93 protein-coding genes, 3 tRNA genes and 2 pseudogenes are annotated in these 114,166 nt (G+C 65.7%); 36 read left to right on the top strand and 62 right to left on the bottom strand.

Features of this window, described 5'->3' with window-relative positions; translation table 11 throughout:
* Positions 1-117: 117 nt before the first annotated feature.
* The 10 genes from RSW2DRAFT_RS07975 to guaB form a co-directional block, all read right to left on the bottom strand.
* On the bottom strand, positions 118-900 hold the full coding sequence (locus tag RSW2DRAFT_RS07975) for an SseB family protein (RefSeq protein WP_008029778.1): 783 nt from the start codon (positions 898-900) through the stop codon (positions 118-120).
* An 83-nt stretch (positions 901-983) separates the two neighbouring features.
* Complete coding sequence (locus RSW2DRAFT_RS18685; protein ID WP_008029776.1) at positions 984-4,085, bottom strand: beta strand repeat-containing protein; 3,102 nt, start codon at positions 4,083-4,085, stop codon at positions 984-986.
* Between the two features lie 96 nt (positions 4,086-4,181).
* Positions 4,182-5,012 carry a 3-deoxy-8-phosphooctulonate synthase gene (kdsA, locus tag RSW2DRAFT_RS07965; protein WP_008029774.1) on the bottom strand — a complete coding sequence of 277 codons (831 nt, stop codon included), beginning with the start codon at positions 5,010-5,012 and terminating at the stop codon, positions 4,182-4,184.
* Positions 5,013-5,021: 9 nt separating this feature from the next.
* The gene (locus RSW2DRAFT_RS07960) at positions 5,022-6,662 is read right to left on the bottom strand and encodes a hypothetical protein (RefSeq protein ID WP_008029773.1); all 1,641 of its coding nucleotides are present in this window, start codon (positions 6,660-6,662) and stop codon (positions 5,022-5,024) included.
* On the bottom strand, positions 6,640-7,299 hold the full coding sequence (locus RSW2DRAFT_RS07955; protein ID WP_008029771.1) for an ABC transporter ATP-binding protein: 660 nt from the start codon (positions 7,297-7,299) through the stop codon (positions 6,640-6,642). Before RSW2DRAFT_RS07955 ends, RSW2DRAFT_RS07960 begins: the two co-directional genes overlap by 23 nt.
* A 188-nt stretch (positions 7,300-7,487) precedes the next feature.
* Positions 7,488-8,690: a Na+/H+ antiporter NhaA gene (locus tag RSW2DRAFT_RS07950; RefSeq protein WP_008029770.1), complete on the bottom strand. Its 1,203-nt coding sequence runs from the start codon at positions 8,688-8,690 to the stop codon at positions 7,488-7,490.
* A gap of 563 nt (positions 8,691-9,253) precedes the next feature.
* Positions 9,254-11,557, bottom strand: coding sequence for an ATP-binding protein (locus tag RSW2DRAFT_RS07945; protein ID WP_008029767.1), 2,304 nt, complete (start codon positions 11,555-11,557; stop codon positions 9,254-9,256).
* 118 nt (positions 11,558-11,675) lie between these two features.
* Complete coding sequence (locus tag RSW2DRAFT_RS07940; protein ID WP_008029765.1) at positions 11,676-12,842, bottom strand: RsmB/NOP family class I SAM-dependent RNA methyltransferase; 1,167 nt, start codon at positions 12,840-12,842, stop codon at positions 11,676-11,678.
* 60 nt (positions 12,843-12,902) lie between these two features.
* Positions 12,903-13,613: an SDR family NAD(P)-dependent oxidoreductase gene (locus tag RSW2DRAFT_RS07935; RefSeq protein WP_008029764.1), complete on the bottom strand. Its 711-nt coding sequence runs from the start codon at positions 13,611-13,613 to the stop codon at positions 12,903-12,905.
* Positions 13,613-15,061 carry an IMP dehydrogenase gene (gene guaB, locus RSW2DRAFT_RS07930; protein WP_008029763.1) on the bottom strand — a complete coding sequence of 483 codons (1,449 nt, stop codon included), beginning with the start codon at positions 15,059-15,061 and terminating at the stop codon, positions 13,613-13,615. Before guaB ends, RSW2DRAFT_RS07935 begins: the two co-directional genes overlap by 1 nt.
* Before the next feature lie 140 nt (positions 15,062-15,201).
* Between guaB and RSW2DRAFT_RS07925 the strand changes: the two genes are divergently transcribed.
* Positions 15,202-15,906: a type 1 glutamine amidotransferase gene (locus RSW2DRAFT_RS07925; RefSeq protein ID WP_008029762.1), complete on the top strand. Its 705-nt coding sequence runs from the start codon at positions 15,202-15,204 to the stop codon at positions 15,904-15,906.
* Positions 15,907-15,975: 69 nt separating this feature from the next.
* Here RSW2DRAFT_RS07925 and RSW2DRAFT_RS07920 read toward each other — a convergent pair whose 3' ends face one another.
* The 7 genes and pseudogenes from RSW2DRAFT_RS07920 to RSW2DRAFT_RS07900 all read right to left on the bottom strand — a co-directional run bounded on the left by RSW2DRAFT_RS07920 (position 15,976) and on the right by RSW2DRAFT_RS07900 (position 23,622).
* Positions 15,976-16,974, bottom strand: coding sequence for a TDT family transporter (locus RSW2DRAFT_RS07920; RefSeq protein ID WP_008029761.1), 999 nt, complete (start codon positions 16,972-16,974; stop codon positions 15,976-15,978).
* Positions 16,975-17,082: 108 nt separating this feature from the next.
* Positions 17,083-17,223, bottom strand: a complete 141-nt coding sequence (locus RSW2DRAFT_RS18270) for a hypothetical protein (protein ID WP_008029760.1) — start codon at positions 17,221-17,223, stop codon at positions 17,083-17,085.
* Between the two features lie 112 nt (positions 17,224-17,335).
* Complete coding sequence (locus tag RSW2DRAFT_RS07915) at positions 17,336-18,421, bottom strand: ABC transporter ATP-binding protein (protein WP_008029759.1); 1,086 nt, start codon at positions 18,419-18,421, stop codon at positions 17,336-17,338.
* Positions 18,422-18,445: 24 nt separating this feature from the next.
* Entirely contained in the window at positions 18,446-20,062 is a 1,617-nt protein-coding gene (locus RSW2DRAFT_RS07910) for an alpha-amylase family glycosyl hydrolase (RefSeq protein ID WP_040671853.1), read from the bottom strand.
* Positions 20,062-21,190, bottom strand: a pseudogene (locus RSW2DRAFT_RS17400) (carbohydrate ABC transporter permease). The gene RSW2DRAFT_RS07910 and the pseudogene RSW2DRAFT_RS17400 overlap by 1 nt, the downstream one beginning before the upstream one ends.
* Positions 21,190-22,182: a carbohydrate ABC transporter permease gene (locus RSW2DRAFT_RS07905; RefSeq protein ID WP_008029756.1), complete on the bottom strand. Its 993-nt coding sequence runs from the start codon at positions 22,180-22,182 to the stop codon at positions 21,190-21,192. Before RSW2DRAFT_RS07905 ends, RSW2DRAFT_RS17400 begins: the two are co-directional and overlap by 1 nt.
* An 87-nt stretch (positions 22,183-22,269) precedes the next feature.
* A complete protein-coding gene (locus RSW2DRAFT_RS07900; protein ID WP_008029754.1) occupies positions 22,270-23,622 on the bottom strand; it encodes an ABC transporter substrate-binding protein in 1,353 nt (450 codons plus the stop codon).
* Between the two features lie 275 nt (positions 23,623-23,897).
* Between RSW2DRAFT_RS07900 and RSW2DRAFT_RS07895 the strand changes: the two genes are divergently transcribed.
* Genes RSW2DRAFT_RS07895 through RSW2DRAFT_RS07885 form a run of 3 tightly spaced genes read left to right on the top strand, consistent with a single transcriptional unit; the run spans position 23,898 to position 27,252 of the window.
* Entirely contained in the window at positions 23,898-24,926 is a 1,029-nt protein-coding gene (locus RSW2DRAFT_RS07895) for a substrate-binding domain-containing protein (RefSeq protein WP_008029752.1), read from the top strand.
* A 23-nt stretch (positions 24,927-24,949) separates the two neighbouring features.
* Positions 24,950-26,278, top strand: a complete 1,329-nt coding sequence (locus RSW2DRAFT_RS07890; RefSeq protein WP_008029750.1) for a GH1 family beta-glucosidase — start codon at positions 24,950-24,952, stop codon at positions 26,276-26,278.
* Between the two features lie 17 nt (positions 26,279-26,295).
* The gene (locus tag RSW2DRAFT_RS07885; RefSeq protein ID WP_008029748.1) at positions 26,296-27,252 is read left to right on the top strand and encodes a glucokinase; all 957 of its coding nucleotides are present in this window, start codon (positions 26,296-26,298) and stop codon (positions 27,250-27,252) included.
* A gap of 12 nt (positions 27,253-27,264) precedes the next feature.
* Here the strand turns inward: RSW2DRAFT_RS07885 and RSW2DRAFT_RS07880 are convergent, their stop codons facing one another.
* The 7 genes from RSW2DRAFT_RS07880 to RSW2DRAFT_RS07850 all read right to left on the bottom strand — a co-directional run bounded on the left by RSW2DRAFT_RS07880 (position 27,265) and on the right by RSW2DRAFT_RS07850 (position 40,123).
* A complete protein-coding gene (locus tag RSW2DRAFT_RS07880; RefSeq protein WP_008029746.1) occupies positions 27,265-28,800 on the bottom strand; it encodes a trimethylamine methyltransferase family protein in 1,536 nt (511 codons plus the stop codon).
* 86 nt (positions 28,801-28,886) lie between these two features.
* Positions 28,887-30,518: an alpha-D-glucose phosphate-specific phosphoglucomutase gene (locus RSW2DRAFT_RS07875; RefSeq protein ID WP_008029744.1), complete on the bottom strand. Its 1,632-nt coding sequence runs from the start codon at positions 30,516-30,518 to the stop codon at positions 28,887-28,889.
* Positions 30,515-32,632 carry a glycogen debranching protein GlgX gene (gene glgX, locus RSW2DRAFT_RS07870; RefSeq protein WP_008029742.1) on the bottom strand — a complete coding sequence of 706 codons (2,118 nt, stop codon included), beginning with the start codon at positions 32,630-32,632 and terminating at the stop codon, positions 30,515-30,517. Before glgX ends, RSW2DRAFT_RS07875 begins: the two co-directional genes overlap by 4 nt.
* Positions 32,629-34,071 (bottom strand): glycogen synthase GlgA, encoded by a 1,443-nt coding sequence (gene glgA, locus RSW2DRAFT_RS07865; protein ID WP_008029740.1) that lies wholly within the window; start codon positions 34,069-34,071, stop codon positions 32,629-32,631. The genes glgX and glgA overlap by 4 nt, the downstream gene beginning before the upstream one ends.
* 91 nt (positions 34,072-34,162) lie before the next feature.
* Complete coding sequence (glgC, locus tag RSW2DRAFT_RS07860) at positions 34,163-35,434, bottom strand: glucose-1-phosphate adenylyltransferase (RefSeq protein WP_008029739.1); 1,272 nt, start codon at positions 35,432-35,434, stop codon at positions 34,163-34,165.
* Between the two features lie 41 nt (positions 35,435-35,475).
* Positions 35,476-37,677: a 1,4-alpha-glucan branching protein GlgB gene (gene glgB / locus RSW2DRAFT_RS07855; RefSeq protein WP_008029737.1), complete on the bottom strand. Its 2,202-nt coding sequence runs from the start codon at positions 37,675-37,677 to the stop codon at positions 35,476-35,478.
* Between the two features lie 13 nt (positions 37,678-37,690).
* Positions 37,691-40,123 carry a glycogen/starch/alpha-glucan phosphorylase gene (locus tag RSW2DRAFT_RS07850; protein WP_040671835.1) on the bottom strand — a complete coding sequence of 811 codons (2,433 nt, stop codon included), beginning with the start codon at positions 40,121-40,123 and terminating at the stop codon, positions 37,691-37,693.
* 408 nt (positions 40,124-40,531) lie between these two features.
* Here RSW2DRAFT_RS07850 and RSW2DRAFT_RS07845 point away from each other — a divergent pair, with 408 nt between their 5' ends.
* Positions 40,532-40,966 (top strand): Rrf2 family transcriptional regulator, encoded by a 435-nt coding sequence (locus tag RSW2DRAFT_RS07845; RefSeq protein ID WP_040671834.1) that lies wholly within the window; start codon positions 40,532-40,534, stop codon positions 40,964-40,966.
* Between the two features lie 3 nt (positions 40,967-40,969).
* Here RSW2DRAFT_RS07845 and preA read toward each other — a convergent pair whose 3' ends face one another.
* The 3 genes from preA to RSW2DRAFT_RS07830 are packed head-to-tail and all read right to left on the bottom strand — an operon-like array spanning position 40,970 to position 43,998.
* Positions 40,970-42,268: an NAD-dependent dihydropyrimidine dehydrogenase subunit PreA gene (gene preA / locus RSW2DRAFT_RS07840; protein ID WP_008029731.1), complete on the bottom strand. Its 1,299-nt coding sequence runs from the start codon at positions 42,266-42,268 to the stop codon at positions 40,970-40,972.
* Positions 42,269-42,271: 3 nt separating this feature from the next.
* Positions 42,272-42,634 carry a DUF1428 domain-containing protein gene (locus RSW2DRAFT_RS07835; protein WP_008029729.1) on the bottom strand — a complete coding sequence of 121 codons (363 nt, stop codon included), beginning with the start codon at positions 42,632-42,634 and terminating at the stop codon, positions 42,272-42,274.
* Between the two features lie 11 nt (positions 42,635-42,645).
* A complete protein-coding gene (locus RSW2DRAFT_RS07830; RefSeq protein WP_040671833.1) occupies positions 42,646-43,998 on the bottom strand; it encodes an NAD(P)-dependent oxidoreductase in 1,353 nt (450 codons plus the stop codon).
* 213 nt (positions 43,999-44,211) lie between these two features.
* Here RSW2DRAFT_RS07830 and accB point away from each other — a divergent pair, with 213 nt between their 5' ends.
* From accB to aat, 3 genes are read left to right on the top strand one after another with little or no spacing between them, the layout of a single operon-like run.
* Positions 44,212-44,703: an acetyl-CoA carboxylase biotin carboxyl carrier protein gene (gene accB / locus RSW2DRAFT_RS07825; RefSeq protein WP_008029725.1), complete on the top strand. Its 492-nt coding sequence runs from the start codon at positions 44,212-44,214 to the stop codon at positions 44,701-44,703.
* 35 nt (positions 44,704-44,738) lie between these two features.
* On the top strand, positions 44,739-46,085 hold the full coding sequence (gene accC / locus RSW2DRAFT_RS07820; protein WP_040671849.1) for an acetyl-CoA carboxylase biotin carboxylase subunit: 1,347 nt from the start codon (positions 44,739-44,741) through the stop codon (positions 46,083-46,085).
* A 4-nt stretch (positions 46,086-46,089) separates the two neighbouring features.
* A complete protein-coding gene (gene aat, locus RSW2DRAFT_RS07815) occupies positions 46,090-46,770 on the top strand; it encodes a leucyl/phenylalanyl-tRNA--protein transferase (protein ID WP_008029721.1) in 681 nt (226 codons plus the stop codon).
* Here aat and RSW2DRAFT_RS07810 read toward each other — a convergent pair.
* The 5 genes from RSW2DRAFT_RS07810 to RSW2DRAFT_RS07790 form a co-directional block, all read right to left on the bottom strand.
* Complete coding sequence (locus RSW2DRAFT_RS07810) at positions 46,689-47,126, bottom strand: DUF2155 domain-containing protein (protein ID WP_008029719.1); 438 nt, start codon at positions 47,124-47,126, stop codon at positions 46,689-46,691. The genes aat and RSW2DRAFT_RS07810 overlap by 82 nt on opposite strands.
* On the bottom strand, positions 47,123-47,614 hold the full coding sequence (gene mlaD / locus RSW2DRAFT_RS07805; RefSeq protein WP_008029717.1) for an outer membrane lipid asymmetry maintenance protein MlaD: 492 nt from the start codon (positions 47,612-47,614) through the stop codon (positions 47,123-47,125). The genes RSW2DRAFT_RS07810 and mlaD overlap by 4 nt, the downstream gene beginning before the upstream one ends.
* Positions 47,614-47,991, bottom strand: a complete 378-nt coding sequence (locus RSW2DRAFT_RS07800) for an NADH:ubiquinone oxidoreductase subunit NDUFA12 (RefSeq protein WP_008029715.1) — start codon at positions 47,989-47,991, stop codon at positions 47,614-47,616. The genes mlaD and RSW2DRAFT_RS07800 overlap by 1 nt, the downstream gene beginning before the upstream one ends.
* A 121-nt stretch (positions 47,992-48,112) precedes the next feature.
* Positions 48,113-49,378, bottom strand: a complete 1,266-nt coding sequence (clpX, locus tag RSW2DRAFT_RS07795; RefSeq protein ID WP_008029714.1) for an ATP-dependent Clp protease ATP-binding subunit ClpX — start codon at positions 49,376-49,378, stop codon at positions 48,113-48,115.
* Between the two features lie 190 nt (positions 49,379-49,568).
* Positions 49,569-50,201 (bottom strand): ATP-dependent Clp protease proteolytic subunit, encoded by a 633-nt coding sequence (locus tag RSW2DRAFT_RS07790; protein ID WP_008029712.1) that lies wholly within the window; start codon positions 50,199-50,201, stop codon positions 49,569-49,571.
* A gap of 293 nt (positions 50,202-50,494) precedes the next feature.
* Here RSW2DRAFT_RS07790 and RSW2DRAFT_RS07785 point away from each other — a divergent pair, with 293 nt between their 5' ends.
* The gene (locus RSW2DRAFT_RS07785; protein WP_008029710.1) at positions 50,495-51,058 is read left to right on the top strand and encodes a CAP domain-containing protein; all 564 of its coding nucleotides are present in this window, start codon (positions 50,495-50,497) and stop codon (positions 51,056-51,058) included.
* Between the two features lie 46 nt (positions 51,059-51,104).
* Here RSW2DRAFT_RS07785 and RSW2DRAFT_RS07780 read toward each other — a convergent pair whose 3' ends face one another.
* Positions 51,105-52,430: an ATP-binding protein gene (locus RSW2DRAFT_RS07780; protein WP_008029708.1), complete on the bottom strand. Its 1,326-nt coding sequence runs from the start codon at positions 52,428-52,430 to the stop codon at positions 51,105-51,107.
* Positions 52,431-52,569: 139 nt separating this feature from the next.
* Positions 52,570-52,986: a hypothetical protein gene (locus tag RSW2DRAFT_RS17915; protein WP_156790669.1), complete on the bottom strand. Its 417-nt coding sequence runs from the start codon at positions 52,984-52,986 to the stop codon at positions 52,570-52,572.
* A gap of 128 nt (positions 52,987-53,114) precedes the next feature.
* Between RSW2DRAFT_RS17915 and RSW2DRAFT_RS07775 the strand changes: the two genes are divergently transcribed.
* Positions 53,115-53,189 (top strand) — tRNA-Asn (locus RSW2DRAFT_RS07775).
* 124 nt (positions 53,190-53,313) lie between these two features.
* Positions 53,314-53,593: pseudogene (locus RSW2DRAFT_RS17395) on the top strand (transposase); the annotation flags it as partial.
* An 81-nt stretch (positions 53,594-53,674) separates the two neighbouring features.
* Here the strand turns inward: RSW2DRAFT_RS17395 and RSW2DRAFT_RS07770 are convergent.
* Positions 53,675-53,764: transfer RNA gene (locus RSW2DRAFT_RS07770), tRNA-Ser, on the bottom strand.
* Between the two features lie 228 nt (positions 53,765-53,992).
* Between RSW2DRAFT_RS07770 and RSW2DRAFT_RS07765 the strand changes: the two genes are divergently transcribed.
* From RSW2DRAFT_RS07765 to RSW2DRAFT_RS07735, 7 genes are read left to right on the top strand one after another with little or no spacing between them, the layout of a single operon-like run.
* Positions 53,993-54,844, top strand: a complete 852-nt coding sequence (locus tag RSW2DRAFT_RS07765) for an SPOR domain-containing protein (protein ID WP_008029706.1) — start codon at positions 53,993-53,995, stop codon at positions 54,842-54,844.
* Positions 54,845-54,862: 18 nt separating this feature from the next.
* Entirely contained in the window at positions 54,863-56,020 is a 1,158-nt protein-coding gene (locus RSW2DRAFT_RS07760) for a D-alanyl-D-alanine carboxypeptidase family protein (RefSeq protein WP_008029704.1), read from the top strand.
* 1 nt (position 56,021) lies between these two features.
* A complete protein-coding gene (gene tmk / locus RSW2DRAFT_RS07755; protein WP_008029702.1) occupies positions 56,022-56,651 on the top strand; it encodes a dTMP kinase in 630 nt (209 codons plus the stop codon).
* Positions 56,652-56,654: 3 nt separating this feature from the next.
* On the top strand, positions 56,655-57,788 hold the full coding sequence (locus RSW2DRAFT_RS07750) for a DNA polymerase III subunit delta' (protein ID WP_008029699.1): 1,134 nt from the start codon (positions 56,655-56,657) through the stop codon (positions 57,786-57,788).
* A 3-nt stretch (positions 57,789-57,791) separates the two neighbouring features.
* Complete coding sequence (locus RSW2DRAFT_RS07745) at positions 57,792-58,583, top strand: TatD family hydrolase (RefSeq protein ID WP_008029697.1); 792 nt, start codon at positions 57,792-57,794, stop codon at positions 58,581-58,583.
* On the top strand, positions 58,580-59,389 hold the full coding sequence (locus tag RSW2DRAFT_RS07740; protein ID WP_008029695.1) for an MBL fold metallo-hydrolase: 810 nt from the start codon (positions 58,580-58,582) through the stop codon (positions 59,387-59,389). Before RSW2DRAFT_RS07745 ends, RSW2DRAFT_RS07740 begins: the two co-directional genes overlap by 4 nt.
* Positions 59,386-60,324 (top strand): AEC family transporter, encoded by a 939-nt coding sequence (locus tag RSW2DRAFT_RS07735; RefSeq protein WP_008029693.1) that lies wholly within the window; start codon positions 59,386-59,388, stop codon positions 60,322-60,324. The genes RSW2DRAFT_RS07740 and RSW2DRAFT_RS07735 overlap by 4 nt, the downstream gene beginning before the upstream one ends.
* Before the next feature lie 56 nt (positions 60,325-60,380).
* On the opposite strand, the gene RSW2DRAFT_RS07730 is transcribed toward RSW2DRAFT_RS07735, so the two are convergent.
* From RSW2DRAFT_RS07730 to RSW2DRAFT_RS07700, 7 genes are all read right to left on the bottom strand, one after another.
* Positions 60,381-61,334 (bottom strand): ABC transporter permease, encoded by a 954-nt coding sequence (locus RSW2DRAFT_RS07730; protein ID WP_008029691.1) that lies wholly within the window; start codon positions 61,332-61,334, stop codon positions 60,381-60,383.
* A 75-nt stretch (positions 61,335-61,409) separates the two neighbouring features.
* A complete protein-coding gene (locus RSW2DRAFT_RS07725; RefSeq protein WP_008029689.1) occupies positions 61,410-62,663 on the bottom strand; it encodes an ABC transporter permease in 1,254 nt (417 codons plus the stop codon).
* A 55-nt stretch (positions 62,664-62,718) separates the two neighbouring features.
* Entirely contained in the window at positions 62,719-63,792 is a 1,074-nt protein-coding gene (locus tag RSW2DRAFT_RS07720) for an ABC transporter substrate-binding protein (protein WP_008029687.1), read from the bottom strand.
* 73 nt (positions 63,793-63,865) lie between these two features.
* Positions 63,866-64,969: an ABC transporter ATP-binding protein gene (locus RSW2DRAFT_RS07715; RefSeq protein WP_008029685.1), complete on the bottom strand. Its 1,104-nt coding sequence runs from the start codon at positions 64,967-64,969 to the stop codon at positions 63,866-63,868.
* A 244-nt stretch (positions 64,970-65,213) separates the two neighbouring features.
* Complete coding sequence (locus tag RSW2DRAFT_RS07710) at positions 65,214-72,581, bottom strand: Hint domain-containing protein (protein ID WP_008029683.1); 7,368 nt, start codon at positions 72,579-72,581, stop codon at positions 65,214-65,216.
* 319 nt (positions 72,582-72,900) lie between these two features.
* A tRNA-Leu gene (locus tag RSW2DRAFT_RS07705) sits at positions 72,901-72,987 on the bottom strand.
* A 134-nt stretch (positions 72,988-73,121) separates the two neighbouring features.
* A complete protein-coding gene (locus tag RSW2DRAFT_RS07700; protein WP_008029681.1) occupies positions 73,122-74,624 on the bottom strand; it encodes a peptidoglycan-binding domain-containing protein in 1,503 nt (500 codons plus the stop codon).
* A gap of 72 nt (positions 74,625-74,696) precedes the next feature.
* On the opposite strand from RSW2DRAFT_RS07700, the gene lipB reads away from it, so the two are divergent.
* The 4 genes from lipB (at position 74,697) to RSW2DRAFT_RS07680 (ending at position 77,290) form a co-directional block, all read left to right on the top strand.
* A complete protein-coding gene (gene lipB, locus RSW2DRAFT_RS07695) occupies positions 74,697-75,419 on the top strand; it encodes a lipoyl(octanoyl) transferase LipB (protein ID WP_269629695.1) in 723 nt (240 codons plus the stop codon).
* 96 nt (positions 75,420-75,515) lie between these two features.
* A complete protein-coding gene (locus RSW2DRAFT_RS07690) occupies positions 75,516-75,980 on the top strand; it encodes a c-type cytochrome (RefSeq protein WP_008029676.1) in 465 nt (154 codons plus the stop codon).
* Between the two features lie 173 nt (positions 75,981-76,153).
* Positions 76,154-76,570 (top strand): c-type cytochrome, encoded by a 417-nt coding sequence (locus tag RSW2DRAFT_RS07685; RefSeq protein WP_008029674.1) that lies wholly within the window; start codon positions 76,154-76,156, stop codon positions 76,568-76,570.
* A 297-nt stretch (positions 76,571-76,867) separates the two neighbouring features.
* Positions 76,868-77,290, top strand: a complete 423-nt coding sequence (locus RSW2DRAFT_RS07680; protein WP_008029672.1) for a c-type cytochrome — start codon at positions 76,868-76,870, stop codon at positions 77,288-77,290.
* Positions 77,291-77,344: 54 nt separating this feature from the next.
* Here RSW2DRAFT_RS07680 and RSW2DRAFT_RS07675 read toward each other — a convergent pair whose 3' ends face one another.
* Positions 77,345-77,803 carry a GatB/YqeY domain-containing protein gene (locus RSW2DRAFT_RS07675; RefSeq protein ID WP_008029670.1) on the bottom strand — a complete coding sequence of 153 codons (459 nt, stop codon included), beginning with the start codon at positions 77,801-77,803 and terminating at the stop codon, positions 77,345-77,347.
* A gap of 186 nt (positions 77,804-77,989) precedes the next feature.
* Here RSW2DRAFT_RS07675 and carA point away from each other — a divergent pair, with 186 nt between their 5' ends.
* Together carA and RSW2DRAFT_RS07665 are read left to right on the top strand one after the other, a co-directional pair.
* Positions 77,990-79,159: a glutamine-hydrolyzing carbamoyl-phosphate synthase small subunit gene (carA, locus tag RSW2DRAFT_RS07670; RefSeq protein ID WP_008029669.1), complete on the top strand. Its 1,170-nt coding sequence runs from the start codon at positions 77,990-77,992 to the stop codon at positions 79,157-79,159.
* A 166-nt stretch (positions 79,160-79,325) separates the two neighbouring features.
* On the top strand, positions 79,326-81,257 hold the full coding sequence (locus tag RSW2DRAFT_RS07665; protein ID WP_008029668.1) for a glycosyltransferase: 1,932 nt from the start codon (positions 79,326-79,328) through the stop codon (positions 81,255-81,257).
* Here RSW2DRAFT_RS07665 and RSW2DRAFT_RS07660 read toward each other — a convergent pair.
* Positions 81,254-81,889, bottom strand: coding sequence for a GntR family transcriptional regulator (locus tag RSW2DRAFT_RS07660; RefSeq protein ID WP_008029667.1), 636 nt, complete (start codon positions 81,887-81,889; stop codon positions 81,254-81,256). The genes RSW2DRAFT_RS07665 and RSW2DRAFT_RS07660 overlap by 4 nt on opposite strands.
* 107 nt (positions 81,890-81,996) lie before the next feature.
* On the opposite strand from RSW2DRAFT_RS07660, the gene RSW2DRAFT_RS07655 reads away from it, so the two are divergent.
* From RSW2DRAFT_RS07655 to RSW2DRAFT_RS07645, 3 genes are all read left to right on the top strand, one after another.
* Complete coding sequence (locus RSW2DRAFT_RS07655; protein ID WP_008029666.1) at positions 81,997-82,644, top strand: pyrimidine 5'-nucleotidase; 648 nt, start codon at positions 81,997-81,999, stop codon at positions 82,642-82,644.
* Between the two features lie 107 nt (positions 82,645-82,751).
* Positions 82,752-82,943, top strand: a complete 192-nt coding sequence (locus tag RSW2DRAFT_RS07650; RefSeq protein ID WP_008029665.1) for a hypothetical protein — start codon at positions 82,752-82,754, stop codon at positions 82,941-82,943.
* 65 nt (positions 82,944-83,008) lie between these two features.
* Complete coding sequence (locus tag RSW2DRAFT_RS07645; protein WP_008029664.1) at positions 83,009-84,208, top strand: UbiH/UbiF family hydroxylase; 1,200 nt, start codon at positions 83,009-83,011, stop codon at positions 84,206-84,208.
* Here the strand turns inward: RSW2DRAFT_RS07645 and RSW2DRAFT_RS07640 are convergent.
* The 3 genes from RSW2DRAFT_RS07640 to RSW2DRAFT_RS07630 form a co-directional block, all read right to left on the bottom strand.
* Complete coding sequence (locus RSW2DRAFT_RS07640) at positions 84,205-85,332, bottom strand: aminotransferase class V-fold PLP-dependent enzyme (RefSeq protein ID WP_008029663.1); 1,128 nt, start codon at positions 85,330-85,332, stop codon at positions 84,205-84,207. The genes RSW2DRAFT_RS07645 and RSW2DRAFT_RS07640 overlap by 4 nt on opposite strands.
* 126 nt (positions 85,333-85,458) lie before the next feature.
* Positions 85,459-85,917 carry an Lrp/AsnC family transcriptional regulator gene (locus tag RSW2DRAFT_RS07635; protein ID WP_008029661.1) on the bottom strand — a complete coding sequence of 153 codons (459 nt, stop codon included), beginning with the start codon at positions 85,915-85,917 and terminating at the stop codon, positions 85,459-85,461.
* Positions 85,914-86,372, bottom strand: coding sequence for an Lrp/AsnC family transcriptional regulator (locus tag RSW2DRAFT_RS07630; protein WP_008029659.1), 459 nt, complete (start codon positions 86,370-86,372; stop codon positions 85,914-85,916). Before RSW2DRAFT_RS07630 ends, RSW2DRAFT_RS07635 begins: the two co-directional genes overlap by 4 nt.
* A 129-nt stretch (positions 86,373-86,501) precedes the next feature.
* Here RSW2DRAFT_RS07630 and ilvC point away from each other — a divergent pair, with 129 nt between their 5' ends.
* The 4 genes from ilvC to RSW2DRAFT_RS07610 all read left to right on the top strand — a co-directional run bounded on the left by ilvC (position 86,502) and on the right by RSW2DRAFT_RS07610 (position 90,716).
* On the top strand, positions 86,502-87,524 hold the full coding sequence (gene ilvC, locus RSW2DRAFT_RS07625) for a ketol-acid reductoisomerase (protein ID WP_008029657.1): 1,023 nt from the start codon (positions 86,502-86,504) through the stop codon (positions 87,522-87,524).
* A 309-nt stretch (positions 87,525-87,833) separates the two neighbouring features.
* Entirely contained in the window at positions 87,834-88,688 is an 855-nt protein-coding gene (locus RSW2DRAFT_RS07620; protein ID WP_008029655.1) for a hypothetical protein, read from the top strand.
* Between the two features lie 62 nt (positions 88,689-88,750).
* Positions 88,751-89,767, top strand: coding sequence for a PQQ-binding-like beta-propeller repeat protein (locus RSW2DRAFT_RS07615; RefSeq protein ID WP_198008081.1), 1,017 nt, complete (start codon positions 88,751-88,753; stop codon positions 89,765-89,767).
* Between the two features lie 43 nt (positions 89,768-89,810).
* The gene (locus RSW2DRAFT_RS07610; protein WP_008029652.1) at positions 89,811-90,716 is read left to right on the top strand and encodes a DMT family transporter; all 906 of its coding nucleotides are present in this window, start codon (positions 89,811-89,813) and stop codon (positions 90,714-90,716) included.
* Between the two features lie 84 nt (positions 90,717-90,800).
* Here the strand turns inward: RSW2DRAFT_RS07610 and glmM are convergent, their stop codons facing one another.
* The 8 genes from glmM to RSW2DRAFT_RS07570 form a co-directional block, all read right to left on the bottom strand.
* Entirely contained in the window at positions 90,801-92,144 is a 1,344-nt protein-coding gene (glmM, locus tag RSW2DRAFT_RS07605; RefSeq protein WP_008029648.1) for a phosphoglucosamine mutase, read from the bottom strand.
* Positions 92,141-93,154, bottom strand: coding sequence for a dihydropteroate synthase (folP, locus tag RSW2DRAFT_RS07600; protein ID WP_008029647.1), 1,014 nt, complete (start codon positions 93,152-93,154; stop codon positions 92,141-92,143). Before folP ends, glmM begins: the two co-directional genes overlap by 4 nt.
* Before the next feature lie 47 nt (positions 93,155-93,201).
* A complete protein-coding gene (locus RSW2DRAFT_RS07595) occupies positions 93,202-94,110 on the bottom strand; it encodes a dihydroneopterin aldolase (protein WP_008029645.1) in 909 nt (302 codons plus the stop codon).
* A gap of 103 nt (positions 94,111-94,213) precedes the next feature.
* A complete protein-coding gene (locus RSW2DRAFT_RS07590; protein ID WP_008029643.1) occupies positions 94,214-94,894 on the bottom strand; it encodes a cell wall hydrolase in 681 nt (226 codons plus the stop codon).
* 231 nt (positions 94,895-95,125) lie between these two features.
* Positions 95,126-97,669 (bottom strand): putative PEP-binding protein, encoded by a 2,544-nt coding sequence (locus RSW2DRAFT_RS07585; protein WP_040671842.1) that lies wholly within the window; start codon positions 97,667-97,669, stop codon positions 95,126-95,128.
* A gap of 123 nt (positions 97,670-97,792) precedes the next feature.
* Positions 97,793-100,033: a glycine--tRNA ligase subunit beta gene (gene glyS / locus RSW2DRAFT_RS07580; RefSeq protein ID WP_008029640.1), complete on the bottom strand. Its 2,241-nt coding sequence runs from the start codon at positions 100,031-100,033 to the stop codon at positions 97,793-97,795.
* A gap of 3 nt (positions 100,034-100,036) precedes the next feature.
* Positions 100,037-100,450 carry a DUF6446 family protein gene (locus RSW2DRAFT_RS07575; protein WP_008029639.1) on the bottom strand — a complete coding sequence of 138 codons (414 nt, stop codon included), beginning with the start codon at positions 100,448-100,450 and terminating at the stop codon, positions 100,037-100,039.
* The gene (locus tag RSW2DRAFT_RS07570; RefSeq protein WP_008029638.1) at positions 100,447-101,370 is read right to left on the bottom strand and encodes a glycine--tRNA ligase subunit alpha; all 924 of its coding nucleotides are present in this window, start codon (positions 101,368-101,370) and stop codon (positions 100,447-100,449) included. The genes RSW2DRAFT_RS07575 and RSW2DRAFT_RS07570 overlap by 4 nt, the downstream gene beginning before the upstream one ends.
* A 173-nt stretch (positions 101,371-101,543) precedes the next feature.
* Here RSW2DRAFT_RS07570 and RSW2DRAFT_RS07565 point away from each other — a divergent pair, with 173 nt between their 5' ends.
* Positions 101,544-103,358, top strand: a complete 1,815-nt coding sequence (locus RSW2DRAFT_RS07565; protein ID WP_008029637.1) for a serine protease — start codon at positions 101,544-101,546, stop codon at positions 103,356-103,358.
* 39 nt (positions 103,359-103,397) lie between these two features.
* On the opposite strand, the gene RSW2DRAFT_RS07560 is transcribed toward RSW2DRAFT_RS07565, so the two are convergent.
* Both RSW2DRAFT_RS07560 and RSW2DRAFT_RS07555 read right to left on the bottom strand, forming a co-directional pair.
* On the bottom strand, positions 103,398-104,846 hold the full coding sequence (locus tag RSW2DRAFT_RS07560) for a TrkH family potassium uptake protein (protein WP_008029636.1): 1,449 nt from the start codon (positions 104,844-104,846) through the stop codon (positions 103,398-103,400).
* Between the two features lie 55 nt (positions 104,847-104,901).
* Positions 104,902-107,325, bottom strand: coding sequence for a heavy metal translocating P-type ATPase (locus tag RSW2DRAFT_RS07555; protein ID WP_008029634.1), 2,424 nt, complete (start codon positions 107,323-107,325; stop codon positions 104,902-104,904).
* Positions 107,326-107,442: 117 nt separating this feature from the next.
* Here RSW2DRAFT_RS07555 and RSW2DRAFT_RS07550 point away from each other — a divergent pair, with 117 nt between their 5' ends.
* Entirely contained in the window at positions 107,443-107,892 is a 450-nt protein-coding gene (locus RSW2DRAFT_RS07550) for a heme-degrading domain-containing protein (RefSeq protein ID WP_008029631.1), read from the top strand.
* 3 nt (positions 107,893-107,895) lie between these two features.
* Here RSW2DRAFT_RS07550 and RSW2DRAFT_RS07545 read toward each other — a convergent pair whose 3' ends face one another.
* Positions 107,896-108,180: a cupin domain-containing protein gene (locus tag RSW2DRAFT_RS07545; RefSeq protein ID WP_008029629.1), complete on the bottom strand. Its 285-nt coding sequence runs from the start codon at positions 108,178-108,180 to the stop codon at positions 107,896-107,898.
* Between the two features lie 88 nt (positions 108,181-108,268).
* The gene (locus tag RSW2DRAFT_RS07540; protein ID WP_008029627.1) at positions 108,269-109,597 is read right to left on the bottom strand and encodes an aspartate aminotransferase family protein; all 1,329 of its coding nucleotides are present in this window, start codon (positions 109,595-109,597) and stop codon (positions 108,269-108,271) included.
* A gap of 180 nt (positions 109,598-109,777) precedes the next feature.
* Between RSW2DRAFT_RS07540 and RSW2DRAFT_RS07535 the strand changes: the two genes are divergently transcribed.
* A complete protein-coding gene (locus RSW2DRAFT_RS07535) occupies positions 109,778-110,404 on the top strand; it encodes a TetR family transcriptional regulator C-terminal domain-containing protein (protein WP_008029626.1) in 627 nt (208 codons plus the stop codon).
* Position 110,405: 1 nt separating this feature from the next.
* Here the strand turns inward: RSW2DRAFT_RS07535 and RSW2DRAFT_RS07530 are convergent, their stop codons facing one another.
* The gene (locus tag RSW2DRAFT_RS07530) at positions 110,406-111,332 is read right to left on the bottom strand and encodes a CehA/McbA family metallohydrolase (RefSeq protein WP_008029624.1); all 927 of its coding nucleotides are present in this window, start codon (positions 111,330-111,332) and stop codon (positions 110,406-110,408) included.
* Between the two features lie 24 nt (positions 111,333-111,356).
* Positions 111,357-112,319, bottom strand: coding sequence for a magnesium transporter CorA family protein (locus RSW2DRAFT_RS07525; RefSeq protein WP_008029622.1), 963 nt, complete (start codon positions 112,317-112,319; stop codon positions 111,357-111,359).
* A gap of 207 nt (positions 112,320-112,526) precedes the next feature.
* Here RSW2DRAFT_RS07525 and RSW2DRAFT_RS07520 point away from each other — a divergent pair, with 207 nt between their 5' ends.
* A complete protein-coding gene (locus RSW2DRAFT_RS07520; protein WP_008029620.1) occupies positions 112,527-113,039 on the top strand; it encodes a flavin reductase family protein in 513 nt (170 codons plus the stop codon).
* Positions 113,040-113,125: 86 nt separating this feature from the next.
* Complete coding sequence (locus tag RSW2DRAFT_RS07515) at positions 113,126-113,482, top strand: ArsR/SmtB family transcription factor (protein WP_008029618.1); 357 nt, start codon at positions 113,126-113,128, stop codon at positions 113,480-113,482.
* A gap of 29 nt (positions 113,483-113,511) precedes the next feature.
* On the opposite strand, the gene RSW2DRAFT_RS07510 is transcribed toward RSW2DRAFT_RS07515, so the two are convergent.
* Positions 113,512-114,166, bottom strand: a 655-nt coding sequence (locus RSW2DRAFT_RS07510) for an SDR family oxidoreductase (protein ID WP_008029616.1), incomplete at its 5' end; no start/stop codon positions are given.

Genomic DNA, 114,166 nt, shown 5'->3' with positions numbered 1-114,166 from the left:
ATCTCGGATGGCGGTGTATCTCGCAGGATGCGCGCGCAGTCAAGGGTTGTGGGTGGCAATATTCCGTTGGATTTCAATGGTTTGAAAAATGGGTATCATGTTACCCCAAATTCCGGCCTACCAGCGCAGCTTTGGCGGGTTGTCGGGGTCGGAACCGGGGGCGATTGGCGTGATGGTTTCCGGCACTTCCGGCTGCGGCAGATCGAACCGCAGCGCCACCTTGGTCAAGGGTGCTGTGGCGGCATCGGTGGCGGCAAGGAAGATCACGTCGATCCCACCCTGATCCAGACCCGAAAACGTCAGCGCCTCGCCCGCCGCCCGTGCCAGCGGCGCTTCGGCACCCGGAGCCGTGTCGATGAAGGCCAGCACCAGCCCGGTGCTGCCATCGTCATAGCTGACCCCGGCCAGCAGCGCGTGATCGGCCAGACCCCCTGCCCGCGCCAGTTTGGCATCCAGCCCGGTCAGCAAAGCCTCGGCCAGATCGGGCGCATGGAAGGCCACCGGGCGGGCCTCGACAGCTTCGGGCGGGTTGTCGAGGGTTTCGGCCAGCCAGTCCACCGCCTCGGGCGGCAGCAGCATCGCGGCCTCGGCCACCCCAAGGTTCAGCCCCAGCCCGATGCCCTGCCCGGCCAGATGGGCGGCAATCACCCGGCCCGGCATCGCGGCATAGGGGGCGGGTATGCCGGTGAAGGCGGCCAGCCGTTCCTCCAGATCGAAGACCAGCACCACCGGGCCACCCTCCAGATCGAACACCTGCGGCGTCAGGCTGTCGCCTTTGGCTTCGGACTCCAGCAGCAGGAACAGCTCGCCATCGGCCAGCCGTTCATAGAACCGCAGCCGGGCGGTATCGTCGTCGGGGGCGGCCTGCATGGCGGCATGGGCGGTATCAAGCGGGGTCATCGGCTATCCTGACAGGCGATGCCCGAGGCTGGACATCGGACCCGCCCTATTCCAACCGCCGCCGCCGTTCAAGTCCGCCCGGGTCAGGCCACGAACAGATAATCGGCCAGAACCGTTGTCGGCGTCGCCGTCAGCGTGGCAAGCAATGTCAGTTCCGCCGCCGAAACCAGGGCATCGGTCCCCGATGAAGTAAACAGGTAAAGCCCGGTCTGCCCGCCCGTATCCACGGCAAACAGCACGTGCTGGCCAAGGGTGAAGCCGCTGGTGGCCGACCCGATCCGCGCCGCGGCGGTTGCGGTGGAAAGGCTGGCGACGTCGGTGCTGAACACCACCAGTTCGGCGGCCGCCGAAAAGCCGCCGGTTGCGGCGGTCAGACTGGAATTCTCGATCAGCAGATCCCCGTCTCCGACCGGCAGGGACGCCATCGAGACCCGCAGCCTGTCGCTGCCGCTGGTGAAATCGGTCACCACATCCGCCCCGACCGTGCTGTTGAAGACAAAGGCATCGGCGCCGCCGCCGCCTGTCAGCACATCGGTCCCGGCACCACCGGTCAGCGTGTCATTCCCCAGACCGCCATTCAGCGTATCGTTGCCGGCATTGCCGACCAGCACGTTGGCCGCCGCATTGCCCGTGAGTGCGTTGTTGGCCGAGTTTCCCGACCCGTTGATGGTGGCAGTGCCGCCAAGGGTCAGATTTTCCAGCGTCGCCCCCAGCGCCCAGGTCACCGTCGCATTGACCGTATCGACACCCCCGGCAACGGTGGCGCTTTCCACGATCACATCCGCCGAGGAATCGACAAGATAGCTGTCATTGCCATCGCCGCCGGTCAGCGTGTCATTGCCGGTGCCGCCGTCCAGCCGGTCATCCCCCAGCCCGCCCAGCACCGAGTCATTGCCCGCGCCCCCGGTGATCGAATCATTCCCCGCCAGACCGGAAAGCACGTTGGCCGCGGCATTGCCGGTCAGGACATTGGCCTTGGTGTTGCCGGTGCCGTTGATCAGGGCAACGCCTGACAGAATCAGGTTTTCCAGCAGCGCGCCCAGTGTCCAGGTGACCGCAGAAACCACCGTATCGACGCCACCGGAAACCGCGGCGCTTTCCACGATCACGTCGGCCGCGGAATCAACCACAAAGACATCATTGCCATCGCCGCCGGTCAGCGTGTCATTTCCCAGACCGCCGTTCAGCGTGTTGGCCAGCGCATCCCCGGTCAGGCTGTCATTCGCGCCCGAGCCTGTCAGATTCTCGATGCTGATCAGCGTATCGCTGCCCCCACCGCCCGTCGCCTGCGCCCCGGCCACCGCCAGACTGACGCTGACGCCCGTTGTCGCCGCGGCGTAGCTTGCGGTATCGACGCCGCCCAGTCCGTTGATCAGGTTGTTGCCAAGAGTGCCGGTGATCACATTGTTCAGCGCGTTCCCGGTGCCCGACAGCCCCGCCGTTCCCAGCAGCACCAGATTCTCGACATTGGCGCCAAGCGCATGGCTGATGCTGGACTGCACGGTGTCGGTGCCGCCACCAACGGCCTCGACCACGATGTCATTGCGGGCCAGCACATAGGTGTCATTGCCCGCCCCGCCCGTCAGCGTATCCTGCAACAGCGGATTGGCCACCCGGAACACGTCGGTCAGATAGGTGTTGGCGTCGGTCGTGGCCAGGTTGGTGGCGCTGCTTTCAAACACGATCCAGTCGCCGCCCAGCGAGATCTGCGGCGCCCCGCCCGAACTGCCGTTGCCTTGCGCCGTCGGGGTGCGCGACACCAGCGCAATCGCGCCGGTCAGCAGGTCTTTCACGAAAATGTCGGTGTAGCCGTTGCTGTCGCCCGCAACCAGGCTGGCTGCCGAACTTGCGAACACCACATAGCGCCCGTCGCCGGAAATCGAGGCGTTCTCGCTGTCGCCGAAGGTCACCGCGGTGCCGGTCGCGGTGGCCGAGACCAGACGATAGGCATGGGTTGTCAGATTGTAGGAATAGATGTCGAAACTGGTGTTGGTGTCGGCCGCAACCAGCGCACGACGGGTCTGAAACACCACGTTGCCGGCCGCATCCACATCGGGGTTCAACGAATCCGCCAGACCGGCCGCCGCCGTGATGTTGGTCAGGCTGCTGGTCGCGCTGTCCCAGACATAGACATCGGCATAGAAGCTGCCGGTTTCTGCCGTGGTCAGATTGGTCGCCGTGCTGGAAAACACCACATAGCGGCCATCGGGCGAAATCCGGGGATGGGTGCAGTCGCCGTTGGCGTCAATGCCGGTCTGGCCGGTGGATATCCGCACCAAAGCCCCGGTCACCATGTCCTTGCGATAGATGTCATAGGTGCTGACACTGCCACCGGCGGCAAAGTTGGTGGCCGTGGTGGCAAAGGTCACATAGCGGCCGTCAGAAGAAACATCGGCGTTGACCGAGGCGCCATTGGCAAATACGCCACCGGCCGTCACCGATACCGCAGCAATGGCGGCACCGTTCACGGCGGCCTGGTAAATCGTGCCGTTGGGCGGCGTTCCGGGCACCAGCGCGGCGCTGGAGGTGAAGACCAGCGTACTGCCATCCGCCGAGATCATCGGATTGTCCGACCCCGACAGGCCCAGAACACCGGCTGCGTTCCGCTCTTCGTTCTGCACGACACCGGTCTGCAGGTTCTTCACGAACACATCGACGGCCGTGTTGTTCGAACTGCCAAATCCGGTCCAGCTGCCGCCGAAGGCCACCAGATTGCCGTCGGCCGAAATGCTGGCCCCATAGCTGTTGGTGGGGCTGCCGACGCCGCCCAGCCGCGACACATGGGTGATCGGCGCCAGCGCGTCGTTGCCAACCAGATAGTCGTGGCCGCTGCCCGTGGTCACCCGATCCGCGCCGCCCAGACCGCGCACCTGATTGTCGACCGTGGAGGCCGCAAGCGAATAGGTCTTGCCATACCAGTCAGGCATGGCGCTGACCGTGCCATCACCGACCAGCAGACTGCTGCCATTGGCAAAGGAAAAGCTGGCGGTGGTCAGGCCTGCCAGGGCGAGGTTGTCCAGCCAGATGGTCTTGCCGGCAAAGACGACACCCAGGTTGGCCCCCGAAACCACCAGTCGCACCGCCGCCGCCTGATCGGCCGCCCCGGCGAAGCGCAGCACATCCAGTGCCGCATTGAAGGAAATGTGCTGGCCATTCAGCAGCGATGAAAACAGGATTTGAGCCATGAGAACACCATAAGGTCAGGGAAAAAGGGAAAGTTGCAATGAACCCCCATTACACCCCGAAAACCGGTATTCTCCTAGAGGAAAAACGCCCTGCCGTCAGACCCGCAGCGGATCGGCCTTGGCCAGCCGGTCAAACGCCATCAGACTGTCCACCACCGCCGCCATCTGGCCCAGCGGCACCATGTTCGGCCCGTCCGAAGGCGCGTTGTCGGGGTCTTCGTGGGTCTCGATGAACACCCCGGCGATGCCAAGGCTGACCGCCGCTCGCGCCAGCACCGGGGCAAACTCGCGCTGCCCGCCGGTGCTGTTGCCCAGACCGCCGGGCTGCTGCACCGCGTGCGTCGCATCCATGATCACCGGATAGCCGGTGCGCGCCATGATCGGCAGGCCGCGCATATCGACCACCAGCGCGTTGTAGCCAAAACACACGCCCCGCTCGGTCAACAGGATGCGGTCATTGCCGGTCGAGGCGACCTTCTGCGCCACATTGGCCATGCCCTCGGGCGCCAGAAACTGGCCCTTCTTGACGTTGACCACCGCCCCGGTCTCGCCCGCCGCGATCAGCAGATCGGTCTGGCGGCACAGAAACGCCGGGATCTGGATCACATCCACCACCACCGCCGCTGCCCGCGCCTGCTCGACATCATGCACATCGGTCAGCACCGGCACACCCATCGCCCGCACGGCGGCCAGAATGTCCAGACCCGCCTGCATCCCCACGCCACGCCGACCGGAAAGCGAGGTGCGGTTGGCCTTGTCGTAGCTGGCCTTGAACACGAACTGCGCGCCTGCCGCCGCACAAGCCTCGCGCAGCGTGCCCGCGATCATCTGCGCATGATCCAGGCTTTCCAGCTGGCAGGGACCGGCGATCACCAGCAGGGGTTGGTCGTTGCCGACGGTCAACCCGCCGATCTTCACATCTTTCATGGCGCGTCCTTACGCAGCGACCTGCTCGCGCAGAATGGCGGCAGTCATCGAGATCATCAGGTAGATACCGGCAAAGACCAGAAGTGCAACCATGGTATTCTCGAACGCCCGCGGATAGGTGGCTTCGTCCGGCGCCACCGGATTGACCGAAACCGACAGATAGCGCACCTGGCGGTTGGCCTCGACCCGCGCCAGTTCCATGGATTGCAGCGATTGCGCCAGCAGCATCTGCCGGGTGGTCACATCCGATTGCGCCACCAGAAGGTCGCTTTGCACCGTCGCCAGCGACGTGCCATCGGGGTTGTTCTGCGTCAGCTTGGCGCGCAAGCTGGCGACCTCCTCCTCCATCGCGGCGATGCGGCGCTTCAGCGGCTCCATGCGGGCGGCGTTTGGATTCTCGTTCGACTGCATCTGCTGCAACGACAGCTTGTCGGTGGTCAGCTGGGTTTCCAGCTGGCCGATCTGGGTGGTGATCAGCGACACCTCGACCTCGGAGGACAGCACCTTGTAGCGTTCCTGCAGATCGACCACCCGGCGCTGCGCGGCCAGCATCTCGGCCTCGGCCTTGTCATAGCTTTCCTGCGCGCCTTTCATCTGATCGCCGCGCATCCGTTGGGTCAGATGGTCAACCTGTTCTTCGGCATAGGAAATCAGCGCCTTGGAAAACGCCACCGACACCTGCGGATCGGTGGCGCTGACCTCCATCTTGATCACGCCCTCGGTCGGGTCATAGGCAATCTGCACGTTGCGCTTGTAGATCTTGTAGGCGGCCTCGGCGGTGGCGTCGGCGTCCAGCCGCTGGATCGGGTCGATGTCGGGGCGGCTGAAATGCGCGCGGAAGTCCAGATCCTGGTCCAGCCGCAGCATGGCATCGCGTGATTGCAGATAGCCCTGCACGGTGATCGAATCCTGCGAGGTGGCCATCGGCGAACCCGAAAGCAACCCGCTCAAGCCCCCCGCACTGGCCGAAGGTGCGGCCGATTGCTGGATCACGAATTCCGATTTGCTGGCATAAAGCGGCGTGGCGATGGTGTAGTAGTAAATCCCGGCCGCCAGCGTCGGCAGAAACACGAAAAACAGCAGCCGCGCTGCCAGCAGCGCCGATTTGCGCCGCCGCCTGCGGGCGATATCCTGCTGGATGCGCATGATGTCGGCGGCATGGCTCTGTTCGGCCCGCACTTCGGTCGATGGCACCTGCAACGGCTTGATGGTCTGCGGCAGTTGCACGCCATCGCCCGGTGCGGTGGTCAGCGCCCGCGACGCCCCCGGGGGGGGCGCACCCATGTCGGAGGTCACCAGCTCCAGCATGTTGGTGCGCTGGAACGGGTCGATCCCGGCCTTGCGCAACAGCCGGATCGCGTCGAAATCCGAGGTGGCGGGCAGGTTGTACTTCTGCGCCACCCGGCGGGCCATGCGCAATTGCCGCCCCGTCAACCCCTCGCGCCGGATTGCATCCAGATCGGTCGCGCCCACGGGCTCTGCCGCGGACTGCGCTTCGGGACGCGCGGCGGTGACAAAGCTCTGGTTGCCAAAGCCGTCATCCTCGGCGTCGAACATCATGTCCGAGTTGGCCGCCTGTGGCCGCCCCATCGGCGTCACCGGATCGGGCCGCCGGATGCGGAACCGCTTAGCTGTGAGCTTTATAGTCATAAAGGCGCTTCGCTTCTTCCAGGGTTTCGAACATGTAAAGCCGACCGTCGTGCAGCACCGCAGCGGATCGGCAGAATTTTTCCAGCGTCTGCGCCTGATGCGACACCACCACCACCGTGGACTTGGCCAGACGCTCGCGCAGGATGCTGCCGGCCTTGCGGTTGAACTCGACATCGGTGGTCGAGGGCATGCCTTCGTCGATCAGGTAAATGTCGAACTCCAGCGCCAGCATCAGCGAGAACGAGAACCGCGATTTCATGCCCGCACTGTAGGTGCCCACCGGCATGTCGAAATATTCGGCAATGCCGCACATCCAGCGGCAGAAGCTTTCGACATAGTCGGGGTCGAGGTCATAAAGCCGGGCGATGTAGCGGGCGTTTTCGGTGCCGGTATGCTTGGAGACCACGCCGCCCATGAAGCCCAGCGGAAACGAGATCCGGCTGGTGCGCAGCACCCGGCCCTCGTCGGGTTTTTCCAGCCCCGCCATCATGTTGATGATGGTGGTCTTGCCGGTGCCGTTCTTCGCCAGAATACCCAGCGAATTGCCCAGTTCCACCCGGAACGACGCCTGGTCGAGAATGACCTTGCGCTGCGTGCCGGTCCAGAACGACTTGCTGACATTCTCGAACTCGATCATCCTCGCCCCCAAGCCGACTTTGCGGCCTGCGCCTCATGTTCCGGGTTATCCCCGGATACGCCACTTTGGTTAACACCGTCTGACCAGATTTGCCCGATCTGGCCCGACACCTGTTTCCGTTCCCATTATGTCGGATCAATGGCCCCGATGACAATGATCTTCGCGCATGGTCGCCGCGCCACGCGGCCTTAACGCCACCATTTCCGCGCTGCCAGAACCAGCAACGGCCCGGCGCACAGGCTGATCGCCAGCCCCAGCCGCGCCGCTTCCTGCATGGCCCCACCGGGCAGCGTGGCATCAATCGCCAGCGCCGGGATGGTAAACCCCATGCCCGCCAGCCCGGCGATCAGCATCAGATCGCGCTTGCGCAGGCCACGCGGCATCGGCAGGCCCAGACGCGGCGCCAGCAGCAGCCCCCCCGCCACGATGCCCAGCGGCTTGCCCAGCCAAAGGGCGGCCAGCGTGATCCAGGTGGTCGGTTCCGCGGCGCCAAGGTCAATGCCGCCACGGGTCAGCCCGAACAGGAACAGCACCACGATCAATGGCTTGACCAGAAGATGAGCGGCGCGGTTCAACGGGTCGGTCAGAAACTCCTCGGCCTCGGCGAACAGGCCAAAGGCCCGGTCGGCATGCGGCATCGCCGGGATGATCGGCAACAGCCCCAGCGCCGGCGGCAGGCCCGCGGCCAGAATCCCGGCCCAGGACACCAGCCCCGCCAGCGCATAGGGCCAAAGCTGCAACGACCGCCGCCGCTGCACCTCGGTCGCGTCTGAATGGGCTTGCCGTCCGACCCAGAACCACACCGCCAGAAATGCCACCACCGGCAGCAGCAGCCACAGCAGGCGCTGCGGTTGATCGGGAAACGCCGTGCCCAGCAGCATCAGCCCGACGATGTTGCTGCCGATGGTCAACAGCAGCAGCACATGCAGCGCCGGACTGCCCGCGCCGAACAGCGCCCGCCCGGCCAGATAGGTCAGCACCACGTCCGAGCCCAGCGGCACCGCCCAGCCTCCGGCGAAAACCGCCTCCTCGGCGGTCTCGAACGCCGCCGAAAGCAGCACCCAGATCACGGCCGCCCCGATCAGCCCGCCCAGCAACGCCAGCAGCGGCACCCCGGAATAGCGCCCGCGCAGGCTGCCACGCCGCAACACCAGCGCCTCCCACAGCTCCTTGCCCAGATAGAACAGGAACAGCGGCATCAAAACCGCCGAGGTCAGGTCGATCAGCGTCAGACTGGCCCGCCCCAGGCTGTCCGAGGCCACGTCGATCAGCCGCCATTCGATGGCGTCGTAATAGCTGGCGGCGTCCAGGTTGACCCATACGGTCGCCAACGCCATGCCCGCCAGCAGGGCCCAGGCAAAGGTTCCGATGAAGGACGAGACGCGATACATGCGGACTCCGGCAGCGCAGCAGTTACGCAGCACAGGACTACCTTAAGGCCGCACATGCAACACACGGCAGCGACGCACGACAAGGCCAAGGTCCGGTGTTGCCGCGACGCACCCTTGGCATGGGAAACCGCCTGGCGACAGCGAGAACCGCCGCGTTGGGACAGATGTTCAACGCTGATCCGGGACCACTTCGCCGCACGGCACGAGAACGTCGCGATCAGGATGAAAACGCAATCAAACGAAGAAAGCCGTGGTCCGGCGCAGGCCAATGATGACAGCCAAAGCCGCTGAAAGATCGGCCTCACCAAAGTCGGAACCGCAGTGTTGGCGTATTCCAAAGGCTGAGCCAAAGCCATTGGACGCCAGCCTGCCCGCAACCGGCCATCGGTTCCGTTTGAATCATCGGTCCCGCTTGATTTCAGTCACGCCGAAGCGCGCGGTAGCCCGGATCCATGGGCCCAGGGATACCGGTGGCAAAACCCTTAGCGCTTTGTCCGGCGCCGCAAAAGTTCAGGCCCTGCGGTGCTGCGGCAGCCTTCATCTGCTGACCGGAAAACGGTCTTTCAATGCAACTGGCCCTGCACGGTTTCGGTCAGATCATTGAGCGAGAACGGTTTGGGCAGGAACACCGAGTTCGGCACGCGGGATTGAGATTCCGAAAGACATTCCTCGGCATAGCCAGACATGAAAACCACCCGAACATTTGGCCGCAGTTCCAGCGCCTTGCTGACCCAGCTTGGGCCATCCATCCCCGGCATCACCACATCGGTCACGAAGATATCGACGTCGAGTGTCGGATCTTCCAAGGTTTTCAACGCCTCCTCGGCACTGTCGGCCTCCAGCACCGTGTAGCCGCGCAGCCGCAAGGCCCGCGAAGCGAAGGCGCGCACCGGTGCCTCGTCCTCCACCAGAAGAACCACGCCCTCGCCCTGCCGGACCATCGGCTTGCGAGCTTCCTGCCTTGGCGTCACCGCTTCTTCCGGCCCGTCATGGATCGGGAAATACAGATGGAACACCGTGCCAAGCCCCGGCTCGCTGTCAACAAAGATGAAACCGCCCGATTGCTTGACGATGCCATAAGCGGTGGAAAGACCCAGGCCGGTGCCCTCGCCGGTGCGTTTGGTGGTGAAGAACGGCTCGAAGATCTTTTGCAGCCGGTCCGCGGGGATGCCGCAGCCGGTGTCCAGAACCCGGATCACCGCATATTCGCCCTTGGGCACCACCGCCCGGTCGCGGCGCAACTCGTCGCGCAGCGTCAGCGCCTCGGTCTCGATGCGGATGGTGCCGCCTTCAGGCATGGCGTCGCGGGCGTTGACCACGAGGTTCATCACCACCTGTTCCAACTGCCGCTTGTCGGCGCGAATCGGGCCAAGGTCGGGGGCATGCGCCAGCCGCAGATTGACCCGTTCGCCAACGAGGCGATTCAGCAGATGCGTCAAATCCGAAAGCACCTCCTGCAAATCCAGCCGTTCGGGTTTCAGCGTCTGCTTGCGCGAGAAGGCCAGGAGCTGCCCCACAAGACTGGCCGCGCGGTTGGCGTTCTGATGAATCTGCACCAGATCGGCATATTCCGGGTCGGCCTGCACATGACGTAGCAGCAAAAGATCGCAATGGCCGGAAATCGCCGTCAACAGGTTGTTGAAATCATGCGCGATGCCGCCGGCCAGCTGGCCGATTGCCTGCATCTTCTGGCTTTGCACAAACTGCGCTTCCAGTGTTTTCAGCGCCGTGGCATCGTTCAGTACCGCCAGCACGGAGCCGCGCCCGTGCTCGACGATCCGGCGCAGACTGATCTGGTAGAAGGCATCGCCGTCGCCCCGGCGCAGCCGCAACACTTCGGCGCCGCAGGGCATCCGTTCGGTGGCCACATCCGCCAGCCAGTCGCTGACCGAGCGCCCGAGGCCCTCGAAAAGGTCACGGAAGCCAAGGGTTTCCTCGGCCCCAAGGTGAATGAGGTCACGCGCGGCACGGTTGGCCGAGATCAGACTGCCATCGGCGGCAAATTTCATCAGCGCCACCGGCACATGTTCGAAATCGGCCAGCGAGCTGTTGGCCTCATAGCGTTCCGGCACCGGCATCAGGTAGATCTCGCGCCGCTCGCCCACGCCATCCACCTCGGCCAGAATCGCCCGCACCGGACCATCGACCGAGGCCACCTCGACCTCTTCGCCCGAGCGCAGGGTCTGTTCGGCAAACACCCGGTCCAGCCGCTTGGGGCGCCCGCCCAAGAGCCGCCGCATCGCCTCGTTCGAGAACAGGATCACCCCGGTCTTGTTGGCGATCATCATCGGCAGGCTGAGCGATTCGGCGCCGCGCCCCGAGCCGGTGCGATCCTGAAACTCCTCCAGCCGCCACAGAAACCGTGTGGGACCAATACGATGCACCGCCAGCCGTGTATGGCCCCGACGCGTCACCACATCCTCGCGCGCGGCCTCGTGATTCATCGCCCGGCTTTGCAGCCGGAACAGCACCGCCGAGGGGCTGGCGAAATGGTCCTGCAAGGCCGCCACCAGTGTCTTGCCATCCTGCGCGCCGAAGCGTTCCACCGCGATGGCGTTCTGAAAGCCGATCACCCCCACGGCATCGGTGGTGAAACAGGGCGCGCCGTCCTGCCCCATCAAGCCGCCCAGATGCCGTTCCAGCCGCATCTCGCGCAACGACTCCAGCACCACCAGCCCGCGGATCACCAGGATCAACGCGGCGAATGTCACCGCCGCCGCCACCGCCGCCAGCTTGATCTGCCGGTCCGGTGACAGCAGGCTGACCGCGACGCAGCTGATCGCCACCGCCAGCAGCAGCCAGATGCGCGGCGACAATCCGCGCGCGGTGCCGACGATATCCGGCTTTGCTGAGAGTGCTTTGAACACGTGCCTTCTCCGTTCAGGCGACCGCTGTTCGGGATTCGCCCACGCGTTCCATACGGGGCGGAAAACCTTAACGGCGCCTTAATCAACCCCGATTTTCATCTTGGGATTGATTAAAGGCTTATGGATTTCTCCTTAAGATCGCAACGAAGAAGCCATCACCGCCGTCGAGTGGCGTGAAAAGCCGACTGCTTTGCAACAGCCAGCCGGGGCTGCGGGCCAGAAACGCCGCGATCTGGGCGCTGTTTTCCGCCTGAAGCATCGAGCAGGTGGCATAGGCAAGGTGCCCGCCCGGTGCCACCAGCGGCGCCACCCGGTCCAGAATCCCGGCCTGGATGCGGCACAATTCGGCCAGCCGGGCGGGCGTCAGCGCCCATTTCGCCTCGGGCGCGCGACGCCAGCTGCCGGAACCGGAACAGGGCACGTCGGTCAGCACCAGATCAAACGGCGCGTGGCGCGGCAGATCGGCGGTCTCCAGCAGCCGCAGCCGCACTCCGGCACGTTCCGCCCGGGCGGGAAGATCGCGCATCCGGCGCGGGTTGGCGTCATGGGCGAACAGCTGCAAGCCGCCCGCAGCCGCCATGGCGAGGGTTTTCCCGCCGCCCCCGGCGCAGTAGTCCAGCACCCGCTGGCCAGACCGCAGCGGCAGCGCCTGCACCACAGCCTGCGAGGCGGCGTCCTGCAATTCGACAAGCCCGGTCAGATAGGTCTGCGACGACTGAATTTTCCGCGCGTTTTCCGTGACTTCCAAGGCGAAGCTCGACAAGCCATGCGGCTGCGCGGCAATGCCCTCGGAGGCCAGGGCGGCAATGGCGCCCTCGCGGCTGATCCGGGCGGAATTGACCCGCAGGAACACTGACGCGCGGGCGCGCAGGGCCGCCATCACCGGCGCGAAATCGGCCCCAAGGGCGGCTCGCAACGGCGGTGCCAGCCAGTCGGGGCAATCCAGCGCCACCAGGTCCGGCAGCTCGGTGGGTGGCAGGCTATCAGCTTCGGTCAGCGGCGGCGGTGCATGGCCCTGCCCGGTGAACAGCGGCCCCGGATCAACGCCCGCATCCCGCAACCCGCCCAGCACCAGCCCGCGCCCGGTTTCCGCGCCGCCAAGCGCCGCGAATGACCGCCGGCATCGGATCGCCGCAAACACCAGATCGCGCACCGCCAGCCGGTCGCCCGAGCCGGCAAAGCGGCTGGCGCGGCCCCAGTTGGTCAGCGCCTGTTCCGCTGAATTGCCCGCCAGAACCCGGTCAAGGATGTCGATCGCCGCAGACAGCCGGGCGGCGGGAGTCATCAGGCAACCTTCATGCAATACATGAGGCTTGGCCCCGAATATTTTGAATTTAATAGCATTTCACACTCCATCGCGCTCTTGCAGGACCGTCCCGCCCTCGACCACCAGCGTGGTGCCGTTGACATAGGACGCCTGTGGCGAGGCCAGAAATGCCACAAGGCTTGCCAGATCGGCCACGGTGCTGACGGGCGCCACACCCGGCAAGTCCGGCGCAATCCAGCCGGGCACCACCGCATTCACCGTCACCCCGGCCTGCGCCACTTCCTGCGCCAATGCCTCGGTCATGTCGGAAAGTGCGGCCTTGGCCAGATCAAAGGCGGCCCGGCCCGGCACCATATGCTGCGGCCCGGTGACCGGCCCGACCGTCACCACCCGACCCCAGCCGTTCGTCTGCATCCCGGGCAGGAACAGCCGCGACAGCCGCGCGGCGATGGCCAGATTGGCCGCAACACCGCGGCTCCATACCTGCGGGTCCAGTGCCGCGGCTGACGCCCCGCGCGCCGCCCCAAGTATGGTGTTGTTGACAAGAACCGCCACGGGGCCGACTGCATCGAACAACGCCGCAATCTCGTCCGCATCGGCCAGATCGACCAGATGGCCCTGAACGTCCAGACCTTCGGCCCGCAATTCGGCCACCCGGTCATGCAGCCGCGGCGTTGGTGCGGCCAGCGTCACGGCAAAACCCGCCTGCGCCAGTCGCCGGGCCACGGCGATGCCAACCCCACTTTGGGCCCCTGCGGCGGCAACCAGTGCTTTCAGCGGTTCTGCCATCACATCACACGGTAGTTCGGACTTTCGCGGGTAATCTGCACGTCATGCACATGGCTTTCCTTCAGCCCGGCGCCAGTGATCTTCACAAACTGGCAGCCGCCCTGCATTTCCGCAATGGTGCGGTTGCCGGTATAGCCCATGGCAGCGCGCAAGCCGCCCACCAGCTGATGCACCACGGCGGCGGCAGAACCCTTGTAGGGCACCTGCCCCTCGATGCCTTCCGGCACCAGCTTGTCCGAGGCGGCATCCTTCTGGAAATACCGGTCGGCCGAGCCGCGGGCCATGGCGCCCAGCGAGCCCATGCCGCGATAGGATTTGAAGCTGCGGCCCTGATACAGGATCACCTCGCCGGGGCTTTCGTCGGTCCCGGCAATGGCGCTGCCGACCATGGCACAGGATGCCCCCGCCGCAATCGCCTTGGCGAAATCGCCGGAATACTTGATGCCGCCGTCGGCAATCACCGGAATGTCGCCCGCCGCCGCCGCTGCATCCATGATCGCGGTCAGTTGCGGCACGCCGACACCGGCGACGATGCGGGTGGTGCAGATCGACCCCGGGCCGATGCCGACCTTGACCGCATCGGCCCCGGCGCCGATCAGCGCCCGCGTGGCCTCGCCGGTGGCCACGTTGCCCGCCACCACCTGCACGGTGTTCGACAGCCGCTTGATCCGTTCGACCGCCCGCGCGACCCCTTCGCTGTGGCCGTGGGCGGTGTCGATCACCACCATATCGACGCCTGCATCAATCAGCGCCTGACTGCGTTCAAACCCGGCATCACCGACGGTCGAGGCCGCGGCCACCCGCAGCCGCCCCATCTCGTCCTTGCAGGCATGCGGGTTCAGCACCGACTGCTCGGTGTCCTTCAGCGTCAGAAGCCCGGTCAGCTTGCCCTTGCCATCGGTGACCAAGAGCTTCTCGATCCGCCGCGCCTTCATCAGGCTGATGGCGGCATCGCGGTCGGCAGGCTCGTGCAGCACCGCGAGGTTTTCCGAGGTCATCATCACCCGCACCGGCGTGCGGTCATCAGAGGCAAAGCGCATGTCGCGGTTGGTGACGATGCCGACCACGCGGCCTTGCTCGTCCACCACCGGAAAGCCGGTGACGTTGTAGCGGTCCTGCAGCAATTTGGCGTCGGCCAGGGTCTGATCGGGGCGCAGGGTGATCGGGGCATAGACGATGCCCGACTCAAAACGCTTGACGCGGCGCACCTCGTGGGCCTGTTCCTCCAGCCCCAGATTGCGGTGGATGACACCGATGCCACCGGCCTGCGCCATGGCAATCGCCATCCGCGCCTCGGTCACCGTGTCCATCGCCGAGGACAAGAGCGGGATGTTCATCCGGATCAGCTTGGTGACGAAGGTCGAGGTGTCGGCATCGCTGGGCAGCACCGAACTGGCGGCCGGAACCAGCAGAACATCGTCAAAGGTGAGGGCCTCTCGAATCTCCATGGGGGGTCTCCTTGGGAGGGTTCGTTTGGCGGTTCCCTGTTTCATGGTGGGCGGGCAAAGGCAAGGGCAAATCCCGGCTTTCGGGGTTGATCACCCGCGCGTGGCGTGCTGTGACGGGGGGCCGGATTGCAGGGGGCCCCATGCGCGTTGCCATAGTCGAGAATACCGCCATCACCCACCACGGGCTGGTCGGCGTGGCGCTGCACGAGGCGGCGGCGCGGATCGAGGTTTTCAAGCCCTGGGCCGGGCAGCCCTTGCCCACGGATGCTGCGGGGTTCGACGCGCTGATCTCGTTCGGCGGCGAGCAATCGGCGCTGGACGACCACATCCACCCCTATCTCGTGCAGCTTGCCGGGCTGATGCGGGCCTTCACCGAGGCCGACCGCGCGGTGCTGGGCATCTGCCTTGGCGCGCAGGTGCTGGCGCGGGCCTTTGGCGGCCAGAACCTGCTGGGGGCAGCACCCGAATTCGGCTGGCACGAGGTCAGCCTGCTGGAGGCCGGTCGCGCCGACCCGGTGCTGCGCGCCCTGCCCGCCGCGTTCCCGATCTTCCAGTGGCATTCCGACACCTTCACCCTGCCCCCCGGTGCCGCACATCTGGCGACCTCGGGCGGGGCGGCGCATCAGGCCTTCCGCACCGGACGGGCCACCTACGGCGTGCAGTTCCATTTCGAGGCCAGCCGGGCGGTGATTGCCGACCTGAACCGCGATCTGCCCGATCTGATGGAAAAGATGGAGCCGGGCTGGCTGGCCGCCCACCCCGCGCGTGCGGCGACGCTGGGGGCGCAGGCCGATGCCGCAGGGCTGGCGCTGGCCCGGGCTTGGGTCGCGCAGGTCCAGGTTTGAACCGGTATTTCTGCTGAAAGGCTGGTGCCTCCGGCGGGGATATTTAAGAACAGATGAAAGCCAAAGGCGTCAGGCTTGCGCGGCGTTGGTCTTGGCAGCCAGCGCGCCGCTGGCCCAGGCTTTCAGCACCCGAAAAGCCACGAACGGCACCAGTGCCAGCGCCATCATCAGGATCACCAGGCCGGTCGAGGGCAGATCGAGCACGAACAGGCTGCTGGCATAGGCGGCAATCGGAAAGGTGAAGGCGCCCCACAGCGGGGTGAAGCCCGCCACCGTCAGCCAGCGCGCTGCCCCCAGAAGTGCGAGCAGCATGACCGCGCCCAAAGCCGCAAAGATCAGCGCCAGTTGGGTTTGCCCCAGCAAGGCCGCCACCGTGGCAAAAAGGCTGGCCGGGGCCAGATGGATCGCCAGCAACGGCCGCAGCGGCGGTGGCGGGATGCGGCGGATCAGTTGCGCAAGGCTGATGCCCCAGATCAGCACCGCCAGCGGGATGGTGCCCCACAGCAGCGCCTGTGCAAGGCCGGTCAGCCCCAGCGGCACCGCGGCAATGCCGCCGATGATGAAGCCCACGAAATTCAGATGCCAGACCGGCGTCACCTCGCGCGCCTCGGGCGGCGATTTGATGAATTGCCCGATGACCAGCAGGGCAAGGCCGCCATGCAGCCCCAGCCCGGCGAACAGCGCGGCTTTTGCCAGCCCGGGGGCATAGGGCAGCAGTGCCGCCGCCACCAAAAGCAGCCCCAGCAGCATGCTCGCGACCCCGGCCCGGCCCGGCAGCACACGCAAATCCTCCATCACCACGCCCGGCCGGCGCGCCACCTTCACCAGAAAACCAAGTGTTGCGAACAGCCACAGCAGGCTGACAGCCCCCAGCACCGCCTCGGCAGGACCGCCGGGCAGTTCCAGCGCCTCGCTGGCCCGCCGCAACGCCAGCCCCAGCCCCAAAAGCCCCAGGATCGGCGGAAACACTGCGGGCGGCATCCGGGCAAACAGCCGGGTACGGGCCGGCGGAAACTCGGGGGCCGGGAATTGCTTGGGGCGAAAGCGCGGCGGTTCGGGATTTGCCATGAGCCTCTCCTGTCTGACGCGCCAGACATATCCTACCGGCGCCGCAAGGAAAACCCCGGGCGACCCGTTGCCGCGCCAGAACCGCGACACCACATCAGCTTCGCAAGCTTACTTCTTGTCGCCCTTGGCTTTTTCCTGCGAAGCGGCAATCCGGGTGGACGAGGTGCTTGCCACCGCAATCGCGGGCTTCACCTTGTCTTTCTTCGGCTTCTTCACTTCCTTGTTCGAGCGCAATTGACCCTTGGCCATCGTCTTTCCTTTCACGGCAAGGCCCGGCGCGCCTTGGCCACCGGGCGATCAGAGCGCCGTGCAGCACCCTTGGCACAGGTCTGAACCGCAGCCCGGCCCCTGTCAATCGGCTTCAACGATACAGCAGCGACTGACCCTGATGGAACAGGTGCACCTTCTTCGGGTCGGCGCCCAGCTTGACCACGGTGCGCCGCAGACCGGAATGAATCCCCGGCAGTTTCGCCACCATCTGCGCCGCCTCGCCCTGCCGTTTGAAGTAAAGCAGCGTCACCTCGCCCAGGGCCTCGGTAATCTCGACCTCGCCGGTAAAAACCGCCTCGCCTTCGGTGGCCAGCATATCCTCGGGCCGCACGCCAACGTTGACCTTGAGGCCCAGATCGGCGTCGGTGGTGGCAATCGCCGCCCGCGCCACGCCGCCGTTCTGCAGCCTCACCACGGTTTCGGCGCCGGTTTCCACCACCTCGCCCGGCATCAGGTTCATCGCCGGACTGCCGATGAACTGCGCCACGAACTCGTTCTGCGGCTTTTCATACAGCGTCAGGGGCGCGCCGACCTGCGCAATGCCGCCACCCGCCAGCACCACGATGCGGCTGGCAAGCGTCATCGCCTCCACCTGATCATGTGTGACATAGATCATCGTGCGTTCCGGCATCGCCTCTTTCAACTGGGCAATCTCCAGCCGGGTCGCCACACGCAGCGCGGCATCGAGGTTGGAAAGCGGCTCGTCGAACAGGTAAACCTTGGGGTCGCGCACGATGGCGCGGCCGATGGCAACGCGCTGGCGCTGGCCACCCGACAGCGCCTTGGGCAGGCGATCCAGGTAGGGCGTCAGTTGAAGTATTTTCGCAGCTTTGTCCACTGCCGCCTTGATTTCATTGGTGGATTTCTTGGCGATCTTCAAAGCGAAAGCCATGTTGTCGCGCACCGTCATGTGCGGATAAAGCGCGTAGCTTTGGAACACCATGGCGATGCCACGCTGCGCTGGCGGCACCTCGTTCACCACCACGCCGTCGATCTTCAGCTCACCGCCCGAGATGCGTTCAAGCCCGGCGATCATCCGCAGCAGCGTCGATTTTCCGCAGCCCGAGGGGCCGACGAACACGATCAGCTCGCCCTGCTTGATGTCGAGGTTGATGTTCGACAGCACCTTGACCTCGCCATAGGCCTTTTCGATGTTCGTCAGCTTCAGATCGGCCATGGTATTCCCCCTTTTAAGTCGGGCTCAGATTTTCCGGGCCAGGCAAACCTGCCACGGCCCCAGCGTCACACGCCCTGTTGTGTCGGCAGGCTGGCTGCCCAGATCGGCCCCGATCGGCGCCCAGTTGCCCGCAGGCAGCGCCGCATCGACCGTGCCCGCCCCCAGATTGACAGCGATGAACAGTGTTTCGGAACCGACCCGGCAGAACGTCGCCAGATCGCCCTGCGCGGCCAGATCGACCATCGCGCCATCCCGCAGCACCGGATGCGCCCGCCGCAGCGCCAGTGCGCGGCGGTAATGCGCCAGCATCGAGCCATGATCGCCCAGTTGTACCGCCACCGAGCGCGCCAGATGCGGCGGCGTTACCGGCAGCCAGGGTTTGCCGCCGCTGGTAAAGCCGCCAAAACGGCTGTCGGTCTCCCACACCATCGGCGTGCGGGCACCGTCGCGGCCCTTGAACTCGGGCCAGAACTGGATGCCGTAGGGGTCTTGCAGGTCGGCGTAAGCAATCTCGGCCTCGGGCAGCCCCAGCTCCTCGCCCTGATACAGGCACAACGAGCCGCGCAGGCACATGAGCAGCGTCGTGTAAGCCTTTGCCGCAGCGTCGGAAAGCTGCCAGCGGGTGACATGCCGCACGGTGTCGTGGTTGGAATAGGACCAGCAGGGCCAGGCATCCGGTGCCGCCTTGGCCATCCGCGAAAAGGCGTCCACCAGCCCGGCGGCGGTCAGGCGTTTGGGCTGCAACATCTCGAACGGATAGCACATCTGCACCTTGTCGCCGCCCGAGGTGTATTCGGCCATGATCTCCAGCCCGCGTTGGGCATCACCGACCTCGCCCACCGCCGCCGCCCCGTAAGGGTCCAGCACCGCGCGGAATTTGCGCAGGAAATCAAGGTTTTCCGGCTGGTTCTTGTCAAAGAGGTGCAACTGGTGGTTATAGGGGTTCACCGACGGCGCGATGCTGTCGTTGCGCAATTCCTTCGGCAGCGCAGGATTGTCGCGCAGGTATTTGTCGGCAATGTAGAAATTGATGGTGTCCAGCCGGAAACCATCGACGCCGCGTTCCAGCCAGAACCGCGCCACATCCAGCAATGCCTCTTGCACCAATGGCTCGTGGAAATTCAGGTCGGGTTGCGAGGTCAGGAAGTTGTGCAGGTAATACTGCTCGCGCCGCCCGTCCCATTGCCAACTGGAGCCGCCGAACACCGACAGCCAGTTGTTCGGCGGCGTGCCATCGGGCTTGGGGTCGGCCCAGACATACCAGTTTGCCTTGGGATTTGAACGGCTTGCGCGGCTTTCCTGAAACCATGGATGAACGTCGGCGGTGTGTGACAGCACCAGATCAATCATCACCCGCAGGCCCAGATCATGCGCCTTCTTCAGCACCGCATCGAAATCGGCCAAGGTGCCGAACATCGGATCGACGTCGCAGTAATTGCTGACATCATACCCGAAATCCTTCATCGGGCTGGTGAAGAACGGGCTGATCCAGATCGCATCGGCGCCCAGGCTGGCGATATGCGGCAACCTCTGGGCGATGCCCGCCAGATCGCCGATACCGTCGCCATTGCTGTCCTGATAGCTGCGCGGATAGATCTGATAGATCACCGCGCCGCGCCACCAGTCGGGGTCACGCTGCATCACTTCACCGACCCCGCCAGCAAGCCGCGCACCAGGTATTTCTGCATGGCAAAGAACACCACCAGCGGCACGAAGATCGACACGAAGGCCGAGGAGGCCAAAAATCTCCCAATCCCCCCCGCGCGAGCCCATCAGGCCCCGCAGCGCGCTGGTCATCACCAGCTTGTCGTTGTCATTGCCAAGGAACACCGAGGCCACCAGAAAGTCGTTCCAGGTCCAGAGGAACTGGAAGATCGCAAAGCTGGCCAGCGCCGGGAAGGACAGCGGCAGGATGATCTTGAGGAAAATCTGGAAATCCGTGGCGCCATCGACCCGCGCACTTTCGATGATCTCGCGTGGCAATCCGGCCATGTAGTTGCGCAACAGGTAAATCGCCAATGGCAGGCCGAAACCGGAATGCGCCAGCCAGATGCCGATGTATTCCTTGCCGATCCCCAGCGAGTTGTGCAGGCGCAGCAGCGGCATCAGCGACAGTTGCAGCGGCACCACCAAGAGGCCCACCACCGCCGCCACCATCAGGGCCCGGCCGGGAAACTCCATCCAGGCCAGGGCATAGGCGGCGAAGGCGGCGATCAGGATCGGGATGATGGTGGCCGGGATCGTCACCGTGGCGGTGTTCATGAAGGCCCGGCCGATGCCTTCGGAAAACAGCACCCGGTCATAGTTGGCCAGCGTCGCCTTGGCCGGTGTTATCGAGGTCACGAACAGCCGCGGGCTGCGGCCCTCAAATTTCGCCTGCGCCACGAGCTGATACTGGCCATCGGCGGCCACGGTCGCGGTGACGCCATCGCCCAGGTCGGCAACCGTCCCCGGCGCGAAGGCCTCGGGCGCGCGCGAGGTGACACCGAAGGCCTTGACCTGCCCCTTGCCACCCTCGAATACCGACCCTTCGATCACCCAGCCCTGCGCCAACTGCTTCTGGCTGTCCAGCGCCCCGGCGCGATAGACGATGCGCTGTTCGGACGGAAACACCGCCTGCCACCAGCCCGACCCGGTGATCTGGTCGCGGTCGCGGAACGACGATACCAGCAACCCGATGGTCGGAATGGTCCAGAGCAGCACCATCAGCGCCGCCGCGATATTGACCACCCACACCAGGCTCGACTTGGTCCCGACGATGTTTTCCATCAACGCATCTCCCGCCGGGTGGTTCGGATGTTCCAGATCATGATCGGCGTCACCATCAGCATGATCACCAGCGCAATCGCCGAGCCGCGCCCGGTGTCGTTGGCGCGGAACATCCAGTCATACATCATGCTGCCCAGCACCTGGGTGCCCCATTGGCCGTTGGTCATGGCGTAGACGATGTCGAACACTTTCAGCACGGTGATGGTGATGGTGGTCCAGACCACGGCGATGGTGCCCCAGATCTGCGGCACCTTGATCTTGAGAAATATCTGGAACGGCGAGGCACCGTCGAGGATCGCCGCCTCGATGGTTTCCTCGGGAATGCCGCGCAGCGCCGCCGACAGGATCACCATGGCAAAGCCGGTCTGGATCCAGATCAGCACCACCATCAAGAGGAAGTTGTTCCAGAACGGGATGGTCAGCCAGATCTGCGCCGTGCCGCCGAACATCTCGACCAGCGCATTCAACAGGCCGATCTCGGATTGACCCTCGCCCCGGTAATCATAGATGAATTTCCAGATGACCGAGGCGCCAATGAACGAGATCGCCATCGGCATGAAGATCATCGACTTGGCGAAATTGCCCCATTTGATCCGGTCGGTCAGCGCCGCCGCGATCAGCCCGAAGAAGGTCGAGGCCGCAGGCACCACCACCAGCCACAGCAGGTTGTTCACCACCGACTCGCGGAATTTGTCGTCGGACAACAGCCAGGTGTAGTTGTCCAGGCCCACGAAATTGTCGCCGGTGCCGTCCTTGAACGACAACAGGATCGACACGAAGACCGGATAGACCAGATAAACCGTCAACAGCGCGATGGCCGGGAACAGGAACAACCAGGGCCGCACCGCCCCCGCCCGCAGGATGTTGCGCCCGGCATTGGGCCCACGAGCCGGAAAAATACTGTCCAGGATCAGGTTCGACGCGAAGAAATAGCCGACGCAGCCGAACACCCCCACCACGATCGTGGCCGAAGCCAGAAGCAATTGTTGCACCGCATCCCCCCTTGCCTGGCCCTGCCCTCCCGCAGGGGAAACCTGCCCGCTTGCGCGGACAGGCCCTTACTTGTCATCATGCACTGGTTATTTCAAAGTGTCCCAGGTCTTCTGGATATCCGCCGCCACCGTGGCCGCGTCCTTGCCGTTGGTGTAATCGACCATGCCGGTCCAGAACACGCCCGCACCCACTGCACCCGGCATCAGGTCGGATCCGTCAAAGCGGAAAGTGTCGGCCTGCAGCAGGATGTCGCCCATCTTGCGCAGCGTCGGGTCGCCGTAAACCTCGGCGTTGACGCCTTTGTGCGGCGTCAGGAAGCCGGTCTGCGCCATCCAGATTTCATGCGCCAGCGGGGTTTGCAGGAACTTCATGAAGGCCTGCGCCACCGGGCTGTCTTGGGTCACCACAAACAGCGTGCCCGCGCCCAGAACCGGCTTGCCCAGATCCTTCTCGGCATAGGCCGGGAAATAGAAGAAATCGGCATCCTGCCCAACCACGGTGCCTTCGGGGAAGAACGACGGGATGAAGCTGGCCTGCCGGTGCATGTAGCAGCCGGGCGGCGAGGCAAACAGACCCTTCGGGCTGTCGCGGAAGTCGGTCGAGCCCACCGCCGCAGCGCCACCCTGCACGAAGGCGTCATTGCGGGCGAACCAGCCGAAATCCTCGATCGCGGTGACAACCTTCGGGTCGTCGAACTTCAGCGCGTTCGACACCCAGGCGTCATAGTCGGCCGGGGTGTTGTTGCGCAGCATCATGTCCTCGACCCAGTCGGTCGCGGGCCAGCCGGTCGCCGGGCCCGAACCCAGCCCGATGCACCAGGGCGTGCCGCCATCGGCCACGATCTTCTCGGTCAGCGCCTTCAGATCCTCCATCGTCGTCGGCACTTCGTAGCCGGCGTCGGCAAAGTTTTCCGGCGAATACCAGACCAGCGACTTCACATCGACCTTGTAGAACATGCCATACAGCGCCGGGGTGCCATCGGCGCCCGGATAGGTCGCGAGATCAACCCAGGATTGCCCCGCGGCATAGTTGTCCTTGATCCAGGCGGCGGTCTCGGCCGGCAGCGGTGCCAGCTTGCCACGCTTGGCCAGATCGGCGGCCAGCCCCGGCTGCGGCACCACGGCGATGCCCGGAGGCGAGCCCGCCTCGACGTCGATCATCACCCGCTGCTCGAAACCGTCACCGCCGGTGTACTGCACATCGGCACCGGTGGCGGCGACAAAGTAGGCGATCACCGAGTTGAACAGCTCCTTGTCAACGCCGCCCCAGGGGCCGTCGATCTTCAGTTTCTGGCCCTTCAGGTCGGTCGCCTTCAGCGCCTCGAAATCAGCCCAGTGAAAGCGGGCATCCTCGCCCGGCGCGAATTTCAGGTCTTGCGCAACCGCCGCCCCGGAAAGCAGGGCAAACAGGGCAACCCCCGCGAAAAGTCTGGATTTCATTGTCGTCCTCCCGATAACGCGCCCCTGCAAGGGCCGCGAGTTCACCAAGCGGGAAGAATCATTTTCAAACCGCTTTGGACAAAACAGATATGCGCCGCCGCTGCCTCAAGTCAACTTAAACCTGCGCAACAAAGTTGCGCTACGGCAATCTAACGCCTTGTTTTGCGATTGCAGCATGGCAATTCCGGCCTGCGGCAAAATGCGCTTTACCTTTGACCGGGTGCCCAGCCGCCGCTAGTGTAACAGCGGATTCGAAACGCTTTGGCTGGACGGCGATGAACCTCAAAGAGCTTGCCCGCAAACTCGATCTGTCGCCCACGACCGTCAGCCGGGCGCTGAACGGCTATCCGGAAGTCAACGAGGAAACCCGGGCGCGGGTGGCGGCGGCGGCGCGGCGCTACAACTATGCGCCCAACAGCCGGGCGATCCGGCTGGCCACCGGCAAGGCAATGGCCATCGGCCATGTGATCCCGATTGCGGCGCGGCACGAGATCGTCAACCCGGTGTTTGCCGACTTCATCGCCGGGGCTGGCGAGACCTATTCCCGGTCGGGCTATGACATGGTGCTGACGGTGGTGCCCGACATGGACGAAGAGCGCGTCTATCGCGAGTTGAAGGCCCGCGGCACCGTCGATGGCATCATCCTGCACGCGCCGCGCCTGCAGGATGCGCGACTGGCGCTGCTGACCGAGATCGGCTTTCCCTTCGTGGTGCATGGAAGGGTGACCGAGGCGACGCTGCCCTATTCCTGGGTCGATGTGAACAACCGCCGGGCGTTCCTGCGCGCCACCGAGTTTCTGCTCGATCTGGGGCACCGCCGCATCGGCCTGATCAACGGCCTTGAATTCATGGATTTCGCCTTCCGCCGCCGCAGCGGTTTTGAACAGGCGCTGGCGGCGCGCGGGCTGACCCCGGACCCGGCGCTGATGGCGTCGGACGAGATGACCGAAACCGCAGGCTACCGCGCCGCCAGCCGGATGCTGGGGCTGGCAGCCCCGCCCACCGCGCTGCTGGTGTCGTCGATGATTTCCGCCATCGGTGCCCGCCGCGCCATTCAGGACCGCGGGCTGACCCTTGGCCGCGACGTGTCGGTGATCATCCATGACGACGAGCTGAGCTATCTGCGCAACGGCGAGGCGGTGCCGATCTACACCGCCACCCGCTCCTCGGTGCGCGAGGCCGGGCGGCTGGCGGCGCAGATGCTGCTGGACATCATCGCCGACCCGGCATCGGCCCCGCAACAGCGGCTGCTGGAGGCCGAACTGATCATCGGCCAATCCACCGGCCCGGCACCGCAAGCCTGACCCCTTTCAAGATCGGACACCGCATGCTTCCGCCCCGCGCGTCATTTCCCGAAGGCTTCCTGTTCGGCGCCGCCACCTCGGCCTACCAGATCGAGGGGCATGGCTTTGGCGGCGCCGGGCGCACGCATTGGGACGATTTCGCCGCCACCCCCGGCAATGTGGTGCGGGCGGAAAACGGCGCTTTGGCCTGCGACCATTACCACCGCTGGCCTGCTGACCTTGACCTGATCAAGGACGCCAATCTGGACGCCTACCGCTTTTCCACCTCCTGGGCGCGGGTGATGCCCGAGGGGCGCGGCGCGGTGAACCCCGAAGGTCTGGATTTTTACGACAAGTTGGTCGATGGCATGCTGGAACGCGGGTTGAAGCCTGCCGCCACGCTTTACCATTGGGAACTGCCTTCGCCGCTGGCCGACCTTGGCGGCTGGCGCAACCGCGACATCGCGGGCTGGTTCGCCGATTACACCGAAGTGTTGATGCGCCGCATTGGCGACCGCCTGTGGTCGGCCGCCCCGATCAACGAGCCGTGGTGCGTGGCCTGGCTGTCGCATTTCCTCGGCCACCACGCCCCCGGCCTGCGCGACATCCGCGCCACCGCCCGCGCCATGCACCATGTGCTGCTGGCGCATGGCCGATCCACCCAGTTGATGCGCAGCTTGGGGATGCAGAACCTCGGCGCTGTCTGCAACATGGAATACGCAGCCCCCGCCGATGCCTCGGACGCGGCACTGGAGGCGGCCAGTCTGTACGACGGCTACTACAACCGCTGGTTCCTGTCGGGGATGTTCCACAAGACCTATCCCGCCGATGTGCTGGAAGGCCTTGGCCCGCATATGCCCGACGCCTGGCAAGACGACATGGCGACCATCGCCACACCGGTCGATTGGGTCGGCATCAACTACTATACCCGCAAGCTGATCGGCCCCACCGCTGGCCCCTGGCCGTCGCACACCGAGGTCGAAGGCCCGCTGCCGAAAACCCAGATGGGCTGGGAGATTTACCCCGAAGGTCTGGAGTTCTTCCTGCGCCGCACCCATGCCGAATACACCAAGGGCCTGCCGCTTTACGTCACCGAAAACGGCATGGCCAACCCCGATGTGCTGGAAGGTGGCGCGGTGGATGATCAGGGCCGCATCGACTATGTGGCGGTGCATCTGGCCGCCGTGCAGCGCGCGATTGCCGCGGGCGTGCCGGTGCAGGGCTATTTCCTGTGGTCGCTGCTGGACAATTTCGAATGGTCGCTGGGCTACGAGAAACGCTTCGGCCTGGTGCATGTCGATTTCGAAAGCTTGCAGCGCACCCCGAAAGCGTCCTATCTCGCACTTGCCCGGGCCCTTTCCCGGAACCGCTGACCTGAACGGAGCCGCCCATGCCCACCGCCCACGCCCTGTCGCTGGTTGCCGATATCGGCGGCACCAACACCCGCGTGGCGCTGGCGCAGGGAAAGAAGGTGCAGCAGGCCAGCATCCGCCGCTTTCACAACGCCGATTATCCGGGGCTGGAGCCGATCCTGCGGCAGTATCTGGCCGAGGCCGGGGCGCCCGCCTGTGTCGGCGCCTGTGTGGCGGCGGCTGGGCCGGTGCATGACGGCGTGGCGACGATGACCAACCTTGACTGGATCATCGACGACGCGCTGTTGACCCGCGCCACCAGCGCCGCGACCGTGGCGATCCTGAACGATCTGCAAGCGCAGGGCCACGCCCTTGGCCATATCGCCGCCGACAACCTGCTGCCGGTGCTACCGGGCCATCCCGCACCCGCCCATGCGGCCAAGCTGGTGGTCGGCGTCGGCACCGGCTTCAACGCCGCCCCGGTGCATGAAACCAAGTGGGGGCGGCTGGTGGCGGCGTCGGAATGTGGCCATGTCAACATGCCGATCCGCCATGACGCCGATCTGGCGCTGGCGCATTTTGTCGAGGCGGAACATGGCTTTGCCGGCGCCGAAGAGGTGATGTCGGGTCGCGGGCTGGAGGCGTTGTATGCCTTTGTCACCGCCGACTCCGGCCTGCCGGGTGCAAGGACCGCTGCCGAGATCATGGGCGCGATTGCCGAGGATGGCCCGGAAACGGCGGCTGCGCGGTTGTTCGTGCGGATGCTGGGGATGCAGGTCGGCAACCTCGCGCTGATCCACCTGCCGTTCGGCGGCATCTACCTGTGCGGCGGGGTGTCCCGCGCCATCGCCCCGCATCTGACCGCCATGGGCTTTGCCGAGGCCTTCCACGACAAGGGCCGTTTCGCCGGTTTCATGCAGAACTTCCCGGTCTCGGTGATCACCGACGACTACGCCGCCCTGACCGGCTGCGCGGTGTTCCTGGCGCAAGCCTGATACCAGACGGGCCTAATACCAGGCATCCGGCACACCGGCCTTCTTGCGGGCCACGAAATCATCCAGACTGTCGCGGATGGCGATGTCCAAACTGGGCGCTTCGAACTCGGCCAGCCGCTTTTTCCAAAGCTTGTTCGCCCGCGTCGCCGCGTCCAGCCCGCCCGCCGCCTGCCATTTCTCGTATGGCTCGTTGTCGGACAGATCGCTGTCCCAGAACGCCGTCTCGTAATGCTGCATGGTATGGCTGCAGCCAAAGAAATGGTTGCCCGGCCCGACCTCGGCAAAGGCATCGACCGCCAACTGGTCGTCGTCGATCTTCACCCCGTCCAGATAGCTGTGCAGCGCCCCGCAAAGATCGGCGTCCAGCATGAATTTCTCGTAGCTCATGCTCAGCAGCCCATCCAGAAACCCCGCCGAATGCAGGATGAAATTGGCCCCGCAGTGGATGGCGGCCAGCATCGACATGGTGCCTTCGGTCATCGCCTGCGCATCGGGAAGTTTCGAGGTGGTGAAGTTGCCCGAACAGCGCAGCGGCAGGTTCAGACGTCGGCAAAGCTGGCCGATCACCATGGAGCCGATGGCGGGTTCCGGCGTCCCGAAGGTCGGCGCACCGGAGCGCAGGCTCATCGAGGACAGGAAGTTGCCGAAAATCACCGGCGCACCCGGGCGTTCCAACTGGGTCAGCGCGCAACCCGCCATGGTCTCGGCCAGCGATTGCGCAATGGCGCCCGCATTGGTCACCGGCCCCATGGCGCCGCCAAGGATGAACGGCACGATCACGGCCGCCTGATTGGCCCGTGCATAGGCACGCAAGGACCGGGTCATGGTGCCGTCCCAGACCAAGGGAGAATTGACGTTCACATTGCCCAGAATAACGCAATGATCGTTCACAAAGCCGCTGCCGAACACCAGCCGGGCCATGTCGATGCTGTCCTCGGCCCGATCCTCGGCGGTCACCGACCCCATGAAGGGCCGGTCGGACAGGGTGATATGGGCCTGAACCATATCCAGATGGCGTTTGTTCACCGCTATATCGGTCGGCTCGCAGATGGTTCCGCCCGAGTGGTGGAAATTCGGGCTGCTTTGCGCCAACATGATGAAATTGCAGAAATCTTCCAGCGTGCCGAAGCGGCGGCCGCGGTCCATATCCATCACGAAGGGGCTGCCATAGGCGGGCGCGAACACCACCGACCGACCCCCGATCTGCACCGAATGGGCCGGATTGCGGGCGTGCTGGGTGAACACTGGCGGAGCCGTGCGCAACACCTCGCGCAGCAGGCCGGGCGGGAATTTCACCAGCACGCCCTGCACATCCGCCCCGGCGCGGCGCCAGTGGTCCAGCACCGTGGGGTCGTCGCGAAACTCGATGCCGGTTTCGGCCAGAATCCGGTCGGCGGCGGCATCGATCCGGACCAGGTTTTCTTCCGACAGGATGTCGTAGGTCGGGATGTTGCGCAGGATATAGGGGCGGCCCAGCCCCTGGCCCTTCTGCGCCCGCTGCGTCTGCCGCGCCACCCGCCCGGATCGCGCCGGTTTGTCCTCTGCCATGCCCTGCCCCCCCTGTTTTGCTCAACAGACGCGGGTTTCACCGCCGGGGCTTGGTGCGACGCGACGCTTGCAGGTCGCAAACCGCCTCAGGTCACCACGTCGGGCGCCACTCGCCCAGTGAACGCGGCAATCCCGGCCAGTTCGTGTGCTGCATTGATCACCGGCGCCAGCGCCGCTTGCGCATCCAGATCAAGCCCCTGCGGCCCCGGCGCATAACGCTCCAGATACAGCCGCAGCGTCGCCCCTTCGGTGCCGGTGCCGGAAAGCCGCAGCACGATGCGACTGCCACCGTCAAAGATGATCCGCACGCCCTGCGCGCGGGAAACCGAGCCGTCCACCGGGTCGGTATAGGCGAAATCGTCGGCAGCCTGGATCACCATGCCCTCGATCCCCTGCCCCGGCAGGTTGGGCAGGCTGGCCCGCAGCGCCGCCATCATCGCATCGGCGCGATCGGTGGCAATCGCCTCGAAATCGTGGCGGCTGTAGTAGTTACGGCCAAACCGCGCCCAATGCGCCGCCAGCAGATCGGCCACCGGCGCCTGTTTCACCGCCAGGATGTTCAGCCACAACAGCACCGCCCAAAGCCCGTCTTTCTCGCGCACATGGTCCGAGCCGGTGCCAAAGCTTTCCTCGCCGCACAGCGTGACACGGCCGGCATCCAGCAGGTTGCCGAAGAATTTCCAGCCCGTCGGCGTCTCATAGGCCGCAATCCCCAGCGACGCGGCCACCCGGTCAACGGCGGCAGAGGTCGGCATCGACCGCGCCACGCCTTTCAGCCCAGCCCTGTAGGCCGGGGCCAGTTGCGCATTGGCGGCCAGAAACGCCAGGCTGTCGGAAGGCGAGACATAAATGCCGCGCCCGACCACCATGTTGCGGTCGCCGTCACCGTCCGAGGCCGCGCCGAAATCGGGGGCGTCGGCGCTGAACATCTCGTCCATCAAGGCCTTGGCCCAGGTCGGGTTGGGGTCAGGGTGGTGGCCGCCGAAATCCGGCAAGGGCGTGCCGTTGATCACGGTGCCGGGGGCCGCGCCCAGCCGGTTTTCCAGAATGTCCCGCGCGTAAGGCCCGGTGACGGCGTGCATCGCGTCAAACCGCATGCGGAAACCGCCCGCGAACATCGCCTTGATGGCCGGAAAATCGAACAGGCTTTCCATCAGCGTGGCGTAATCCGCCACCGGATCGACCACATCCACCGCCATGCCGTCCAGCGTCACCCGGCCGATCTTGCCCAGATCAATGTCGGTGGCATCGGAAATCAGATAGCGGGAAAGCGTCGTGGTGGCCTGATACATCGCCTCGGTCACGGCCTCGGGTGCCGGGCCGCCATTGGCCATGTTGAACTTGACGCCGAAATCCTCGGTCGGGCCACCGGGGTTGTGGCTGGCCGACATGATGATGCCGCCATCGGTTTTGTTCAGCCTGATCAAGTGGCTGGCGGCAGGCGTTGACAGCACCGCCCCCTGCCCCACGATCACCCGCGCCGCCCCGTTGGCCGCCGCCATCTTCAGGATGATCTGGGCAGCCGTATCGTTGAAATAGCGCCCGTCGCCGCCCAGCACGAAGGTCTTGCCCGCCGCCCCGCCGATGGCGTCAAAGATCGCCTGCACGAAATTGTGCAGATAGGGGGTGGCCATGAACACCGGGGTTTTCTTGCGCAGGCCCGAGGTGCCGGGCTTCTGCCCGGCGATGGGCGTGGTGGCGATGGTCAGCGCGGTCATGCGGTTTCTCCGGTAAAAGCAGGTTGAAAGACAAGCACCGATTGCGCCGGTGCCAGCAGCCCGGCGGTCACCGGCTCGGGCGGCGCTTCGGGGCGGGTGGTGTCCAGCACCAGCCGCCAGCCCGGCACGGTCAGCGGCAGCGCCAGCGGCGTCGCGGGTCCGGCGTTGAACACCGCAAACAGCGTGTCCGCCGCCGTGCCCTCGCCTTCTGAAGCCATGCGCAGTTCGACACAAAGGCAGCGGAACGCCGGGTCGTGCCAATCCTCGGGCCGCGGCGGCACACCATCGGCGCGGTGCCAGATCACATCGGGCAGCCCGTCCGCCGCCCGCGGCCGCGCATGCAGGAACCGCCGTTGCCGCAGCACCGGATTGGCCTTGCGCAGCGCCACCAGCCGCGCCACGAAAGCGGTCAGCCCGGCGTCACCGGTCCAATCGACCCAGCCGGTCGCGTTGTCCTGCGCATAGGCATTGTTGTTGCCGCCCTGGCTGTTGCCCACCTCGTCGCCCGCCAGCAGCATCGGCGTGCCCTGCGCCAGCATCAGCGTTGTCAGCAGGTTGCGCTTGCGCAGATCGCGCGCTGCCACAACGGCGGGTTCGCGCGACGGCCCCTCGACCCCCAGATTGCTGGAGTGGTTGTTGTCATGGCCATCGCGGTTGTCCTCGCCATTGGCCAGGTTGCGCTTGACGCTGAACGACACCAGATCCTGCAGGGTAAAGCCGTCATGCGCCGAGATGAAGTTGACCGAACTGCTGGCCGCCCGCCCCGAATGGTCAAAGCGTTCCGCCGAGCCCAGCAGCCGTTTGGCAAGATCGGGTGTCATCCCGGCATCGCCGCGCCAGAACCGCCGCACGCCGTCGCGGAAGCGGTCGTTCCATTCCAGAAACGGATGCGGAAACGAGCCAAGCTGATAGCCGCCCGGCCCGATATCCCAAGGCTCGGCGATCAGCTTGACCGAGGCCAGCACCGGGTCTTGCCGCAGCGCGTCGAAAAATCCGCCCTGGGCGTCAAAGCCCATCTGCTCGCGCCCCAGCACCGGGGCAAGGTCGAAACGGAAGCCATCGACATGCATCACCTGCACCCAATAGCGCAATGAATCCATCACCATGCGCAATACCGCCGGATGCGTCAGGTTCAGCGTGTTGCCGGTGCCGGTGTCGTTGACATAGGCCCGCCCGCCCTCGGCCAGCCGGTAATAGCTGCGGTTGTCAAGGCCGCGGAACGACAGTGTCGGCCCCAGCTCGTCGCCCTCGCCCGAATGGTTGTAGACCACATCCAGCACCACCTCGATCCCCGCCGAATGGAACCGGCGCACCATCGACTGAAACTCCCAGATCGCATTCTTGGTCAGATAGCGCGGCTCGGGAGCAAAGAAACCGATGCTTTGATAGCCCCAGTAATTGCGAAGACCCTTGGCCACCAGAAAGCGGTCATCGACAAAGGCCTGCACCGGCAAAAGCTCGATGGTGGTGATGCCCAGCTTCGTCAGATGTTCCAGCACCGGGTCCGATGCCAGCCCCAGAAAGCTGCCGCGCAGGCCCGGTTCGACCCGTGGATGCAGGGCGGTCAGGCCCTTGACATGCGCCTCGTAGATCAGCGTATCGGCAAGCGGCACCTGCGGCGCGCGATCGCCCGACCAGTTGAAGCCGGGGTCGACCACCACCGATTTCGGCACGGCAAAGGCGCTATCGCGGGTGTCAAAGGACAGGTCGGCGCGCGCGCTGCCCACCTTGTAGCCCATCACCGCATCCGACCATTTCAGCCGGCCGTGCAATTGCCGTGCATAGGGGTCGATCAGCAGCTTGTTGGGGTTGAAGCGATGGCCGGTTTCCGGCGCATAGGGCCCATGCACCCGAAAGCCGTAAAGCGTCCCCGGCAGCAGCCCGCCGACATGGATGTGCCAGATGTCGCCGTCGCGTTCCGACAGCGGTATCCGTGCCATCTCCTTGCGGCCATCGGGCGAAAACAGGCACAGGTCCACCTTCTCGGCATGGGCCGAGAACAGCGCGAAATTCACCCCTTCGCCATCGAAGGTGGCACCCATCGGCCAGGGCTTGCCCGGTGTGATCGCATGCCCGGCCAGCCGGGTCGGCAAGGATTGCAGCGCGATGATCACCGCAGCAGGCTTTCATAAAGCGTCGCATAGGCGGCAGCCGAGGCCTGCCAGCCCACCGGTTGCTTCATCGCATTGCGCTGCACCATCGCCCATTGCTTCGGGTCGGCATGCAGGGCCACCAGCCGCCGCAACGCCAGCCCGAAGGCCAGAGCATCGGTCGGCGCAAAGGTGATGCCGGTGGCAACCCCCGCCGCCAGCCCCGCCGGATTGGCGTTCACCACGGTATCGGCCAGCCCGCCCACCGCCGCCACCACCGGCAGCGTGCCATAGCGAAGGCCATACATCTGCGTCAGCCCGCAAGGTTCAAAGCGCGAGGGCACCAGCACCGCATCGGCCCCGGCAAACATCCGGTGGCTAAGCGCCTCGTCATAGCCGATCCGCACCGCCACCCGGCCCGGATAACTGGCCGCCAGCCCGCGCATCGCCGTCTCCAGCCAGCCATCGCCCGAGCCAAGCACCAGCAAGCCACCACCCGCCGCCACGAAATCGGGGATGACCGCGGGCAACAGGTCGATGCCCTTCTGGTCGGTCAAGCGGCTGACAACAATCGCCAAAGGCCCCGGCACCTGCAACCCGAACTCGGCACAAAGCGCCGCCCGATTCTCGGCCTTGCCCTTCATCTTGCGCGCCGAATAGGGGATCGGCTCGCTCTCGGGCGACCACACCGCCTCGTCCACCCCGTTCAGGATGCCATGCACCCGCGCCGCGCGGTCGGCAATCACCCCCTGTAGCCCCAAGCCCACCTCGGGGCGCATCAACTCCTGCGCATAGGTCGGTGACACCGTGGTGATCGCATCCGCAGTCACCAACCCGGCCTTCAGCGACGACAGCCCGCCGAAATATTCCAGTTCCGCCGGGTGAAACTGATGCGCCGGCAAACGCAGCGCCGTCAGCATTGAGGCCGCGGCCCAGCCCTGAAACGCGATGTTGTGGATGGTCATCACCGTGGCAATGCCCGCCTTGCCACCATAGGCCAGATAGGCCGGGGCAAAGCCCGCCTGCCAGTCATGCGCGTGCAAGACCTGCGGCTGCCAGCCATCGCTCAGGCCTTCGCGGGCAATCCGCGCCGCCATCCAGCTTAACGCGGCAAACCGCTGCGGATTGTCGCCATAATCACCAAACGGCCCGGAATACGGCCCGCCGTCGCGGTCATAAAGATGCGGCGCATCCAGCAGCAGCATCGAAATCCCCGCCACCTCGCCCGCCAAGACCCGCCCCGGCCCGCCAAAGAGATCGGCCTCGGCCATCACCTCGGGCCAGTTCGCCACCTGCCCGCGCAACGCCCGATAGGCCGGCATCAACACCCGCATCTGCCAGCCCACCCCGGCCAGGGCGGCAGGCAACGCCCCCACCACATCGGCCAGCCCGCCGGTCTTCAGCAGCGGCACACATTCCGAGGCCACCGACAACACCCGCCCGCGCACCGCTTCACCGCCCATCGCCTCGCCTCATCATCTGTTCTCAAATATCCTCGGGAGGGGGGTCCGGGGGGAGGGCAGACAGCCCGCCCCCCGGCGCCTCCACAATCCCTCAGCCCAGGGTCGCCGCCCGCGCGTTCAGCATGTCCTGCGTCACCAGCACCACACCGCTGTCCTCGCGGCGGAACCACTTGGCGTCCTCTTCCGGGTCATAGCCCACCACCAGCCCCGCCGGGATGATCACCCCGCGGTCGATCACGCAATTCTTCAACTGCGCATGCCGGTTCACGATCACCTGCGGCAGCGCCACCACATATTCCAGCGTCGCAAAGGAATGCGTCCGGCAGCCGGTGAACAGCAGCGAATTGCTGACCTCCGAGCCCGAAACGATGCAATCACCCGACACCAGCGACGATACCGCCGAGCCGCGCCGCCCGTTCTCGTTGTGGATGAACTTGGCGGGCGGCACGATCTCGGCATAGGTCCAGATCGGCCAGGCGTTGTCGTAAAGATCAAGCTTGGGCACAAAATCGGTCAGGTCGATATTGGCCTGCCAGAACGCGTCAATCGTCCCGACATCGCGCCAATACGGCTCTTCCTCCAGCCCGCTGCGCACGCAGCTTTCGGAAAACCGGTGCGCGATCGCCTTGCCGTTCTTCACGATCTGCGGGATCAGGTCATTGCCGAAATCATGGCTGGAGTTGTCGTCCTCGGCGTCGCGGATCAGCAGATCGCGCAGGAAGCTCCAGTTGAAGACATAGATCCCCATCGAGGCCAGCGCATGCTCCGGATCGCCGGGAATCGAGGGCGGATCGGCGGGTTTTTCCAGAAACGCCGTCACCCGGCCGGTGCCATCGACATCCATCACCCCGAAGGCCCGCGCTTCCAGCCTTGGCACCGTCAGGCAGCCGATGGTCACATCGGCGCCCGAGGACACATGCTGGCGCAGCATGATCTCGTAATCCATCTTGTAGACATGATCGCCCGCCAGGATGATGATGTATTTCACCCCATAGCTGTCGACGATGTCGATGTTCTGCGTCACCGCGTCGGCGGTGCCCAGATACCACTTGTTCTCGGCCACCCGCTGGCTGGCGGGCAGGATGTCCAGATATTCGTTGCGTTCGGCGCGAAAGAACCCCCAGCCGCGCTGCATGTGGCGGATCAGGCTGTGCGCCTTGTATTGCGTGGCAATCGCCATCTTGCGGATCCCTGAGTTCAGCGCGTTCGACAGCGCAAAGTCGATGATCCTTGTCTTGCCGCCGAAATACACCGCCGGTTTGGCGCGGGTATCGGTCAACTCCTTCAGCCGACTGCCGCGCCCCCCGGCCAGCACGAAAGCCATCGCTTGCGTCGATAGCCGGGCATTGGGTCTTGCTTGCATCGCATCCTCCGTTTTGGCGGGCAAACCCGCCTGAAATCCTGTCAGCCCTGCCGAAAGATCACCGCCGACAGCGGCGGCAGCGTCACCAGCGCCGATTGCGGCTGGCCATGCCAGGGCTTGGCCTCGGTCACCACGCCGCCCATGTTGCCGCGATTCTCGCCGCCATAGGCCGCAGCATCGGTGTTCAGCACCTCGTCCCACTGGCCGGGCGCGGGAAAGCCCAGACGGTAGCGGCGTTCCACCGGCGTCATGTTCAGCGCCACCGCCACCATCGGATCCCCGACATGGCCCTTGCGGGCATAGGCGAACACCGAATGTTCGGCGTCATTCGCCTCCAGCCACTCGAACCCGGCGGGGCGGGTGTCGTTGACATGCAGCGCCGGGGTGTCGCGGTAAAGCCGGTTCAGATCGCGCACCAGGTTCTGCACCCCCTTGTGCAGCGGCTGGTCCAGCTCGTGCCAGTCAAGGCTCTGGTTGTGGTTCCACTCGCGGCCTTGGGCAAATTCGCAGCCCATGAACATCAGCTTCTTGCCCGGATGCGTCCACATGAAGCCATAATAGGCCCGCAGGTTGGCGAATTTCTCGCCGCCCAGGCCCGGCATCTTGTCGATCATGCTTTTCTTGCCATGCACCACTTCATCATGGCTGATCGGCAGGATGAAGTTTTCCGACCAGGCGTAGTGCAGGCTGAAGGTCATCTGGTGGTGGTGGTGCTTGCGATAGACCGGGTCGCGCTGCATGTAGGCGAGGGTGTCGTTCATCCAGCCCATGTTCCACTTGTAGCCAAAGCCAAGGCCGCCGTGGTTGACCGGGCGCGACACGCCGGGAAAGGCGGTGCTTTCCTCGGCAATCGTCACGATGCCCGGCACCTCGCCGTAAGCCGCGACGTTGACCCGTTGCAGCAGGGCAATCGCCTCGTAATTCTCGCGCCCGCCGTCCTTGTTGGGCACCCATTGACCGGCCTGGCGGCTGTAGTCACGGTAAAGCATCGAGGCCACCGCATCGACGCGCAGCCCGTCCAGGTGATATTCCTCCAGCCAATACAAGGCGTTGGAGGTCAGGTAGTTGGAAACTTCCACCCTTCCGTAGTTGTAGATCAGGGTGTTCCAGTCCTGATGAAACCCCTCGCGCGGGTCTTGGTGTTCATACAGCGCCGTGCCGTCAAACCGCCCCAGCCCGTGCGGATCGGTGGGGAAATGCCCCGGCACCCAGTCGAGCAATATCCCCAGGCCCTTGCGATGCGCCGCATCGACCATGGCGCGAAACTCCGACGGCGTGCCGTGGCGCACGGTGGGGGCGTAAAGCCCGACCGGCTGATAGCCCCAACTGCCGTCGAACGGATATTCCGAGATCGGCATCAATTCGATATGGGTGAAGCCCATGTCGATGACGTAATCCACCAGTTGATCGGCCAGTTCCAGATAAGACAGCATCCGGTCGCCCGGCGCCCGCTTCCAACTGCCAAGATGCACCTCGTAGATCGAGATCGCCGCGTCAATCGCATGGCTCGCGGCGCGGTGCTGCATCCAGTAGTCATCCAGCCATTCGCCGTCGATCCGCCGCACCACCGAGCCGTTGGCGGGCGCGTGTTCCGAGCCGAACCCAACCGGGTCGGCCTTCAGCGGCAGCACCTGCCCCTGCGGACCGCGAATCTCGTATTTGTAGGTCGATCCCTCTGGCAGATCGGGGATGAAGGTCTCCCACACACCCGTCGCGCCACGCTTGCGCATCGGGTGGCGGCGGCCGTCCCAGATGTTGAAATCGCCCACCACCGAGACCCGCTGCGCATTGGGCGCCCAGACCGCGAAATGCGTGCCCGCCACCCCCTGATGGGTGATCAGATGCGCCCCCAGCACTTGCCAGATCCGCTTGTGGGTGCCCTCGCCCAGCAGGTATTCGTCCAACTCGCCCAGCACCGGGCCAAAGCGGAACGGGTCTTCAAACTCCCATTCGGTGCCATCGCCGCCGCGGGCGCGCAGCCGATACGGCCCCGCATCCGCCAGCGGCCCGGAAAACAATTCCGGCACATCGGCATCGCGGGTCATCAGCACCGGCTCGGCACCGGGGCACAGGATGCGCAGATCCGCCGCCCCCGGCACAAAGGCATTCACCCGGCCGTCATGCGGCCCCAGCACGGCAAAGGGGTCGGCATGCCGCCCTTCGGCAATGGCATAGGCCACCTCGCGACTGATCGCCCCGGGCACTGCCATCGCAGCTTTTCCGGTCGTCGCCTTCTTCGCCATGCCAGCCTCTCCCTTACGGTTGCAGCGCCGATTCCACGGACCATATGTCCCGCATGTAACCACGGATCGTGCGGTCGGACGAGAAAAACCCCGACCGCGCCGTGTTCAGCGCCGCCATTTTCAACCAGTGATTGCGGTTGGCATAGGCGGCATCCGCCTCGGCCTGCGCCGCCACATAGGCATCGAAATCCGAGGCCACCAGGAAGTAATCCGAATGCCACATCCGGTGCACCAGCCCGTGATAGCGGTCGCGCTGATCGGGGCTGAAGCGGCCCTCGGCCAGCATCTGCATCACGTCCTGCAACTTCTGGCTGGCCTCGATCGCCTTGCGCGAATGTTCGGCGTCCTGGCGGCGCACCACTACCTCGGCTGCGGTCAGGCCGAACAGGAAGAAGTTCTCGGCCCCAACCTCCTGCAATATCTCCACATTGGCGCCGTCCAGCGTGCCGATCGTCGGCGCACCATTCATCATGAACTTCATGTTGCCGGTGCCCGAGGCTTCCTTGCCGGCGGTGGAAATCTGCTCTGACAGATCGGCAGCAGGCACCAGCCGTTCGGCCATCGAGACGTTGTAGTTGGCCGGATAGACGATCTTCAGCAGGTCGCCGGTCAGCGGGTCTGCATTAACAACACTCGCCACATCATTGATCAGATGGATGATTTCCTTGGCCACCGCATAGCCCGGTGCCGATTTGCCGCCGAAAATCTTGACCCGCGGCACCCAGTTGCCGGTCGGGTTCTTGCGGATCGCATCCCAGCGGGAGATCGTCTCAAGGATGTTCAAAAGCTGTCGCTTGTATTCGTGGATGCGTTTCACCTGCACGTCGAACAGCGCGTCGGGGTCCACCGTCACACCGCAATCGCGTTCGATCCAATGCGCCAGCGCCACCTTGTTCTGCCGCTTGGCCACGCCAAAGGCCGACAGAAAGCCCGCGTCGGTCACATGCGGCTCCAGCCCTTTCAGGCGGTCCAGATCGTCTTCCCAGCCGTCGCCGATGGTCTGGCTGATCAGCCCCGCCAGCGGCCGGTTGCACATCTTCAGCCAGCGCCGCGGCGTCACGCCATTGGTTTCATTGATGATCCGGTCGGGGTGCAGCAGGTGCAGTTCCGGGAACAGGTTCTGCTTCACCAGATCGGAATGGAGCGCCGAGACGCCGTTGACCTTGTGCGACATGATGAAGGCCAACTCGCCCATCCGCACTTCGTGGTGTTTGACGATGCCCACATAATGCGGCGTGTTCGGGTTGGTGCGGCGGTGCCAACTGTCGATCCGCTCGATGATCTGCATGTGGCGCGGCAGCACGTTGCCGAAAGTGTAGGTGGCCCAGCGTTCCAGCGCCTCGGGCAGCAGGGTGTGGTTGGTGTAGCCCAGACAGGCGCGGGCGGTATCCAGCGCGTCTTCGAACGGCATGCCATGCACGTCCGACAGCAGGCGGATCAGTTCCGGCCCGGCAATCGACGGATGGGTGTCGTTCATCTGGATCGCCACATGCTCGGGCAGCGCGCGCAGGTCGGAATGCCCGGCCTTGTAGCGGCGCAGGATGTCCTGCAACGCCGCCGAGGTCAGGAAGAACTCCTGCTTCAGCCGCAATTCCTTGCCCTGATAGGTGGTGTCGTCGGGGTAAAGCACGCGGGAAAGCGTCCGTGCGAGGGCCTCGGGTTCAGCGGCGGCGGCGTAATCGCCGCGGTTGAAGCGTTCCAGATCGAACTGCGTGGTCGGCATCGCCCCCCACAGCCGCAGGGTGTTGGCCCATTTGCCCTGCCAGCCCACCACCGGCGTGTCATGCGCGCTTGCCAGCACGGTTTCGCCCGGCAGCCACATGTCGCGGCCATCGCGGCTTTCGACGGTGCCCTTGAAGCCGATGGTATAGGCCGCCTCGGGGCGCGGAAATTCCCAGGCGTGCGGCTGGTTCAGCCAGTCCTCGGGGGTCTCGACCTGCTGGCCGCCCTCGAAACGCTGGCGGAACAGCCCGTGTTCATAGCGGATGCCATAGCCATAGGCTGGGCACCCCAGCGTCGCCATCGATTCCATGAAACAGGCGGCCAAGCGCCCCAGCCCGCCATTGCCGAGCGCCGCATCCGGCTCGTCTTCCACCAGCGCCCGGAAATCCTGCCCCAGATCGTTCATCGCCGTCTCGGCCAGATCGCGCAGGCCAAGGTTGATGGTGGCATCCTCCAGAAGACGCCCGATCAGATATTCCATCGACAGGTAATAGACCCGCTTGTGATCTTCGGCCCAGGTGCGGCGGGTCGAGGCGAACCACGGCTCGACAATCCGGTCGCGCATGGTGAAGGAAAGCGCCATCCGCCAGTCATACAGGCTGGCATTGGGTGCATCCTTGCCCAGCGTGTAGGTCAGATGCCGCAGGATATCGGATTTCAGCGTGGCAACAGTCAGATCAATCACGGCAAGCTTTCCATTTTCTCGGGCCTCAAGGCGTCGCATCGGGCGGTGAGCCACTGTTGACCCAGAGCGCGGCGGGGGCAAGCCCAAAGCCGGTCGGATCGGAACGCAAACCGCCACCGCATTTCCAAAGCGCTTGTCATTTAGACCAGAAGTCTGAAAAAACCACCATAAAAATACTGCTGAAAATATGGGCGTCGTGGAAATCAAACCGCTTTGATCCCGGCGGATTTCCGGCGCCGCACCGCAGCTTTCATGCCGCAGTGCAGCTTTTGCCCTGCCCGACTCCGCGACTGGCCCGCGACTGGGGGGTGCGACACTAAAAGGCATGGTCGGAATACAGATTATCACCCGCGGCGGCGAAAATCTGATCTGGATCAAGGATGCGCCGCGTCAAAGCAAAGGATGCTTCGCCCACTTGGCGTATTCGGGTAGGGGGTATCACCGACCATGCGATTGACCACGAGAACCAATCTGGCGATGCGGACATTGATGTTCTGCGCGGTCAACCCCGGCAAGGTGGTGCGCAAGCAGGACGTGGCGCAGGCCTGCAACGCCTCGGAAAACCATCTGGCGCAGGTGATTCACCTGCTGGCGCAGAAGGGTTTTCTGCACACGGTGCGCGGCCGGTCGGGCGGGTTGATGCTGGGGCGGCCGGTGGACGAGATCACCGTGGGCGAGGTGTTCCGCGCCTTCGAGGCCACCCTGCCCTTCACCGAGTGCTTTTCCCAGCACGAGAACAGTTGCCCGCTGATCGACAGTTGCCGGCTGAAATGCGCGCTGGTGAAGGCGCTGGCGGCGTTCTACGCCACGCTGGACGCGCTGACCCTGCGCGACATGGTGCGCGAAAACGGCGATCTTGAAGGGCTTTTGAAGGTCGCCTGAGCCCTATTCCGCCGCCACCGACGGGTTGTTGGGGTGGGTGGTCCAATTGCCGTAATCGCCCACCCTGCGCCCGGTGCGCGGATCAACGCTGCCCTTGGCCAGCGGCACCATGGTGATGCAGTTTTCCACCGGGCAGACATCGACGCACAGGTTGCAGGCGACGCAGTCCTCGTCCTTCACCGTGAACACCCGCTCAGGGCTTACGGCGATGGCCTGATGCGAGGTATCCTCGCAGGCGATGTGGCAGCGGCCGCATTTGATGCAACTGGTCTGGTCGATCTGCGCCTTGGTCACATAATTCAGGTTCAGGAACTGCCAGTCGGTGACATTGGGCACCGCACGCCCCACCAGATCATCGACCGAGGCAAAGCCCTTGCGGTCCATGTAGTCCGACAGCCCCGAGATCATCTCGGACACGATCTTGAAGCCATAGGTCATCACCGCGGTGCAGACCTGCACATTGCCCGCCCCCAGCGCCATGAACTCCGCCGCATCGCGCCAGGTGGACACCCCGCCGATGCCCGAAATCGGCAGGCCGCGGGTGGCGGGGTGGCGGGCAATCTCGGCCACCATGTTCAGCGCGATCGGCTTCACCGCCGGGCCGCAATAGCCGCCATGGGTGCCCTTGCCGTCGATCATCGGCTCGGGGGCGAAGTCGTCCAGGTTCACCGAGGTGATGGAATTGATGGTGTTGATCAGGGAAACCGCATCGGCGCCGCCACGTTTCGCAGCCTCGGCCGGTTTGCGGATGTCGCTGATATTGGGGGTCAATTTGACGATACAGGGCATGCGGGAGTGTTGTTTCACCCAGCGCGTCACCATCTCGATGTATTCCGGCACCTGCCCCACCGCAGACCCCATGCCACGTTCGGCCATGCCATGCGGGCAGCCGAAGTTCAGCTCCACCCCGTCGGCTTCGGTATCCTCGATACGCGCCAGGATACCCTTCCACGACTCCTCGTCGCAGGGCACCATCAGGCTGATCACCAGTGCGCGGTCGCGCCACTTGCGCTTGACCGCCTTGATCTCGTCCAGGTTCACCTGCAACGGCCGGTCGGTGATCAGTTCGATGTTGTTCAGCCCCAGAAGTCGGCGGTCCGCGCCCCAGATCGCCCCGTAGCGCGGGCCGGAAACGTTGACCACCGGCGGCCCGTCCAGCCCCAGCGTCTTCCAGACCACCCCGCCCCAACCGGCCTCGAACGCCCGTTCGACGTTATAGGCCTTGTCGGTCGGCGGTGCCGAGGCCAGCCAGAACGGGTTGGGGGATTTGATGCCGATGAAGGTCGAGGCGAGGTTGGCCATGGTCTATTTCGTCTCCGTCGTGTTCAGAACCTGGGTGAAGCCGCCATAGATCATCCGCTTGCCGTCGAACGGCATCTCGTTCATCGCGGCCATGCGGTCGTCCTTGTCCATGGCGGCCCAGCCCGCCACCCGGGCCTCGCGCGAGGGCCAGACCACCCAGGAAAACACCACCGTTTCACCGGGTTGCCGCTGCACCGCCATCGGGAACGAGGTCAGCTTGCCCTCGGGCACGTCGTCGCCCCAGTTTTCCACCACCTGCAAGGCACCGTGGTCGTGGAACACCTTGGCCACAAAGGCGGCGTGGTCGATATAGACCTGCTTCTTGTCGTCAGGAACCGAGGCTACGAAACCGTCAACATAGGCCATGTTATCCTCCGTCAACTGATGGATGCGTGGATATCTTCGGCGGCATCGCGGCCCTGCGCCACGGCGGTCACGGTCAGGTCTTCGCCGCCCGTCGCACAGTCGCCGCCCGCCCAGATACCGGGCAATGTAGTACGCCCGGCCGCATCGACAACAATCTTGCCCGCTTGCAGCGCCAGGCCTTCCGGGGCACCGACAAGGCTTTGTCCGATGGCCTTGAACACCTGATCGGCAGCCAGCCGGAAGGTCTGATCGGTCAGCCGCAACCCGCCGGGTTCATCGACGGTATGGGCAAACTCGACCTCGGTCACCGCACCCGTGCCATGCAACGCCACCGGGGCGGCATTGCAGATGATCCGCACGCCGGAAGAGGTGGCATGGTTCTGCTCGTAGCCCGACGCGCTCATCTTTTCCTGACCGCGGCGATAGACGATGGTGACGGTCTCTGCCCCCAGCAATCTGGCCTGGACGGCGGCATCGACGGCGGTCATGCCGCCGCCGATGACCACCACATCGCGGCCGACGGGAAGGGAGGAGTAATCACCCGCCTGCCGCAATTCTGCTATGAAATCAACAGCATTTCGGACGTTCTTCAAGTCCTCACCCGGCACGCGCAAGCCGTTCACCCCGGCCAGCCCCACGCCCAGAAACACCGCATCGTGGCTGGCGCGCAGATCGGCCAACGCCACCTCGCGGCCCAGGCTCACCCCCTGATGCAGGGTGATGCCACCGATCCGCAACAGCCAGTCCACCTCGGCTTGGGCGAAATCATCAGCCGTCTTATAGGTGGCCAGGCCATATTCGTTCAACCCGCCCGGCTTGGGCCGCGCGTCATAAACCTGCACCGCATGACCCTTCATCGCCAGCCGGTGCGCACAGGCCAGACCCGCAGGCCCTGCCCCGACCACCGCCACCGATTTGCCGGTGGCCGCCGCCCGGGTAAACGGATGTCCAGCCTGCGCCATCAGCCCGTCGGTGGCATAGCGCTGCAAACGGCCAATCTCGACCGGCTTGCCCTCGGCGGCCTCGCGCACGCAAGCCTCTTCGCACAGCGTCTCGGTCGGGCAGACCCGGGCGCACATGCCGCCCATTATGTTCTGCGCAAAGATGGTCTTCGCTGCCGCATCCGGCGTGCCGGTGGCGATCTGGCGGATGAACAGCGGGATGTCGATCGAGGTCGGGCAAGCGGTCGTGCAGGGCGCGTCGAAACAGAAATAGCAGCGGTCCGCCGCCACCATCGCCTCGTGCCGCCCAAGCCGCGGGGCTGCATCGGCGAAATTTCGCGCATAGGCCTCGGCGGCAAGCCGACCCGGCACCACGCCGGGCGTCAGTGACGTGTTGGACAAATTGCGCCCTCCCCGGGACATTCTTGTTGCCACAAAGGCTGCCACAGCCGATTTTTTTTATCAAACGGTAAATAACGCCCGGATTATTTTTCCGTATCAATGCACCTGCGGCAAGGCGCATCACAGCTATGGCTTTTCAGCGCCGGACGCCTCGCGTATAAGCGCAGACAGCCCCGGCGCCGCAGAGTGCCTTTCTGGCCGAAAAATCAGGCAAAAATGCCTCAAGAGGACGGTATGAGCAAACATTCCACCGAAGCGGATGTCGCCTTCATCAAGGCGCTGGCGGAGCTTCTGAACCAGAATGATCTGACCGAGCTTTCGGTGAAGCGCGATTACGGCATCGACGACAGCCTGGAAGTGCGCGTGGTCAAACAGGCGACTGTGGTGGCAGCCCCGGTGGCAATGCCCGCCCCGGTGGCCCTGCCCGCGCCCACCACGGTCGCCGCCGCAGCCCCCGCAGCCCCGGTGCTGTCGGAAGACCCGGCGCAGCATCCGGGGGCTGTGACCTCGCCGATGGTCGGCACCGCCTATCTGTCTGCCGAACCGGGGGCCTCGCCCTTCGTCACCATCGGCGCCATCGTCACCGAAGGCCAGACCGTGCTGATCATCGAGGCGATGAAGACGATGAACCACATCCCGGCACCGCGCGCGGGCACCGTCAAGCGCATCCTGATCGCTGATGGCAACCCGGTCGAATACGGCGCGCCCTTGATGATCATCGAGTGAGGCCGCCGGTGTCCGCAGACGCGCCCGCCCATCAGTTGTTCGACAAGATCCTGATCGCCAACCGCGGCGAGATTGCGCTGCGGGTGATCCGCGCCTGCCGCGAGATGGGGATCAAGTCGGTGGCAGTTCATTCCACCGCCGATGCCGACGCCATGCATGTGCGGATGGCAGATGAATCGGTCTGCATCGGCCCGGCACCCTCGTCGGAAAGCTATCTTTCCAAGGCCGCCATCATCTCGGCCTGCGAGATCACCGGGGCGCAGGCGGTGCATCCGGGTTACGGCTTCCTGTCGGAAAACGCCGCCTTCGCGCAGGCGCTGGAGGACCATGAGCTGGTGTTCATCGGCCCCACCGCCGAGCACATCCGCATCATGGGCGACAAGATCACCGCCAAGGAAACCATGCGCGCGCTGGGGGTACCTTGCGTTCCCGGCTCGGATGGCGGCGTGCCGGATTACGAATCTGCCATCGGCGTGGCGGCGGGCATCGGGTTTCCGGTGATCATCAAGGCCACGGCGGGTGGCGGCGGGCGCGGCATGAAGGTCGCCAACAACCCCGAAGAGCTGGAGATCGCCTTCCGCACCGCCCGGGCCGAGGCCAAATCGGCCTTCGGCAATGACGAGGTCTATATCGAAAAATACCTGCAAAAACCGCGGCATATCGAGGTGCAGGTGTTTGGCGACGGCAAGGGCCGCGCCGTGCATCTGGGCGAACGCGATTGCAGCCTGCAACGCCGCCACCAGAAGGTGCTGGAGGAAGCCCCCGGCCCGGTGATCACCCCGGCCCTGCGCGCCCGCATCGGCAAGGTCTGCGCCGAAGCCGTGGCCGCGATCAACTACATCGGCGCCGGCACCATCGAATTCCTCTATGAAGACGGCGAGTTCTTCTTCATCGAGATGAACACCCGGTTGCAGGTCGAACACCCCGTCACCGAGGCGATCTTTGGCGTCGATCTGGTGCGCGAACAGATCCGGGTCGCCGCCGGCATGGAAATGTCGTTCCATCAGCAAGAGATGGAGATCAACGGCCACGCCATCGAAGTGCGCATCAACGCCGAAAAGCTGCCGAATTTCAGCCCCTGCCCCGGCAAGGTGCGGGTGTTCCATGCGCCGGGCGGCCTTGGCGTGCGGATGGACAGCGCCATCTACGGCGGCTACACCATCCCGCCCTATTACGACAGCCTGATCGGCAAGCTGATCGTGCATGGCCGCGACCGGCCCGAGGCGCTGGCGCGGTTGCGGCGGGCCCTGGGAGAGTTGATCATCGACGGCATCGACACCACCGTGCCGCTGTTTGATGCGCTGCTGTCGGACCCCGACATCCAGAACGGCGAATACAACATTCACTGGCTGGAAAAATGGCTGGCGGCGAACTTCGGCTGAGGCCATGCCCGGCACGCTGACGCCCGACCTGCTGCTGCGCGCCTATGCGGCGGGCATCTTTCCGATGGCGGAAAGCCGGGATGATCCGCAGGTGCATTGGGTCGATCCGCGCTTGCGCGGCGTGCTGCCGCTGGACGGCTTTCATGTCTCGCAAAGTCTGGCACGCCGCATCCGCCGCAGCGGTTATCAGGTGACGGCGGACCGCGATTTCGCCGGCGTGGTGCAGGCCTGCGCCGAGCGGCCCGAAACCTGGATCAACGCGCCGATCTTCCAGCTTTACGCCGATCTGCACCGGATGGGCCATGCCCACAGCCTCGAGGTCTGGCAGGACGGCGCGCTGGCGGGCGGGGTGTATGGCGTGGTGCTGGGGGCGGCGTTTTTCGGCGAAAGCATGTTCTCGCGCCGCACCGATGGGTCGAAACTGGCGCTGGCCCATCTGGTCGCCCGTCTGCGGGCAGGCGGCTTCGAATTGTTCGACACCCAGTTTCTGACGCCGCATCTGGCGAGCCTGGGGGCGGTGGAAATCCCGCGGGCCGAGTATCGCGCCCGTCTGGCCAAAGCGTTGCAAAAACAGGCGAATTTCACCCCGCCCGGTTATGCCGATCAGTCAACCGGCGCATCTTCCGGCAAGGCCGGGGGTTCGGCGGCATCTTCCACCGGCGCATCTTCCGGCACCTCGATTTGATCCGTGGTCGGGGTGATGCAGCGCAGCACCCAGACGTCATAGCGCCGATGGTCCAGCGCCGACAGCGCCGGGCTGGCTGCCACCATCCAGCCGGAAAACACCGGCGTTGCAACCTTGTCTTCGGTGATGGTCAGATGCGCGAATGCGTTGGAGGCCGGGTTGTCCACCGGATAGCGGCACGCGTCAAGCTGGATGGTCAACCGGCCGCTGACCGCCGACTGGCCGCGCGACAATTCGATATCGGCGGTCTCGCCCGACACCTTGTCCAGCCAGCGCAGGATGCCGCCGGGGGCATCGGCCACCTCTTGTGCGGCGGCAGGGCTGGCCAGAACGGCAAGAAGCAGCAGACGTTTCATGGCTGGGCAGGATCGGCGGCCGGGTCGGTCGTGGTGACCGCATCCTTGGCCCCATTGCCGACAAACTTGATCAGCAGGCTGATCAGGCTGACCGCCCCCTGGGTGTCCTCGATCTCCTGCCCTGGCTCCAGATTGATCGGCGAGCCCCCCGGGATCACCTCGATGAAATTGCCCCCCAGCAACCCTTCGGACGAGATCAGGATGGCGCTGTCATCGGGCAGCAGCACGCCGTCCAGCATCGAGATTTCGGCATCAGCGAAATAGGTCTGCGGGTTCAGTTGCAGATCGGTGATCGAGCCGACCTTGACCCCGGCCAGCTTGACATCCGAGCCAACGGTGATGCCCTCGACCGAGCGGAACGAGGCTTTCAGCGGATAACGCCCGACATCGCCGCCAAAGCCCGTGCCCTGACCTGCGTAGATCACGAAGCCGACTGCTGCCGCAAGAACCGCAGCCCCGGCCAGCACCTCTGAGACGTTCTCGGCCATTATTCGGGCTGCCACGCCTCGTAATCACGCCGCGCCACCGGCTGGCCGGGCTTGCGGATCGAGCCGGGCGGCGCATAGGCCGCGGGGGTGCCGGTCAGGTTTTCCTGATGCGGTGCCTCCCAGGGCTTGTGCTTCAGGGGGGCGGTGGTCGGCGGCTGGTCCCAGGTGTGGTGCAGCCAGCCATGCCAATCGGGGTTCACTCGGCTGGCCTCGGCCTCGCCATTATAGATCACCCAGCGGCGTTTGCCGTCGCGGGTCTGGTAATAGATGTTGCCCTGCTCATCGCTCCCGACCTTCACGCCCTTGCGCCAGGTGTAGATTTGGGTGTTCAGCGTCTGGCTGTTCCACCAGGTCAGCAGGCGTTTGAGGAAATACATGCGCGGCCTCCGGGATCGTTTGTCCTGATATGGCGGAAAGGTCGGGCAAGGTCCAGTGGGTTCAGCCCTGCCATGAAAAAGGCGGGCCATGGCCCGCCTGATTTCAGCGATGGAAAAGCGGTCAGGAGGCCGAGGCCGCCTTTTCCTTCTTGGCTTCGGCATGCACCAGCAGCGGCTTGGCCCCAGCGTTCACCGCGTCTTCCTTCACCACCACTTCGGTCACCCCCGCCATGCCCGGCAGTTCGAACATGGTATCCAGCAGGATATCCTCCATGATCGATCGCAAGCCCCGCGCGCCGGTCTTGCGTTTGATCGCCCGCTTGGCAATCGCCACCAGCGCGTCGGGAGTGAAGGTCAGCGTGACACCTTCAATCTCGAAAAGCCGCTGGTATTGCTTGACCAGCGCGTTCTTCGGCTCGGTCAGGATGGTGACCAGCGCCGCCTCGTCCAGATCAGTCAGCGTGGCGATCACCGGCAGACGGCCGACGAATTCCGGGATCAGGCCGAATTTCAGCAGATCCTCCGGCTCCAGTTCCTTGAACAACTCGCCAACGCCGCGATCCTCGGGGCCCTTGACCTCGGCGCCAAAGCCGATGGCCGAGCCCTTGTTGCGCTGCGCGATGATCTTTTCCAGACCCGAGAACGCCCCGCCGCAGATGAACAGGATGTTGGTGGTATCCACCTGCAGGAACTCCTGCTGCGGATGCTTGCGCCCGCCCTGCGGCGGCACCGAAGCCACGGTGCCCTCCATGATCTTCAGCAGCGCCTGCTGCACGCCCTCGCCCGACACGTCGCGGGTGATCGACGGGTTGTCCGATTTACGGGTAATTTTATCGACTTCGTCGATATAGACGATGCCGCGCTGCGCCCGCTCGACGTTGTATTCGCTGGCTTGCAGCAGTTTCAGGATGATGTTCTCGACATCCTCACCGACGTAACCGGCTTCGGTCAGCGTCGTGGCGTCGGCCATGGTGAAGGGCACGTCGAGGATTCGCGCCAGGGTTTGCGCCAGCAGGGTCTTGCCACAGCCGGTGGGGCCGATCAGCAGGATGTTGGATTTCGACAGCTCGATGTCGGTTTTCGACGAATGGTTCAGCCGCTTGTAGTGGTTGTGCACCGCCACCGACAGCACCCGCTTGGCATGGATCTGGCCGATCACATAGTCGTCCAGCACCTTGCAGATGTCGCGCGGGGTGGGCACGCCATCGCTGGCTTTCAGCCCGGTTGCCTTGGTTTCCTCGCGGATGATGTCCATGCACAGCTCGACACATTCGTCGCAGATGAACACGGTTGGGCCGGCAATCAGCTTGCGGACCTCATGCTGGCTCTTGCCACAGAACGAGCAATACAGGGTGTTCTTGCTGTCGCTGCCAGAATTGTTCGCCATGGTCATCCTCTGCAGTGCGCCGCCCCGAAGGGCCCGGCCATGTTCAGAAAGTCTAGGCCAAGGCCCGCGCCTTCACAATGTCAAATCGCCCCGCGGGGCCTTGGGTCACATTGCCCGCGCATTGCACGAGCGGATTGCCGCCCCGGGGCATGGCGCCTGCCCCGGAAAGGCTGCTTTCTCAGGCTCTTGCCTATTTCGGCGTCTCTTCGGCCTTGCCACGGCTTTCAACGATCTCGTCGATCAGGCCCCAGGACTTCGCATCTTCGGCCGACATGAAGTTGTCACGCTCCAGCGCCGCCACCACCGCTTCCATCGGCTGGCCGGTGTGTTTGACATAGATGCCGTTCAGCCGGTCTTTCAGCTTCTGGGTTTCCTGGGCGTGGATCATGATGTCGGTGGCCTGCCCCTGATAGCCGCCCGAGGGCTGGTGCACCATCACCCGGCTGTTGGGCAACGAGAAGCGCATGCCCTTCTGCCCGGCGGTCAGCAGCAGGCTGCCCATCGAGGCGGCCTGTCCGATCACCAGCGTGGAGATTCGCGGCTTGATGTATTGCATGGTGTCATAGATCGACAGGCCAGAGGTCACCACGCCGCCGGGGCTGTTGATGTACATGCTGATTTCCTTGGTCGGGTTTTCCGCCTCAAGGAACAGCAGTTGCGCGCAGATCAGCGCCGACATGCCGTCATGCACCGGGCCGGACAGAAAGATGATGCGTTCCTTCAGCATCCGGCTGAAAATGTCATAGGCCCGCTCGCCGCGGCTGGTCTGTTCGACCACCATCGGCACGAGGGTATTCATGTAGTGGTCGATCGGGTCTCTCATCTGCGCCTGCCTGTTGTCTGATGGATACGGATACCGCCGAGGAATTACTCAAGTCTTAGTGTCGCGCGCCAGAGGCTGCAAGGGCAGGCACCGGTTTTCGCGTGCCGAAGGCGGCGCGGCGGCGCAGATGAAATCCGAACCCCCGAGGGGGCCTGCGCGGGAAAGCCGCCGATGCAATCGCGCCAGAGTTGCGCCGCGGTCATGAAACTGTCCATATTGCACCATCAATCTGGCGGCTTCCGTCGCCATACCGGTCGCAACACTGAACGTGCTTTCGGAAAGGGCAGTCCCTGATGCCAATGCAAAAACCATCACGCACGGGCTTGCCCCTGCTGGCAGGCCTTGCGCTGGCACTGGCTGGTGTGATGGCACCGGCGCCGCAGGTCCTGGCCGCCAACGTGGTGTTCGAGCAACAGTCTGCGGCACCTTCGGACAACCGCCCGGCGGTGGGACGGTGCGCCGCGCCGTCGCGCGCCAGAGGCCAGATCGCACAACTGGTCAAGCTGATCAACGCCGAGCGCCGCGCCCGCGGCCTGCCCGCATTGCGCCCCTCGGCCAAGCTGGAGCGGGTGGCGCATGCCCATGCCTGCGACAACGCCGCCCAAGGCGGCTACAGCCATGTCGGCTCGGACGGGTCGGATCTTGGCCAGCGGCTGCGGCGCGGCGGCTACAAACTGCGGATGGCAGCAGAAAATACCGGCTGGGGCTTTGACACGCCGGAAAAGGCGATGAATTTCTGGATGCACTCGCCGCATCACCGCGACAACATCCTTGCCGCAGGGGCGACCGAGATCGGCGTCGGCCTGGCCGATGGCGCGCGCCCGGCCTGGGTGATCAATTTCGCCCGCCCCCGCTGACCTCGGGCACGCTGAAACAGCCGGTGCCGAGCCAGAGCGCCAGGCCTTAGCGCGCCAGCCGCAATTCCGCCTTCAGCCCGCCCAGAGCCTCGCTGTCTGACAGCCGCAGGGCACCGCCATGGCTGCGGGCAATATCGGCGGCAATCGACAGCCCCAGCCCGACACCGCCGCCGCGGTTGGGGTCGCGGGCGCGGTCCAGCCGGGTGAAGGGGGCCATCGCCTCGTCCCGCAGTTCGGGCGGAATACCGGGGCCGTCGTCCTCGACGCTGATGCGCACCTGCTGCTCGCTCAGCACCAGCGACACCTCGACATGCGTGCCAAAGCGCACCGCATTGCCGATCAGGTTCTCCAGCGCCCGGGCAATCGCCATCGGGCGCAACCGGGCTTCGGCCAGGAAGTCGCCTGGCCCCACCTCTGGCCGCAACTGCACCGGCTGGCCTGCGCGTTGGGCGTTTTCCACCACCCGCTGCACCAAAGCCGCCACATTGACCGGCTGGGTTTCCTCCATGGCATCGCCGCGGGCAAAGGCCAGAAACTCGTCCACCAGCCGCTCCATGTCGGCCACATCGCCCAGAAGAGCCGCCGTTTCGGCATCCTCCGGCAGCATCGACAGCCCCAGCCGCAGCCGGGTCAGCGGCGTGCGCAGATCGTGGCTGACCCCGGAAAGCATCAGCGTGCGCTGCTCGATCTGCCGCTCGATCCGGGCACGCATATCGACGAAAGCACGCCCCGCCGCCCGCACCTCCAGCGCCCCCTGCGGCCGATAGACAACGTGCCGACCCTTGCCAAACGCCTCGGCCACCTCGGCCAGCTTCTTGATCGGCCGCACCTGATTGCGCAGGAAAATATAGGAAATCAGTGTCATCAGCGCCGAGGTCGCAATCATCAGCACCAAAAGCTGATGCGGATTGGACGCCGCCACCCTGCGACGGTCCAGCGTGATCACCACCGGCCCGCTTGCCGTGTCCACCAGCAGCCGCACAGCGCCAATGTCGCTTTCCAGATCGGCGGCGCGCAGCCCCGGCAAGCCTTCGCGCAATGTGCGGATCACCACGCGCCCGGGCAGATCCCAGAAAGCAACGGCATCTGTCTGCGCCACCTCTTGCGCCGGTCGTTCCAGCCGAAACTCCAGCGCGCGCGCCAGCGCAATGCCGGGCATGGGCTGACCCGCCGGTGCCGTCTGCATCTCTGCCAGCACCGCCCGCAGTTCGATCCCCACCCCTTCGGTCATCTGCTGCGTCACCTTTTCAAAGTGGCGCTGGATGAACGCCACCGACACCACCAGTTGGATCGTGACAATCGGCACGATCAGAATCAGCGCGGCACGGCCGTAAAGGCTGCGGGGCAGAAGGGTTTTCAACAGACCGAACATGCGGCCAGCCTACCCGTAGCCGGGCCTGCGCGAAAGAGCAGACGCGCGCGGCACGCGGTGCAGCGCCGTTGCCACCCTCCCCCGCGCCGCGCCCGATCCGGGCGGATCGCAGGCCGAAGGCGCACCAGGTCTTGCCCGGTCACTCCGATTGCCCGGATGCGCCGACGCTGACCACCGCAATGAAACTTTGCGCAGGGCCTGCTTGATCAGGTTTCTGCGCTGGCCGGGCTGATGGCGGGATCGGCCCTGCGAAACACTGGCCTGTGCCGGTCGCGTCGGGCAGCAGATTGGTCGGCCCGATCCACAAATCAGATAACAGACCGACAAACGATGCCTCGTGAATTGGAACCCTGCCGCCGTCCGCTGCAGCACCTCGATCACCGACGGGTGCCCGATCCGGTTCAAGCAAGCCGTTTGGCACGGCACCGATCGACAAAGCCATGCCGATCCGAACATCACAAGGCACCGCCACCGTGAACTCGGCCCGCTGCCCCGCCGCCGAACAGGCGGTGAAATTACCTGCCAATCCCATGATATAAATAGCGAAAACCTCCATAGCCCCGCATGTCGCAACGGACATCTCGCCCCGCGCCCGCGTCTCGGATCGCGACCTGCATCCCGGGCCAATTTAAATTGAAATGCATCTGGACGGCCCGGATTCTGCTTGCTATACGGCCCACGTGTTCCGGCGTAGCTCAGCGGTAGAGCAGTTGACTGTTAATCAATTGGTCGTAGGTTCGATCCCTACCGCCGGAGCCAATAATCCCAAGAAAAGCAAGAAGTTACCAGCCATCCCGCAAGGGGGCTGTTCTCGTTCTGCGCTGGGGGAACACGGGGGGAAGCAGATCGAAGGCGAGGGGAACGCCCCCGGCGGCGCCGATGAATCGGGCTCCTCTGCCCGCTTCAAGCAAGCCACAAGACCCTGATTTGGCCCGCATATAACAAGTCGCTCAAGTGTCGGGGCGCGCTGGCGATCTGGATTGACCCTGACACGATCTGGACGGCGAAGCGCACCGGCAAGCGTGGGCGACAGCCCTTCGGCAGCGACGGAGCCGTGCAGACCCGCAGGGTGATGAAGGTGCCGTTCGCAACGGCCCTGCGGCAAACCTCCGGCTTTGAGGAACGCCCGCTGCAGCTCATTGGCCTGAATTGGGCGGTCTCACCACCTTGCCGGGTCGCCCCCCCCGCGATACAGCGCGAAATTCCGGCGCCAAAGCGCGGAATTTTCAACCCAGGATTGCGCGTGGCGGAGGAGGTGGGATTCGAACCCACGGTGGAGTTCCCCCCACGTCGGTTTTCAAGACCGGTGCATTAGACCACTCTGCCACTCCTCCGACGGGCTGCGTCTAGCGGTTCGTCCGCGATTCTGGAAGGGCGGGCTGCACCGCGACCGTCCTGATTTGCTGCCAAATTCCGCCGAACCGGGCCTCGGCTCTTTCCTCGGGCGGGAGCAATCGTTATGATGCCACGACGCGCCGCAACGCGCGCAGGGCAGAACCCGTCCGGCCGGGCGGATCACGACAAGCGCGACAAGAGAATACGCGCAGTATTGGGGGCTTGGAATGACGAGTGGGACAGGCAGAAATCTGGTTCTGACCTTGGTGGCCTGTGTCGGGTTGATGGCTTGCCAGCCAGGCAGCAACCCCTTTGCGCCAAAGGATAAACCGGCGGAGGACGCGGCGGTTGACGCAAGTGCCGCCCCGGCCACCTCGGTGCGGCTGGTGGACCGTGACGTCGAGGCACCCGAGGTGTTTCAGGTCACCGACGAGGCCCTTTGGGATGGCCGCCCGTCCTTGGGCGGCGTCTGGGTCGCCTCGCCCGATGCGGTGAACCCGGAACGGGTGATCCTGCGCAACCCCGGCAATGGCAAATTCGTGATCGGCGCGCTGTTCCGGCGGGAACGCGACAATCCGGGGCCGAAGCTGCAAATCTCGTCCGATGCCGCCTCGGCGCTGGGGCTTCTGGCCGGGCAACCGGGCAAGCTGAACGTCACCGCCCTGCGCCGCGAAGAAGCGCCGGCGGTGGAACCCGACGCCAGCAAGCCGATCCTGGATGCCGCCGAGACCGTCGAAACCACGTCGCTGGATGCCGTGGCCGTGGCCGGTGCGGCGCTGGACGAGGTGGACGCCACCACGCCCCCGGTGGCCGCGGCCCCGGCAGCGGTGGAACAGCCCGCACCCCCTGCCGCCAGCGGCACCCAGCACACCCTCCAGATCGGCATCTTCAGTGTCGAGGCCAATGCCAAACGTGCCGCCGATGCGCTGAAAAAGGCCGGTGTGGCCTTTGACATCCGCCCCGGCACCACCCAGGGCAAGGCGTTCTGGAGCGTGGTGGCCAAGGGCAGCGGCGACAAGGCCGCGCTTCTGGCCAAGGTCAAGGGCCTTGGCTTCACAGACGCCTATTTCACCCGCTGACCCATGGGGGCACCTGCCATGCTGCACCGCCTGATGCTTTTCCTGGCCCTGCTGACCGCCCTGCCCGCGCAGGCCTTCGACACCCAGGCCAGCAATGCCTGGGTCTATGACCTGACCACGCACACCGTGCTGATGGACAAGAACGCCGATGTCGCGGTGCCGCCGGCCTCGATGTCGAAGCTGATGACCATCAACATGCTGTTCGAGGCGCTGCGCGATGGCCGGGTGGCGATGGACACCACATTCGCCGTCTCGACCCGCGCCAAGGGCATGACGGCGCTGGGTGGCTCGACCATGTTCCTGCAGGAAACCGACCGGCCGACCGTCGAACAACTGATCCATGGCATGATCATCAACTCCGGCAACGATGCCTGCGTGGTGGTGGCGGAAGGGCTGGCGGGCAGCGAAGAGGCGTTTGCCGAACAGATGAGCCAGCGGGCGCAGGCTCTGGGCATGACCAACTCGCATTTCGCCAATGCTTCCGGCATGCCTGATCCCTCGCATCGGATGAGCATGCACGATCTGGGCCTGCTTGCCACAAGGCTGATCGAGGAATTTCCCGAATATTATCCGGTGTTTGCCGAGACCGAATACAATTACGCCGACCGCGCGGTGGAGAACCGCTTCAACCGCAACCCGCTGCTGAAGCTGAACATCGGCGCCGACGGGCTGAAAACCGGCCACACCACCGAGGCGGGCTATGGCCTGGTTGGTTCGGCGGTGCAGGGCAACCGGCGCATCGTGTTTGCCATCACCGGGCTGCCGTCGGAAACCGCGCGGGCCGAGGAATCCGAGCGGATCGTCAACTGGGCGTTTCGCCAGTTCGCGCTGAAAACCGTGGCCAAGTCCGGGGTGCGGGTGGCCGAGGCCGAGGTCTGGCTGGGCGATGCTGCGACCGTGGGTCTGGTGCCCGCCGCCGACGTGACCCGGCTGTTGCCCGCGCTGGTGCAAGATCAGATGAGCGCCGAAGTGGTCTATACCGGGCCGCTGCAGGCGCCGATTGCCAAGGGCGACGAAGTGGCCGAACTGGTGCTGCACATCCCCAACATGCCCGACGCCCGCGTGCCCTTGGTGGCCGAGGCCGATGTCGGCAAGGGCGGCTTTCTGGGCCGTCTGACCGCCGCCGCCAAGGTGCTGCAAGCCCGGTTCTTCCCGCCCGAGGCTGCGGCCTCCTGACATGGCCTTGGGGCGCTTTATCAGTTTCGAAGGCATCGACGGTTCCGGCAAAAGCACGCAAAGTCGGCTGCTGGCCGAAAGCCTGCGCAAACTGGGCCACAGCGTCTGCCAGACCCGCGAGCCGGGCGGCAGCCCCGGCGCCGAGGAAATCCGCCGTCTGGTGCTGGAGGGCGACCCGGATCGCTGGTCGGCGGAGACCGAAATTCTGCTGTTCACCGCCGCCCGCCGCGACCATCTGGAAAAGACCATCCGCCCTGCCCTGGCGCGCGGCGAGGTGGTGATCACCGACCGCTTTGCCGACAGCACGCGGATGTATCAGGGCATCTCGCGCGGCGATCTGGGGCCGCTGGTGAACCGGCTGCACGATCTGATGATCGGGGTCGAGCCTGACCTGACGCTGCTGATTGATCTGGACCCGGCGCTGGGGCTGAACCGGGCGGTGGCGCGGGCCGGGGCCGAGCAGCGCTTTGAAGACATGGGGCTGGCGCTGCAAATCAAGATGCGGGCGGGGTTTCTGGCACTGGCTGCGGCGCATCCCGAACGCTTCCGGGTGATCGACGGCAACCGCCCGCCCGAGGCCGTGGCCGCCGATGTGCTGGGCCATGCCCTTGCGCATCTGGCGCTGGCCTAGACCATGGCGCTGGCCCCGGAAGACCTGCCCGAACCCGACCGCATCGAAGGCGCGCCGCATCCGCGGGAAACCACCACGCTGATCGGCCATGCCGCCGCACAGGCGGAATTTCTGGGTAATTTCAACGCCGGAAGGTTGCACCATGGCTGGCTGATTTCCGGCCCGCGCGGCGTCGGCAAGGCCACCCTCGCCTGGAAGATCGCGCGGTTCCTGCTGGCGACGCCGGAAAACGACGGCGGCATGTTCGCCCCGCCGCCGCCCGACTCTCTGGACATTTCGCCCGACCACCCGGTAGCCCGCCGGATGGCGGCGCTCTCGGAAGGCCGGCTGTTCCTGCTGCGCCGTGGCAAGAACTCCACCGGCACCGGGCTTTCCGCCGATATCCGGGTGGATGAAGTCCGCCAGATGAAAAGCTTTTTCAGCCTCTCCGCTGCCGATGGTGGCCGCCGCGTCGCCATCATCGACAGCGCCGACGAGATGAACCCCGGTGCCGCCAACGCCCTGCTGAAGCTGCTGGAAGAACCCCCGGCAGGCGTCACCCTGCTGCTGGTCAGCCACCAGCCGTTCCGCCTGCTGCCCACCATCCGCTCGCGCTGCCGCGAGTTGCGCCTGACAACCCTGCCGCCCGAGCCGCTGGCCGCCGCCCTGGCGCAGGCCGGGGCGGATGTGGCCGACCGCGATGTGGCGGCGCTGGCCGAACTCGCGGGCGGCTCGGTCGGGCAGGCCCTGCAACTGGGCACGCTGGAGGGGCTTACGCATTACCGCAGCCTGATCGCGCTGATGGCCACCCTGCCCCGGCTGGACCGCCCCAGGGCCCTGGCGCTGGCCGAACTGGGCGCTGGTCGCGGCAACGAGCCGCGCTTTGACCTCTTGGTGACGCTGATCGACCTTTTGCTGGCCCGGCTTGCCCGTGCCGGAACCCTTGGCCACTGCCCGCCCGAGGCTTGCCCGGGCGAGGCCGCGCTGATCGCCCGCCTTGCCCCCACCCCCACCGCCGCCCGGATCTGGGCCGACCTGGCGCAATCGCTTGGCCTGCGGGCGCGGCGCGGCAAGGCGGTCAACCTTGACCCTGCCGCCCTTCTGTTGGATATGATCCTGAAGATCGACGAGACGGCGGCACTGCTCGCCCAAAGGTAAGCCATGACCCCAGCGCCGCAGATCGTCGACAGCCATTGCCACCTCGACTTTCCCGATTTCGACAATGAATTGCCGGACGTGATCGCGCGGGCGCGGGCCGCAGGGGTGACCCGCATGGTCACCGTCTGCACCCGGCTGCACCTGGAGCCGCAGGTGCGGGCGATTGCCGAAGGCCATGCGGGCGTGTTCTACGCTGCCGGGGTGCATCCGATGCGGGCGGGCGAAGATGCAATCGTGCGGGTCGAGGACCTGGTGGCGCTGGCGGCGCATCCGAAATTCGTCGGCATCGGCGAGACCGGTCTGGACTACCACTATTCCGCCGACAGCAAACTGGCCCAGCAGGCCAGCCTTGCGGTGCATATCGAGGCCGCACGGCAGACCCGCCTGCCCCTCATCATCCACGCCCGCAATGCCGACGACGACATGGCGCGGATACTGGCCGCCGAGCACCGGGCGGGCGCGTTCAGTTGCGTGATGCACTGCTTTTCCTCCAGCGCCGAACTCGGCCGGGCGGCGCTGGACCTTGGCTTTTATCTGTCGATGTCGGGCATCGCCACCTTCCCGAAATCCGCCGAACTGCGCGAGATTTTCGCCGCAGCACCCTTGGACCGCATCCTGCTAGAGACCGACAGCCCCTACCTTGCGCCGATCCCGCATCGCGGGCGGCGCAACGAGCCGGCCTATACCGCCGATACCGCCGCCACCGGGGCGGCACTGTTCGGGCTGCCCTTGGCCGATTTCGCCGCCGCAACATCGGCCAATTTCGACCGGCTGTTCTGGAAGGCCGCCGGATGAGCGCGCAATTTCAAGGACTTCGCGCCACCATCCTCGGCTGCGGCTCGTCGGGCGGCGTGCCACGGCTGGGTGGCGACTGGGGGGCTTGCGACCCCACCAACCCGAAGAACCACCGCCGCCGCTGCTCCTTGCTGCTGGAACAGATCGGCCCGCAAGGCACCACCCGCGTGCTGATCGACACCTCGCCCGACATGCGCGCGCAACTGCTGGATGCGGGCGTCGGGGCGCTGGATGGCGTGGTTTATACCCACAGCCACGCCGACCACATGCATGGCATCGACGACCTGCGGCAGATCGTGTTCAACCTGCGCCGACGGCTGGATGTCTGGGCCGACGCGCCGACCCGCGCCGAACTGCTGGAACGCTTCGGCTATGCCTTCGTGCAGCCCGAAGGCTCGCCCTACCCGCCGATTCTGGACCTGCACCTGATCGACGGGCCAATCACCGTTGGCGGCGCCGGGGGGGATATGGTGTTGCAGCCCTTCGTGGCCGATCACGGCTCGATCGACGCGCTGGGGTTCCGGGTGGGCGGGCTGGCCTATCTGCCCGATGCGGTGCGTATCCCCGAGGAAAGCTGGCCGCTGCTGGACGGCTTGCAGGTCTGGGTGGTCGATGCGCTGCGCTACAAGCCGCACCCGACGCATGCGCATCTGGCGCTGACGCTGGAGTGGATTGGCCGTGCCAAGCCTGCCCGCGCAGTGATCACCAACATGCACATCGACCTTGATTTTGCGCGGCTGGAGGCTGATCTGCCGCCGCATATCCGCCCCGCCCATGACGGCATGGTAATCGAGTTGCCCGCGTGAGCGCCTTGCTCGACGTGATCCTGCCGGTGTTCCTGCTGATCGGTTTCGGCTATGCCGCCGCCCGCGCCGGGCTGTTTGCCGAAAGCGCGGTGGATGGGGTGATGCGCTTTGCGCAAAACTTCGCGGTGCCGACGCTGCTGTTCAAATCCATTTCGCAGATGGACCTGGCCGCGACCTACGACCCCGGCCTGTTCGCCAGCTTCTACGCCGGGGCCATCGGCGGCTTTGCCCTTGGGTTTTTCGGCGCCCGCACTCTGTTTGGCCGCAATGCCACCGATGCGGTCGCCATCGGCTTTGCCTGCATGTTTTCCAACTCGCTGCTGTTGGGCCTGCCGATCACCGAGCGGGCCTATGGCGCGGACGCTTTGGCGGGCAATATCGCCATCATCTCGATCCACTCGCCGCTTTTGTATGCCATCGGCATCACCGCGATGGAGCTTGCCCGCAGCCATGGTCAGGGCGTGCCTGCGGGCAAGCTGGTGAGCCAAGTGCTGAAGGCGATCTTTTCGCAGCCGCTGGTGCTGGGCATCACCGCGGGCTTCATCGTCAACCTTAGCGGCCTGCCGCTGCCCGGCACGGTCTGGGCGGCGGTGGAGATGATGGCGCGGTCGGCTATTCCGGTGGCGCTGTTCGGGCTGGGCGGGGTGCTGCTGCGCTATCACCCCGAGGGCGACAAGGCGGCGATTGCCATGGTCTGCGTGATATCCTTGCTGCTGCATCCGGCGATCACCTACGGGCTGGGGCGCTGGGTGATCGGGCTGGATACGGCGCAGATGCGGTCGGCGGTGGTCACCGCCTCGATGGCGCCGGGGGTGAATGCTTATCTTTTCGCGCACATGTATGGCGCGGGGCGGCGGGTGGCGGCTTCGGCGGTGCTGCTGGCCACCGCCGCCTCGATCGGCACGATCTGGATGTGGTTGCAAATCCTGCCCTGACGACCGGGAGCCAAGATTTTTGCAAAAATCTTGCAAAATCCTTCGAAGGATTTTGGTCAGCGCGGGGTGACGCCGCGCAGCCGTTCCGACCGCCGCCGCAACAGCTCTACCGTTGCCAGCAGCGCAATCGAGATCGCCACCAGAATCGTCGCCACCGCCAGGATCGCCGGGCTGATCTGCTCGCGGATGCCGTTCCACATCTGCCTCGGGATGGTTTGCTGATCGGGGCCAGCGATGAACAGCACCGCCACCACCTCGTCGAACGAGGTGACAAAGGCGAACAGCGCCCCCGACACCACGCCGGGCAGGATCAGCGGCAGCATCACCTTGAAGAAAGTCTTCGACGGGCTGGCCCCCAGCGAGGCGGCGGCGCGGCTGAGAGACTGGTCGAAACTGACCAGTGTGGCGGTGACGGTGATGATCACGAAGGGGATGCCCAAAGTGGCATGCGCCATGATCACACCGGTATAGGTGCTGGTCAGCCGACCGCAGTTCAGGTCGATGCCAAACCAGGCCAGCGGCGAACAGGGGTCGGAATAGAAGAAGAACAGCCCGGTGGCGATGATGATGATCGGCACGATCATCGGCGAGATCAGCAGCGCCATCACCAGCCGCCGATACGGCATCTCGCGCCGCGACAGACCTAAGGCTGCCAACGTGCCCAGCACCGTCGCCAGAATGGTGGACCAGAAGCCGATGATCACCGAGTTCTTGGCGGCCTTGATCCAGGTCGAGTTTTCCCAGGCCTGCTGCCACCAGCCGACATCGCGCACCCCGTCCGGCGAGGGCATGCCGAAGGTCAGCAGGGTGTCATACCAGCGCATCGAATAGCCCGCCGGATCGAAGGCCAGCATCTTGTCGGTGAAGGTGAAATAGGCCTCGGCGTTGAACGACAGCGGGATCACGATCAGGATCGGCGAGATCAGGAACACGAAGATCGCCACGCAGATCGCCTTGTAGGTGACATGCCAGGCCCGCTCCAGCGGGGTCGCGTAAACCGGAAGCGCCATCAGATCGGACTCCTCTGCCGCAGAGCCCGGCTGCGGGTGGGTATTTCTGTCAGGAAGAAACCAGCGGTCATCGCCTCATCCCAGCTTCAGGTTGTCGATGCCGATCAGCCGGTCATACAGCCAGTACAGCAGCAGCACCCCCGCCAGCAGCAGCGCGGCCAGGGCGGCAGCCAGCGACCAGTTGGATTTGTCCATGTGGAACTTGATCAGGTTCGAGATCATCTGACCATCGGCACCGCCGACCAGCGCCGGGGTGATGTAGTAACCCACGGCAAGGATGAACACCAGCAGCCCGCCGGCACCAATGCCCGGCAGGGTCTGCGGCAGATAGATGCGGCGGAACGTGGTCCAGCTTGTCGCCCCCAGCGAGCGCGCGGCGCGCGCATAGGACGGCGGGATGGTGCGCATCACCGAATACAGCGGCAGGATCATGAACGGCAGCAGGATATGCGTCATCACAATGATGGTGCCGGTCTCGTTGTTGATCATCGCCAGGCGGCCCTGATCGTCGATCAGATGCAGCGCCACCAGCACGTTGTTCACCACCCCCTGCCCCTGCAGCAGCACCATCCACGAGGTCGTGCGCACCAGCAGCGAGGTCCAGAATGGCAGCAGCACCAGAATCATCAGCAGGTTGGATTTGGCCATCGGCAGCGTTGCCAGCAGATGCGCGATCGGGAAGGCCAGCACCAGGCAGATGCCGGTGATCAGCCCCGACAGCCAGAAGGTCTTGAAGAACAGATACAAATAAATCCGCTCGTTCTCCGCGACCTTGACCGCCTTGCCGCTGGCATCACGCTCGCGGTCGGTGGCGACCAGATAGAAATCCGAGGTGTAGGGCGAGGCGGCCGAGCGCATCGCCTGCCAGATAATCGGCTGGCCCCATTTGGCGTCCAGCGCCAGCAGCGCCTCGCGGTAGGGCGGTTCCAGCTTGTCGGCGGCGCGGGCGGTCGAGGTGAACAAGGACCGGGTGCCGGAAACGTTGTAGTTGATCCGGGTGCCCGCCTCGCCTGCGCTCTTGTCGGCCTTCATCTGTTTCAGATCGGCGGCAAGGGCGGCAAAGGCGGCCTCGTCGGGCGCGGTGCCCTCGGGGTTGGCATCAAACCAGGCCGCCAGTTGCGGCGCGGCCGAGGAAAATCCGTCATGGTAGACCGAGCGATACAGCATCTGCCCGATCGGCAGGATGAAGGTCAGCAGCACGAAGGCCAGCAGCGGCAGCACCAGCACAAAGGCCCTGCGGCGGGCGCGGGCCTGCGCCGAGGCCAGTGCCGCCTTCAGCGGGCGGCCATCGGCGGTGGTCAGGGGGGCTGCGGCGGAAAGCTCGGCCATCTTGCATCCTTCGGGGAAAAACCGGGCGCGAGGTTGCCCCCGCGCCCGTGTAAGGTCAGTTCGCCGCCAGCCAGGCGTTGAAACGCTCGTTCAGCTCGGAATCCCGGTCAACCCAGAACTCATAGCTGGAGGCCAGCGCGTTGGTCAGGTTGACCGCCGAGGTCGGCATATGCGGTGCCATCTCGGTCTTGCCGTCCTGATACATGCCAACCAGCGCCCCCGAGGATTTGCGGGCCGGGCCGTAGCTGATGTATTTGGCCTGATCGGCCAGACGCTGGGTGTCGGTGGCAAAGCGCACGTATTCCATCGCCGCGTCCTTGTTGGGCGCGCCCTTCGGGATCACGAACAGGTCGTATTCATAGACCTGGCCATCCCAGACCGCGACGAAGGGCTTGCCCTCGGCCACGGTGGCGGCAAAGAACCGGCCGTTGTAGCCGGTCGCCATCACCACTTCGCCATCGGCCAAGAGTTGCGGCGGCTGCGCACCGGCTTCCCACCAGACCACATCCTTCTTGATGGTGTCGAGCTTGGCAAAGGCGCGGTCAACGCCTTCCGGGGTGGACAGCGTGGCATAGACATCGGCCGCCGGCACACCATCGGCCATCAGCGCCATTTCCAGGTTGGCTTTGGCGCCCTTGCGCAGACCGCGCTTGCCGGGGAATTTGGTGGTGTCGAACAGGTCGGCAATGGTGGTCGGCTTGTCGCCGGGGAACTTGGTCGAATCGTAGGCGAAGTTGGTCGAGAACACGATGGTCGCCACTGCACATTCGGTCACGGCGCCGGGCAGGAAGTCATCGGCGGCCGAGGTGCCATCGGGGGCTGCAGGCAGCGTGGAGGCGTCGATCGGCTCCAGCAGACCCTCGTCGCACAGGCGGATCGCGTCGGCATATTCCACGTCGGCCACATCGGTGGTGACGTTGCCGGCTTCGACCTGCGCCTTGATCGGGGTGGCGGGGTTATCGACCGCAACCATGATCACCGGGGTGCCGGTGGCGGCGGTGAAGGGCTTGTTGTAGGCCTCGACCTGGCTGGTCTCGTAAGACCCGCCCCAGGACATCACGGTGATATCGGCATGGGCGGCAAAGCCCACACCCGTCAGGGCGGTGGACAGGATCAGCAGTTTTTTCATTCAGTTAGCTCCCTTGTTTAATGTCGTTTCTGAAGTTGGCCGCAAGCTGCGGCAGTCCCGCCCGCAGGCGGTATCACAGCGGATCAAGTGCCCGCGCGTCGGCAGGCGCCCAGCCGATGCGGATTTTCTCGCCCGGTGCCAGCACGCGCTGGCCTTGGGTGTTGCGGCATTTGATCACGAATTCGTCAGACCCCGCCACCCGAAGCCGGGTGCGGAACAGATCGCCCATGTAGATGAATTCCAGCACTTCGGCCTCGATGGTATGGGCGTCGGCGGGCAGCATCTCGGGCTTGAATTCCACCCGCTCGGGGCGGATCGACACCAGCGTCGCCTGCCCCTTGTGGGTGACGTTGACCGGCGTCGCGTCGATCAATTCGCCGGTGACCAGCCGCACCAGGGCGCGACCGCCGACGATATCCTCGATGGTGCCATCAAGCTTGTTGTTCTCGCCGATGAAGCCCGCGACAAAGCTGTTGTCAGGGCGTTCATACAGATCCGACGGGCTGGCAAGCTGCTGGATGCGGCCATCGTTGAACACGGCGATGCGGTCCGACATGGTCAGCGCCTCGCCCTGATCATGCGTCACATAGACCACCGTGATGCCAAGGCTTTCGTGCAAGTGCTTGATCTCGAACTGCATATGCTCGCGCAACTGCTTGTCCAGCGCGCCCAGCGGTTCGTCCATCAGCACCAGACCCGGGTCAAACACCAGCGCCCGCGCCAGCGCAATCCGCTGCTGCTGGCCACCCGAAAGCTGCGCCGGGCGGCGGTTGATGAAGGCGCCCATCTGCACCATGTCCAGCGCGCGCTTGACCTTCACCTCGCGGTCGGCCTTGCCCATGCCGCGCACTTCCAGCGGGAAGGCCAGGTTTTCCCCCACCGTCATGTGCGGGAACAGCGCGTAGTTCTGGAACACCATGCCGATGCCGCGCTTGTGCGGCGGCACCAGGTTGATGTTGCGGCCATCCAGCCGGATCTCGCCATTGGTTGCGGTTTCGAACCCCGCCAGCATCATCAGGCAGGTGGTCTTGCCCGAGCCTGACGGCCCCAACATGGTCAGAAACTCGCCCTTGCCGATGGTCAGGTTCAGGTCTTTGACGACCAGTTGTTCACCGTCATAGCTTTTCTGCACGTGGTCGAAAACGACAAAGCTGTCGGTGCGGGTTTCAGAAGCCACCCCAGTCTCCCCATTGATCGGCAGGTGTCCTGCGCTCTTGTTGACCCGAGTTAAGCGAATTGGCCCGCGCAATGCAACGACCTTGTCACAGCGCGGATGCTGGACGGCGGCGCGCGAAACCTTTGGGCGAAATCCGACACATCGGGCGCGAAATGCGGCCCCCGCGGTTCTGTCACAACGGGTTCAAAGCGTTTGGGCGGAAATTTGCGCCTGCCGAAAGACCGCAGCGCGCGGGGTGCGGCGCTCAGAACGGGCAGCCCATCACCGCATCGCTTGCCGGACGCACAATGTCCAGTTTTTCCGCCTGTTTGCGCAGCAGAACCGGGCGCGCGGGATCGCCATAGACCGCGGATGCCGCAACGGATCCGGCCAGAACCGGTGCCAGCGCCGGCCAAAGCCGAATCAGGCTGGCACAAACCCGCGGCCCCAGTGCCAACAGCGCCTGGCGGCCGGGATACATGGATTCCGTTGCCGCCCCATTGGCAAAGACGATGGCATGGCGGCGCAGCAGGAAGTGGTGATAGCCGACCACGCGCCGCCCCTTGGCCACCCGGAACCGGCCCTCGCCGCGCTGCGCCAGATGCCGCGCCCGTACCAGCACCTCGGCGCCGTCACGTTCCACCAGCAGGCAATGCTGCGGCGAGACCAGCAGATCGCCCCGGTTGCCCAGCGCGCCATCGCGGATCAGCACCGGCCGCAGTTCCGGCCGCGCCGCCAGTTCCACCGCCCCGATCTGCCGCCCACCGGCCCAAAGCACCGGCTGCGGGCCATCGTCCAGCGTCTGCACCAGATCACCGGCGCGCAGATCCTGCACCAACCGCTCGCCCTGCGGCGTCAGGATGCGGGTGTCGGTGGCGAAACAGGGAATCCCCATGGCATTGAGCATGTTGCCGCTGCTCACCAGCGCCGGAGGCACCTCGAACAGGATGATCTGCTCGCCCCCCGGGAAGGTCAGCAGAGCGTTGCCATTGCCATCGTCGGTGACCTGCACGTTCCAACTGTGAACCGCATTGCCGCCCAGATCATGCAGGTCCGAAACGTCCAGCTGGTCATTGGTGAAGCCGTCCACCAGCGTGATGTCGAAATCGGTGACCAGATCAGTGCCGCCGTCGGTGGTCAGAACAAGAAGATCGGCGCCGCTGCCGGTGCCCAGCGTGTCGTCGCCGACGCCGCCGGTCACCGTGTCATCGCCATCGCCGCTGTCCAGCAGGTCATTGCCGGCGTCGCCCTGCAGCGAGTCGTTGCCCAGATCGCCCAGCAGAACGTCATCGCCCGTGCCGCCCAGCAGCGTGTCGTCGCCCTCGCCGCCTGACAGAGTGTCAAAGCCGTCGTTGCCCGACAGCAGGTCATTTCCCGCGCCGCCATCGGCAAAATCCTCGCCCGCCCCACCGGCCAGGGTATCATTGCCGGCGTCACCGCTGAGCAGGTCGCCGCCAGCGCCGCCTGAGATCAGGTCATTGCCGTCCATGCCGAAGAACGTCAGCGGGCCGGTGGCGGCGGCGCCGTTGATCGTGTCGGCCAGATCGGTGCCGTTGAGTTGTTCGATGCCGGTGAAGCTGCCGCTGCCGCCGCTGGCATAGCTGTAGCTGCCCGCCTCGGTGCCGGTGAAGGTGACGTTGACGCCTTCGGTGGTGCCGCCGAATTGCAGCTGGTCCTGATCAAAACCGGTTTCGCCGCCGGTGATGGTATCGACGCCACCACCCTGCCCCACCAGCAGCACATCCCCATCGGCGCCGCCGTCGATCAGGTCGTTGCCCGCACCGCCCGCCAGCGTGTCGAAACCATCGCCGCCGGTCAGCACATCGTTGCCGGACCCGCTGCTGACCGAATCATTGCCGTCACCGCCACTGATGCTGTCGGCACCCGAGCCGCCGGTGATGGTGTCACCACCGCCAAGGCCGTCGATCACCAGACCCCCGGCATCGGCGCCGCCGTAAACCACATCGGCGCCTGACCCAAGGATCAGATGCTCGACATTGCTGAAGCTGATGGTGTCGGTGCCATCGGTGATGCTGCCCGCGCCGGTGCCGCTCAGGGTCACGGTCAGAGGCGCTGTGACTGCCGACAGATCGACAGTGTCGAAATCCGTGCCGCTCCAGCCCGCGTCGATGGTGTCGTTGCCGAAACCGTTCTCGATGACGATGGTGTCATTGTCCATCGACGACTGGAACAGGTCGGCACCCGTGCCGCCATACATGGTGTCGTCGCCAGCGCCGCCTTGCAGCGTGTCGTTGCCCGCCCCGCCATACAGCAGCGAGGCGCCACCGTTCGAGTTGATCAGGTCGTTGCCGTCGCCGCCATAGCCGGTGTCATTGCCCACGCCCAGCAACACCATGTCATCGCCGGCGCCGCCGAAAAGCAGATCGTTGCCCGCATCGCCGTTCAGGATGTCGGCGCCGTCGCCGCCGGAAACCGTGTCGTTGCCGTCGCCCGCCGCCAGATAGTCGGCCCCGATGCTGCCGGTGATGCTGTCATTGCCAGCCCCGCCCGCCACCGTCACCGCGCCGCTGGCGCCCGAGGCGTCGAACACATCGGCGTTGGCGGTCAGGGTGTAGTTTTCGAACCCGGTGGCATTGCCCGAGCCGCCACCGGCATAGCTGTAATTGGCGGTGGCACCGGTAAAGCTGACCGACACCCCCGGCCCGCCGATATCACCAAGAAACACCAACTGATCCCAGTCGGCGCCGCCGTCGATGCTATCGACCCCCGCTGCGGCATTGACATTGATCAGGTCCGATCCGGCACCCGCGGAAATCACGTCACTTCCTGCGCCGCCTGTCAGCACGTCATTGCCGTCGCCGCCATAAAGCGAGTCGTTGCCGTCGCCGCCGTCGATCACATCGTTGCCGGCATATCCGGCAATGAAGTCATTGCCCGCATCGCCGTAAACCGTCGAATCCCCCGCGCCACCGGCAACCGTGTCATTGCCGGAACCGGCGTAGATCGTGTCATTCCCCGCCGAGGTGGCGATATAGTCGTTGCCGGCACCGGAATGGATCAGGTTGGCGTCGGTGCCTGCCCCGGTGCTGGCATTGATGAAATCGTCACCCGAGCCGGTGGTGATGGTATCGTTGCCCAAGCCACCAAACACCTCGATCGTGGTGGTGGCCAGGGCGGCATCCAGGCTGTCGGCACCCGCGGTCAGAACCCAGGATTCGATCTCGGAAAACGTGACCGCGCCGCCAGCGCCGATCAATGTGCCGGTGTCGGCGCCGGTGTAGGTGATGCTGACCGGCGCGGTCAGGGCGGCAAGCGACAGCTGATCCCAGTCGCCCACGCTTTCGCCGCCGACAAGGGTGTCGTTGCCGAACCCGTCCTGCAGCGCAAAGCTGTCGGTGCCCGCACCGCCCAGCAGCAGGTCATTGCCCGCACCGCCATCCAGCGTGTCATTGCCGGTGCCACCATCCACCGTGTCGTTGCCCGCGCCGCCGACAAGGCTGTCGTTGCCGTCGCCGCCACTGATGCTGTCGGCACCCGAGCCGCCGGTGACGACATCATTCCCCGCGCCCGTTGAATAGGTCATCCCCCAGGAGTCGGCAGCGCCATTGATGGTGTCGGCAAGTGCTGTGCCGGTGATCGCCTCGACCTCGGTGAAGGCCAGAGTATAGCCGCCGCTACTGGCGGTGCCGGTGCCGTTGCCGGTCAGGGTGATGCTGGCCGCGGCAGGGATGGTTGAAAGGTCGATGGTGTCGAAATCGTCGCCACCCTCGCCGCCGACGATGCTGTCACCGGCACCGGCAACGAACACATCGCGGCCGTCGCCGCCATAAAGCGTGTCGTTGCCGCCGCCCAGATCGTATTGCGTGGTCAACGTGTCGTTGCCGACGCCGCCATAGACCACGTCATTGCCCGACCCGCCGGTGCCGAGGTTGATGCTGTCGTTGCCGGAACCGCCGTCGATGGTATCGGCCAGCCCGTCCGAAGCGGTCATCGACAGCGTGTCATTGCCGTCGCCCAGCGCGATGCTGTCGGCCCCGGCGCCGCCGATGACGCTGTCGGCGCCCGCCCCGGCGTCGATGCTGTCGTTGCCCGCTCCGCCGGTCACCACATCGTTGCCGTCGCCCGCAAGGATGGTGTCGGCACCGCTGCTGCCGGTCACGGTATCGTTGCCCGCCCCGGTTTCCAGGATGCCACCATCGGTGTCGAGCGTCGCGTTCACGCTGTCGGCGCCGGTCCCGGTGATGATGCGCTCGACGTTGAGGAAGGTAATGTTGTTGGTGCCGTCGGTGATGGTGCCATAGTTGACATCGGTGAAGGTGACGGTCAGCGGCACGGTGACGGCTGACATGTCAAGGGTGTCGATGGCGGCATCCACCGATCCGCCGCCGATGGTGTCCTGGCCCCAGCCGTCCTGCACCACAAAGGTGTCGGCACCATTCTCGCCATACAGCGCGTCATTGCCGGTGCCGCCATAAAGCGTATCGCTGCCACCGCCCGCCCAGATGGTGTCATTGCCCGCGTCACCGAACAGCGACGAATCCCCGGCAATGTCGCCGCTGTTGTGGTCGTCGATGATGTCGTCGCCATCGCCGCCATAGACGGTGTCGTTGCCGCCGCCGTTCCAGATGGTGTCGTTGCCCGCACCGCCGTCGATCAGGTTGGCGCCGATGTCGTAGCCGCCAATATTGTCGTCGATGCTGTCGGCCCCGTCGCCGCCATAGACAGAGTCGTTGCCCGCGCCGAAAATCAGCGTGTCATTGCCGGCGCCACCGGTCAGCAGATCGGACCCCGCGCCGCCAAGGATGCTGTCGGCGCCGGTGCTGCCGGTCAGGGTGTCGGCATAGGCCGAACCCAGCACCGCCTCGAACCCCGAGATGGTATCGCCCAGCGCGGCCCCGCCGGTGGCACCGGTCGCCAGATCGACGCTGACACCCGCCGCGGCATCGGAATAATCCAGCAGGTCAATGCCGGTGCCGCCTGCCAGACTGTCGGCACCCAGGCCGCCGTTGATGGTGTCGTTGCCATCGCCGCCCAGAATCGTGTCGTTGCCAGCCTCGCCCATCAGCAGCGAATTGCCGGACATGTCGCTGATGTAATCGTTGCCATCGCCGCCGAAGGCCATGTTGTTCTCGCTGCCAGTCAGCAGCCAGTCATCACCGGCACCGCCATAGAGCGTGTCGTTGCCCGCGTCGCCGTTCAGCGTGTCGTTGCCAAGACCGCCATATTCCAGGTCATGGCCATCGCCACCATTGAACATGTCGGCGCCCGACCCGCCGGTCAGGGTATCGTCGCCACCGCCCCCCACCAGTGTGGCGCCGGTGGTGGTGGCGCTGGCGTTCAATACATCGGCATAGGCGCTGCCGGTGATCTGCTCGATCTGGCTGAAGCTACCGGTGCCGGTGCCCGCCACATAACTGCCGGTCTCGTTGCCGCTGAAGGTGACGGTGACGCCCGCGGTGGCCAGCGCGAAATCCACGTAGTCGTAGTCATAGCCGGTCTCGCCGCCGACGATGCTGTCGGTGCCCTGGCTGGTGCCGATCTGGAAACTGTCGGCATCCGCCTCGCCCAGCAGCGTGTCGTTGCCCGCGCCGCCAACCAGAATGTCGCCGCCGGTGCCGCCGGACAGGCTGTCGTCGCCGGTGCTGCCGGTCAGGGTGTCGGCATAGGCCGAACCCAGCACCGCCTCGAACCCCGAGATGGTATCGCCCAGCGCACCGCCACCTGTGGCACCGGTGGACAGATCGACGCTGACACCCGCGGTGGCGTCGGAATAATCCAGCAGGTCGGTGCCCGCGCCGCCCAGCAGGCTGTCGGAACCCGCGCCGCCGCGCAGGGTGTCGTTGCCAAGGCCGCCGTCCAGCGTGTCGTTGCCCGCGCCGCCGACCAGACTGTCGTTGCCGTCGCCGCCGGTCAGGCGGTCGGCGCCCGTGCTGCCGGTCAGGGTGTCGGCATAGGCCGAACCCAGCACCGCCTCGAACCCCGAGATGCTGTCGCCCAGCGCAGCCCCGCCGGTGATGCCGGTCGCCAGATCAACGCTGACCGCCGCGGTGGCATCGGAATAATCCAAGAGGTCGGTGCCAAGGCCGCCCGCCAGACTGTCGGAACCGGCCCCGCCGCGGATGGTGTCGCTGGCGGTGCCGCCGATGATTGAATCGTTGCCGGTGCCGCCATCCAGCACGTCGCCGCCCGAGCCGCCGGTCAGCGTGTCGTTGCCCGCGCCGCCATAAAGGATCGCGCCGCCGGTGGTGGACCCGGCGTTCAGCGTATCGGCATAGGCAGAGCCGCTGATGACCTCGATCTGGCTGAAGCTGCCAATGCTGGTGCCCGCGGTATAGCTGCCAGTCTCGTTGGCCGAGAAGGTGACAGAGACCCCACCCACCGCGGTGCCGAAATTCAGTGTGTCGGTATCGGTGCCGGTCTCGCCGCCGACGATGGTATCGGTGCCCTGACTGGTGCCGATCGCAAAACTGTCGGCATCGGCCTCGCCCAGCAGCGAGTCGTTGCCGGTGCCGCCTGCAAGGGTGTCGTTGCCCGCGCCGCCATAGATCGTGTCGTTGCCGGCACCGCCCACCAGACTGTCGTTGCCGGTGCCGCCCAGCAGCGTATCGGCCCCAGAGCCGCCGGTCAGCGTATCGTTGCCCGCCACAGCGTCCAGATACTGCCCGACCGTGGTGGCGCTGGCGTTGACGGAATCGGCGCCATCACTCAGCCACAACGTCTCTATTTGGCTGAAGCTGCCCGACGCACCGCCACCGTTATAGGCATAGCTGCCCGCCTCGTTGGCCGAGAAGGTGACGTTGACGCCGCCCAGCGACGGATCGGCCAGCGACAGCGTGTCGTTGCCGGTGCCGGTCTCGCCGCCGATCAGGCTGTCGGTGCCCGAGGTCTGGTCGATCCAGAAAATATCCCCATCGGCGCCACCGTCGATGGTGTCGTTGCCCGCACCGCCGACGAACTCGTCGTAGCCCGCGCCGCCGGTGATCAGGTCGTTGCCAAGACCGCCCTCGATCCAGTCGGTGTAGTTCGAGCCGATCAGGGTGTCGTTGCCACCCTCGCCATAGATATCGACGCCCGCGCCGCTGGAGGCGGCGGTGATGCTGTCGCCGTAATCGGTGCCGCCCACCGCCTCGATATTGTTGAAGCTGCCGTTGCCGGTGGTACCGTAGAAATCATAGCTGCCCGACCCGGTGCCGGCGAAGCTGACATAAACGCCCTGCGTGGTCAGGTAATTGCCGAACCAGATCGTGTCGAACTCGGTGCCGCCGTCGATGGCGTCAAAGTCGTGGTCGTCCGAGACCATGATATAGTCATTGCCCGCGCCGCCGATCACGTTGTCGGTGCCCGCACCGCCCGACAGCGTATCGCTGCCCGCATCGCCGTAAAGCAGGTCGTTGTCGGCACCGCCGATGATGGAATCGTCGCCCAGACCGCCATAGACGGTGTCGTTGCCCGCCTCGGTGTTCCAGTCGCCAAAACTGTCGTTGCCGTCGCCAAGCAGAACATAGTCGCCGCCGTCACCGCCCGTCACGGTGTCATTGCCGGTCCCGGCGTCGATGGTATCATTGCCCGCCAGACCCGACAGAGAGTCAGCCCCGCCAAGGCCCAAGATGCTGTCTGCACCCGTTGTGCCGGTCAGGGTGTCGTTACCGGTGGTGCCGCTGATCGTGCCCATGACCTAGCGCACCCATGCAATGCGATGCTGCGCAGCACGGCAGACCGTTTTGGCCTGGCAAACAGCCAGAGATTCCCTGCCCTTCGCCCCGCCAAAGGGGAAAACCCTTCCCCGACCTGTCCAATTGCCCCACGCCACGTCTGACCCCAGCCTCAGGCGGACATCAGACTGCCCGCTTCCCCGGGATAAAGGATGCGCATTGCGCGGTGGTTAAACTGCGGAGGCTTTGTGTCTAAAGTTGGAAAGTCTTGAATTTGAACCAAATTTCTGACACCGCCGATTGCGATGGCGCTTTCAGATCAACCATGTGGGGAAAAACTGGTGCGGATGAAAGGACTCGAACCTTCACGGGAGTTACCCCACAGCGACCTCAACGCTGCGCGTCTACCAATTCCGCCACATCCGCATGTTTCGACTTGGTGCAGCGGTTTCTAGCGGCAGTTCGGCAGGAAGGAAAGCAGATTTTTCCAAGGCGATACCCGTCCTTCGTGGTGCCCTGAAAAGGCCGGGGCCACCCGCCTGGGGCGGCCCCGGAAAACCTCAGTTGCGCAACAGGTAAGTCGCTGCCGACAGCATCCGCGCCACGTTCAGCCCCGCCGCCGGAGCCTCGGTGGCGGGGGTCGAGGCCAGAACCGGTTCGGCAACCGGCGCGGCCACAGGGGCTGCGGGGGCCACGACTTCGGCGGAGACCTGCACGTTGGGCGTGGGCGCCAGCACCGGCAGCGGTGCCGCTTCCGGCACCGGCGCTGCGGCGATCACCGGCAGCGGCGTCGGCGCGACCAGATCGCTGCGGCCGTTGATGGTGAAGGCGGCCTTGCGGATCAACTCGCCCCGATCCGCCAGACCCGGCGCAAAGATGCTGCCGGTGGTCTGGTTGGCCTCCAGCCCCATTTCATACCAGCCCAGCGCCAGATCGGGCCGGGTGGCGGCACCAAAGCCCTGCGACAGGTGGTGGCCCAGCAGTTCGGCATAGGCCTTTTCGCCAAGTGCGGTCAGCAGCAGCGCCGAGCCGATGGCCACGTCCATCGAATCGGTGGTGTAGCCGACGCCCAGACAGATCTTGGCGGTGCCGGCCAGTTGCGCCGGGGCCATGCCCGAGGTCAGCACAAAGGACGACACGCCTTGCAACACCTCTTCGGAAGGCTTCAGCGACAGCGCCGCCACATGGTCCTTCAAGGCCGGGCCAAAGCCCTGGCACTGCTCGGCAATCTGCGCCGGGGTAAAGCCTGCCACCTTGGAGGCCGCCTCCTCGCCCGCCGCCATCGCATAGGTGCGCGCCAGACAGAACTGCTCGCCCAACGCAAAGTTGGCGTCGGTCATCGCCGCCGCCGTGGTGTAGCCGCCGTTGGTGTTGGTCAGCAGGCTGATCTTGTTGCATTGCGAGGCCAGTGACACTTGCGTGGCCCCGGTGCCCATGAACGACGGCAACGCGGTCGCGGGTGCCGCGGTCAACACCGGCAGCGCCGGGGCCGCGGGGGCCACCACCTCGGGCTGCGCCACGGGTGCGGCGGGCTCGATCGGCCCCACCGCCTTGTTGACGGTCGGTGAAATGCCCGCCATCTCGTCGCGTTGCGCCAACAGCAGGCCGCGCAGGCCCATCGGATGGGTGGCCACGGTCTGTGCCACCAGCGGCCCGCCCGCCACCGCGCGGTGATACGAAGTCACCAGCAGCGTGCGTTCATATTCGGTCAGCTCGCCGGTGGGCGGATAGCCCAGCAGCACCTGATACTCCGAGATGGCCGCGCGCGACTTCGGGCCGATGGCCCCATCGGGCGTGCCCACCGGATAGCCGAAATAGTTCAGCGACACCTGCACTTCGCGGTTGGCCTCGCGCTGCGCCGAGGACATCGACGACCGCCGCGGCACGGTGGTGCGGCGGGTGGCGTTGCGGCGGCGGTTCTGGTCGTTGGCGATGGCCGAGCCGATAAGCCCGCCGACAATCAGCCCGCCGATAAGATCGCCCCCGCGTGCCATGGCCTGTTCGGCCGGCGCAAGAGCCATGGTGGCCACAAGGGCGCCGCTTGCAATCTTGTTAAATTTCACGACATCTCTCCTTCAACGACGTTTGGTTCAATTCCGCCGCCAGTTTAGCACGGATTTCCCATCGAACCAGTAATTTCACCCGTCCGGCCGCTTCGGGACGGTCGCACAACCAAAGCGAGACCTCCGCGCACCATGGTGGAATGGACGCATCTTCCGGGGCTGGCCCCCTACGGCGAAACCCTGGCCGCGATGGAGGCGCGGGTGGCCGCCATCACCGCAGGCACTGCGCCCGAGGCGGTCTGGCTGCTGGAGCATCCGCCGCTTTACACCGCCGGCACCTCGGCGCGGGCGTCCGATCTGACCGACCCCGACCGCTTTCCGGTGCATGTCGCCGGGCGCGGCGGCCAATACACCTATCACGGCCCCGGCCAGCGCGTGGCCTATGTGATGCTGGACCTGAACACGCGCGGCCGCGACGTGCGGCAATTTGTCTGCAATCTGGAAGGCTGGGTGATCGCCACGCTGGCCGAGTTCAACGTCAAGGGCGAGCGTCGGGCCGGCCGGGTCGGGGTCTGGGTGCAGCGTGCCGACCGCGCGCCCAACCCCGACGGCAGCTTGCGCGAGGACAAGATCGCCGCCATCGGCGTCAAGTTGCGCCGCTGGATCAGCTTTCACGGCATCTCGATCAACGTCGAGCCGGATCTGGAGCATTTCGCCGGCATCGTGCCCTGCGGCATCCGCGAGCATGGCGTCACCAGCCTTGTGGATCTGGGCCTGCCGGTGACGCTGGCCGATCTGGATGCGGCCCTGCTGCACACCTTCCCGCGGTTCTTCCCCGAGGTTGCAACGGTTTGACCTCAATCATGGTCGGCGCAAAGGGCGGCTGCTAGGCCACCGCCGACCCTGATGGCCGTGGTGCCGGGCCAAAGACCTGACCTGCAAGGATATCCGATGTTTTTCCGCCCTGCCGCCTTTGCCCTCTTGGCCCTGACGCCGCTGCCGCTGGCCGCCGAAACCGGCGATGCCGTGGCGGGGGCGGCGCAGTTCATCCGCTGCAAGGCCTGCCATGCCATCGTGACGGATGACGGCACCGTGGTGCAGAAGGGCGGCAAGACCGGCCCCAACCTTTACGGCATGATCGGCCGCCCGGTGGCGGCAATGCCGGACTTCCGCTATAGCCCCGGCTTCAAGGCCGCCGGCAGCGCCGGTCGGGTGTGGGATGCGGCAAACCTTGCGGCCTATCTGGCCGACCCCACCGCCTGGCTGCGCCAAGCCAGTGGCGACGCAGGGGCCCGCACCTCGATGACGGTGAAAATGACGGAAGGCAGCGATGATCTGGTGGCCTATCTGGCAACCCAAGTGCCCGCCCCAATGGCATCTCAATCGCCCACAGCGCCAAACCCGGTGACGAACTGAGCGTCCCACGCTCGTTCACGCCTCACCCCCGCAAGTTTGACTTGACAGGAAGGCCAGCAAAAGAGCACGCCATTGACGCAAGATAGCATCGCATGCGGCAACACGCAGCGGGTGATTCTGACGCAGGGCGGGAGGTCTCTCTGCGAAGCCATTTACGAACCGAGGAAAACACGATGAAAATCAGTCTCTACGCCGCCGTTGCCGCCCTGGCTCTTGCCGCTCCGGCTTTCGCCGCGGGCGATGTTGCGAAGGGCGAAAAGGAATTCAAGAAGTGCATGACCTGCCACTCGATCACCGCCGCTGATGGCACCGTGATCAAGAAAGGCGGCGCGGTCGGCCCGAACCTTTTTGGCGTGGTTGGCCGCACGGTCGGCAGCTACCCGGAATTCGCCTACAGCGAAGCCTACGGCGAAACCGGTGCCAAGGGCGTGGCCTGGACCGAGGAAGCCATTGCTGCCTATGTGGTTGATCCGGTGAAATGGCTGAAGGAAGCCTCGGGCGACGACAAGGCCAAATCGAAGATGACCTTCAAGCTGCCCAAGGGCGGCGAAGATGTGGCCGCCTATCTGGCCTCGGTCGCCACCAACTGATCCGGTCGGCCTGACCGCAAGACATCGCCTTCGGCGTGACCCCGCGTGGGACGTGCCGAAGGCTTTTTCATGCGCCGCTGCGGAGACGGGCCTTGATCTGCCTGCCCCGCGGCCGACGAAACTATTTGGGTCACATTCCTGTTCTTCCACGCAAGTTCGTGTTGACTTCTACCCTTTTAAAAAAGTCTGATTGGAGTCGGAGGAGGCCTTTTGCGCATTTTCGCAGCGGTCTGCTTTGACGCAGGGAGGGAGGCTTGCCCTGCACAGCCCCACGACAGACCAAGGATAAAAATAAAAATGACGCACAGTTTCTATGCTGCCCTCGCCGTTCTGGCGATGGCCGTGCCTGCATCGGCAGGCGACATCGCTGAAGGCGAGGAAATCTTTACGAAATGCATGACCTGCCATTCGATCATCGCGCCCGATGGCACCGCCATCAAGAAAGGCGGGGCGGTCGGCCCGAACCTTTACGGGGTGATCGGGCGGCAGGCCGGCACCTACCCGGGATTTGCCTACAGCAAGTCGATGAAAGCCGCGGGCGAGGCCGGCATCATCTGGAGCGCCGACCAGATTGCCATCTATGTGCAAAGCCCGCCCGACTTCCTGAAAAAAGCCACCAACGATCCGAAAGCCAAGGCCAAGATGGCGTTCAAACTGTCCGAGGGCGGCGATGACGTGGCGGCCTTTGTGGCCTCGGCCAGCCCGGCGGCGGTGAACTGACCCGGCAGGCGGCCTCTGGCGGTTGACCACCGCCCGAGGCCGCCCCCCGTGAAATCAGCCCAACAAGTCCTTGACCCGCGGCCCGACCGCGCCGAAATCCATCTGGCCGGTGTATTTGCCCTTCAGCACCGCCATCACCTTGCCCATGTCGCGGATGCTGACCGCCCCGGCCTCGGCAATCGCCGCCGCAATCGCGGTATCAACCTCGGCCGCATCCAGTTGCCGCGGCAGGAATTCGCCAATCACCCCGATCTCGGCCAGTTCCTTCTCGGCCAGCTCCAGCCGCCCGCCTTCCTCGTAGGCCCGCGCACTTTCCTGACGCTGTTTCACCATGCGGCCCAGGATCGCCAGAATGTCGGGGGCTGACACCACGCCGCCCTCGCCCTCGCCGCGCACCGCAATCTCGCGGTCCTTGATGGCGGCGTTGATCAGGCGCAGCGTCGAAAGCCGGTCGGCCGCGCGCGCTTTCATTGCGTCTTTCAGTTCGGCTTGCAGCCGGTCGCGCAGTGTCATCTGTCAGCATCCCCATGAGTTCGAAGAGGCCACAATACAGCCTTGCCCCGGCCAGCACAACTGGCGCCGATTTTGCCAAGTCCTTGTTTTCGCTAGAAAAGCCTTTTGCCGCAAAGCGCCGTCGCGGCTTGACCCGGCCCGCCCCTGCCCGTAGTGTCCGGCAAATTCAGCCAAAGGGAGTCGCTGATGTCCGCCGCCATCCCAAGCCCGAAACCTCGCCCCACCGCCTGCCTTGCCTTGGCAGATGGCACGGTGTTCTACGGCATGGGCTTTGGTGCCACCGGCGACACAGTGGCCGAGCTGGTGTTCAACACCGCGATGACCGGCTATCAGGAGATCATGACCGATCCGTCCTATGCCGGGCAGATCGTCACCTTCACCTTCCCGCACATCGGCAATGTCGGCGTGACGCCCGAGGATGACGAGACCGCACAGCCGGTCGCCGCCGGCATGGTGGTGAAATGGGATCCGACCGAGCCTTCGAACTGGCGCGCCACTGCCGATCTGGCAAGCTGGCTGGCGGCGCGCGGCCGCATCGGCATTGGCGGTCTGGATACGCGGCGGCTGACCCGGGCCATCCGCCGCCAGGGTGCGCCGCATGCCGCCTTGGCGCATGATCCGAACGGCAATTTCGACATCGCGGCCCTGGTCGCCAAGGCCCGCGGCTGGGTCGGGCTGGTCGGGCTTGATCTGGCGAAAGACGTGACCTGCGCCCAGTCCTACCGCTGGGATGAAACCCTCTGGGTCTGGCCGCAGGGCTATGGCCGTCGCGAAGGCCCCGGCCTGCGGGTGGTGGCGATCGACTATGGCGCCAAGCGCAACATCCTGCGGTGCCTCGCCTCGACGGGCTGCGAGGTGACGGTGCTTCCCGCCTCGGCCACCGCCGCCGACGTGCTGGCGCTGAACCCGGAAGGTGTGTTTTTGTCGAACGGCCCCGGCGATCCGGCGGCGACCGGGGTCTATGCGGTGCCGATGATTCAGGGCGTGCTGGCGGCAGGTCTGCCGCTGTTCGGCATCTGCCTTGGCCATCAGATGCTGGCGCTTGCCTTGGGGGCAAAGACCGTCAAGATGAACCACGGCCACCACGGCGCCAACCATCCGGTGAAGGACATCGACACCGGCAAGGTCGAGATTACCTCGATGAACCATGGCTTTACCGTCGATAGCCAAAGCCTGCCCAAGGGTGTGCGGGAAACCCATGTCAGCCTGTTCGACGGCTCGAACTGCGGCATCCGGGTGGAAGGCAAGCCGGTGTTTTCCGTGCAGTATCACCCCGAGGCCAGCCCCGGCCCGCAGGACAGCTTTTATCTGTTCGAGCGCTTTGCCGCTTCGATGCAGGCCCGCCGCGCCGCCTGACACTGCGCCTGACGCCCCGCCTTACGCCCCGTCTTACGCAACGTCATGCGGCAACCGGGCAGCAATGCCGCAGATTTTTCACCTGTGAAGCGTCGCGTTAACCAGGTTTTAACGCCCCATTAACCATTGCTGGCCGAGGTTTGGGGCGTGCCGAAAAGGTTGACGGATGACAGCCCCCCGCCTGCGCCTTTTGCCCGGTCCCGCGGATGCAGATGCGCTGCCGCATGATCTGTTGGCGTTTCCCCAGTCCGCGCTGGTGCCACAGCCATGGGCGAATGGCAGTGCCACGGCGCAGGCCTTCGGGGTAATGCTGCTGCGCGACGGTCTGGTGGCGCCGCATGATCTGGTGCAGGCGCTTGCCCTGCACAACCAGCGCCGTGGTCGGCTGACCGAGATATTGCTGGCCCGCGGCATGATCAGCGAAGACCGGCTGTTCGACGCCTTTTCCCGGCACTGGCAGGCCAGCCGCATCGACCCGGCGCGTGACCCCGCCGACCCGCGGCTGATCGACCGGCTGGGGGCGGCGACCTGCCTGCGCGACGGGCTGTTGCCGTGGCGGCGCGCCGGACAAGCCACGGTGATCGCCACCGCCTTCCCCGAGGATTTCGCCCGCCACCGCACCGCCCTGACCGCCGCCTTCGGCCCGGTGATCATGGCACTGGCGCCGGTTTCGGTGATCGAGGCGGCAATCCTTGCGCAACGCGGTGCCGTGCTGGACCGGGCGGCGCAGACCCGGGTGCAGGCCGCCGAAAGCTGCCGCGACTGGGGCCGCGGCAGCGGCATCCTCTGGGCCGGGGTGGCGCTGCTGGGGCTGGTGGCGGCGCTGTGGCTGGTGCCGGTGGCGCTGGCGGTCGGGGTTACGGCCTGGGCGGTGCTGACGCTGCTGCTGGCCACAGCGCTGAAGATCGCCGCCACCCTCGCCAGCCTGCGCCGCCTGCCGCCCGAGCCGCCGATGCCGATCATCGCCCGCCTGCCGGTGGTGTCGGTGATGGTGGCGCTGTATCGCGAGGACAACATCGCGCCACGTCTGGTGCGGCGCCTTGGGCGGCTGGACTATCCGCGAGAGCTTTTGGACATACTACTGGTGGTGGAACAGAACGATGCCACCACAAGGGCTGTGCTGCTGTCGGCCGATCTGCCGCCCTGGATGCGGGTGGTGGTGGTGCCGGACGGCGGGCTGAAAACCAAGCCGCGGGCGCTGAACTATGCGCTGGACGCCTGCCGCGGCAGCATCATCGGGGTCTATGATGCCGAGGATGCGCCCGCCCCTGACCAGATCCGCCGGGTGGTGGACCGCTTTCACCAGCGCGGCGCGGCAGTGGCCTGCCTGCAAGGCATCCTCGATTTCTACAACCCGCGCACCAACTGGCTGTCGCGCTGCTTCACCATGGAATACGCCAGCTGGTTCCGCCTGATGCTGCCCGGCCTGGCGCGGCTGGGCTTTGCGATTCCGCTGGGCGGCACCACGCTGTTCTTCCGCCGCGCGGCACTGGAGGAACTGGGCGGCTGGGATGCCCACAACGTCACCGAGGATGCCGATCTGGGGATGCGGCTGGCCCGGCACGGCTATCGCACCGAACTGATCGACACCGTGACCGAGGAAGAAGCCAACTGCCGCACCCTGCCCTGGATCCGGCAAAGGTCACGCTGGCTGAAGGGCTACATGATGACCTATGCCGTGCACATGCGCGATCCGGGGCTGCTGTGGCGGCAGTTGGGGGCGTGGAAGTTCATGGGATTTCAGGTGTTTTTCCTGACCACCCTGTCGCAGTTCCTGCTGGCGCCGGTGTTGTGGAGCTTCTGGCTGGTGGCGTTCGGGCTGCCGCATCCGGTGCTGGAGGTGCTGCCCGCGGCGGCGCAGACCGGCATCATGGGGCTGTTTCTGGTGACCGAGGCGGTGCTGCTGGTGATGACCCTGCTGGCGCTGCGGCTGACGCCGAACCGCATCAACCCGCTGTGGGCGCTGATGCTGCATTTCTATTTCCCGCTGGGGGCCCTTGCGTCCTACAAGGCAGCCTGGGAGTTGCTGGCCAGCCCGTTCTTCTGGGACAAGACCAGCCACGGATTGTTCGACCCCAAGGAGGTCAAGGAAGCCTAGCGCACCTTCAACTCGCCCGCATCCACCCGCAGCCGGGTCTCGAACGCCCGCGAGATATGGGTCTTGGTGGCACCGTAAGCGGCATCGCCGTCATGGCTTTCCAGCGCCCGCACGATGGCGTCATGTTCGCCCATCGCCACCTCGTCGCGGCCCTCGGCGGCAAAGGACGTGCTGGCCATCAGCGCCATCGACCGGTGCACCAGATCAAGCTGCTGCACCAGAAACCGGTTGTGCGAGGCCAGATGGATCTGCTTGTGGAACCGCTTGTTGGCCCGGCTAAGCGCCCGCGGGTCGCCGCCCAGCAGGCTGCGGTCATCCTCGACCATGCTGCGCAACACCCGCAATTCCTCGTCGCTGGCGTGCCGGGCGGCCAGACGCGCGGCCAACCCCTCCAACTCGGTGCGCACGGCGTAAAGCTCGGCCAGCTGGTTGTGATCCAGCGACGCCACGATCAGGCTGCGGCCATCGCGGGTCAGCATCGCCTGGGTCTCCAGCCGCTGCAACGCCTCGCGCACCGGGGTGCGTGACACCCCCAGCCGCTCGGCCAGTTCGGATTCCACCAGCCGCGAGCCGGGCTTGTAAACCCCGGCGTCGATCGCCTCCAGGATCAGCGTATAGGCATCTTTCTGCACGGAACCGAACTTTCACCGGGACTGTCGGCTGCGACGTTAGCGCCGCCGCGTCCGCACCTCAACCGCAAAGCATTGCCGCCGCGCGCCCCGGCGGCTACTCTGGCGCAATGATTGCACAGCAGTTTTCCCACGTCCGGGCCTGGGTCTTTGATCTGGACAACACGCTTTATCCGCCCTCGGCGCGGCTGTTCGACCAGATCGAGGTGCGGATGACTGCCTGGGTGATGCAGGCGCTTGGGGTGGACGCGCCCGAGGCCGACCGGCTGCGCCGCCACTACTGGGCGCTTTACGGCACCACGCTGGCCGGGCTGATGCACGAACACGGCGTCGATCCGGCGCCCTATCTGACCGATGTGCACGACATCTCGCTGGCAGCCCTTGCGCCCGACCCCGACTTGGCCGCCCGCATCCGCGCCCTGCCCGGGCGGCGCATCGTCTTCACCAACGGCTGCGCCCCCTACGCCGAGCGGGTGCTGGCGGCGCGCGGGCTTTCCGGGCTGTTCGATGCGGTTTACGGCGTCGAGCATGCCGGTTTCCGCCCCAAACCCGAACGTGCCGCCTTCGAGACGGTGTTCGCCAGCGACCGGCTGGAGCCTTCCCAGGCCGCGATGTTCGAGGATGACCCGCGCAACCTTGCCGCCCCGCACGCCATGGGCATGCGCACGGTGCACGTGGCCCCGCTGGCCGACCCCGCGCCACATATCCACCATCACACCGACGATCTGGCGGCTTTTCTGGCCCGGCTGACCGGCTGAGTTCCCTTGCGTCACGGCTGCTACAATTCACCGCAGTTCACGGCGCATTTTCCTTGCACCACGGCAGATCGCTGCTACATCCGGAGGAACAAACAAGGAGAACGGCAATGGCACATCCCGAAACCTCGACCTCCGGCAGCAGCACCCGCAGCCTGGTGATGATCTACCTCGCCCTGCTGGTCGTCGTGGTCCTGATCGCCGTGGCAGTGATGATCCTGGGGCCGGCCGGCCTCGCAATCAGCGCCGTGGTCGCAACCGGGGTGATGATGGTGCTGATCCTGTTCGCCGTGCGCGGCTAAGGCGCAAAAACGGCTGGCAATACAACAGCTTGCCAGCCGGTGCTAAGGGCAGGGCAGAGGCAGGCATGACGCGAATTTCCACCGACATCCTGATCTCCGGCGGCGGCGTCGCCGGAATGACCGCCGCTGCCGCCTTCGGCAGCGCCGGTTTTCGGGTGATCTGCGTCGATCCCGCCCCGCCCATCACCGATGCCGCCGCCGAGGGGGCCGATCTGCGCACCACGGCGCTGATGCAACCCTCTGTCGCCGTGATGCAGGCGGCGGGGCTGTGGCAGCGGCTTTCCCCGCAGGCCAGCGCCTTGCAGATCATGCGGATCATCGACGCCGGTGGTCCGGTGGCCGAACCCCGCCTGATCAAGGATTTCGACGCCGCCGATATTTCCGACCAACCCTTTGGCTGGAACCTGCCCAACTGGCTGCTGCGGCGCGAGATGGTGGCGCGGCTGGCGGAATTGCCCATTGTCGATTTCCGCCCCGGCACCGCCACGCAAAAGGTGCTGACCCGCGAGTCCGAGGCGTTGATCACGCTGTCCGATGGCACACGCGTCGCTGCCCGCCTGCTGATCGCCGCCGACGGCCGCAACTCGCCGGTGCGCCAAGCCCTTGGCATTGCGGTGAAAACCATCCGCTATGGCCAGAAGGCCCTGGCTTTCGCCGTCACCCATCCAATCCCGCACGAAAACGTCTCGACCGAGATTCACCGCTCGGGTGGCCCCTTCACCCTGGTGCCGTTGCCCGACCGTAATGGCCTGCCCTGCTCGGCCGTGGTCTGGATGGAAACCGGCGCCGAGGCCGCACGCCTGGCCGCCCTGCCGGTGCCGGAATTCGAGGCCGAGATGAGCGCGCGCTCCTGCCACGTCCTTGGCCCCCTGACGCTGGCCTCGCGCCTCACCCTCTGGCCGATGATCAGCCAGATCGCCGACCGCATGGCGGGCGAGCGCACGGCGCTGATGGCCGAAGCCGCGCATGTGGTGCCGCCGATCGGTGCGCAGGGGCTGAACATGAGCCTCGCAGATCTGGCGGTGCTGCTGGAGCTGGCGCAGGCCAACCCCTCGGGCCTGGGCAGCCCGGCGATGCTGGACGCCTACAACCGCAAACGCCATTGGGAGGTTGCCGCCCGCGTCCGCGGCATTGACGCGCTGAACCGCGCCTCGATGCTGGCCTCGCCCACCCTGCGCGACCTGCGGGCCAAGGCGCTGGACGCGCTCTATTCCGCAGCGCCAGTGCGCAAGACCCTGATGAAGGCGGGCCTTGGCCTGCGCTAAAGCACCGCCTCCACCGCCGCCCCCAGCCGCGCCAGGGTTCCCGGCACATCCACCAGCTTGTCGAGGCCAAACAGCCCCAGCCGGAAGGTGCGGAACTCCGGTCCCTCGCCCACCTGCAACGGCACGCCTGCCGCAATCTGCAAACCCACCGCGCGGAACTTGGCCCCCGACTGCACCTCGGGGTCATCGGTGAAACTGACCACCACGCCGGGTGCGGCAAAGCCATCGGCGGCGACCGAGACCACCCCACGCGCCGCCAGCATCGCCCGAACCCCCTGCCCCAGCTGCCACTGCGCCGCTTTCAAAACCTCGAACCCCAGCGCCTTCGCCTCCAGCATCGCATCGCGCAACCCCAGCAAGGCATCCGTCGGCATGGTGGCGTGATAGGCATGCCCGCCGCCCTCATAGGCCGCCATGATGCTGCGCCATATCTTCAGATCCAGCGCGAAACTGTTGGACGTGGTCGCCGCCAGCCGCGCCTCGGCCAGCGGGGAAAACATCACCAACCCGGCGGAAGGCGAGGCCGACCAACCCTTTTGCGGCGCCGAGATCAGCACATCCACCCCGGTCGCCGCCATATCGACCCAGATGCAGCCCGAGGCGATGCAATCCAGCACCAGCAGCGCCCCCACCGCATGCGCCGCCTCGGCCATCGCCGCGATGTAATCATCCGGCAGGATCAACCCGGCCGAGGTTTCCACATGCGGCGCGAACACCACCTCGGGGCGGCTGGCATGGATTTTCGCCACCACCTCGTCAATCGGCGGCGGCGCAAACGGCGCCCGCGCCCCATTGCCCGAGGCCCGGGCCATCACCACCTCGACATTGCCCGCAAAACCGCCCGCCTCGAAAATCTGGCTCCAGCGATAGGAAAACCAGCCGTTGCGCACCACCAGCACCGAGGCCCCGGCCCCGAACTGCCGCGCCACCGCCTCCATCGCATAAGACCCGCCACCCGGCACCAAAGCCACGGCACTTGCGCCATAGACCTCGCGCAACATGCTTGAAATGTCGCGCATAACCCCTTGAAACTTCGCGGACATATGGTTCAGGGATCGGTCGGTGAACACCACCGAGAATTCCTGCAAACCATCGGGATCAACATCGGGGCGCAAACCGGGCATGGGCATCTCCTGCAAACCTGCCCCGAAGTTAGCCCCGCGCAGGACGAAGTCACCAGCGAAAACCTTTCCCATTCTCCTTTGCACAAATATCCCGGGGGTCCGGGGGCAGCGCCCCCGGCCTGTCCGCTAGCCAATCGGCCCCGGCCTGCGCTCCTCGGTCAGCAGCACATTGGCTTCCACCTGCCCCACCCCCGGCAGCGTCAGGATGCGCCGCCGCAGCACCCGCTCGAAATCGGCAATGTCGCGCGCCACCACCCGCAGCCGGTAGTCGAACAGCCCCAGCACATGCTGCACCACCTGCACTTCCGGAATCGCCGTCACCGCCCGCTCGAAATCCTCCAAGGAAACCCGGCCCTTGGTGGCCAGCTTCACCCCCAGAAACACCGTGACGCCAAACCCCAAAGCGGCGCGGTCCACCACCAGCCGCTGCCCGGCCAGCACGCCCGCTTCCTGCAACCGCTTCACCCGGCGCCAGGCGGCGGGCTGCGACAGGCCCAGACGGCGGCCCAACTCGCCCGCCCCCAGCCGCCCGTCCAGCGCCAGCGCCCGCAGGATGCCGCGGTCCAGATCGTCCAGCTCGATCACAGCGGCACCCCATCGCTGTCCTTGATGGTGGCGATCAGCATCAGCGCCTCGATATCGGCGATATGCGGCAGGGTCAGGATGCGGCGGCGGTATATTTCCTGATACTGTGCCATGTCGCGGGCGATCACGTTCAGCCGCAGATCAACCCGGCCCAGGAAAGTCTCGATGCCGATCACCTCGGGCACCTCGCGGGCGGCGTCGATGAAATCGTCAAACGCCCGCGGGTCGGTCTTGTCGAGCGAAAACCGCAGCGACACCTCGACGCCATAGCCCAGGGCCCGCCAGTCGATCACCGCCTGCTGCGCCTTGATCACCCCGCTTTCCGTCAACCGCTCGATCCGCCGCCAGCAGGTCGCCTGCGTGACGCCGGCGCGTTCCGCCAGATCGGCCATCGCCAGCCCAGGTTCCGCCATCAACTGCCGCAGCACCCGCCGGTCGGTATCGTCGATCTGCATGTTTCATCCACCAATCGCCACATTCGCGCATGACTTTTCCCCCATCCCCCTAGATATGTCAAACTTTGCACGAACCATCGCCGCAAACCGCCTATGCTGCGCGGCAATCAACCAGCAAAGGAACGCCCCATGCGCGTGTATTATGACCGTGACTGCGACATCAACCTGATCAAGGACAAGAAGGTTGCCATCCTCGGCTACGGCAGCCAGGGCCATGCCCACGCGCTGAACCTGCGCGACAGCGGCGCGAAAAACCTGGTCGTGGCGCTGCGCCCCGGTTCGCCCAGTGCCAAGAAGGCCGAGGGCGAGGGCCTGAAGGTGATGGGCATCGCCGAAGCCGCCGCCTGGTGCGACCTGATCATGTTCACCATGCCCGACGAGCTGCAGGCCGACACCTACCGCAAATACGTGCATGACAACCTGCGCGAAGGCGCTGCCATTGCCTTTGCCCATGGACTGAACGTGCATTTCGGCCTGATCGAGCCGAAACCCGGCGTCGATGTCATCATGATGGCACCCAAAGGCCCCGGCCACACCGTGCGCGGCGAATACACCAAGGGCGGCGGCGTGCCCTGCCTGGTGGCGGTGCATAACGACGCCACCGGCAAGGCGATGGAAATCGGCCTGTCCTACTGTTCCGCCATCGGCGGCGGCCGCTCGGGCATCATCGAGACCAACTTCCGCCAGGAATGTGAAACCGACCTGTTCGGCGAACAGGCGGTGCTGTGTGGCGGTCTGGTCGAACTGATCCGCATGGGCTTCGAGACCCTGGTCGAAGCCGGCTACGAGCCGGAAATGGCCTATTTCGAATGTCTGCACGAGGTGAAGCTGATCGTCGATCTGATCTATGAAGGCGGCATCGCCAACATGAACTACTCGATCTCCAACACCGCCGAATATGGCGAATACGTCAGCGGCCCGCGCATCCTGCCTTACGCCGAAACCAAGGCCCGGATGAAGGAAGTGCTGACCGACATCCAGACCGGCAAGTTCGTGCGCGACTTCATGCAGGAAAATGCCGTCGGCCAGCCGTTCTTCAAGGCCACCCGCCGCATCAACGACGAACACCAGATCGAGAAGGTCGGCGAGAAACTGCGGGCGATGATGCCGTGGATCTCGAAGGGCAAGATGGTGGACCGCTCGCGCAACTAAGCCGGAAAAACCTGCATTTTCAATGCACTGATTCGGAAAGGGGCGCTTTATTGCGCCCTTTTTCATCAGTTTTCGCCAATTTGCGCAACCACCGGTAGAAGTCCGGCCGAAATTCGCGTTTGATTTGACAGGCCCCTCACGTTCTCGTTACCGTCAGACCATGGTCGGTATATTTTCGACCAAGGTCTGTATTGAGAAGCCCCCTCGTCAGAATTTTCTGGCAAGAATCTCATGAGCCCTGCCCCCGCTTGCACCGCGTGAAACCTGGTCGATTTTACGCCCGAAAAAATGACCCTTTGGGAGGATGAAATGCTGGACAGAATGAAAGGTGGCTTTGCCGCCACGGCCTTGCTTTGCCTGGGCCTTGCCAACCCGCTTGCCGCCGATACCAGGACGCTTTCACAGCAGTATCTTGACGATGTGCGCAGCGGTGCCATCGTGATCGAGGGTGACAGCGCGGCGGTGTCGGAACTGATCCTGAAACGCGATATTCCGATCCCCTACAGCTATATCGCGCAGCTGTTTGCCACACCGAACGCCTTCGGCTCGGGTCCGGCCTGCATCATCTGCCACGGCTCGAACAACCCGACCCATGCCTACCGCGGCCTCAATCTTTCCACCTGCGACGGCCTGCGCAACGGCTCGACCGAGCAACCGGCCCGCGCCATCTTTACCCCCGGCGAAGACCCCAAGAACGCCATCATCGGCCGCCGCCTGCGCGCGAACCGCATGCCGCTGGGCATCGCCTTCAACAACCCCACCGATTCCGCACCGATCCTGGCGATCAAGGAATGGATCCTGGCGGGGGCGCCGAACGACGAGCATTTCACCAAGGAAATCCTGCCGCTGTTCGCCACCGACAACACCTTTGGCCCCGACACGCCGCATTGCACCACCTGCCACTTCTCGAACCAGGAACCGCCCAGCTTCCACGAGCTGAACCTGACCACCTATGAGGGCATCATGCTGGGGGCGGATTCGGTGGCCAAAGGTGTCGACAATGCCACCAAGGTGATCATTCCGGGTGACCCGGAGGCCTCGAAGGTGTTCCAGCACCTGACCGAAGACCGCATGCCGCCCGGCATCGACCCCTCGGAAGACCGCGACCATCCGAACACCCAGATCCTGTTCGCCTGGATCAAGCAAGGGGCCAAATGCGAGTAACGCCCAACCGGCGCCTTGTGCTGCAATCCCTGATCGCCGGCCTGGTTTTCAGGCCGGCGGTCTTGGCTGCGCAAGACCTGCCCGAACTTGCCGCCCTGCGGCGCTGGAAAACCGGCAATGCGGTTCTGAACCCGCTCGCCTATGGTGAGGATCGCCTGCTGTTCTGCGGCGACAAGACCATCGGCGCGATTGCGCCGGATGCTGCCCAGCCGCTGTGGCAGCTGCCGCACGGCTTTGACAAGGCCGCCGAATTCCGGCCGCGCCCGGCGGCGGCCAAGGTGATCTGCGGCGGCCGGTTCTGGCTGGCCGGCTATGATGCCGCCACCGGCACCGAACTCTGGCGGCATGCGGCAAAGATTCAGATCGGTGTGCCCTTCGTCACCCCGACCCACACGCTGTTTGGCGATGGTCACTGGCTGATCGCGCTGGATACCGCGACCGGCGCCGAATTGTGGCGCTTTGCCGCCATCGAGGATACCATCATCGCCTATGCCCCGGTGGCCGATGCCGATACCGCCTATGTCGGCCCCGGCGACGGCCGGCTTTATGCGCTGTCGCTGGCCGATGGCAGCCTGAAATGGGCGGTCGATGGCCGGGCGCAATGGCAATACCTGCGCCAGATCAGCATCGAGGACGGGATTCTGGTGGCCGGCACCTATCACGAGAACCTCAAGGGCCTGTCGCTGGCCGATGGCCGCGAGTTGTGGAGCTTTTACGCCGGCAATTTCATCAACTCGCAACTGGTGCGCGACGGTTCGGCGTATCTGTGGTCACCCACCGGCTATGTCTATGCCATCGACACCCACAGTGGTGCTATCCGCTGGCGCTATCAGACCACCGATTACGACAACACGCGCAGCAACTGGGCCTCGGTGGTGGCCGAACTGCAAGCCTTTGACGGCAAGCTTTATGCGCTGTCGCTCGACCATGTGCTGCACCGGCTGGATAGCGCCACCGGCACCGACCATGCGGAATGGCGGATGCCCGACAAGATCCGCTATGCGCTGCTTCCCGTAGCCGGTCATGGCATCGCCTTCCCGACCGAAAGCGCCGAGGTGCTGCTGACCGCTTTCCCCTGACCGGCCCTTGCCCCGCCAGCAACCGCCACCTATAACCCCGGCCATGACCGACACCCCGCTCCAGAAGCCCGGCCTTGCCAACTGGTTGCGGGTCATCGCCCTGTCGGTGATCTGGGGTGGCTCGTTCATGGGGGTGAAGCTGGCGCTGGCCGGGTTTGGCCCGCTCAGCATCGCCGCCATCCGCATCGCGCTGGCCGCCATCGCGCTTTTCCTGATCGCGCGCAGCATGGGTCTGGCCTTGCCGCGCAGCCGCCGGGTCTGGGCGCATGCCATCGGCATGGGGTTCTTCTCCAACGCCCTGCCGTTTGCACTGCTCAGTTGGGGGCAGTTGCATGTGGCCTCGGGCTTTGCCGGCATCACCATGGCGGCGGTGCCGCTGTTCACCCTGCTCTTGGCGCACCGGCTGATCCCGGGCGAGCAGATGACGGTGTGGAAACTGCTGGGCCTTGGCTTCGGCATCGCCGGGGTGGTGGTGCTGATCGGCCCAAGGGCGCTTGCCTCGTCGGGGGCGGATGTCGAAAATCTGGCGCGGCTGGCCTGCGTCGCCTCGACCCTGTGCTATGCCATCGGCGCCATCATCACCCGCCGCTGCCCGCCAGTGCCGCTGGTGGCGTTCTCGACCGCCGCCCTGATCGCCGCGAGCGTGATGATGCTGCCACTGGCCTGGGCCATCGAAGGCACCCCGGACCTTGCCGCCGCCACCCCAAGCGCGCTGCTGGCGCTGCTTTACCTCGGGCTTGGCCCCACCGCGCTGGCCACCCTGCTGCTGGTCAAGGTGATCACCACCGCTGGCCCCACCTTCCTGACTCTGTCGAACTACCAGGTGCCGCTGTGGTCGGTGCTGTTCGGCACGATCTTCCTGCACGAGAAACTGCCGCCCAGCTTCTTCGCCGCCCTCGGCCTGATCCTGGCAGGCCTCGCCCTCAGCAACATCCGCCGCAAGGCTTGACCCTGATTTCACCTTTGCTCAAATATCCTGGGGGGTGAGGCGCTATGCGCCGAGGGGGGCAACGCCCCCCTTCCTGCCTCAAACTCAAACCGCCGCTTCCACCGCCGCCACAATGCTGCCCACCACCTCGGCCAGCAGCACCTCGTCCTCACATTCCGCCATCACCCGCACCAAAGGCTCGGTGCCCGACTTGCGGATCAGCAGCCGCCCCGAGCCCTGCAACCGCGCTTCGGCATCAGCAATCACCGCCTGCACCGCCGCCGCCGCCAAGGGCTGCGACCCCGCACCGTAACGCACGTTCTTCAGCATCTGCGGCACGGTCTGAAAGCTTTGCGCCAGCGCCGATGCCGGCTGTTCGGTGCGCGCCATCTCGGCCAGAAACTGCAACCCGGCAATCAGCCCGTCGCCGGTGGTGGCGTAATCGGTCATCACGATATGGCCCGACTGCTCGCCGCCCAGGTTGAAACCGCCGCGCCGCATCGCCTCGACCACATAGCGGTCGCCGACATTGGTGCGCTCCAGCCGCAGCCCGCGCCGCTCCAGAAACCGCTCCAGCCCGAGGTTCGACATCACCGTGGCCACCAGCGTGCCGCCGTGCAGCCGCCCCTCCTCGGCCCAGCGGGCGGCCAGCAGCGCCATGATCTGGTCGCCATCCGCCACCTTCCCGGTCTGATCCAGAATCATCACCCGGTCGGCGTCGCCATCCAGACAGATGCCGACATCGGCGCCATGCGCCACCACCGCCTCGGCGGCAGTCTGGGTATAGGTCGAGCCACAACGGTCGTTGATATTGGTGCCATTCGGCGCCACCCCCACCGGGATCACCTCGGCGCCCAATTCCCACAGCACCTCGGGGGCCGCACGATAGGCCGCGCCATTGGCGCAATCTATCACCACCTTCAGCCCATCAAGCCGCAGCCCGACGGGAAAGGTGGTCTTGGCATATTCCTGATAGCGCCCGCGGCCATCGTCGATCCGCTTGGCCCGGCCGATGTTCTGCGGCTGCGCCAGCGCAATCTCGCCCGCCAGAATCGCCTCGATCTCTCTTTCGGCATCATCCGACAGCTTGAAGCCGTCGGGGCCGAAGAACTTGATGCCATTGTCCTGATGCGGGTTGTGCGAGGCGCTGATCATCACCCCCAGATCGGCGCGCATGCTGCGCGTCAGAAACCCCACCGCAGGCGTCGGCACCGGCCCCAGCAGCAGCACGTTCATCCCCGTCGAGGTCAACCCGGCGGTCAGCGCGTTTTCCAGCATGTAGCCCGACAGCCGCGTGTCCTTGCCGATCACCACCCGGTGCGCCGCAGTGCCGTCGCGCCGGAAGAACCGCCCCGCCGCCGCCCCCAGCCGCAAGGCCATCTCGGCGGTCATCGGGTAGGTATTGGCCCGCCCGCGCACCCCATCGGTGCCGAAAAGTGTCCGTGTCATGCGCCCTCACTCTCTAACAACGACCGCCACAGCGCCAGCGCCTGCCGGGTTTCCCACACATCATGCACCCGCAGGATCTGCGCCCCCTGCGCCACCCCGGCCAGCGCCACCGCCAGCGACCCCGGCGCGCGGCGGTCGGCCTGCGCCTCGCCGCCAATGGTGCCGATGAATTTCTTGCGCGACACCCCCAGCAGAATGGCGCAGCCCAGACCATGGAACAGCGACAGCCCGCGGATCAGCGTCAGGTTATGCTGCAAGGTCTTGCCAAAACCGATGCCGGGATCAACCACGATGCGGGCGCGCGGGATCCCCGCCGCGCAGGCCAGCGCCACCCGTTCGGCCAGATAGTCGTAAACATCCAGAGCCACGTCATCATATTGGGGATCGTCCTGCATGGTCTGCGGTGTACCCTGCGCGTGCATCAGGCAGACCGGCGCATCCGCCTGCGCCACCACCTCCGCCATGCCCGCGTCATAGCCAAAGGCCGACACGTCATTGACCATGCTTGCCCCGGCCGCCAGTGCCGCCTGCGCCACCGCCGCCTTGCGGGTGTCGATGGAAATGGCGGTGGCAATCCCGCCCGCCCGCAGCGCCGCAATCACCGGGGCGGTGCGCGAAATCTCCTCGGCCTCCGCCACCTCGGCCGCCCCTGGCCGAGTGCTTTCGCCGCCGATGTCGATGATCTCGGCCCCCGCCCCTGCCATCATCCGGCCCTGCGCCGTGGCGGCATCCGGGGCCAGAAACCGCCCGCCGTCGGAAAAGCTGTCGGGTGTGACGTTCAGGATACCCATCAGCCGCGGGCGCGACAGGTCCAGCCCGGCCAATGCGGCACGCGGCGCGGTCAGCGCCGCGCGTGCCGCTGCGGGCAGATCGCGCACCGGAATCAGCTGCGGCCGGGCGCTGCGCGACAGCACCTCGACCCGGTCGAACCAGCACCAGCCCCCGGCCAGCGTCAGCGCATCCGCCGGGCGCGCGGCATCGGTCATCACAATCGGTCGGAAGTATTCCATGCCCCCTCGTTAGGGCCTTTGCCGCCCGCTTGGCAAGCCCTTCGCCCCTAAGCCGCCAGCACCGGCACGCGGCTTCCCGCCGGAAGTGTTACAGCGCCGTGAACGATCATCCGCGCCGCCGCCAGCATTTCCGCCAGCCACAGCGCCAGCGCCACCGGATCGCGCGATTGCGGCCCGTCAACCGCATCCAGCACCAGTTTCGACGGCGCCCAGACGATCATCTTGCCATGCCGCATCGCCCAGTCGATCTCGGTCCGGGTCGCCACCACCACGCAGCGCGGGTCGCGGGCGGCCAGCACCCAGGCGTTCTGCTCGATGGCCAAGAGATCAATCCGCCGCTGGGTCGGGCGGTGGCCGGTCAGCGGGCGCGGCGTGTCGGGCAGACCAACGGTCAGGATCACCGGCAAGCCCTGCGCCTGCCAGCCATCCAGCCGTGCCGCCAGATCAGGTGCCGCAATCGCCGCATTGTCCAGATAGACCAGCAGCGGATGCAAGGCGGCTTCCGCCCCATCGGCGGCCACGGCGCGCACCGGCACTTCGGCGCGGCTACGCACGATCTCGACCCCCAGCGCCCCCGGCCCGCGATCGAGCTTTTCCACCCGCACGAACACCCGCATGGCGGGAGGTTCCGCCAGGATACGCTCGGCCACCTTCTCGGCCAGGGTCTCCAGCAGGTTCAGCCGCTCGGCGGCAAGCTCGGCGGCAATCGCCTCGGTGATGCGATCATACGAAAGGATGCGGTCCACATCGTCCAGCAGCGGCGCCGGGTGCGGCCGCACCTCGACCACCACGTTGAAACGCACCCGCTGCCGCGTGCCGCGTTCCTGCTGAAACGCGCCGATCTCGACCTCGACCACATGGTCGCGCAAGGAAATGCGGTCGCGCGGGTCGGCAGAGGCCGAAGCCGCCGCCCGTTCCTCGGGATGCGCAAAGGCAAGACTGGTATCGCTGGTCATCCGGGCCTCCGGCCGCCACTGCGGCTTGCGCAGGATAGCCGCCCGCGCGCGCCTGCCTTGCCCGAAGGCGGCAGGCAAGGCAAGAGCCGCGACATTGCCGCGGTCAGGACCCCGAGGGCTGGCGGTAGAACAGATGCGCACCGATGGCGGCGGTGCGGGCAAAGCGGTTGGCCCAGCCGGGCCGCACGTTGCGTGTGTGGAAATGCGTGGCCCCCAGCGTCAGCGACCGCGGTGCTCCGTCCAGCATCAGCCGGGCGATCTTGCCGGCCTGAGCATAGGCCGCCGGTTCGTGGATGCGGTCGGAATAGCCGTCGCAGGTGAAGGAAAACTGGCACCCGCCGTTACCGCCCTGATTGACCACACCGCAGATGGTGCCGGGATAGCGCGGGCTGTCCACCCGGTTCAGGATTACCTCGGCCACCGCGAATTCGCCCTTCACGGTCTCGCCGCGGGCTTCGAAATACAGTGCCTTGGTCAGGCATTGCCATTGCGCATCGCCAGTGGCGGGCGGCAGTGTCGCCAGCCAGGCCGCGTCATGGCGAACGGCACCCGGCGCCTCGGACTTCTTGCGCGAGGGGGCAGCGACGCCATTGGCCACCGCCTGCAATTGCACCGGCGCCAGTTGTTGCAGCGCCTGGCGTTCACCGCCCAGCAGCGCGGAAAGCTTGCCGCCAATCGCGGCGGTGGGGTCGTTGGACTGGCTCACCGTCACATCGGCGAAGGCCGCTCCGGCAAGGACAATCAGCGCCATTGCGGCACGCGTCCATATCTCAAGCAAGCGCATTTTCGGTTGTTCCCGGTCTATTTCAGCCTGCTGCCAGCGGGGTGTCTTTGAGGGTTCGATGGCAACAGGGGCCGGAAATAGACGCTGCATTGCGGCATCGTCCACCCCGGTGGCAAAAATGCCACACAAAAGGCCGCGATTCTGCGCGGAAACCCGCCGAAGCACTTTTTGAAAAGCCCTAGAAAACTCAAGCCCTTGTGGGGCGTATCTAGCGTTAATCTAACGATAGTTTCAGCCGATCGGGTCGGTCAGCGCCAGATGTGCCGCCGCCAGCCGTGCCTGCGGCACCCGGTAGGGCGAGCAGGAAACGTAGTCAAACCCCGCCCTGCGACAGAAGTCGATTGATTCGGGGTTACCGCCATGTTCACCGCAAATCGACAGCGTCAGGTCGGCGCGGGTGGCGCGGCCGCGCTCTGCCCCGATCAGCAACAACTCGCCCACGCCATCGACATCCAGACTGTGGAACGGGTCTTCGGCAAACACCCCCTGCTGCACATAGGTGTTCATGAAGCGCCCGGCGTCGTCGCGGCTTAAGCCATAAGTCATCTGTGTCAGGTCATTGGTGCCGAAGGACAGAAACGCCGCGTGCTGGGCAATCTCGCCCGCCCGCAGGGCCGCACGCGGGGTTTCCACCATCACCCCCAACCGGAAGTCGAACGTGACACCGGATTTCGCCCGCACCGATGCCGCCACCGCGTCGATGTTGCTTTTGACCAGTTCGACCTCACGCTTGGCCGAGACCAGCGGGATCATGATTTCCGGCACCACCGGCGCGCTGCCGCGGTGGGCAATCTCGACTGTAGCCTCGAAAATCGCCTGCGCCTGCATGGCGTAAATCTCCGGCAGCACGATGCCAAGGCGCACGCCGCGCATCCCCAGCATCGGGTTGAACTCGGCCAGCGCCTCGGCCCGGCGGGTCACGTCGGACAAGGGCTTGTCCAGCGCCTCGGCCAGTTCGCGCAGGCCTTCGCGGCTGTGCGGCAGAAACTCGTGCAGCGGCGGGTCGAACAGCCGGATGCAGACCGGCAGGCCCTGCATGATGTCGAACAACTGCACGAAATCGGCGCGCTGCATCGGCAAAAGCCGGGCCAGAGCGGCAGCGCGGTCTTGTGCTGTGTCGGCAAAGATCATCTCGCGCATCACCACCAGCCGGTCTTCATCAAAGAACATGTGCTCGGTGCGGCACAGGCCGATGCCCTGCGCCTCGAAATTGCGGGCGGTCTGGGCGTCGGCGGGGGTGTCGGCATTGGCGCGGATGCCGATGTCGCGCACTGCATCGGCCCAGGACAAGAGCTTGCGAAAGCTGTCGTCCAGCGCCGGCGGCAACATGGTGGCGGCCCCCACCAAGGCCTCGCCGGTGGTGCCATCGACGGTGATCAGATCGCCTTCCCGCAAGCAGCGGCCATCGGCGGCGATCAGGGTCTTTTCGCGCGCATCCAGCCGCAGGTCGGACGCGCCGACGATGCAGGGCAGACCAAGACCCCGCCCGATCACCGCGGCGTGGCTGGTCATGCCGCCACGCTCGGTCAGCACGCCCGCCGCCGAATGCATGCCGCGGATGTCTTCGGGCGCGGTTTCGCGGCGCACCAGGATGCAGGGCTCGCCGCGCGAGGCCGAGGCCTGCGCCGCCGCCGAGGTGAAGACGATCTTGCCGGTGGCAGCACCGGGAGAGGCACCGATGCCCTTGGCGAACACGTCGCGCGCCCCGCGCGGATCGACCTGCGGGTGCAAAAGCTCCGACAGCGCCCGCGGTTCCACCCGCAGCACCGCGTCGTTGCGGCTGATCACCCCATCCTCGGCCAGTGCCACCGCGATGCGCAGGCCCGCCCGGGCAGAGCGCACCACCTTGACCGCGTCCAGCACCGACATATGGCCGTCTTCGATGGTGAATTCGACCTGCATCTCCTCGCGCAGATTTTTGCGGCAGGTGGCACCAAAGCGCAAAAGATCGGCGTAAATCTCGGGGGCGAGGTCTTGCAGCGACGCCCCGCGCGGGTCGCGGGTCAGGTAGATCGCCTCGGGCTGGCGCAGCGCGTCGCGGCCCTGGGATTGCCCCAGATAGCGCCCGGTGACCTGCGGCACACCGCTGGCCGGATCGACGAACTGGATCACGCCCGAGCCGGACAGACCCGCGCCGATGCCCTGCGCCATCTCCTGCACCACCAGCCCCAGCCCCGCCGCCTCGGGCGCGCCCTTGGCCTGACGCAGCAGGCGGGCGGTGGTGCCCTCCCACGCCCGGGCCATCGAGCGCAGCACATCCGAGAGTTGCCGGGCCGGGTCTTCGGGGAAAGGTTCTTCCATTTCAGTGGCATAGGCCTGAAGCGCGCGGCGCAGGGCTTCGGCGGAAGGCTCCAGCCCCTCGAACATGTCGGGGTCGAGCCGGGCCACATGCAGCGCATAGCCCTGCACGAAGCGCAGATAAAGCGCGTCGGCGGCGGCCTGGCCATGGGTCTGCGCCAGCCGGTCATGGCGGGCGGCGTTGAAGCCGATGTTCAGGATGGTGGCCGGGCCGCCCCAATCGGGATTTTCCGGGCTGGGGCGCACCGAGATCAACGGATCGGGGCCGAAATGCCGCAGGATGGCGGCGCAATCGACCGGCTGACCGGCGGCTATTGCGCGGACGGTGGCGGCGGGAAGGGCCACGGTGCGCGGCACCGGCAGGTCGATCCGCACCAGCCGTTGCAGGCACTTGGCGCGCCAGCCGTGCCGGGCCGAACTGATGGCGGCGGTGGCGGTGATTTCGCTGAAATCGGTGAGCGGGTCGATTTTCTGCACTGCGGCGCCTTTCGGGTTCGGGTGCAGCATAGTCTTATCGGGGGGTGGCGCAAGCGTTGCGGACAGACGGGGGCTATCTGCCCCCCGCACCCCCCCGAGGATATTTGTTCAAAGGTGAATGGGTCAGCCTTCGATCTTGGTGAGGTCGGCCACTTGCGCGCAGAGGCTGCGGATACGGTGCAGCAGGTTCAGGCGGTTGCGGCGGGTGATGGGGTTGTCGCTGTTGACTTGAACCGCCTCGAAGAAGGCGTCGACCGGGGCGCGCAGTGTGGCCATGGCGGCCATGGCGGCGGCGAAGTCTTCGGTTTTCATCGCCGGGGTGAGGACGGCTTCGGCCTGGTCGAGGGCGGTGAACAGGGCGCGTTCTTCATCGGTTTCCGCGAATTTGGGGTCGGCGCCGTAGGAGTATTCGACGCCGTCCTTGGCCTCGGCCTGGCTGAGCAGGGCGTTGGCGCGTTTGAAGCCTTGCAGCAGGTTGGGGCCGTCTTCGGTTTTCAGGAAGGCCGCGAGGGATTGCGCGCGTTTGACCAAGAGGGTGAGGTCGTCGTTGCCGGGCATGGCAAGGCAGGCGTCGATCACGTCATGGCGGATGCCCTGGTCTTTCAGGAAGACTTTCAGGCGGTCGTGGAAGAAGGCGAGGAGGTCCAGCACTTGAGTCGATGCATGCAGTGCTGTCCCGTCGTCAAAGCTTCCAGAAACTAGGACTCTGGTGCCAGTCTCGACAGTCGCGGTTCTGCGAATAGTGGTGATTTCTTCACGAGCGCCAACATTTACTTCAAGAGCATCTAGAACGTCCTGCTTTTCCCTCTCCTTGACGGCTACACGGTGGAAAATGTGGCCCTTCTCCCCTGTATTCATTGCTTTGATGAGGCTCGCCCGCACCCCATTCCCCAGCACCAACCTGATCACCCCCAGCGCCGCGCGGCGCAGGGCGAAGGGGTCTTTGCTGCCGGTGGGTTTCTCGTCGATCGCCCAGAAGCCGGTCAGGGTGTCGATCTTGTCGGCCAGTGCCACGGCCACGCTGACGGGATCGGTGGGCACATCGTCGGCGGCGCCGAGGGGTTTCCAGTGCATCTCGCAGGCTTCGGGCACGCCATCGTCGTGGCCGGCGGCGGTGGCGTAGTAGCGGCCCATCAGGCCTTGCAGCTCGGGGAATTCGGCGACCATGGCCGATTGCAGGTCGGCCTTGCAGATGCGGGCGGCCTCGGCGGCGAGGTCGGGGGCGGCGCCGACGAGGGGGGCGATTTCGCGGGCAAGCGCCTCGATGCGGGCCACGCGATCGGCCTGCGAACCGAGCTTGTTGTGGAAGGTGACATGGGCCAGACCCGCGGCCATGCCCTCCATCCCCACGGCGTGAACGGTGCGCAGGTCGTTTTCCCAGAAGAACTTGGCATCCGACAGCCGGGCCGACAGCACCTTGTTGTTGCCGGCAAGGATGGTGGCGCCGTGGTCCGCTGTTTCGCGGTTGGCAACAGTGACGAAGCCTTCGATGCGGCCGGTTTTCGGGTTCTTCACCGAGAAGAATTTCTGATGCGTGCGCATCGAGGTTTGCAGCACCTCGGGCGGCAGGTCGAGAAAGCCGGGGGCGATGGCGCCCAGAAGCACCACCGGCCATTCCACGAGGCCCGCTACCTCGGCCAAAAGGCCGGCGTCGGGGACGACTTCAAGGCCGCGGGCGAAGGCTTGCGTGGTGGCGTCGTGCCAGATTTGCGCCTCGCGCGCGGCGGGGTCGAGGATCACATGGGCGCGTTTCAGTTTGGCGGCGTAGTCGTCGAAACCCGTCACCGCAAAGCGGCCGGGCGACATGAAGCGGTGGCCTTCGGTGGTGGCACCGGCGTTCAGGTGATCGACGCTCAGGGGCACGACTTGCGGGCCGTGCTCGTCGGTCAGCAGGCAGAGGATGGAATGCAAGGGGCGCACCCAGCGCAAGGAGCCCGTGCCCCAACGCATTGATTTCGGCCAGGGAAAATTGCGGATGGTGGCTTCCAGCACTTCGGCCACGATCGCCGCCGCCGCGCGGCCCGGCTTTTCGATCACCGCGAACCAGACCTGACCCTTCTTGTCGTCGCGCAATTCCAGCTGCTCGCGCGCAAGGCCGGTGGAGCGCAGGAAGCCTTGTAACGCGGCCTCGGGGGCGGTGGCGGCGGGGCCTTTGCGTTCCTCGCGCAGGGCCTGGCTGTGGGCGGTCAACCCCTCCAGCGACAGCACCAGACGGCGCGGGGTGGAGAAGGCGCCTGCCCCGGCATAGGTCAGCCCGGCCTCGACCAGCCCGTCGGTGACCAGCTTTTTCAGATCCGCCGCCGCCCGCGCCTGCATCCGGGCCGGGATTTCCTCGGAAAAGAGTTCAATCAGCAGATCGGGCATGGGTCACTCTCTGGATGCGGTCGGTTGGTGCCAGGCATAGGCGCGGCCATCGGCATAGACCGCCACCACGCGGTCGATGCCGGGGGCAATGCCGGGTTCGGACAGAAAGGCGATGGCCTCGCCGGTGTGCAGGGCTGCGGCAATGTTTCCGGTATCGAAACAGTCGAGGTCGGCGGCGGGCGGGGTGGCGGCGTCATAGACCCGGTAGGTTTCGGTCAGCAGCGCCTGGCTCATCGGCGTGGTGAAACAGGCGCGGAACTGCAAGGGCGCCTCGGTGCCGGTTTCGGTGATGTCGTTGGCAAGGATCACTTCGGGCGCCGCCCCGATGATCGGGGTCAGGCGGATTTCGGCGCCGGGGAAGAACGCCACCGGCACCGCGGCGGCCAGTCGCCAGCCAAGGCTCAGCAATCCGATCACGCCGCACCCCCGGCTTCGGTCAGCACGAAAGCATCGGCGCAGGCTTTGGCAAGGGCGCGCACCCGGCCGATATAGGCCTGCCGTTCGGTGACGGAAATCACCCCGCGGGCGTCCAGAAGGTTGAACAGGTGGCTGGCCTTGATGCACTGGTCATAGGCCGGATGCGCCATCACGATCAGCCGCCCGGCCTTGTCCAGCCCCGGGGCGTTCAGGATGCGGGCACATTCGGCCTCGGCATCCTGAAAATGTTGCAGCAGCATTGCGGTATCGGCCTGATCGAAGTTCCAGCGGCTGTATTCCTGCTCGGTCTGCCGGAAAATATCGCCGTATTTCAGCGGGATCGGTGCATCCGGGTCGTTGAACGGCATGTCCATGACGTGATCGACCCCCAGCACATACATCGCCAACCGCTCCAACCCGTAGGTGAGTTCCCCCGCCACCGGGCGGCAATCGTGGCCGCCGACCTGCTGGAAATAGGTGAACTGGCTGACCTCCATGCCGTCGCACCACACCTCCCAGCCCAGGCCCCAGGCGCCCAGCGTCGGGCTTTCCCAGTCATCCTCGACAAAGCGGATGTCGTGCAGGTCGGCGTCGATGCCGATGGCCTGCAATGACCCCAGATACAGCGCCTGAAGATCGGGCGGCGAGGGTTTGATCAGCACCTGATACTGGTAGTAATGCTGCAAGCGGTTGGGGTTCTCGCCATAGCGGCCATCGGTGGGGCGGCGCGAGGGTTGCACGTAAGCCGCAGCCCAGGGGCGCGACCCCAGCGCCCGCAGCGTGGTCGCCGGGTGGAAGGTGCCCGCCCCCACCTCCATGTCATAGGGTTGCAGCACGGCGCAGCCCTTGGCCGACCAATAGGTCATCAGCCGCAGGATGATTTCCTGAAAGCTGCGCGGGGCGGCTGCCTTGGATGCCATGTCGAACCTCTGGGCCGAACCTCTTGAAAAGCGCCCTCTGCATAGGCAGAAGGCGGCAGGTGGTCAATGCGGGGCGGCACCGCTGCGCGCCAGAATCGGCGTGCATCCGGCAAACGCTCTGCTAGGGTCGCCAAAATGCGCGGATGCGACGAAAAAGACGGGGTTTGAACCAGATGACGCGAGTGATTTTCTTTCTTGGCCTGATGCTGGCGTTGCTGGTTTCAACACCCGTTGCGGTGCAGGCGCAACAGCAGGTCTGGTTGCAGATCGAAGCGCAGCCGACGCTGGCCGAGGCCGAGGGTCGGGCGCGGGCCTATACCGGCGTGTTCCCCGATGTCGCGGGGTTCCAGATGGGCTCGGGGTGGTATGCCATCGCCATCGGCCCCTATGACGCCGGTCTGGCACCAACGCGACTGGCAGAGTTGAAGGCCGAACGGCTGGTGCCCGCCGACAGCTTCATCGCCGATGGCCGGGTCTATCGCAACCAGTTCTGGCCTGTCGGTCCCGGGGCGGTGTTGCCGCAAGCGGCGGCCCCCGAGGCGGTGACGCCCGAAGCCGTGGCACCTGAAGCCATCCCCGAAGCCGCACCCGAAGCGGCCCCCGAACCGGAAGTGGCGGTGGTGGCCCCCCTGCCCGTCCCCGAACCCGTTTTCATCGAGGAAACCCCGGCCGAGGCCCGCCGCTCCGAGGCCGCCCTTGCCGCCGACGACCGCAAGGCGCTGCAGACCGCGCTGCAATGGTTCGGCCATTACAATGCGGCGATCGACGGCGCCTTCGGTCCCGGCACCCGCAAATCCATGGCCGCCTGGCAAGAGGCCGCGGGGCTGGAGCCCACCGGCATCCTGACCACCACTCAGCGTGCCGACCTGCTGGCGGCCTATGGCACGGCGCAGGCCGAACTGGGGCTGCAACTGGTGACGGAACCGGAATCCGGCATCGAGATCACCCTGCCGCTGGCCTTGGTGCAGTTTGACCATTTCGAGCCGCCCTTCGTGCATTACGCCGAAAAGGCCGGATCGGGTGTGCGGGTGATCCTGATCAGCCAGCCCGGCGATCAGGCAACGCTTTATGGCCTTTACGACATCCTGCAGACGCTGGAAGTGGTGCCGCTGGACGGCGAGCGCAGCCGCGACGAGCGCAGCTTTACCCTGACCGGGCGCAGCGCCACGGTGCAAAGCCACAGCTATGCCGAACTGTCGGGCGGGCTGGTCAAGGGCTACATGCTGATATGGGGGCCGGATCAGGATGCAGACCGCATGGCGCGGGTGCTGGCGGCGATGCAGAAAAGCTTCAAGGGCGTTGGGGATCGCGCGCTGGACCCCGGTCTGGTGCCGATGCCCGATACCGCGCGGCAAGGCCTGTTGTCAGGGCTGGAAGTGCGCCGCCCCGGCCTGTCGCGCAGCGGCTTTTACGTCGATGCGGCGGGGGCGGTGCTGACCACCACCGAAGCCGTGCAGAACTGCAGCCGCATCACTCTGGACGGCGATACCGAGGCCGATGTGGTGCTGACCGATGCCGCCCTGGGCATCGCGGTGCTGAAGCCGCGCAAACCGCTGGCACCTGCCGTGGTGGCCGAACTGCTGACCGGGCCGGCGCGTCTTGGCGGCGAGATTGCGGTTTCCGGCTATTCCTACGAAGACCTGCTGCCAGCACCTGTGCTGTCCTTCGGCACGCTGGAGGCCGCGACCGGCCTGAACGGCGAGCCCGGCATGGTGCGGCTGGCGGTGACGGTGTTGGCGGGTGATGCCGGTGGGCCGGTGCTGGATGGCGCGGGCTCGGTGCTGGGGATGCTGCTGCCACGCGTCTCTGATGCCGCCCGGCAACTGCCTGCCGGGGTGGATTTTGCCGCCTCGGCCCCGGCCCTGGCCGCGAAACTGGCCGAGGCGGGCATCACCCCCGCCGCATCGGCCCGTGCCGGTGCGCTGGCCCCCGAAGACCTGACCGGGCTGGCCGAGGGCATGACCGTGCTGGTGTCGTGCTGGAACTGAACGCCTGAACCCGGGGGCCGCAGCCTTGCGGCCGCCGGATCAGGCCCGCCAGAACCGCGGCAGCAGCACGATCAGCACCGCCATCAGCGACAGCCGCCCCATCAGCATCGCCAGAATCATCAGCCATTTCGCGGCGGTGGGAAAATCGATGTAGGTGCCGGTCGGCGCCACCATCGGCCCGATGCCGTAGCCGATGTTGCCCATCGAACTCCAGATGCCGAACAGCCCCGACATCATGTCCACCCCGGCCAGCGTGATCGCCACGCTCAGCACGCCCAGCGTCAGGATATAGGCCGACACGAACAGGATCAGCGCGTTCATCACGTCGTCCTCGACGGTGCGGCCGCCGTATTTGACCATGGCGATCTGGTTGGGGCTGACCACCCGGCGCACCTGCGCCACAATCACCGCCCCGGCAAGCTGCACCCGGAACACTGTCAGCGCCCCGGAACTGGACCCCGAACAACCGCCGATGATTCCCAGCACGAAGGCCACCAGCAAGGCCAGCCCGCCCCAGTTGCCAAAATTGCCGGAAAAGAACCCGGTGCCGGAAATGATCGAGGTCAGGTTGAACAGCGCCTCGCGGAAGGTCGGCTCGAATTCGCCGCCGGTGGTCAGCGCCTGCCACAGCGCCACCAGCACCGTCGCCGTCGCAATCCACAACAGGTAGGATCGCACCTGCAAATCCTTGAACAGCGGTTTGGCGGTGCCCGTCATCAGTTGCACATAGCGGATATAGGGCAGCGAGCCGAGGATCATGAACAGGGTGCCTGCATATTCCATCGCGCCGCGGTATTTGTTGAACGACATGTCCGACGGTGAAAACCCGCCTGTGGCGATCGAGGCCATGCCATGCACCACCGCATCCAGCAGCGTCATGCCCAGGGCCGAATAGACCATGGCACAGATCACCGTCAGCCCGGCATAAACCCCCAGCAACGACAGCGCGATGTCGCTGGCGCGCGGCAGCACCTTGCCGAAAGTGTCAAAGCCCTCGGTGCGGAAGAACTGCATGCCGCCAACCCGCATCACCGGCAGGAAGATCATCGCCAGAAATGCGATGCCCAGCCCGCCCATCCAGTTCAGCATGCCGCGCCACAGGTTCATCCCCGGCGGCAGGAAATCCAGCCCGATGACCACGGTCGATCCGGTGGTGGTGATGCCCGACACCGCCTCGAAATAGGCATCGGTAAAACCCAGCCAGGGCGCGCCATAGATGAACGGCAAGGCCGCGAACATCGGCACGAAGATCCAGATGCCCAGCGTCAGCACAAAGGCGATGCGGATGTTCAGCCCCTGCCGCAGCGAGTTGCGCATCGCCAGCATCAGCAGCAGCCCGGTGCCGGTGGTCAGAAACGACGATTGCACGAAGGGCATGGCATTGTCGGATTGCGCCGCCCATTCCACCGCCGCCGGGATCAGCATCAGCAGACCCAGAACCACAAGCAGATTTCCGATGATGTAGCCGGCGGGGCGAAGATCAAGCATGGTCGGGCAGACTTCCGCCGCGGGGCGGCTTTTGTCAAGGACGGCAGACCCGAACTCAGTTCCCCGCCCGCAACCGCCGCAGCCGCAGCGCGTTGCCCAGAACGAAGATCGACGAGGCCGCCATCGCCGCCGCCGCCAGCACCGGCGACAATTGCGGCCCGCCGAACGGCACCAGCACCCCCGCCGCCACCGGGATCAGCGCCGCGTTATAGCCAAAGGCCCAGGTCAGGTTCTGCCGGATATTGGCCATGCTGGCGCGGCTGACCCGGATCGCCGTGGCCACCGCCATCGGATCGCCGCCGATCAGCACCACTTCGGCGGCCTCGATCGCCACATCGGTGCCGGTGCCGACCGCAATGCCGACATCCGCCGCGGCAAGGGCTGGCGCGTCGTTGATGCCGTCACCGACAAACGCCACCCCCGGCCCCATGCCCTGCACCACAGCCACCTTGCCGCCCGGCAGAACCTCGGCATGCACCTGCGCGATGCCCAGATCGGCAGCAATCGCATCCGCCACCGCCTGCGCATCCCCCGTCACCATCGCCACCGCGACCCCCATCCGGCGCAACGCCGCCACCGCCGCCCGGGACGAGGGCTTGACCGCATCCGCCACCGCGATCAGCCCCGCCGCTTTGCCATCAATCGCCACATAAACCGGCGTGCGCCCCTGCCTTGCCAAAGCCTCGGCCTGCGGCAGCAGCGCCGACAGGTCCACCCCCGCCAGCAACCGCGCCGCACCCACCTGCACCAACCGCCCTTCAACCATCGCCTCGGCCCCATGCCCCGGCGTTGCGGCAAAGCCTGAAGCCTCGGGCAAAGCCAGACCCTGCCCTGCCGCCGCCGCCAGAATCGCCTGCGCCAGCGGATGTTCGGACTGCGTCTCGACCGCCGCCGCCAGCCGCAGCAGGTCGTCCCCGGCCCCATTCAGCGCCACAAGATCGGTCAGCACCGGCTTGCCTTGCGTCAGCGTGCCAGTCTTGTCGAAAGCCACGGTCTTCACCCCGGCCAGTGTCTGCAACGCCTCGCCACGGCGGAACAGCACGCCCAGTTGCGCCGCCCGCCCGGTGCCGACCATGATCGACACCGGCGTGGCCAGCCCCATCGCACAGGGACAGGCAATGATCAGCACCGACACCCCGGCCACCAGCGCCTGCCCGATGCTGGGGCCAAACACCAGCCAGACCGCCACCGTCAAAACGGCAAGACCCATCACCACCGGCACGAACCACAGGGTGATGCGGTCCACCAGCGCCTGCACCGGCAGCTTGGCGCCCTGCGCCTGTTCCACCATGGCGATGATCCGCGCCAGCACGGTGTCGGCCCCGACGCGGGAAACCCGCATCACCAGCGCACCCGAGCCGTTCATCGTGCCGCCGGTCAGCGCATCGCCCGGCGCCTTGGCCACCGGCATCGATTCGCCGGTCAGCAGGCTTTCATCCACCGCGGATGCGCCCTCCTCCACCACCCCGTCCAGCGGGATGCGCTCGCCCGGCCGGATTTGCAGCCGCGCGCCGGGGGTCAGGGTGGCAATCGGCACCTCGGTCACGCCTTCAGCCCCGATCAGCCGCGCCTGCATCGGCTGCAACTGCACCAGCCCCGCAATCGCGGCGCCTGCCCGGCCGCGCGCCCGCGCCTCCAGCATCCGGCCCAGCAGGATCAGCACCACGATCATCGCCGCCGCCTCGAAATACACCGCGCGGCTGGCGGCGGGCAGCAGGCCGGGGGCAAAGGTGGCGATGCTGGAATAGGCCCAGGCCGCAAGCGTGCCCACCGCCACCAGCGAGTTCATGTCGGGCTGGCGCCGGGCCAGCGACGGCAGGCCTTTCAGGAAAAACCGCCGCCCCGGAAAGGCCAGCACCAGCGTGGTCAGGGCGAACTGAATCAGCCACGAGGTCTGCATCCCGATGCTTCCGGCGATCCAGTGATGCAGGCTGGGGAAGATATGCCCGCCCATCTCGGCCAGGAAAACCGGGGCGGCCAAGACCGCCGCTACAATCGTATCCCGCCGCAGCCGCGTGTATTCCTGCGCTCGCGCATCGGGGTTGGCGTCGGCCAAAGGCACCGCCGCATAGCCCGCCCGGCTGACCGCCGCGGCCAGCGTGGCAGGCGTCGCCGCGCCTTCCCACAGCGTCACCTCGGCCCGCCGCGCCGCCAGATTGGCCGAGGCGCTCAGGATACCCGGCTGCGCCCGAAGCACCCGCTCCACCCGCCCGGTGCAGGCGCCGCAACTCATGCCCTCGACCGACAGCACCAGCGTCTGCTGCCGCGCGGGCACCCCGGCCTGCGCCAGCGCCTGCGCCATTGCCTCGCGGCTGGCGGGGGCGGCAAACCCCACTTCGGCGCTGCCATCGACCAGATTGACCCGCGCCGCACTGACCCCCGAAACTCCCCGCAACGCCCGTTCGGCACGGGTGGCCGAGGCGGCGTCGCCAAGGCCTTCCAGCAGGAAGCGCGCGGTCTGGGGGGATGCGGTGGTCATCAGGGTCTCCGGCTGCCAGCTTGCGGGCGGCGGGGCGGCAAGGTCAAGGCCCCGGCTTGCCGGACCCGGCCAAAGCTGCCAGACCAAGCGGGCAAAGCATGATCTGGGGGCGGGGCGATGGATATCAAGGCATTGGAAGCACAGGACGCCCGGCTGGTGCTGCCGCGCTTCGACGAAGCGGTGGCGATCCGGCTGGGGCTGGCGCTGCTGGCGATGGCCGAGGCGGGCGCGCTGCCGGTGGTGATCGACATCCGCACCGCCGACCGCACGCTGTTCCATGTGGCGCTGCCGGGGGCCACGGCGCTGAACGACCTCTGGGCAAGGCGCAAAAGCAACACGGCGCTGCTGTTTCAGGCGGCCTCGCTGCTGGTGGGCGCGCGCAACCGCGACAAGGGTGATATCCTGCAAAAGCATGGGCTTGACCACGAAAATTACGCCGACCACGGCGGGGCGGTGCCGATAAGGGTGGCGGGGGTCGGCGTGGTGGCGGTGGCCACGGTGTCGGGCCTGCCGCAGACCGAGGATCACGCGCTGGTGGTGCGCGGGTTGGAAAGCCTGCTGGGCTGAGGCCTATTTCAGCTCGACCTCGACAAAGCTCATCCCCACCGGGCCATCGCAGATCACGTTGTGTTCAACGCCCTCGGCGCGGCGATAGGCGCTGCCTGCGGGCACCAGAACCCGGCGTTCCTCGCCCTCCGGGCCGATCAGCAGCATCGGGCAATCGGTGATGGCGGTGATCACATAATCGAACCCATGGCGATGCCAGCCGGTCTCGGCGCCGGGGATGAAATCGAAGCGGGTGACGCGGACGCGGTCGTCATCGACCAAGGTGGTAGCGGTGCAAGGGGAACGCATCGGACCTCCAGCGGCGCGCTCTTCCAGCCTTGGCGGCTGTCATCGCTGGCGTTGCGATGACAGCCCGGCGGGCTGGAAGAGCGGCTGGTTATGGCAGGGTTTTCAGCACATTCGCCAGCGTGCCGATCAGCGTGTCGATCTCGGCTTTCGAGATGATCAGCGGCGGCGACATGGCGATGATGTCGCCGGTGGTGCGGATCAGGATGCCCTTTTCATAGGCCCGCAGGAAGGCCTCGAACGCCCGCTTGGTCGGCGCGCCGTCGATGCCCTGCAACTCCACCGCCCCGATCAGCCCCTCGTTGCGGATGTCGATCACATGCGGCAGACCGCGCAAAGAATGGATCGCCTCCTGCCAATAGGGTGCCATTTCGGCGGCGCGGGCGAACAGGCCTTCCTCCTTGTAGACTTCCAGCGTGGCGATCCCGGCAGCCGAGGCGATCGGGTTGCCGGAATAGGTATAGCCGTGGAACAGCTCGATCATGTTCTCGGGGCCGGTCATGAAGGCGTCGTGGATCTCGGCGGTGGTCAGCACCGCGCCCATCGGAATGACCCCATTGGTCAGGCCCTTGGCGGTGGTCATCATGTCGGGCAGCACGTCGTAATGCTGCGAGGCAAAGGCCGAGCCAAGCCGCCCGAAGCCGGTGATCACCTCGTCGAAGATCAGCAGGATGCCGTGCTTCTTGGTGATCGCCCGCAGCCGTTCCAGATAGCCCTTGGGCGGTAGCAGCACGCCGGTCGAGCCCGCCATCGGCTCCACGATCACCGCGGCGATGGTCTCGGCGCCGTGCAGCGTCACGATCCGCTCCAGCTCGTCGGCCAGATTGGCGCCATGCTCGGGCTGGCCCTTGGTAAAGGCGTTCAGCGCCGGAAGGTGGGTGTGGGGCATGTGATCGACCCCGGTCAGCAGGCTGCCGAACACCTTGCGGTTGGTCACGATGCCGCCAACCGAGATGCCGCCGAAGTTCACCCCGTGATAGCCGCGCTCGCGCCCGATCAGCCGGGTGCGCGCCCCCTCGCCCCTTGCCCGATGATAGGCAATCGCCAATTTCAAAGCGGTTTCAACGCTTTCCGAGCCGGAGTTCGTGTAAAACACATGCTCGATGCCCTTGGGCGCGATCTCGATCAGGCGGTTGGCAAGCTCGAACGCCGCCGGGTGACCCATCTGAAAGGCCGGGGCATAATCCAGTTCCGCCGCCTGCCGGGCAATCGCCTCGGTGATCTTCGGGCGGCAGTGACCGGCGTTGCAGCACCACAGCCCCGCGGTGCCATCCAGCACCTGACGGCCATCTGCGGTGGTGTAATGCATGTCCTTGGCGCCCACGAACATCCGCGGGTTCTTCTTGAACTGCCTATTTGCGGTGAACGGCATCCAGAAGGCGTTCAGGTCATTCGGCGTGGTCTTGCGGTCAAGCGCCATTCGGCGTCACTCCCTGTGGTGCGGCCCGCGTAACGGCGCCGCGATTTATTTGATCATATTCACGCTAGCAGGCGGCGACCGGCAGTCAAGCCGCGACATTTGCATGTTGCGCGCAATTCAGTCCTCGCTCAACCTGTGTTGCGGCATTTCGTGCCGAAACCGACCACTTCAGGACCGCAGATGAACCGACCGCATGCCCAGCCCCCCGCCAAAACCAGGATTCAGGCCCGCAATTCCGAGACCATCCTCGACGCGGCGCTGGAGGTGTTCTCGACACACGGCTTTCGCGGCGCCACGCTGGACCAGATTGCCGAGGTGGCCGGGCTGTCGAAGCCCAACCTGCTGTATTACTTTGCCTCGAAAGAGGCGATCCATGTCGCGCTGCTTTCCGATCTGATGGACGCCTGGCTGGACCCGTTGCGCGCGATGGACCCGGCAGGCGATCCGGTCACCGAAGTGCTGACCTATGTGAAGCGCAAGTTGCAGATGAGCCGGGATTTCCCGCGCGAAAGCCGGTTGTTTGCCAACGAGATATTGCAGGGTGCGCCGCGCATCGGGTCGGTGATCGGCGGCGGTCTGACCGACCTCGTGCAGGCGAAAGCGGCGGTGCTGCGCGGCTGGATGGATCAGGGCCGCATCGCCCGGCTGCATCCGGTGCATCTGGTGTTCTCGATCTGGGCGCTGACCCAGCACTATGCCGATTTCGAGGCGCAGGTGCGCACCGTGCTGGGGTCGGAAGGCGCCGACCCCTACCCCGAGGCCGAGGTCTATCTGGAAACGCTGTTCCGCAAGCTGCTGGCAGTCTAGGTCACAGGAAATGCGGGTTTGACCAGGCCCTGCGCCCCGCCGCATCAATCAGCGACACCCGCACCCAGGGCGTGCCTTTCAGCACGCTGAACGGAATCATGGCTTTGGTCAACGATTGGCCATGCACGGCTTTCGACGCCGTCCCCGCCCCCTGCACCACCACCGACACCACCGCCGAGCATTCCACTTCAACCCCGGTCGCGGTGATCCTCACGTCGCGCAACTCCGGCCCCTGCGTCGAATAGAACTCGCCCGCCTTCAGCGCCGCCAGCAGCGCGTCGGGGGAGTTTTCCGTGGCCTTCACCATCACCCAGCCGCCGAAATGGTCGGGTTCGGAAAAATGCGCGTCGTCGGTGGCGATCATGCTCAGGCGGCGGCCTTCGGACAGCAGCAGATCGGCAATGCCGAAGCCGTCGGGGCGGTCGCAGCCCATGGCGCAACCGTGGTTATAAACCTCGACCGCATGGGCGGCGGTGATGCTGCGGGCATCGGCCAGCGTCAGGCCGGACCATTGCGGATGCGCGATGGCGACAAAGGCCCCCGCCGCCACCGCGCGGGCGGCGATCTGCGGCCCGGTCTCCATGCCGGGATGCACCTTGAAATCGGGTGCTGCGGGCGGGGCAAACGCCGGCGGCAGGCCGACCGCCAGAATATGCCACAGCTCGCCATTTTCCATCGGCCCGGAGTGCAGCTCGGCCCCCAGAATGGTGGTGAAATCCGGCGTGCGGAACGGCAGGGTATCGACGATCGGATAGCCCCAGAGCCCGAGGAAATGGTCGGTCAGCGCCAGAAAATCATAGCCCTCGGCGCGGTAGCGGCGGCACACCTCCTCGGGCGGCAACACGCCGTCGGACCGTGTGGAATGGGTGTGCAGATTGCCGCGCCAGAAGCGGCCGGGGGCGGTGAAGGCGGGCAGTCTTGCAGGCATGGCAAACTCCGGTTCGGGCGGCGGCTACAGCCAGTCGCGCCATTTGAAGTACAAATAGGTCGCGGCCGCCGACAAAACCATCAGCCCCAGCGAAATCTCGAAGCCCAGCGGCGAATGAAGCCCCGGAATGGCGTCGATGTTCATGCCATAGGCCGAGGCGATCAGCGTCGGCGGCAGGAACAGCATCGACACCACCGACACGATCCGCACGGTCGCGCTTTGCACCAGATTGATCATGCCCAGCGTCGCATCGGTGGCCATCTGCACCCGGCTGGACAGGAAATCGACATGCACCTCCAGCGCCTGCGTGTCGCGCACCAGCCCCTTGACCATCGGGCGCAAGGCCTCGGCGTCGGGCCGGTCGGCCAGCCCTTGCGTGAAGAAACTCATCGCCCGCTCGATGCTCAGCAGCGCCAGCCGCACCCGGCCCAGCAGTTCGCCGTTCTTGCCCACCCGCTCCAGCGCCGCTTGCAGATCCTGCGGGCGGCGCGGCCCGGCCTGCGGCGCAAAGATCGCCTGCGACACCGAGTCCAGATCGCGCCCCGCACCTTCCAGCAAGTCGGCCTGCCGCCCGATGATCTCCTCCAGCAGCCCCAGAAGCAGCCGGGTCGGGGTGTTGCAGCCCATGCCCACCTTGTCGGCGCGCTCGGGGTAGGTCTCGAACGGGCGCGGCGCGTGGTGGCGCACCGTCACCAGCCGCTCTGGCGTCAGGATGAAGCAGACCGGGCCACTGGTCTGGGCCTTGTCCTCGCCCAGGCCCGGCAGCACCACGGTCATGTAGTCGATGCCGCCCTCGCGATACAGCCGGTTGGAGATCTCGATCTCTTCCATGTCGGCCAGCGACGGCACTTCGACCCCCAGCGCCTGCACCGCGGCCGATTGTGCCGGCATCGGGCACCACAGGTCGATCCACAGCGCCGAGGCGAGGTTGGCATCAAGTGTCAGGCGCTGCAACCGGCCCGCGGTTTCGACATAGGCGTGAAGCATGGACGAACCTTTGCAAGACGGTTCCCTGATGCCTAGCGCCAAGCGTGGCGCGGGCCAAGCGCGATCTGGGGTGGTTTTTCCGCGCCCCCCTTGCCCTGTTGCCGCTGTGGCATAGCTGCCTGCGCAGCACGATTGGCTTTGACAGCCGCCGCGCACCACCGCAAAAGACCCCTGCCCGCCGTTACGGCCAAGGGGGCAAGGACAAGCATGACCCACAGCCTTTCGCCCGATGCCCAGAAAGCCCGCGCCTTGCGCGATGCGCTGGGGCGGTTTGCCACCGGCGTGACGGTGATCACCATTACCGGGCCGGACGCTGCCGGACAGGTCGGGCCGATGGGCTTTACCGCCAACAGCTTTTCGGCGCTGTCGCTGGCACCGCCGCTGGTGCTGTGGGCAGTGGCCAAGGCCTCGCGCCGCGCCGCCGCCTTCGCCGCAGCCCCGCATTTCGCCGTGCATGTGCTGGCCAAGGCGCAAGGCGATCTCAGCGCCCGCTTTGCCGGTGGCGGTGCCGGCTTTGCCGGGTTGCCCGCCCTGCGCAATCCCGAAGGCGTGCCGCTGCTGCAAGGCTGTCTGGCGCGGTTTGACTGCGCGCATCACGCCTGCCACGACGGCGGCGACCATCTGATCATCGTCGGTCAGGTGCTTCGGTTCGAGCAGGACAGCGGCGCGCCGCTGATCTTCAACCAGGGAGTTTACGGCAGCTTCACGCCGCACGGTTAGGCTGAAGCGGACGCCCTTCGTGCACGGGGTCTCGCCATGCCTCATATTCCATGTTATGAATTATTTCAGTCCAGAGGTCCTGCCCCATGTCGCTTGACACAATCGCAACGCCTGCCGACCCCAATGCCGATGGCTGCGGCCAGTTGCCGCCCGATCAGATGGTGGTGCAGGCCAGCCTTGCCGCCGCCTTTCTGAAGGCCTTGGCGCATGAGGGGCGGCTGATGATCCTGTGCCATCTGCAGGCGGGCGAGAAATCGGTGACCGAACTGGAAGACCTGCTTGAGCAGCGTCAGGCGGCGGTCAGCCAGCAATTGGCGCGGCTGCGGCTGGAGGGTCTGGTGACCTGTCGCCGTGACGGCAAGACCATGTATTACGCCATCCAGGACCCCAAGGTGTCCCATGCCGTCGCCATGGTCTATGAGCTGTTCTGCAAGCCCCAGTAAATCCGAGCAGTGAGCCCGAGCAGTAAGCCTCAGCCGCGCCCGATATAGGGCATCCCCGTCGCCATCACCGTGATGAACGGCACATTTACCGACAGCGGCAACCCGGCCATGTGCAGCACTGCGTCCGCGACATGGCGCGCCTCCATCACTGCCTCGGCCCGCACCGAGCCATCGGCCTGCGGCACGCCGCGGGTCATCGGGGCGGCCATTTCGGTCAGCGCATTGCCGATGTCGATCTGGCCACAGGCGATGTTCAGCGTCCGCCCGTCCAGCGCCAAGGACCGTGTCAGCCCGGTCACCGCATGTTTCGACATGGTATAGGGCGCCGAACCCGGCCGCGGCACCTGTGCCGAGACCGAGCCGTTGTTGATGATCCGCCCGCCCTGCGGGGACTGCGCCCGCATCTGGCCAAAGGCGGCGCGGGCGCACAGGAACATGCCGGTGATGTTGACCGCAGACAGTGCCTGCCAGTCCTGCACCGCGATCTGGTCGATCGGGGTGGATTTCAGCGACATGCCGGCGTTGTTGAACAGCACATCCAGCCGCCCCCATTCGGCCACCGCCTGCCCGAACGCCGCCGCAACCTGCGCCGCATCGGTCACGTCACAGGGCAGCACCAGCGCCGCCCCGGCCCCCTCGGCGGTTTCGGTCAAAGTCTCGGCCCGCCGCCCGATCAGCCCGACC

The sequence above is a fragment of the Rhodobacter ferrooxidans genome, from assembly GCF_000176015.1.
Lineage (GTDB): Bacteria > Pseudomonadota > Alphaproteobacteria > Rhodobacterales > Rhodobacteraceae > Pseudorhodobacter_B > Pseudorhodobacter_B ferrooxidans.
The sequence above is the reverse complement of the archived record's forward strand: the minus strand, read 5'-3'. Positions and strand labels throughout refer to the sequence as shown.

What these genes read in the sequence shown, in the direction of transcription:
- RSW2DRAFT_RS07975 (WP_008029778.1), bottom strand. Translation starts at nt 900, where the DNA reads ATGACCCCGCTTGATACCGCCCATGCCGCCATGCAGGCCGCCCCCGAC.
- RSW2DRAFT_RS18685 (WP_008029776.1), bottom strand. Translation starts at nt 4,085, where the DNA reads ATGGCTCAAATCCTGTTTTCATCGCTGCTGAATGGCCAGCACATTTCC.
- kdsA (WP_008029774.1), bottom strand. Translation starts at nt 5,012, where the DNA reads ATGAAAGATGTGAAGATCGGCGGGTTGACCGTCGGCAACGACCAACCC.
- RSW2DRAFT_RS07960 (WP_008029773.1), bottom strand. Translation starts at nt 6,662, where the DNA reads ATGACTATAAAGCTCACAGCTAAGCGGTTCCGCATCCGGCGGCCCGAT.
- RSW2DRAFT_RS07955 (WP_008029771.1), bottom strand. Translation starts at nt 7,299, where the DNA reads ATGATCGAGTTCGAGAATGTCAGCAAGTCGTTCTGGACCGGCACGCAG.
- RSW2DRAFT_RS07950 (WP_008029770.1), bottom strand. Translation starts at nt 8,690, where the DNA reads ATGTATCGCGTCTCGTCCTTCATCGGAACCTTTGCCTGGGCCCTGCTG.
- RSW2DRAFT_RS07940 (WP_008029765.1), bottom strand. Translation starts at nt 12,842, where the DNA reads ATGACTCCCGCCGCCCGGCTGTCTGCGGCGATCGACATCCTTGACCGG.
- RSW2DRAFT_RS07935 (WP_008029764.1), bottom strand. Translation starts at nt 13,613, where the DNA reads ATGGCAGAACCGCTGAAAGCACTGGTTGCCGCCGCAGGGGCCCAAAGT.
- guaB (WP_008029763.1), bottom strand. Translation starts at nt 15,061, where the DNA reads ATGGAGATTCGAGAGGCCCTCACCTTTGACGATGTTCTGCTGGTTCCG.
- RSW2DRAFT_RS07925 (WP_008029762.1), top strand. Translation starts at nt 15,202, where the DNA reads ATGCGCGTTGCCATAGTCGAGAATACCGCCATCACCCACCACGGGCTG.
- RSW2DRAFT_RS07920 (WP_008029761.1), bottom strand. Translation starts at nt 16,974, where the DNA reads ATGGCAAATCCCGAACCGCCGCGCTTTCGCCCCAAGCAATTCCCGGCC.
- RSW2DRAFT_RS18270 (WP_008029760.1), bottom strand. Translation starts at nt 17,223, where the DNA reads ATGGCCAAGGGTCAATTGCGCTCGAACAAGGAAGTGAAGAAGCCGAAG.
- RSW2DRAFT_RS07915 (WP_008029759.1), bottom strand. Translation starts at nt 18,421, where the DNA reads ATGGCCGATCTGAAGCTGACGAACATCGAAAAGGCCTATGGCGAGGTC.
- RSW2DRAFT_RS07910 (WP_040671853.1), bottom strand. Translation starts at nt 20,062, where the DNA reads ATGCAGCGTGACCCCGACTGGTGGCGCGGCGCGGTGATCTATCAGATC.
- RSW2DRAFT_RS07900 (WP_008029754.1), bottom strand. Translation starts at nt 23,622, where the DNA reads ATGAAATCCAGACTTTTCGCGGGGGTTGCCCTGTTTGCCCTGCTTTCC.
- RSW2DRAFT_RS07895 (WP_008029752.1), top strand. Translation starts at nt 23,898, where the DNA reads ATGAACCTCAAAGAGCTTGCCCGCAAACTCGATCTGTCGCCCACGACC.
- RSW2DRAFT_RS07890 (WP_008029750.1), top strand. Translation starts at nt 24,950, where the DNA reads ATGCTTCCGCCCCGCGCGTCATTTCCCGAAGGCTTCCTGTTCGGCGCC.
- RSW2DRAFT_RS07885 (WP_008029748.1), top strand. Translation starts at nt 26,296, where the DNA reads ATGCCCACCGCCCACGCCCTGTCGCTGGTTGCCGATATCGGCGGCACC.
- RSW2DRAFT_RS07880 (WP_008029746.1), bottom strand. Translation starts at nt 28,800, where the DNA reads ATGGCAGAGGACAAACCGGCGCGATCCGGGCGGGTGGCGCGGCAGACG.
- RSW2DRAFT_RS07875 (WP_008029744.1), bottom strand. Translation starts at nt 30,518, where the DNA reads ATGACCGCGCTGACCATCGCCACCACGCCCATCGCCGGGCAGAAGCCC.
- glgA (WP_008029740.1), bottom strand. Translation starts at nt 34,071, where the DNA reads ATGGGCGGTGAAGCGGTGCGCGGGCGGGTGTTGTCGGTGGCCTCGGAA.
- glgC (WP_008029739.1), bottom strand. Translation starts at nt 35,434, where the DNA reads ATGCAAGCAAGACCCAATGCCCGGCTATCGACGCAAGCGATGGCTTTC.
- glgB (WP_008029737.1), bottom strand. Translation starts at nt 37,677, where the DNA reads ATGGCGAAGAAGGCGACGACCGGAAAAGCTGCGATGGCAGTGCCCGGG.
- RSW2DRAFT_RS07850 (WP_040671835.1), bottom strand. Translation starts at nt 40,123, where the DNA reads ATGCGACGCCTTGAGGCCCGAGAAAATGGAAAGCTTGCCGTGATTGAT.
- RSW2DRAFT_RS07845 (WP_040671834.1), top strand. Translation starts at nt 40,532, where the DNA reads ATGCGATTGACCACGAGAACCAATCTGGCGATGCGGACATTGATGTTC.
- preA (WP_008029731.1), bottom strand. Translation starts at nt 42,268, where the DNA reads ATGGCCAACCTCGCCTCGACCTTCATCGGCATCAAATCCCCCAACCCG.
- RSW2DRAFT_RS07835 (WP_008029729.1), bottom strand. Translation starts at nt 42,634, where the DNA reads ATGGCCTATGTTGACGGTTTCGTAGCCTCGGTTCCTGACGACAAGAAG.
- RSW2DRAFT_RS07830 (WP_040671833.1), bottom strand. Translation starts at nt 43,998, where the DNA reads ATGTCCCGGGGAGGGCGCAATTTGTCCAACACGTCACTGACGCCCGGC.
- accB (WP_008029725.1), top strand. Translation starts at nt 44,212, where the DNA reads ATGAGCAAACATTCCACCGAAGCGGATGTCGCCTTCATCAAGGCGCTG.
- aat (WP_008029721.1), top strand. Translation starts at nt 46,090, where the DNA reads ATGCCCGGCACGCTGACGCCCGACCTGCTGCTGCGCGCCTATGCGGCG.
- RSW2DRAFT_RS07810 (WP_008029719.1), bottom strand. Translation starts at nt 47,126, where the DNA reads ATGAAACGTCTGCTGCTTCTTGCCGTTCTGGCCAGCCCTGCCGCCGCA.
- mlaD (WP_008029717.1), bottom strand. Translation starts at nt 47,614, where the DNA reads ATGGCCGAGAACGTCTCAGAGGTGCTGGCCGGGGCTGCGGTTCTTGCG.
- RSW2DRAFT_RS07800 (WP_008029715.1), bottom strand. Translation starts at nt 47,991, where the DNA reads ATGTATTTCCTCAAACGCCTGCTGACCTGGTGGAACAGCCAGACGCTG.
- clpX (WP_008029714.1), bottom strand. Translation starts at nt 49,378, where the DNA reads ATGGCGAACAATTCTGGCAGCGACAGCAAGAACACCCTGTATTGCTCG.
- RSW2DRAFT_RS07790 (WP_008029712.1), bottom strand. Translation starts at nt 50,201, where the DNA reads ATGAGAGACCCGATCGACCACTACATGAATACCCTCGTGCCGATGGTG.
- RSW2DRAFT_RS07785 (WP_008029710.1), top strand. Translation starts at nt 50,495, where the DNA reads ATGCCAATGCAAAAACCATCACGCACGGGCTTGCCCCTGCTGGCAGGC.
- RSW2DRAFT_RS07780 (WP_008029708.1), bottom strand. Translation starts at nt 52,430, where the DNA reads ATGTTCGGTCTGTTGAAAACCCTTCTGCCCCGCAGCCTTTACGGCCGT.
- RSW2DRAFT_RS17915 (WP_156790669.1), bottom strand. Translation starts at nt 52,986, where the DNA reads ATGGAGGTTTTCGCTATTTATATCATGGGATTGGCAGGTAATTTCACC.
- RSW2DRAFT_RS07765 (WP_008029706.1), top strand. Translation starts at nt 53,993, where the DNA reads ATGACGAGTGGGACAGGCAGAAATCTGGTTCTGACCTTGGTGGCCTGT.
- RSW2DRAFT_RS07760 (WP_008029704.1), top strand. Translation starts at nt 54,863, where the DNA reads ATGCTGCACCGCCTGATGCTTTTCCTGGCCCTGCTGACCGCCCTGCCC.
- tmk (WP_008029702.1), top strand. Translation starts at nt 56,022, where the DNA reads ATGGCCTTGGGGCGCTTTATCAGTTTCGAAGGCATCGACGGTTCCGGC.
- RSW2DRAFT_RS07750 (WP_008029699.1), top strand. Translation starts at nt 56,655, where the DNA reads ATGGCGCTGGCCCCGGAAGACCTGCCCGAACCCGACCGCATCGAAGGC.
- RSW2DRAFT_RS07745 (WP_008029697.1), top strand. Translation starts at nt 57,792, where the DNA reads ATGACCCCAGCGCCGCAGATCGTCGACAGCCATTGCCACCTCGACTTT.
- RSW2DRAFT_RS07740 (WP_008029695.1), top strand. Translation starts at nt 58,580, where the DNA reads ATGAGCGCGCAATTTCAAGGACTTCGCGCCACCATCCTCGGCTGCGGC.
- RSW2DRAFT_RS07730 (WP_008029691.1), bottom strand. Translation starts at nt 61,334, where the DNA reads ATGGCGCTTCCGGTTTACGCGACCCCGCTGGAGCGGGCCTGGCATGTC.
- RSW2DRAFT_RS07725 (WP_008029689.1), bottom strand. Translation starts at nt 62,663, where the DNA reads ATGGCCGAGCTTTCCGCCGCAGCCCCCCTGACCACCGCCGATGGCCGC.
- RSW2DRAFT_RS07720 (WP_008029687.1), bottom strand. Translation starts at nt 63,792, where the DNA reads ATGAAAAAACTGCTGATCCTGTCCACCGCCCTGACGGGTGTGGGCTTT.
- RSW2DRAFT_RS07710 (WP_008029683.1), bottom strand. Translation starts at nt 72,581, where the DNA reads ATGGGCACGATCAGCGGCACCACCGGTAACGACACCCTGACCGGCACA.
- RSW2DRAFT_RS07690 (WP_008029676.1), top strand. Translation starts at nt 75,516, where the DNA reads ATGTTTTTCCGCCCTGCCGCCTTTGCCCTCTTGGCCCTGACGCCGCTG.
- RSW2DRAFT_RS07685 (WP_008029674.1), top strand. Translation starts at nt 76,154, where the DNA reads ATGAAAATCAGTCTCTACGCCGCCGTTGCCGCCCTGGCTCTTGCCGCT.
- RSW2DRAFT_RS07680 (WP_008029672.1), top strand. Translation starts at nt 76,868, where the DNA reads ATGACGCACAGTTTCTATGCTGCCCTCGCCGTTCTGGCGATGGCCGTG.
- RSW2DRAFT_RS07675 (WP_008029670.1), bottom strand. Translation starts at nt 77,803, where the DNA reads ATGACACTGCGCGACCGGCTGCAAGCCGAACTGAAAGACGCAATGAAA.
- carA (WP_008029669.1), top strand. Translation starts at nt 77,990, where the DNA reads ATGTCCGCCGCCATCCCAAGCCCGAAACCTCGCCCCACCGCCTGCCTT.
- RSW2DRAFT_RS07665 (WP_008029668.1), top strand. Translation starts at nt 79,326, where the DNA reads ATGACAGCCCCCCGCCTGCGCCTTTTGCCCGGTCCCGCGGATGCAGAT.
- RSW2DRAFT_RS07655 (WP_008029666.1), top strand. Translation starts at nt 81,997, where the DNA reads ATGATTGCACAGCAGTTTTCCCACGTCCGGGCCTGGGTCTTTGATCTG.
- RSW2DRAFT_RS07650 (WP_008029665.1), top strand. Translation starts at nt 82,752, where the DNA reads ATGGCACATCCCGAAACCTCGACCTCCGGCAGCAGCACCCGCAGCCTG.
- RSW2DRAFT_RS07645 (WP_008029664.1), top strand. Translation starts at nt 83,009, where the DNA reads ATGACGCGAATTTCCACCGACATCCTGATCTCCGGCGGCGGCGTCGCC.
- RSW2DRAFT_RS07640 (WP_008029663.1), bottom strand. Translation starts at nt 85,332, where the DNA reads ATGCCCGGTTTGCGCCCCGATGTTGATCCCGATGGTTTGCAGGAATTC.
- RSW2DRAFT_RS07630 (WP_008029659.1), bottom strand. Translation starts at nt 86,372, where the DNA reads ATGCAGATCGACGATACCGACCGGCGGGTGCTGCGGCAGTTGATGGCG.
- ilvC (WP_008029657.1), top strand. Translation starts at nt 86,502, where the DNA reads ATGCGCGTGTATTATGACCGTGACTGCGACATCAACCTGATCAAGGAC.
- RSW2DRAFT_RS07620 (WP_008029655.1), top strand. Translation starts at nt 87,834, where the DNA reads ATGCTGGACAGAATGAAAGGTGGCTTTGCCGCCACGGCCTTGCTTTGC.
- RSW2DRAFT_RS07610 (WP_008029652.1), top strand. Translation starts at nt 89,811, where the DNA reads ATGACCGACACCCCGCTCCAGAAGCCCGGCCTTGCCAACTGGTTGCGG.
- glmM (WP_008029648.1), bottom strand. Translation starts at nt 92,144, where the DNA reads ATGACACGGACACTTTTCGGCACCGATGGGGTGCGCGGGCGGGCCAAT.
- folP (WP_008029647.1), bottom strand. Translation starts at nt 93,154, where the DNA reads ATGGAATACTTCCGACCGATTGTGATGACCGATGCCGCGCGCCCGGCG.
- RSW2DRAFT_RS07595 (WP_008029645.1), bottom strand. Translation starts at nt 94,110, where the DNA reads ATGACCAGCGATACCAGTCTTGCCTTTGCGCATCCCGAGGAACGGGCG.
- RSW2DRAFT_RS07590 (WP_008029643.1), bottom strand. Translation starts at nt 94,894, where the DNA reads ATGCGCTTGCTTGAGATATGGACGCGTGCCGCAATGGCGCTGATTGTC.
- glyS (WP_008029640.1), bottom strand. Translation starts at nt 100,033, where the DNA reads ATGCCCGATCTGCTGATTGAACTCTTTTCCGAGGAAATCCCGGCCCGG.
- RSW2DRAFT_RS07570 (WP_008029638.1), bottom strand. Translation starts at nt 101,370, where the DNA reads ATGGCATCCAAGGCAGCCGCCCCGCGCAGCTTTCAGGAAATCATCCTG.
- RSW2DRAFT_RS07565 (WP_008029637.1), top strand. Translation starts at nt 101,544, where the DNA reads ATGACGCGAGTGATTTTCTTTCTTGGCCTGATGCTGGCGTTGCTGGTT.
- RSW2DRAFT_RS07560 (WP_008029636.1), bottom strand. Translation starts at nt 104,846, where the DNA reads ATGCTTGATCTTCGCCCCGCCGGCTACATCATCGGAAATCTGCTTGTG.
- RSW2DRAFT_RS07555 (WP_008029634.1), bottom strand. Translation starts at nt 107,325, where the DNA reads ATGACCACCGCATCCCCCCAGACCGCGCGCTTCCTGCTGGAAGGCCTT.
- RSW2DRAFT_RS07550 (WP_008029631.1), top strand. Translation starts at nt 107,443, where the DNA reads ATGGATATCAAGGCATTGGAAGCACAGGACGCCCGGCTGGTGCTGCCG.
- RSW2DRAFT_RS07545 (WP_008029629.1), bottom strand. Translation starts at nt 108,180, where the DNA reads ATGCGTTCCCCTTGCACCGCTACCACCTTGGTCGATGACGACCGCGTC.
- RSW2DRAFT_RS07540 (WP_008029627.1), bottom strand. Translation starts at nt 109,597, where the DNA reads ATGGCGCTTGACCGCAAGACCACGCCGAATGACCTGAACGCCTTCTGG.
- RSW2DRAFT_RS07535 (WP_008029626.1), top strand. Translation starts at nt 109,778, where the DNA reads ATGAACCGACCGCATGCCCAGCCCCCCGCCAAAACCAGGATTCAGGCC.
- RSW2DRAFT_RS07530 (WP_008029624.1), bottom strand. Translation starts at nt 111,332, where the DNA reads ATGCCTGCAAGACTGCCCGCCTTCACCGCCCCCGGCCGCTTCTGGCGC.
- RSW2DRAFT_RS07525 (WP_008029622.1), bottom strand. Translation starts at nt 112,319, where the DNA reads ATGCTTCACGCCTATGTCGAAACCGCGGGCCGGTTGCAGCGCCTGACA.
- RSW2DRAFT_RS07520 (WP_008029620.1), top strand. Translation starts at nt 112,527, where the DNA reads ATGACCCACAGCCTTTCGCCCGATGCCCAGAAAGCCCGCGCCTTGCGC.
- RSW2DRAFT_RS07515 (WP_008029618.1), top strand. Translation starts at nt 113,126, where the DNA reads ATGTCGCTTGACACAATCGCAACGCCTGCCGACCCCAATGCCGATGGC.